This window comes from Roseateles aquatilis (genome assembly GCF_002205645.1).
Lineage (GTDB): Bacteria > Pseudomonadota > Gammaproteobacteria > Burkholderiales > Burkholderiaceae_C > Roseateles > Roseateles aquatilis.
Window position 1 is genome coordinate 1 of record NZ_NIOF01000008.1, and the last position, 97,175, is coordinate 97,175.

Below are 97,175 nucleotides of genomic sequence, written 5' to 3' on the forward strand. Positions count from 1 at the left end.
ACAACCCCAAGCGGCGCCACGGCACCGCAGGCGACACTTCGCCGGTCGAGTTCGAACGACGCCATTCCCAACGGCTCACGGGTGTCTAGGAAATCCGGGGCGATTCAATCCCGCCCCAGCTGAGTCCCTTCCCGGGGGCGACGGCCTCGGCGGCGTGTATCGTGCCTCGACCAATCTTGGTGAGCCACTGCAACAGGTTGGCGTAGTCCTTCTGGTTCTTGCGACTGCGCTCGACCTCAATCCACCAGACCTGTCCATTACCCTGCAGCAGCACGTCGGGCTTCTTCTCTGCGATCCCTGCATCGCCGCCTGGCCAGCGGCCTTGGGCGACCTCGCGTTCGGTCGAGACGCGGAAACCGGTAGCAATCCCTGCGATTGCAACCTCGTTTGCGATGCAGCGATGGCGGAACTGGTTGGCGCTGGATCGCCTCACCAAGTCCTTCCCTGACGAGGCAGGGATGCCGATGTGGCGCAGGCGCGCTGCGCCGGCTTCGGCCAACGTGTAGATCACGCTGCCATCAGGCCCGTTGGCCTTGAGCACCAGCCGATCCCTAACCAGGCGGCGCAGCGTGCGCTGCGCCATGCGCCAGTGCGAGGCGCTGGGCACAAGTGGCGTCAAGTCTGGCGCGTTGGTGGGTGCGGTCTCCCATGGGCGCCACACCAATGCGGCCAGGTCGCGCGTGCGCAGCCAGCCAAAGCGGTGAAGGGCGCGAAGCACCTTCACCTCGTTTTCTTGGCCGATAAGCCGACCGTCCTTCGCGGGCATGAGATGTCAATCGTGGTTTCGACATCTCGGTATAGGGTGAGCTCGGATCATGACACCGAGGTGTTCGCACCCCCGTACGCCAGGAGGCGAACGGGTGGAGCGAAGCCGCTGACGCGGCATGTCAGCGCCGCCTCTTCGCCCGCCTGGACGGCGGGCCGGCGGCTCAGTCAGCTGGACGCTGCCTGTGTCCCGGAATACGGGCGCCGCGCTTCGCGCGCGGGCATCCTGCCCGCCCTTTGCCGCTGGACGCGTCGCTGGCGCTGGCTCTCGCCAGCGGTCTGCGCGATGCTTGACTCGGCCAGGATGCCCGCGCGCTGCGCTGGGCGCCGGGGCTGCGCCCCCCAACTTGCTGCCGTTCCGTGGGCGGAACTCTGGAGGCTGGGGCCACCAGCGCGCGTCGGCTCCCCCCGCGCTCACTTGATCCGCTTGGGGCGGATGCGCGCTCGCGGGCTGCGGGCTGGACGCCCTGGCCCCGCGTTGCCCTCCGGATGCAACGCGGCACCCACCTGTGCTGATTCAACGTTCGCGTCGAGAAAAGTCGCCGCCGACCGCTGTTGGCGGCGGACAGCTTACGGCGCGTTGGCTTCTCGGAAGGCGGTTACGGCTATGTGGCGTATGCGGTACTTCGGGACGCCAGTCCCCAACCTCGGCAGCACAAACTCGCTGTAAAACGCCAACCCTTGTCGGCTCTTGCAGTCTTCAACTGTCAGGTCTTCGAAGCTGCTGGCGTTTGCTGCGAGGTGCTGCCGCCAGGTCGCGAAGCGCTCAGCGCACCGCGCCTTCTGTACATAAACCAAGAAGCCTCCACAGTGATGTCCAGGCGTCCCTCGCACGTATCGCTCGGTAAGCTGGTCAACACCCTTGGACAGGTAGGCGGGGCCGTTGTCGAGCTTGGCTTCTGCCAACCATGAAAAGCGACCATCTCGTGATCTGACACGGACATCAACGTGTCCGCCTTCGTCGTGGTCATGACTTGCGGCATAAAAGCGCGCATTGAGCAGCCGTACCAGCTCTCTATTCAACTCATCCTCGGATGCGTCCTGGAAGTCTTTGGCGTCCGCCTCGACGAGGCCAATGAGCTGATCCAAGTCTTCGTAGAGTGTGCTGACAAACTCTTCGTAGCTGACTGGGGCGAGGCGGCGCAGCTGTGCAAGCAACTCGTCTTGCCCGCATGCCTGTAGGTGATCGCGGAGGCTGCTCAAGAATCAGCCCTTTCCTTGGCCGCAAGCTCGTGAGCCAAGGGCGTAACAACATACACAACTTGCACGCGATTCAAGAAGTCGGCAACTGATTCGCCGGTGCTCGGGTCGATAAGAGATTGCGTCTCCAGCGCGCTTCGTATGTCTGCGTCGGACAACTCGCACACCGGTGCCTCCAACACTTCGCCGGTTTGGTGCTGGGACCAAAGCTGAAATCGACGCTCAAGCAAGGGGACCGTACCGTACGCGAGATAGTCCAAAGCTCTTGCAATGGCCGTCGCGCCTTCGCGGTCATCCGCCCAACCAAGCTCTATGGCAACCGACCCGAGCGTGACACTGTCGAAATGTTCGTGAAGTTGACTCAGGCGATGGAAGACGAACGCACACACCTGCCCTTCACGCCGATCTGGCGCGAAGACATGATTCACTTCGGCGATGGTGTCAGCGAGTGTGTGCGTCATTCCGGGGCGGGCAGATGATCCACAACGCGTTGCAACGTGGCTTGCATCTTGGCCTCAGTAAGTGCGCCAGACAAGACCATGTGATCGAGGTAGGGGTGCGCGCTGCCTAGCATCCGAATGCTTCCGGGCAAAAGCACCTCTTCTTGGGTGCGCTGCCCTTCCTCGGCCCAGCGTACCGCAACCCGGAACGGGGTCAGAATACCATTCACAGCTGCCTTGCCGCCGACGTGAAACTGCTCCAGGCGAAGGTCGGCGCGGCTACTCCTCATCTTTTCGTGTTTCGATGAGCCTGTATCTGTCGTGAATCCCAGCTCGACAACGATGCCAGCGGCCTGGTCATCGTAGAGGGCCTTGATCGCCGGAAACAGATTGATGGGGTTGACGAGCTGGAGCTGCATCCCAAAATGCGGCGCTAGCAGGCCATTCACCTTGACCTGCAATTGCTCTAGGGCGCTGCCTGAGTCCACGCCTGAATGGTCTTCCACACGGAGTTCAAGCAATGCCCTGGTGACGTCGACACGGACAATCTCGAAGCTTTGGACATAGCGACGGCGTACGAACACAAACTCGTCGTACTGCCCCCAGCCGAATTGGTTCACTGCGGCGTCCCCGAGTTGTGCTCGCGTACGCGCTTCGCGCTCCTCCAGAATCCTTCGACCGCAGAAGACTAGCGTCGTAGAGCCGTCCTGCTCTGGCCGGCCGACGTCACAAAGGAACACCCCAGCCGGCATAACAGCCAGTTCGTTCGAATCAATGGGCCTGGGGTAGGTCGCCATGAATGGCGAATCCTCGGGCGCGAACTCTGCCAAACGAGCGGCTATCAGTGGCGCCTCGTCAGGTGGAAGTCGAAAGACCTTGACCGCGCGCGTGCCGACTGAAATGGTTTCGCGGAAGATCGTGGCAAGAGCCTGGTCAATCTGCGCGGACCGAGCGGCGCTGATCTGAATCTCTTCTTCAAGCTTCACCAGAAGCTTGTCCCAGCCCTGTGCTGTCGGTAGATTGTTGATGGAGCAGTGCTCTTGCATCAACGGAAAGGGCAAGCGTGCCCGAATCGGATCGAAGAATTCCAAGACCGTCCCTGTGTTGTCCGTCTTCCTTACCAGCAAACCGGCCTGCGTCATCAGTAGGCACTGACGCACAGGGGCAGCGGGGAGACTGAGACAAAGTGTAAGACAGGGTGCTTCTCGTTGGCGACTCGTAGCCGGCCCGCGTTCTCGCTACGACACACCAGAGGTGTCGGTCTCTCGCATGCTTGCCTATGAGTGGCCGTGCGCGATCAGAGATTTAGCTGCAACTTGTCCTGGTCACGCGGCGGAGCAAACGGTCTTACATGCGCCCTTACATCGCCTTCAGTCGCGCAAAGAAAAAAGCCACCGCTAGGGTGGCTTTTTCGTCTAAGTGCACGGGGCACAAGGACTTTGTTTGGTGGCGCTTCAGGGATTCGAACCCCGGACCTGCGGATTATGATTCCGTCGCTCTAACCGACTGAGCTAAAGCGCCTTGCGAAGACAGCGACTATAGCAAAGTTTTCGCGGACAATGCAAGCACCCGCCGAAGCTCGGCATTCAAAAAGTTCGGCGCGCGAGTCCGTCTCGATCCTCCATGTTCAGCTTCCTCAAGAAAAAACTCGGTTTCGGCTCCTCCGAACCCACGCCCGCCGCGCCCGTGGAGGCGCCTGCTCCGGCTCCTGCCGTCGAGCCCAGTCCGCCCGCCACCGTAGCGCCCGCGCCTGTCGCGCCCATCCCCGCACCGGTGCCGCCGCAAGTCCTGACCCCCGCGCCGGTCGCGGCTCCGGCGCCGGTGCCCGCAGCCGCTCCCGTGGCCGTGCCGACATCGGCGCGCACACCAGCGCCCACGCCGGCATCGGCCTCCACTCCAGCCATCGTGCCGTCCCCGGCGGCGATCGCCGCGCCAGTGCCCGTGAAGGCGCCGACGCCGAGCCCGGCCGTCGTGGCCGCTCCGGCGGTGGTGGAAGCCGCGCCCGAGCCCGCGCCGCGCAAAAGCTGGATGGACAAGCTCCGCCAGGGGCTGCGCAAGACGGGCTCCAGCATCGCGCAGGTCTTCACCGGCACGCAGATCGACGACGCGCTGTATGAGGAACTCGAAGCCGCGCTGCTGATGGCCGACGCGGGCGTGAAGGCGACCGAGTTCCTGCTCGACGACCTGAAGCGTCGTGTGAAGGAGGCCAAGGCCACCGATCCCGCCGCGGTTCGTCATTTGCTGGTGGAGGCGCTGACCGAGTTGCTGCAGCCGCTGCAGCGTCAACTGGTGATCGGCGAGCACACGCCGACGGTGATGATGGTGGTGGGCGTGAACGGCGCCGGCAAGACGACCAGCATCGGCAAGCTGACGCGCCATCTGGCCGATGCCGAGGCCAACGTGCTGCTGGCCGCCGCGGACACCTTCCGCGCCGCCGCGCGCGAGCAGTTGTCGGTCTGGGCCGATCGCAACCGTGTGCAGATCGTCAGCCAGGAAGGGGGCGATCCGTCGGCGGTGACCTTCGACGCGGTCGTCGCCGGCAAGGCGCGCGGCAGTGACGTCGTCATCGCCGACACCGCCGGCCGCCTGCCGACGCAGCTCCACCTGATGGAAGAGCTCAAGAAGATCAAGCGCGTCATCGGCAAGGCCCAGGACGGCGCGCCGCACGAGGTGCTGCTGGTCGTCGACGGCAACACCGGCCAGAACGCGCTGACGCAGGTCAAGGCCTTCGACGACGCGTTGGGCCTGACGGCCCTGATCGTCACGAAGCTGGACGGCACCGCCAAGGGCGGCGTGCTGGCGGCGATCGCGCGCGAGCGGCCGGTGCCGGTCTACTTCATCGGCGTCGGCGAAAAGCTGGAGGACCTGCAGACCTTCGACGCGCGCGAGTTCGCGCAAGCCCTGCTGGAATAGGCCCCAAAGTCCTCGGTCCCCAAACCGCGGCATGCGGCGGTGATCGGGGACGGTGGGGCATGGGGTTCTTGCGCGGGCAAGGGCCCCATGCCTCAGCGGCCAACGCAAAAGCCGGCGCAGGAGGGCGGCCCCCCGAAGGTCGATGGTCCCCTGAAGGTGGACGGTCCCCGAAAGCAGAAGGGTTTCCCCAGGGAAGCCCTTCGTTGCTTCAGCTTCAGCGCCCTGACAAGGTCAGCGCCGCGCGCGGCATCACATCCCCAGGCCACCAGGCCCGCCGCCGCCCATCATGCCCTTGAGGCCCTTCATGCCGCCCATGCGCTTCATCATCTTCATGAGGCCGCCGCCCTTCATCTTCTTCATCATCCCCTGCATCTGATCGAATTGATTCAGCAGGCGATTGACCTCCTGGATCTGCACCCCGGCGCCCGCGGCGATGCGGCGCTTGCGGCTGGCCTTGGTCTTGCCGTCCATCAGCAGTGCGGGCTGGCGGCGCTCCTTGGCGGTCATCGCGTTGAGGATGCCTTCCATGCGCTTCATGTCGCGCTCGGCCTTGTCCATGTCGGCGGGGCCGCCCTTGCCGGCGGTCATCTGCGTGGGCAGCTTGTCCATCAGGCCGGACAGCCCGCCCATCTTCTTCATCTGAGAGATCTGCGCCAGGAAGTCGTTCAGGTCGAAGCCGCTGCCGGACTTGAGCTTCTCGGCCAGCTTCTGCGCCGCCTCGACGTCCACGCCCTTCTGCACTTCCTCGACCAGCGCGACGATGTCGCCCATGCCGAGCACGCGGCCGGCGTGGCGGTCGGCGTCGAAGACTTCCAGGCCGTCGATCTTCTCGGACACGCCGGCGAACTTGATCGGCGCGCCAGTGATCTGCCGCACCGACAGCGCCGCGCCACCACGAGAGTCACCGTCCAGCTTGGTCAGCACGATGCCGGTCAGCGGCAGCGCTTCCTTGAAGGCCTTGGCGGTGTTGATCGCGTCCTGACCCTGCATCGCGTCGACGACGAACAGCGTCTCGACCGGCTTCAGCGTGGCGTGCAGATCGCGGATCTCCGCCATCAGCGCCTCGTCGATCGCGAGCCGGCCGGCCGTGTCCACCAGCAGCACGTCGAAGAAGTGGCGCCTGGCGTGATCGATCGCGGCGACCGCGATGTCGTGCGGCTTCTGGTCCGGCGCGGACGGGAACCACTCTGCGCCGGCCTGCCGGGTCACCGTCTTGAGCTGCTCGATGGCGGCGGGGCGGTAGACATCCGCCGAGACCGTCAGCACCTTCTTCTTGCGCTTCTCGATCAGGTGCTTGGCGAGCTTGGCGGTGGTCGTCGTCTTGCCGGCGCCCTGCAGGCCGGCCATCAGGATGATGGCGGGCGGCTGCGCGGCGAGGTTGATGTCGGCGACGCCTTCGCCCATCGTCGCGGCCAGTTCCTTGTGGACCACCGACACCAGCACCTGGCCGGGGTTCAGCGAGCCGACCACCTCCTGGCCCAGCGCCTTCTCCTTCACGCGCGCGACGAAGTCGCGGACCACCGGAAGCGCGACGTCGGCCTCCAGCAGCGCCATGCGGACCTCGCGCAGCATGTCCTGCACGTTGGTCTCGGTGATGCGGGCCTGGCCACGCATCGTCTTGACGAGGCGGCTCAGTCGATCGGTCAGGGTGGATGCCATCGTTGGAGCGCCCGCGAGAGCGGGCGCGCGTCATTACACTTTGAGGATGACATTATCGTTCGCCTCCGGAGAGCACAGCGGCCTGCTCCTGGCCGCCCTCAGCGCGGCGGGGGCCGCGGCCTATGCCGTGGCCGCCGCCTGGGCCCACCGCCGGCCGCGAACCTGGCGCGCGGTGCTGGTGCTGGCGTGGCTGCTGCACCTGGCGGCGCTGGTGGTGGACATCGCCGGCATCGGCGCCGCGCCGGTGGCCGGCGGCCACGCGGCGCGCTTCGGTTTCGCGCCGTCGCTGTCGATGACGCTGTGGCTGGTCATCGGCGTCTATCTGGTCGAGAGCCGCTTCCTGCCGCTGCCATCGGCGCAGCGGCTGCTGAGCCTGTTCGGCCTGGCCGTGATGCTGCTGGCCTGGGCCTTCCCCGGCGAATATCGGCCGCAGGCCGGCTCCCCGTTGGCGCCGCTGCACTGGGCGATGGGCCTGGCGTCCTACGGCTTGTGCGGCGTGGCGGTGATGCACGCGATCATGCTGAACCGCGCCGAGCGCCAGATGCGCGGCCAGAAGGGGCAGGGCGCGCCGGCCTTGGGGACGCCGCTGCTGCGGCTGGAGCGGCTGACCTTCCAGTTCGTCGGCGCGGGCGTGTGCGTGCTGTCGGTGGCGCTGGTGCTGGGCTGGGCCTTCACGCCGCAATGGCATTGGGATCACAAGACCCTGTTCGCGGTGCTCGGCTGGGTCGTGCTGACCGGCCTGCTGACCGGGCGCCGCATCTTCGGCTGGCGCGGCCGGCGCGCCACGCGCTGGCTGTACTTCGGCGCGGCGCTGCTGCTGCTGTCCTACGCAGGCTCGCGCTTCGTGCTCGAGGTGGTCCTGCAACGCGGCGGCACGCATTGACGCGGCGCCGATGATCATGGCCTTCCTTCCCCTTTCTCCTTCGTCGACCGCGCCCGCATCGTGATCAAGCTGCTCTTCTGGATCGTCCTCCTGGCGGTGATCGCCTTCGTGCTGGGCTTCAAGCGCGGCCGCCCCGCGCCGCGGGAGGCGCAGCGCCCGCCGCCTCCGCCCCAGCGCGGCCTCGAGCCGATGGTGAGCTGCACCGAGTGCGGCGCGCACCTGCCCGCCAGCGAGGCGCTGCCTGGCCGGGGCGGCCAGTTCTGCACCGCCGCGCACCGCGCCAGTCACGAGGCCCGCCTGGAAGCGGCCGAGGCGGCCCGGGCGAGCGTGGGCCGCGACGACGCCGGGCGGTCCTGACGCGACCGGCCCGACGCATGCCCAACTCCGACACGTCGCAGGGCGCCATCAGCGCCAGCACCGTTCAGCGCCTCTACCGCGCGTTCATGGGCGCGCGGGCGGCGCTCGGTCTGGCGCTGCTCGCGACGCAGTCGATCGCCGGGCTGATGGGCTCCCGGCCGACGACCTGGGCGGCGCTGTTCTCGCTGATCTATGGCGTCCAGGTCGTGCTGGCGTGGTTGCTGCCGCGCTGGTTCGGGGGCGGCGCCGAGACGCCGTCCAAGGACCGCGCCGGGCTGACGCCGAGCCAGTTCGCCTCCAGCATCGGCGTCGACCTGTTGCTGTTCAGCCTGCTTCAGATCCAGGACCCGGGCGGCAGCTTCGGCGCGCTGTTCTTCATGCCGGCGTTGATGGCCGGCGCGTTGCAGCCGCGCCTGCGCGCGCTGGCCTGCGCCGCCTTGCCCAGCCTGGTGCTGCTGTCGGTGTCCGCCTGGGCGGTGCTGAACGGCCACGATGGCGGCCTGCGCATCAGCCAGGCCGGGCTGCTCGGGTGCGGGCTGTTCGTCGTCACCTTGCTGGCCAACGAGATCGCCGGCCGTCTGGCCCGCGAGGAACGCGCCGCGCGCGGCAGCCTGGAGTACGCGCGCCAGCAGGCCGACCTGAACCGCCTCGTCATCGAGGAAATGGAGGAGGGCGTCATCGTCGCCGACCGTCGCGGCCTGGTGCGCACCGCCAATCCGGCGGCGCGGACGCTGCTGACCGAAGGCGCCTCGCTGCGCGCGGGGCCGTTCCGGCTCGACACCACGACCGCCTGGCTGCCACTGCTGCGCGCGATCGAGCAGGCCTTCTCCGGCGCGCCCTGGCCCGAGGCCGGCCGCGACCTGCTGCTCGACTTCGGTCGCGGCTCGCAGCGCTCGCTGCGCGTGCGGATGCGCTTCACGCTGCGGCCGCTGGACGGGGACGACCTGTGCGTGCTCTTCCTCGAAGACAACCGATTGCTGGAGGCCCGCAACCGCCAGGAGAAGCTGGCCGCGATGGGCCGCATGTCGGCCGGCATCGCGCACGAGATCCGCAACCCGCTGACCGCGATCGCGCAGGCCAACGCGCTGCTCGCCGAAGATCACGCGCAGGACCCGCGGCTGGAGCAGCTCACGCGCATGGTGGCCTCCAACGTGGAGCGCCTGAAGCGGCTGGTCGACGATGTGATGGAGGTCGCGCCCGGCATCGCGCCGGTGACGCTGACGCTGGCCGTCGCGCCGCTGGTGCGCGAGTACTGTGCCGACTGGGCCGCCACGCAGCGCCTGCCCGGCGGCGACGCCAACCCGCTGCGGCTGGAGATCGAGCGCGACTCACCGCTGATCGGCTTCGACCCCGAACACCTGCGCCGCATCCTGATCAACCTGCTCGACAACGGCCTGCGCCATGCGCATCCCGGCGCGGGATCGCTGCGCGTGCAACTGGTGGAAGAGGGCGAATGGGTTCGGCTGTCGGTGCTGAGCCACGCGGACGCCATCCCGGCGGAGGTCGAACGTCATCTCTTCGAGCCGTTCTTCTCGACGCGCAGCCGCGGCTCGGGTCTCGGCCTGTACATTTGCCGGGAGCTTTGCGAGCGCTACGGCGGCCGCATCGACTATCACCGGCTTGACGCCGGCCTGAACGAATTCCGCGTGCTGCTGCCGCGCCTGGTCCCTCCCTCCCTCGAATCCCATGAGCGCTGATCCCCGCCTGCTGGTCGTCGACGACGAGCCCGACCTGCGCACCCTCTACGAGATGACGCTGCTGCGCGAGGGTTTCACCCTCGACTGCGCCGGCACCGTCGAGGACGCGCTGGAGCTGCTCGGCGCGCGCCGTTATGACGCGGTCATCACCGACATGCGCCTGCCCGACGGCAGCGGCCTGGACATCCTGCGCTGGCTGGAGCAGCAGGGCCGCGGCGAACGCGCGCTGGTCATCACCGCCTACGGCTCGGCCGAGAACGCGGTCGAGGCGCTGAAGGCCGGCGCGTACGACTACCTGACCAAGCCGGTCGACCTGCGGCAATTCCGCATGGTCGTCGCGTCCGCGCTGGGCCGGGCGCCGAAGACGGAGGAGACCGCGTCGCGCGGCGCCGCCACGGCGCGGGCCGCGGCGGCCGCCGAGCCAGGCGCGTCCCCGCCCGCGTCAGGCGCCGCATCCCCGACCTCCCCGGCGCCGGCGACAGGCGCGATGTCGCCCTCCGCGTCGGAGGACGCGCCGTCCGAGGCTGCCGAGGCGTCCGCGGCCGAGTCGCGCAAGGCGCCGGCCGCGAAGCCGCGCGCCGCGCCGCCGCTGACCGGGTCGACCTCGGCGCTGGACCGTCTGGTCGGCGATTCGGCGCCGATGCGCCAGGTGCGCGAGCTGATCGGCAAGGTCGCCCGCAGCATGGCGCCGGTGCTGCTCAACGGCGAGTCGGGCACCGGCAAGGAGCTGGTCGCCCGCGCGATCCACGACGTCAGCGCGCGTCGTCCGCAGCCCTTCGTCGCGGTGAACTCCGGCGCGATCCCCGAGCAGTTGCTGGAGGCCGAGTTCTTCGGTTACCGCAAGGGCGCCTTCACCGGCGCGACCGAGGACCGCGAGGGCTTCTTCCAGGCCGCGCACGGCGGCACACTGTTCCTGGACGAGATCGGCGACCTGCCGCTGGCGATGCAGTCCAAGCTGTTGCGGGCGCTGCAGGAGCGCTCGGTGCGGCCGGTGGGCGCGGTGGCGGAGATGCCGGTCAACGTGCGCCTGCTCAGCGCCACGCACAAGGACCTGGCGGCGGAGGTCGCGGCCGGCCGTTTCCGGCAGGACTTGTATTACCGGCTCAACGTCATCCAGATCCGCGTGCCGCCGCTGCGCGAGCGCATGGAGGACCTGCCGCCGATCAGCGCGCGCATCCTGCAGCGCATCGCCGCGGATGCCGGCGTGTCGCCGGTGCCGCAGTTGACGCCGGCCGCGCTGGCGACGCTGTCGCGCTACAGCTTCCCCGGCAACGTGCGCGAGCTGGAGAACCTGCTGCATCGCGCGCTGGCGCTGTCCGGCGGCGACGGCATCGAGCTGTCCGACCTCGGCCTGCCCGACATCGTGCTCGGCCCCGACGACGCGACGTCCGAGTCCGCCTTCGGCGCGCTCGATCCGGCGCTGGGCGCCGCCTTGCCGCCCGAGGCGCGCGGCGGCGCGCCGCTGCCCGACGACCTGGCCGCCTACCTGGACGAGGTCGAGAAACAGATCCTGCTGCGGGCGCTGGCGCAGCACCGCAACAACCGCACCGCCGCCGGCGCGAGCCTGGGACTGTCGCTGCGTCAGATGCGGTACCGGATGGCGCGGCTGTCGATCTCGGTCGGCGGCGACGAGGGCTGATTCGCAACTCCCAGCCAGCCCAGCGCATCACCGCACCGCACGCCACGCCACGCCACGGCACGGCACGGCACGGCATGGCATGGCATGTCCGCATGGAGCCGTCACCAACCTGGGGCCGGAATGAGGCATTGGGGGGGGGCCAGGAGGGCGCCTCCAGGCCTCGTGGAAAGCCCGCGCGACGACGCGCCGGCGGGGGTCTCGCCAACCTTCACGCCAGTTGGCGACTGGCAGTTGCCAACCCCGCGAACGTACGCCCCGACGCCATCGCCGCGCGCATTGCGACCGTTGTCCACAACCGTGGTGCGGCCTCCGGGTAGGTCCTAGGTGGGGCTTGTCCTGATCCCCGGGGACAGCGGGCGGCACCGTCATCAAACCGCCATCGCGCGGACCGCAGCAGTCATGGGCTCTCGCGGACGATTCATGCCGCCAGCCCGCGCCAATCCTGGCGCTGTTGACGGGATGCGCGAATCCATCGGACCTGTGCGCCGTCACGCGTTTCCGCTAGCGGAGCGGGCATCGGGCGTCAAGCGTGACGACGCTAGCGGTAGTTGCTTGAAGGTGTCCTGGACCCTAGATATAGTGTTTTGCATGCTATCCTGCGCACCTTCGCAAACACCGCGATGAATGCTCCAACAGAAGTCTTGTCGACGGCTCCGGCGATCTTGCCGAAGGCCGCCGTCCAACAAGCCCGGGCGCATCCGCAGCATCGCGAGCACCACCTGACCCCCTGATACGTCGGGCCCTTCGAAACGCCGGGCCGGGCGAAGCTTTTTTTGTTTCACGACACCAGAACAGACGAGGATCCCATGCAGACTGTCGCCGCCACATCGACCGCCGAAGCGGGCCTGGCGCAGGCTCCCCGCGAGTCCGCCATCGCCGCCTCGGGCGGCTTCCCGTCCCACCAGATCATTCGCCGCAACGGCGCGGTGGTGCACTTCGAGCCCAGCAAAGTGGCCGTGGCGATGATGAAGGCCTTCCTCGCGGTGCACGGCACCAGCGGCGCGGCCTCCGCCAGCGTGCGCGAGACCGTCGACGCGCTGACCGACGCCGTGGTGCGCGGTCTGCTGCGCTCGCGTCCGGGCGGCGGCACCTTCCACATCGAGGACGTGCAGGATCACGTCGAGCTGGCGTTGATGCGCGGCGGTCACCATGAAGTGGCCCGCGCCTACGTGCTGTACCGCGAGCGTCGCGCGCAGGAGCGCCAGCGCCAGGGCGAGCAGCAGCAGGCCGCCGTGCTGGAGTCCGGCATCTCGGTGACCGAGAACGGCGTGCGCATCCCGCTGGACCTGAACAAGCTGCAGGCGCTGATCGTGTCGAGCTGCGAAGGCCTGGGCGCCGACGTCAAGCCGGACCCGATCCTGGCCGAGACCAAGCGCAACCTGTACGACGGCGTGCCGATCGACGAGGTCTACAAGGCCGCCATCCTGGCCGCCCGCACGCTGATCGAGAAGGACCCCGGTTACACCCGCGCCACCGCCCGCCTGCTGATGCACACCATCCGCAAGGAGATCCTGGGCGAGGAAGCGACGCAGGCCGACATGGCCACGCGTTACGCCGAGTACTTCCCCGGCTTCGTCAAGAAGGGCGTGCAGGCCGAGCTGCTGGACGAGAAGCTGCAGCAGTACGACCTGGCCCGGCTGGGCGCCGCCCTGAAGCCGGAGCGCGACTTCCAGTTCGACTACCTGGGTCTGCAGACGCTGTTCGACCGCTACTTCCTGCACGTCGACGGCACCCGCATCGAACTGCCGCAGGCGTTCTTCATGCGGGTGGCCATGGGCCTGGCGCTGAACGAGATCGACCGCGAGGCGCGCGCCATCGAGTTCTATGAAGTGCTGTCGAGCTTCGACTTCATGAGCTCTACGCCGACGCTGTTCAACTCCGGCACGCGTCGCTCGCAGCTGTCCAGCTGCTACCTGACGACGGTGGCCGACGACCTGGACGGCATCTACGAGGCGCTGAAGGAAAACGCGCTGCTGTCCAAGTTCGCTGGCGGCCTGGGCAACGACTGGACCCCGGTCCGTGCGCTGGGCTCGCACATCAAGGGCACGAACGGCAAGTCGCAAGGGGTGGTCCCGTTCCTGAAGGTGGTCAACGACACGGCCGTCGCCGTGAACCAGGGCGGCAAGCGCAAGGGCGCCGTCTGCGCCTATCTGGAGACGTGGCACCTGGACATCGAGGAATTCCTCGAGCTGCGCAAGAACACCGGCGACGATCGCCGCCGCACCCACGACATGAACACGGCGAACTGGATTCCCGACCTGTTCATGAAGCGCGTGCTCGAAGGCGGCGACTGGACGCTGTTCAGCCCGTCCACCTGCCCGGACCTGCACGACCTGTTCGGCAAGGCGTTCCAGACCGCCTACGAGGCCTACGAGGCCAAGGTCGACCGCGGCGAGCTCAAGCTCTACAAGCGCATGCCGGCCCGCGACCTGTGGCGCAAGATGCTGACGATGCTGTTCGAGACCGGCCATCCGTGGATCACGTTCAAGGACGCCTGCAACGTGCGCAGCCCGCAGCAGCACGTCGGTGTCGTGCACTCGTCCAACTTGTGCACCGAGATCACGCTCAACACCAACGACAACGAGATCGCGGTCTGCAACCTCGGCTCGGTCAACCTGGCCCAGCACATCAAGGACGGCGAGATCGACCAGGCCAAGTTGAAGAAGACGGTGTCCACGGCGATGCGCATGCTGGACAACGTCATCGACATCAACTACTACGCCGTCAAGAAGGCGCGTGATTCCAACCTGCGCCACCGTCCGGTCGGCCTGGGCATCATGGGCTTCCAGGACGCGCTGTACCAACTGCGCGTGCCATATGCCTCCGACGCGGCGGTGACCTTCGCCGACCGCTCGATGGAAGCCGTCTGCTATCACGCCTACTGGGCCTCGACCGACCTGGCCGCCGAGCGTGGCCGCTACAGCAGCTATCGCGGCTCGCTGTGGGACCGCGGCATCCTGCCGATCGACTCGCTCGACCTGCTGGCCGAGGCGCGCGGCGGCTTCGTCGACGTGGACCGCTCGTCGACGCTGGACTGGGACGCGCTGCGCGCCAAGATCGCCCGCGACGGCATGCGCAACAGCAACTGCGTGGCGATCGCGCCGACGGCGACGATCTCCAACATCATCGGCGTCGACGCGTCGATCGAGCCCTGCTTCGGCAACCTGTCGGTCAAGTCCAACCTGTCCGGCGAGTTCACCGTGGTGAACGAGTGCCTGGTCCGCGACCTGAAGAAGCTGGGTCTGTGGGACGACGTGATGGTCATGGACCTGAAGCACTTCGACGGCTCGCTGCGCCGCATCGACCGCGTGCCGGAAGAGCTCAAGCAGCTCTACGCGACCGCCTTCGAGGTGGACACCGTGTGGCTGGTGGAAGCCGCCGCGCGCCGCCAGAAGTGGATCGACCAGGCGCAGAGCCTGAACATCTACATGGCCGGCGCGTCGGGCAAGCGCCTGGACGAGACCTACAAGCTGGCGTGGCAGCGTGGCCTGAAGACCACCTACTACCTGCGCACGATGGGCGCGACGCATGCCGAGAAGAGCACCGTGCAGAACTCGGGTCAGCTCAACTCGGTGAGCAGCTCGGCCGGCGGCATCAGCGCCGCGCCGGCCGCGATCGCACCGGTGATCGCGGCCCCGGCGCCGAGCGCGGTGTCGTCGATCGACGACGTCACGCCGGCCACCGACGTGAAGTTCTGCGCCATCGACGATCCGGGCTGCGAAGCCTGCCAGTGATGACGACTCGATCGACGGACCTTGCAGTTTTTGCGGCAAGGTCCGCGGTCCGGCGAGGTCGACAAGACTCGTGAAAACCAGCGGCGCGGGGACCTCGGTCCGCCGCGCCGAACGCTCGCGATGCGAGTGTTCATCGATGTTCTCGACGATCGGCGAGTTTTTCGTCGAGCCTCGTGAGCGATCGATGAACGCTTGATCGGACAGCCGCTCCGACCCACGCCGTGCTCATCGCAAGCGCGGCACCGCGCTCGACAAGAAGCGCGCGGCACACGGTCCCACGCATGCGATTGCGATGCGGACCAGCAACAGCGAAGCGGCGCCGAAGTCAAGAAGTCCTTTGTGTTTGAACACAACACTCCGATAATCCGCGACCATAGGAAGACCACCATGCTGGTTTGGGAAGAAGACCGTAAGCCCTCGAGCAATGCGCCATCACACGGCGCCACGATCAACGCAGCGACTCCCGCAGTTGCGCGTGATGCCACCGTCTCCGCGGCAGGCATGAGCGGCGACTCTTCCGCGACCGTCGACAACGGCAGCGCGCGTCGCGTCAACGTCGCCGACAAGCGCATCATCAACGGCCAGACCGACGTCAACCAGCTCGTCCCCTTCAAGTACAAGTGGGCCTGGGAAAAGTATCTGGCCACCTGCGCGAATCACTGGATGCCGCAGGAAGTGAACATGTCCCGCGACATCGCGCTGTGGAAGGACCCGAACGGTCTGACCGAGGACGAGCGCCGCGTCATCAAGCGCAACCTCGGCTTCTTCGTCACCGCCGACTCGCTGGCCGCCAACAACATCGTGCTGGGCACCTATCGCCACATCACGGCGCCCGAAGCCCGCCAGTTCCTGCTGCGCCAGGCCTTCGAGGAAGCGATCCACACGCACGCCTACCAGTACATCGTCGAGTCGCTGGGCCTGGACGAGAGCGAGATCTTCAACGCCTATCACGAGGTGAAGTCGATCCGCGACAAGGACGAATTCCTGATCCCGTTCATCGACGCGATCATGGATCCCAACTTCGTCACCGGCACGCCGGAGAACGACCAGACGCTGCTGAAGTCGCTGATCGTTTTCGCCTGCCTGATGGAAGGCCTGTTCTTCTACGTCGGCTTCACGCAGATCCTGGCGCTGGGTCGCCAGAACAAGATGACCGGCGCGGCGGAGCAGTACCAATACATCCTGCGCGACGAGTCGATGCACTGCAATTTCGGCATCGACCTGATCAACCAGATCAAGCTCGAGAATCCGCATCTGTGGACGCCCGAGTTCCGCGCCGAGATCAAGGCGCTCTTCCAGCAGGCCGTCGAGCTCGAATACCGCTACGCCGAGGACACCATGCCGCGTGGCGTGCTGGGCCTGAACGCGGCGATGTTCAAGGGCTACCTGCGCTACATCGCGAACCGCCGCGCGACCCAGATCGGTCTCGAGGCGCTGTTCCCGAACGAGGAAAACCCGTTCCCGTGGATGAGCGAAATGATCGACCTGAAGAAGGAGCGCAACTTCTTCGAGACGCGTGTCATCGAATACCAATCGGGCGGCGCCCTGTCCTGGGATTGATCCCGGCAGAGCGACCCTCGGAGCATGTTTGTTGAAGGTTTGTTGAAGAAGAGATCAAGCTTGGCGATGCACCGACCGACCGACGCAGAAGCGGCGGACGTGCATTGCAACCCGATTCACCGCACCGCGGATCGCAACTCCCGCGAGTCGTGGGCGATGAATACCTGCACCGTCATCAACCGGTTGATGCCGGGCAGGGCTATTTCCACTTGATCAAGGAGAACTGAAATGGCAACTGCGAAGAAGGCCGCTCCGGCCAAGAAGGCCCCGGCGAAGAAGGCTGCGGCCGTGAAGAAGGCTCCGGCCGCCAAGAAGGCCGCTCCGGCGAAGAAGGCCGCCCCGGCCGCCAAGAAGGCTGCTCCGGCGAAGAAGGCCGCTGCTGCCAAGAAGGCCGCTCCGGCGAAGAAGGCCGCTCCGGCCAAGAAGGTCGCCGCCGCGAAGAAGGCTGCACCGGCGAAGAAGGTCGTCGCCGCCAAGAAGGCTGCTCCGGCGAAGAAGGCCGCTCCGGCCAAGAAGGCCGCTGCTCCGGCGAAGAAGGCCTCGGCCGCCAAGAAGCCGCCGATCAAGGGTGGTACCGCCAAGGCTGCGAAGCCCGCTGCCGCCAAGAAGGCTGCTGCTCCCAAGAAGGCCGCCGCGCCCAAGAAGGCCGCTGCTGCGAAGCCGGCTGCCAAGCCTGCCGCCAAGAAGGCCGCTGCCAAGCCTGCCGCTGCCGCGAAGCCTGCCGCCGCGGCCAAGCCGGCTGCCAAGCCTGCTGCTGCGAAGAAGCCTGCTGCGAAGCCCGCTCCCGCTGCCAAGCCTGCCGCTGCGCCGGCCCCGGCTGCGAAGACCGCGCTGAGCCCGCAAGCCGCGTGGCCTTTCCCGACTGGCAACAAGCCCTGAGCTTGATCGGTGGACCGGACCGCGAGGTCCGGTCGATCGAGCCCCTCGAAACCCGGCGCAAGCCGGGTTTTTTCTTTGGTGCTCGGGGACTCGGGCGCGCGGCGCGCCCGCCGCGGGTCAGGGGTAGAAGAGCTCGACCGAGTAGCCGCTGATCTTCTGCGTGCCGCTATCGAAGACCAGTTGCAGCTGCTGGTCGGCACCCGCAGGCAGCGCGGCGCGCCCGGCCTGCATCTCCGTCGGTGACAGCATGCGGCGCACGACCAGCGCGCCCGCCGCATCCGTCAGGCTCAGGTCGACCCAGGGCTGCGCCACGTCCCAGTTGCTGCGGTTGCGCAGGCTGATGCTGAAGCGGTAGTGATTGCCGCCGCCCGCGGGATTGAGGCTGCTGCTCTCGACGCTCAAGGCCTCGATGTGCTGCCAGGGCTTGAGCTCCTGACCCAGGGCCTGCGCGACCGATGCCAGCGCGGGACGCGTGCCCGGATACTGCGCGGCGATCGCTTCGCGGCCATGCCACAGCAACTGGCTCATCAGGCCCAGTGCCAGCAGCGTCGCCGCGCCGACCAACGCGATGCGGACGCCGGGACGATTCCAGCGCCGCGCCGACTCGGCCTGACGCATGAAGCTCGGTAGCGGGGCCTGTGAGTTCAGCGACGGGTCGAATCCCGCCGCGGACAGGGTACTCGTCCCCACGGCCGATCCCGCCGCCGCGGACGATGCGACGGCGGCCATCATTTCCGACTCGGCGGCGAGCGCCGCCATCGTGGTCTCCGCGGCGTGCGGCGACGGCGTCTTCGCGCGACGGAAGCGCTTGAACGGATTCCACGAGCGACGCGGCTTGCGGGTCTTCGCCGCGAGGTGCGATTCGATGAGCGCGTCCTCGTCGGTCGCCAGCATCGACGTCGTCGGCTCCATCGACGGGTCGTTCGCCTCCAGCTGCGCGGCCATCGCCGGGCTCAGCGCGAAGGTCACGTCCGGCCGGTCGTCGTCGACCATCGGCGGTGGCAGTTCGTCTTCCTCGAAGCGCATGCCCTTGGGTTCGGGCAGGTGTGAGCGCGGATCGGGCGCGGCCGGTGCGTCGAGGAAGGGCTCGCGCCGCTCCTCGTGGGCCTGGCCGTCGAGGTCCGATGCTTCGAAGCGCGCGCCGGCCTCGTCGTGGCGCGGATCGTCAGCGGTCGTCGGTGCCTCGTCGGCCATGCGACGCGGCGGAGCGAAGGGGTTCAAGCCGTTGTCGTCGGCGTGCCAGCCGTCACGCGCCTCGTGCGGGGGAGGGGGCTCCGGCGCGAAGGTCGGCGGCGGTGAAAACGACGGTGGCGAAAGCGGCGGTGGCGGCGCCGGTTCGTAGGCGGGCGCGGGCTGGCTCGGCTGGAACTGGCCTTGGTAGGACTGGTAGGGCGGCTCGGCCGACGGTGATCGGGCGATCGGCGCCGGCTCGGCCGGGGCGCTCAGCGGCGGCCAGGGCGGCGGGCTGTCTCGTTCGAGGTCGAATAGTTGCTCGCGTGCATCGAACACCTCGGCGCAGCGGCCGCAGCGGACCCAACCCTCGGAGACGCGCAACTGGTCCTGCACCACCCGGAAGATGGTGCCGCACGTGGTGCAGCGGGTCGCGAGATTCATGGGCGCGATGATGCCACGAAGCCAGGGTCAGTCCTTGCTGCGAACGTGCGGGGAATGACACGCCGCCACCTCCTCGCGATGGCCCGCAAGGGCCTGTTCATCGGATCAAACCGGGGCGGCCCGATGGGGAGCGCATGAGGCACGCGAGGCGCGCCGGAGGGCTCGACGGGTCATCCGATCGGCGGCTCGACGATCAGGCGGAGAGGTCGGCCGATCGCTCGGACCGATGGTCGAGCGAATGGCCGAGCAGATGGCCGAGCGAATGCTGTCGAGCCGATGCTCAGGCGTCACGCTGCGCGGTCATGAGGATCCATCCCTCCTCGCTGTCGGCGACTTCGAGCCGCACGTGCGGCGCATAGGCCGCCTTCAGCTCGTCGGCCTGGCGTTCGAGGATGCCCGCCAGCACCAGGTGCGCGCCCGGCGCCAGATGGCTGCACAGCAGCGGCGCCAGCAGCTTCAGCGGCGTGGCCAGGATGTTGGCCAGCACGACCGGGTACTCGCCCTGGGCGGCGTCGGGCAGAGCGGCGTTCAGCGTGACCTGGTTGTCCTTGGCGTTCTGCAGCGAGGCGGTCACCGCGGCCGGGTCGATGTCGACCGCATCGATGTTCGTCGCGCCGAACAGGCCGGTGGCGATCGCCAGGATGCCGGAGCCGCAGCCGTAATCCAGCACGCGTTGCCAGCCGGCAGCCTCGGCGCCGTGGCCGGCGATCCAGCGCAGGCACATGCGCGTGGTCGGGTGCGTGCCGGTGCCGAAGGCCAGGCCCGGGTCCAGTCGCATGACCTGCCTGGCCTGCGCGGGCGCCTCGTGCCAGGACGGCACGATCCAGAACTCCGGCGTGATCTCGACCGGCGCGAATTGCGATTGCGTCAGCCGCACCCAGTCCTGCTCGGCCACCGCCTGGATGGTCTGCACATGCACGTCGGCGGCCCAGTCCTGGGACAGCAGCAGCGTCGCGGCCTCGGTCGCCTCGGCTTCGGTCGCGAACAGCGCCTTGACCACCGAGCGCTCCCAGCCCGGCTTGGGCGCCGGCATGCCGGGTTCTCCGAACAGCGCGTGCTCGGCCGGCGTGTCAGCGTCGGCGTCCTCGACGGACACCGCCAGCGACTCGATCTCCATCAACGCGTCGCTGACGGTCTCGACGTCCACCTCGCGGCAGATCAGCACCAGTTCGTGCAGCAGGGTTTCGGGTCGGGGCTCGCTCATGGGGACTCCAGGACTACGGGGTGCGGGGCCTCGGCCCCCGGAAATGGACAACCCCCAAGGCGGACCCGGAGGTCCCCGCTTGAGGGCTGTGGATTGTCGCTCAGCGGCCGATCAGGGCCGTGGGCGCGCGGGGTCGATCAGCGCTTGTGGGCGGCCATCCATTGTTCGAGGTAATGGATGTCGGTGCCGCCTTCGATGAACTTCGCGTCGGCCATCAGCTCGCGGTGCAGCGGGATGTTGGTCTGGATGCCTTCGATCACCGTTTCCGACAGCGCGATCCGCATGCGGGCCAGGGCCTGCTCGCGGGTGTCGCCGTGCACGATGATCTTGCCGATCATCGAGTCGTAGTTCGGCGGCACGAAGTAGTTGGTGTACGCATGCGAGTCCACGCGCACGCCGGGGCCGCCGGGCGGATGCCACATCGTGATGCGGCCGGGCGACGGGATGAACTTGACCGGATCTTCCGCGTTGATGCGGCACTCGATCGAGTGACCGCGCATCGTGATGTTGCGCTGGGTGAAGGGCAGCTTCTCGCCGGCGGCGATGCGGATCTGCATCTGCACGATGTCGATGCCGGTCACCATCTCCGTCACCGGATGCTCCACCTGCACGCGGGTGTTCATTTCGATGAAGTAGAACTCGCCGTTCTCGTACAGGAACTCGAAGGTGCCCGCGCCGCGGTAGCCCATCTTCTTGCAGGCGGCCGAGCAACGATCGCCGACGCGCTCGATCAGGCGACGCGGGATGCCCGGCGCCGGCGCTTCCTCGATGATCTTCTGGTGGCGGCGCTGCATGGAGCAGTCGCGCTCGCCCAGCCAGACGGCGTTCTTCTGGCCGTCCGCCAGCACCTGGATCTCCACGTGGCGCGGATGCTCCAGGAACTTCTCCATGTAGACCTGTGGATTGCCGAACGCCGCGGCGGCTTCCGCCTTGGTCATCTGCACCGCGTTGACCAGGGCCGCCTCGGTGTGGACGACGCGCATGCCGCGACCGCCGCCGCCGCCGGCCGCCTTGATGATGACCGGGTAGCCGACCGCGCGCGCGATGCGCACGATCTCCTTCGGGTCGTCGGGCAGGGCGCCCTCGGAGCCGGGCACGCAGGGCACGCCGGCCTTGATCATGGCCTGCTTGGCCGAGACCTTGTCGCCCATCATCCGGATGTTGTCCGGGGTTGGGCCGATGAAGGTGAAGCCGCTGCGCTCGACGCGCTCGGCGAAGTCGGCGTTCTCGCTCAGGAAGCCGTAGCCGGGGTGGATCGCCTCGGCATCGGTCACCTCGGCCGTGGCGATGATGGCCGGCATGCTCAGGTAGCTTTGCGCCGACGGCGCCGGGCCGATGCAGACGGCCTCGTCGGCCAGCTTGACGTACTTCGCGTCACGGTCCGCCTCGGAGTACACGACCACCGACTTCACGCCCAGCTCGCGACACGCGCGCTGGATGCGAAGGGCGATCTCCCCCCGATTGGCGATCAGAATCTTCTTGAACATCGGCCCGCCTTATTCGATGACGATCAGCGACTGGCCGAATTCCACCGGCTGGCCGTTCTCGGCCAGGATCTTGACGATCGTGCCCGACTTGTCGGCCTCGATCTCGTTCATGATCTTCATCGCTTCGATGATGCAGATCGCGTCGCCTTCCTTGACCTGCTGGCCGACTTCGGCGAACGGCTTGGCGTTCGGGCTGGACGCGCGGTAGAAGGTGCCGACCATCGGCGACTTGACGATGTGGCCGGTCTCGACGGCGGGCGCCGGGGCGGCGGCGGCGGGCGCCGCGGCGGGCTGCGCGACCGGCTGCGGTGCCGCCACCTGCGGCGCGGCCTGCATCACGGGCATGGCCACGACGGGCTGGCCATCGGACTTGACGATGCGCACCTTGCCATCGGCTTCGGTGATTTCAAGTTCAGAAATGTTCGACTCGGACACGAGGTCGATCAGGGTCTTGAGCTTGCGCAAATCCATAGGGGTTCTCCAACGGGGATCGGTTGTGGTCGTCGACGAGGGTCTTCTGGCCGGGCGGCCGCAGCGCTCAGGACGAGGGGCGCTGGCTCAACGCGTACTGCAGGGCCAGGTGGTAACCCACCGGGCCGAGGCCGCAGATCACGCCCACGGCAAGGTCCGACAGGTAGCTGTGATGCCGGAAGGACTCGCGTTTGTGGATGTTGGACAGGTGCACCTCGACAAACGGCAGCGCCACCGCCGCCAGCGCATCGCGGATCGCGACGCTGGTGTGGGTGTAGGCGGCCGGATTGATGATGATGAAGCGAGTTCCATCGCGACCCGCCGCCTGAATGCGGTCCACCAGCGCACCTTCATGGTTGCTCTGGTAGCTCTCCAGGACTACGCCGGCTTCCCGCGCCTTCTTGGACAGATCTTCATCGATCTGCGCCAAAGTCTGCGCGCCATAGATCCCAGGCTCCCGGGTGCCGAGCAGATTGAGATTGGGGCCGTGTAGTACCAGGACTTGCATTCAGCGACCGGTCCTGCCAATTAGAGCGAAGACACTAGAAGCGTAAAAGGGTGGACTTTACGCCTTTTGACTTCAGATCCCGACAGCATCCCAAAAAAGAAATGGCTTGACCAGCCCGGGACCGGAAGCTATGGCCGTCACCCCCACCAACTAGGGGTTGACCCTGATCAGGCGGGTGGTCAGCGCTTCAGGCCGCGCGCCATCTCGCGCAATTCCTCGAGGTGGGTCGCGCCCAGTTTCTTCCAGACCGGCTCGCCCGAGGCGTCGAAGGCGACGGTGAAGGGCAGGCCGCCCTTGGCGTTGCCGAGCGTTTTGGACAGGTCGGTGCCGGTCAGCCCAGCCAGGGCGACGGGGAACTTGAGCGGCAACTTGTCCAGGAACGCGCGCACCGGCGTTGGCGCATCGACCGCGAGCCCCAGGACTTGCCAACCTTGGGCGGCGAACTCGTCGTGGAACTGGTTGATCTCCGGCAGCTCCTTGACGCACGGGGCGCACCAGGTCGCCCAGAAATTGAGCAGCAGGGGCTTGCCGCGCAGGTGCGCGGCCGGCTGGTAGGTCGACTGGTCCAGCGTGTCGAAGCTGGCGTTCCAGAACGCCGCGGCCTGCGGCGACAGGGCGTCGACCGGGGTAGCCGCCGCGCCATCCCGGGAAGCCCCGTGGCCCTGGCGCAGGGCGACATACGCACCGGCGCCCGCGGCCGCCAGGCCGACCGCCGTCCATCCAAGTAGCGCGCGTCGTTGCATCAATCGTCCTTTTTCGTCGTCATCAGGTGGCGCAGCGCCGCGAGGTCGCCACGTTCGGTCCGACCGCGCGCGTCCGGCTTCAGGGCGCCGCGCTGGTCGTCGTAGTCGAGGATGGTCAGCGCGATCGCGACGCGCTCGTTCAACGCGCGGCAGGGCGCGTCGATGATCAACTGGTCGACCGTCTGGCCGCGGCTGTTGCGCGCCTGGCCGACGTCGTAGTCGATCCCTTCATTCAGCAACGCGATCTCCGCGGATTTGCTGTCATCGCAGTACAGCTGCAGATGGATGTGGGACATCCGGGTGGCCGTGCCGCGCCAGACCGCGCCGCTCAGGTGGGGGCGGAACTCCGCCAGCCGCTCCATCCAGACCGCCGCCAGCTCGCGCAGCGCCAGCAGCTCGGCGGGTTGGGTATCGGCGCAGAAGATGTCCAGGTACTCGCGCACCTGGTCCTCCAGCTCGTCGTTGGTTGGCAGCGCGGTGCGGGGCGGCAGGCCCAGCACCTTCAGCGCGCGGGTCTTGGCGGGGCCGTACTCCAGGCCTTCCTCCACCACCATGCGGGCGGCGGCAGCGGCGATCTCGGTCGTCAGTTCGGGTGTCATGGCATTCTCTCGGCACACGGACGGGGGCCGGCGGCGCGCGATCGGGAACTGACCAAGGGCACCGCGGTGCCGTTCAGGGGAGCTCGACCGCGCCCATCCGGGCCTCGATGGTGCCAGCACGGCCGATCACGTAGGGCGAACCTGGGCGTTTCTCGAACCTTTTCGGCGCCGGCAGCATCACCGCCAGCCGGGCGGCCTGACTGGGGGCGAGCCTGGAGGCGTCGACGCGGTAGTAGTGACGCGCCGCCGCCTGGGCGCCGAAGACGCCTTCGCCCCACTCGACATTGTTCAGGTAGATCTCCAGGATGCGCTGCTTGCCGAGCAGCGCCTCCAGCATGAAGGTCAGGATGAACTCCTGACCCTTGCGCACCAGCGTGCGTTCGGAGCTGAGGAACAGGTTCTTCGCGAGCTGCTGCGTGATCGTCGATCCGCCGACCACCTTGGGCACCGGCGGCGGCTTGCTCGGGGCGACTTGCGCCAGACGCGCGGCACGCTTGTCGGCTTGCGCCTGCGCCCGCTGGTTCTTGTCCCACGCCTTTTCGAGCGCGTCCCAGTCGACCCCGCCGTGTTCGTTGAAGCCGGCGTCCTCGCTGGCGATCACGGCACGCTTGAGGTGCTTGCTGATCTGGTCGTCGTCGACCCATTGCTGGGACCAGAGGATCTGGCCCTTCTCGCGGGCGAGCCGCAAGGCCTCGGAGCGTTGGAAGGTGGTCGACTGCGGTGCCACCACCGCCATCAGCGCGATGCGCGCGGCGAAGAAGATCTGCAGGCAGACGATGCTGGCCGCCAGCATCGCGAGCAGACGCAGGGCCTGCCTCATGCGGCCTCCAGCTGGCGACGCAAGTCGGCCAGCACGGCCGCGCTGTCCGGGCGCACGCCGCGCCAGAGCAGGAAGGCCTCGGCCGCCTGCTCGACCAGCATGCCCAGGCCGTCGCGCAGCGCGCCGTTCGGGCCGGCCTGGGCGCCGGCCCAGTTCAGGAAGGTCGCAGCGGCAGGGCCATACATCATGTCGATCGCGAGCCCGCCACGCGACAGGACCGTCGCGCCGGCATCGGGCAACGGGACGCCGGCCCCGCCCAGCGAGGCGCTCGTGCCGTTGATCACCACGTCATGCAGGCCGTCCGGCGTGGGCGTGTCCAGTGCGCCGGCGCCAAGCCGCACGCCGTGATCGTCGGCCCAGCCGCGGTGACTCTCGACCAGCGCGAGCGCCTTGTCCGGACTGCGGTTGACGACGTGGATCGCCGCCGGTCGCGCGCCGATCAGGCTGCCGAGCACGCCGGCCGAGGCCCCGCCCGCGCCGATCAGCAGCACGCGCAAGCCGCGCAGAGGCCGGGCGGCGTTGCGCTCGATGTCGGCCACGAGGCCGGCGCCGTCGGTGTTGTCGCCCAGCCAGTCTTCCGCGTCGAAGCGCAGCGTGTTGACCGCGCCGGCCAGTTGCGCCCGCGGCGTGCGGCGCGTGGCAAGCCGGAAGGCATCGAACTTGAACGGGACGGTGACGTTGCAGCCCCGGGCGCCGCCGGCCGCGAAGGCGCGGATCTCGGCGTCGAAGCCGTCGAGCGGGCACAGCAGCCGCTCATAGACCAGCGACTGGCCGGTCTGCGTGGCGAAGGCGGCGTGGATCTGCGGCGAGCGGCTGTGCGCCACCGGGTTGCCGGCCACCGCATAGCGGTCGATGCCGGAGTCGATGCGGCTGGCTTGATCGGACCCGGCCGGAACGGGGGGCGTTGAAACGGGGAAGGGGGCTGCGCTCATGCTCATCTGCACCTATATGAAGAGCCGCGAACGGAGGGGACGTTGAACCGGATGGCGGACGAGGTCGACCGCCGCCCTCAGGACGGCTGGCCGCTGAGTGTTGTCTCCAGGTTTTCGTCGCGGGTGAAGCGGAACCGGGAGGTGATGACCAGCAGTTCCGCGCCCTGGCGCATCTGCGCGGTGAACGTGCCGAAGGGCGCGCTCGCCCGCACGATCGCGATCGCGCGGCGGTCCAGCACCGCGTTGCCGGAGCTCTGCACGATGTCGGTCTCGACGACGCGACCGCGGTAGTCCACGTGGATGTTCATCGTCAGCTCGCCGTAGAGCTTGCGGCCCTGGTAGGTCGGGAAGTCGCGGGTGCCGCGGGTCTCGATGCGGCGGCGGAGCTGGTCGTAGTACTGCGCGTAGACGACCTCGCGGGTGGCGGGGCTGACGTAGCGCTTGCGCGGACGGGCGTTCTCGTCGTTGACGCGTTTCTCGATCTCGGCCAGCAGCTGGACGAGCTGGCGGCGGCGCTCGGCCTGCTCGCGCGCCTCGGGCGTGCCCTTGTCGCGTTGCGGGTCGGGCGGCGGCAGCAGGGCGAGCTCGCGCCGCACCTGCGTCAGCAACTGTTCCTGCGCCTGCTGCAGCTGCTGGATCTGGCTGTGCTGGACCTCGGTGCTGTCGCCGGTCTCCAGCTTGGGGGAGGGCGGCAGCGGCGACGTCGCGCGCATGTCCGCTGTCGTTTCCCCGCCGCCCGCCAGGTTGGCCTGCGCCAGCACCTGCGCCTTGGTCGGCGCCTCCTGTCCGCGCGCGTTGACCAGCACCACCTCCAGCGGCGTGTCCTGGAACAGCCGGTCGAACTGGTCGGGGGCGACGATCTTCAGCGTGCCCAAACCCACGTGCAGGCCGACCGAAGCGATCAGCGCGTAGTGCAGCGGACTGAGCTTGGGCATCTCGACGCGGTCAGGATGCGGCGGCGGGCGTGGATGCCGGAGCCTGGGCGCCGTCGGCGCCTTCCTCGGCATTGAGGTCGATGGCCAGCGTGAGCACGCCGCTCGGCTCCTCGTCCTCCTCCGATTCGGCCTCCGTGTCGGCGGCCGGCGCGGCTTCCGCGTCCAGGCGCTCGACCAGCGTGGCGTGCACGTCCAGCGTCAACTCGTCCAGGCCGGTGATGCGCACCTTGACGTGGCTGTTGCGCGGCAGGTTCTCGCAACCGAGCGCGCGGAAGACCAGCGGCAGCTCGTCGGCGCGCACCAGGCCGTCCTTCAGCACGGCGGCGGTCAGCTCGGTGATGCCTTGCTGCTGCACGTAGCGCAGCGTCCAGTAGCGCTCGATGCCAGACTGGAAGCCGTTGTAGGCGCTGTAGGCGGCGTCGAATCCCGAGATGATCGAGAACAGCTGCGCGTCCTTGGGCTTGAACGGCGCGACCAGCGCGGCGGTGCGGCCGTGGCGGGCGCAGGCGATGATCTGCCACTGGTTCACGAGGTCGACGTAGCGGCGCAGCGGCGACGTGGCCCAGGTGTATTGCGACACGCCCATGCCGGCATGCGGCGCGGGCCTGGTGCCCATGCGCACCTTGATGCCGGGCGCCAGGCTGGCCTGGCTGCGGTAGATGCCGGGCACGCCGGACTCGGCCAGCAGCGCGCCCCAGCTGGAGTTGGCCAGGATCATCGCCTCGGCCACGATCAGGTCGAGCGCGGCGCCGCGCTGGCGGATGCCGATGCTGACCTGCTCGCTGCCGTCGGGCTCGCGCTCGGCGGCGTTGTCGAGGCGGAAGTTGTAGTCGGGCCGGTTGAAGTTCTCCGGCTTGCCGCGCACGACCTCGCGCTTGGCCTTCAGGTCCTTGGCGAGGCGATAGGCGAAGGCCAGGTCGTCGGCGAACGCATAGTCGGCCGGCGCCGCGCCGGTCAAGGTGGCGTCGGTGATGACGTTGTCCAGCTTGTCATGACGCAGGTTGGCGACGATGGACACGCGCTCGAGCCTGGTCTCGCGCGCGGTGATCTCGAGCGTCGCCTCGTCCATCGTCAGGTAGATGCTGACGGCGGGGCAGTCGCGGCCCTCGATCAGCGTGTAGGCCTGGACGACGTCGTCGGGCAGCATCGTCAGCTTCCAGCCCGGCATGTAGACGGTGGAGAAACGATCGCGGGCGACCTTGTCGACGGCGGAATCCGGCTGGATCGCCAGGCCGGGCGCGGCGATGTGCACGCCGAAGATCACCGTGCCCGATCCCAGGCCCTGGACCGACAGCGCGTCGTCGATCTCGGTGGTGGCGGAGTCGTCGATCGAGAAGGCCTTGACCGGCGCGAGCGGCAGCTCGTCCTTGATCTCGGGCGCGGTCAGCGCCGGGAAACCGGTGCCCTTGGGGAAGTGCTCGAAGAGGAAGCGCTTCCAGTGGAACTGGTAGGGGCTGGTGATCGCGCCGGCGTCCTTGAGCAGGTCCAGCGGCGCCTTGTGGCTGCGCTTGGCGGCCTCGACCAGCGCCTTGTACTCGGGGCCGTTCTTGTCCGGGCGGAACAGGATCTTGTAGATCTGGTCGGCGATCGGCTGCGGGCATTGGCCCCGCGCCATCTCGTCGGCCCATTGCTCGATCTGCGCGGCGATCTGCTTCTTGCGCTCGATGCCGAGCAACGCGGCCTTGACGATGTCCGCCGGCGCCTTCTTGAACTGCCCCTTGCCCATGCGGCGGAAGTAATGGGGCGATTCGAACAGCCGGAACAACGCGCCGGCCTGCTGGCCGAGCGTCGACTTGGCGTCGAAGTAATCGCGGGCAAGGTCGGCGAAGCCGAACTCGGTGTCGGGCGCGAATTCCCAGGCGAGATCGAGGTCGATCTCCTGGGCCAGCCGCTGGCCGTCCGCGATCAGCTCGGCCGGGGACGGCTTGTCGAACTTCAGGAGGACGTTGGCGGCCTTCACTTTGACGCGCTTGCCCGAATCGAGCTCGATCTGCATCGAGGATTCGGCTTCGGACAGGACGCGACCGGCGAGGAATTTTCCGGCTTCTTCGAACAGGGCAAACATAGCGGCGGGATTGTCGCTGATCGTGGAGGGGGCGCCGGTTGGGTGCCGGGGAGCGCTGTCTCAATTCGTTCCGGACGTGAGGCTCGTGGGCGCCGATGCAACATCCCGCCGGTGACAAACGCCTGTCAACGCGATGTCAAACGCATGTCAAGGCGCGGTCACGGCGCTTTCGCATACTCGCGGCGAACTGCCCGCCCTGACCGGGGCCGATGCCATGCCCCCGCGCTTTCACACCCTCATCGCCGCGCAGTTCTTCTCCGCGCTGGCGGACAACGCGTTGCTGATCGTGGGCATCGCGCTGCTGCGCGAGATGGGGCAGCCCGTGTGGTGGGCGCCGCTGCTGAAGCTGTGCTTCACGCTGGCCTACGTGGGCCTGGCGCCGGTCGTCGGGCTGATCGCCGACGCGTGGCCCAAGGTCGCGCTGATGACCTGCATGAATGGATTGAAGGCGGTGGGCGTGGGCCTGATGGCGCTGGGGCTGGATCCGCTGATCGCCTTCGGCATCGTCGGCACCGCCGCTGCCTGCTACGCGCCGGCGAAGTACGGCCTCATCACCGAAATCGTTCCCCCGGGCAAGCTTGTCGCGGCCAACGGCTGGATCGAGGTCTCGGTGGTGTGCTCGGTGCTGCTGGGCACGCTGGTCGGCGGCCTGCTGGTCAGTCCCTGGTGGATGACGGCGGTCGGCGAGCTTGGCCTGGCGCAACCGCTGCGCGCGTCCTTGTGCGCGCTGCTCGCGATCTATGCGCTGGCGGCCGCGCTGCAACTGCGCGTGCCGGAGAGCGGCATCGCCTACCCGAAGGCGCCGACCCGTCCTCGCGAGATCCTGAGGGACTTTTACGCATCCAACGCCGCGTTGTGGCGTGACCGCCTGGGCGGCCGCCTGTCGCTGTCGATGACGACCTTGTTCTGGGGCGCCGGCGCGACCTTGCAGCTCGCGGTGTTGCAGTGGGCGCAGGACGTGCTCGGCCTGCGGCTGAATCAGGGTGCCTATCTGCAGGCGACCGTGGCGATCGGCGTGGTGGTGGGCGCGGGCCTGGCGGGCCGCTGGATCGCGCTGCACCATTCGCTCAGAGTGATGCCGCTGGGCCTGATGCTGGGTGCGTTGATGCTGGGCACGCCGTGGGTGACCTCGCTGGGCTGGGCGCTGCCGGCGATGGTGTTGGTGGGGGCCGTGGGCGGCGCGATGGTCGTTCCGATGAACGCGTTGTTGCAGCACCGCGGCGTGCAACTGCTCAGCGCTGGCCGCTCGATCGCCGTGCAGGGATTCAACGAGAACCTCAGCATCCTCCTGATGCTGGGCAGCTACGCGATCCTGCAAGCCTGCGGCGTGCCGCTGGTGTGGTTGATGAGCGGGCTTGGACTCTTCGTCTGCCTTTGTGTCCTCACGCTGATGGCACGACGGCTGAGCGCCGCGACGAAAGCGGACCGAGCCCGGCCACCGGGCCGTCGCTGGCGCGGCGAGGACACGCGAGGCGCGGTCAAGGACTGATCAGCGCTTCGATCGGAGCGCGGGCCGCCGCGCCCGGACGTGAGTCACCACGGCTGAGCGCTGCGACGAGGACGGAGGGAGGCCGGCCGCGGGGCTGCCGCCGGCGCAGCGCGGGAGGGCGCCCAACTCGCCCTCTCGCCTTCGGCTCGTTTGGCTCGGACAGAGGCGCCCAGTCAGTGCTTGAACACGCTTCGCGTGCCCGCGCTGCGCCGGCGGCAGCCCCGCGGCCGGCCTCCCTCCGTCCCTGCGCGGTCTCCGCGGGACGAAGAACTACAGCGCCCGCACCGGCATCGTCGACAGCTGCGACCCGGCGCGCAGCGCGGTGCTGGTGCCGTCGATGGCCGAGGCATAGACCTGCTCGATGCCTTGCACGATGCCATCCCAGTCGAGGGATTCAGCGCTCTCCCGCGCCGCGAGGCCCATGGCCCGCAACCGGGGCAGGTCGTCCATCAACGCCAGCGTCCGCGACTGGAAGGCTTGCGCGTCGTTGAACGGCGCGAGGCCGCCATTGCCGCCGTCCCGCACCAGCAGCGCCGCCGCGGCGTACTGGTAGGCCATGACCGGCAGGCCGCTGGCCAATGCCTCCGGCGTGACGTTGCCGTAGGTCTCGGTGATGCTGGGGAAGACGAACAGATCGCCGCTGGCATAACAGGCCGCGAGGTCCTCGCCGTGGCGCATGCCGGCGAAGACGACGTTGGCGGACGGCGGCAGGCGCTGCTCCAGATCGGCGCGCGCCGGCCCGTCACCGACCAGCACCAGCCGGGCGCGCGGCTGGCGCTGCAGCAGCGCCGGCCACAGATCGACGAGCAACTGGAGATTCTTCTCCGCCGCCAGCCGTCCCACATGCAGCAGCACCGGATCGCCCGATGCCGCGCCCCAACTGGCGCGCAGCGCCTCGCTGCGACGCGACGGGTGGAACAGCTGTGTGTCGACGCCGCGCGCGATCACGCTGACGTGACGGAAGCCTTGCGCCATCAGCTCGCCGGCCAGCGCCGCGTTCGGCACCATCGTGCTGTGGCAGCGGTTATGGAACTTGCGCAGGTAGGCCAGCAGCGGGCGGCGCAGCCAGCCGATGCCGTAATGCTGGGCGTAGGCATGGAAGTTGGTGCGGAACTCCGACACCACCGGCAGCTTGAGCTGCCGCGCCGCCTGCAGCGCGGACCAGCCCATCGGGCCTTCCGTCGCGATGTGGACGACGTCCGGCCGCTTGCTGGCCCACAGGTTGACCAGTGTGCGCTTGGACACCACGCCCATGCGCAGATGCGGATAACGCGGCACGGCCAGGCCGCGCATCAGCACCTCGTCGATCGGCGCCTCCTGCCGCGCGGCGGCTCCGGCGGGCGGCTGGCGCGGGCGCAGCAACTGCACCGCATGGTCGCGGGACTGCAAGCCCCTGACCACGCAGGCGATGCTGCGCGCCACGCCGTTGACCTCCGGGGGATAGGTCTCCGTCACCACCGCGACGCGGAAATGCCGCTGGCGGGTGGGGAGCTCGTCGACTTCGAGTTCGATCGGCGCGGTCGTCATGGCCGGAATGATGGTCGTCGATCGCAACAGTTCTGTGACGGTGCCGACCGTCACGCGCCTGAAACAGCGAATAGACACAGTCGCCACGCGTCCGTCATCGCCGCATCACCGTCTCATCACGGCGTTGCCATCGATCGACGTCACGCTCACCCGCTCACCCTTGGACGAGGCCCGCATGAACGATTTTCTGGCACTCCTGAACGAACAGCGTTGGGACGACCACCGCTACTACCACCATTGCCGCATCAACCAGTCGCTGCACCTGTTGAGCGCCTGCTGCTTCGTGATCGCCTACGGGCTGCTGCTGGTCGACCCGGCCTGGGCCGCGCTGCTGGCCTGGGGCGTCTCGATGACCAGCCGCCAGGCCGGCCACTTCTTCTTCGAGCCCAAGGGCTACGACGAAGTGAACCAGGCCACCCACGAGTACAAGGAAGAGATCAAGGTCGGCTACAACCTGCGCCGCAAGATCGTGCTGATGGGCCTGTGGGCCGCGTCGCCGGTGCTGCTGTGGCTGCAGCCGGGGCTGTTCGGCGTGTTCGAGCCGGCCACCAGCTTCGTCGAGTATCTGCATCAACTGGGCATGCTCTGGTTCTGGCTGGGCGCCGGCGGCCTGGCCTTCCGCGTGCTGCAACTGGCGGTGATCCGCGACCTGCGCACCGGCCTGGCCTGGGCGACGAAGATCGTCACGGACCCGTTCCACGACATCCAGCTGTACCACCGCGCACCGTTGCATCTGTTGCGCGGTGAGCGCATGGACCCGATGCATTGGGCCCGTGGCGATGGGCACAATGCGGTGAACGGCGAACAGGCGGCCTGACCCGACACGAGCGACGCGCCGCGATCCGGCCTCGCCGGATCGCACACAGACGCGGGGACAGGCGCCGGACCGGCCCTCGGCCGGCCATGCCGACAAGAAGGAGTTCCCGCATGTCTTTGTCAGAACGGCGCCACGAGGCGCCGATCTCGTTGCCGTCGCCATCGCAGTCATTGGCGCGCCGCGCGGCGCTCGCGATGGCGGTCGCCTCGGCCGCGCTGCTCGCCGGGTGCGGCAGCGTGATGCCCAACACCGGCAATCAGCGCGTCCTCGGCGGCCCCATCGTCTACACGCAGGTGGGTCGGGGCGATCCGACGATCGTCCTGCAATCGGGCTTGGGCGACGGCCGCGACCCGTGGGCGGCGGTGCTGCAGGAGCTGCGTCCGCATCACAGCGTCTTCGCCTACGACCGCCCCGGCTACGGCGACAGCACTGCCACGCCGCCGACGCCGCGCAGCCCCTGCGGCATCGCCACGGAGTTGCACGAGCTGCTCAAGAGCGCCGGCATCAAGCCGCCGTACGTGCTGGTCGGCCACTCGATCGGCGGGCTGTACCAGTACGCCTACTCGCGGCTCTACCCCGACGAAGTGGCGGGCCTGGTGCTCGTCGACGCCACCCACCCGATGCACCTGCGCCGCATGCAGGTCGAGGTGCCGCTGATGGCCAACATGCTGGACAGCATGAGTCGCCGCGTCTTCCGCGGCATGACGCAGGCGGAGTTCAACATGCAGCAGGAATGCGTCGACGCGCTGCTGCAGAAGCCGCGGCCGGACGTGCCCGTGCGCGTGCTGACGCGCACCGTGTACTCGCCGATGGAAGCGGCCAGCGGCTTCGAGGCGATGGTCCACGGGCTGGAACCCAACTGGCTGCCGTTGACCGGCGCGGCGCGCCTGCAGCCGGTGGAGGGCTCGGGGCATTACATCCAGCGGGACAAGCCGGAGGTCGTCGTGGAGGCGATCGACGAGGTGACGCGGGAAGCACGGGAGCGCGCGGCGGCGAAGGAGCGGGCGGCGAAGGCGGCCGATGTCGCGTCGGCGCCGGAGGGCACCGTCACGCGGTGAGCGGCCTCACGCGTCCTTGTCCGCGGGCTTGTCCTTGCCGGGGAACAGGCCGCGGATCACGCCGAGGAAGGCGGCCAGCACGCTGACGGTCACACCGGTCGTGACGGCGACGATGACCTGATCGGACCACAGGTCGGCGCCGCTCAGCGCCTTTATCGCGCCTTGTGCCGCGAGCAGCATCGTCCACATGACGAGGCAGCCCGCCGCGAGACCGTGGGCCCGATCGGCGTAGGTCGCCCGAAGCTGCCGATTCGCGCGCAGGTCCTCGGCCCACTCGTGACGCAGGGTCTGATCGCCTGACGGGAGGGGGCTTGCAGGCCAGGCGTCCGCGGCACCGGCAGAGTCCCGCATCGCACGCGATATCGGGCGCTCGGCGCCGAAGCGCTGCATCCATTCGTCTCGGGATGTGGGCATGGCTCAGATCGTCGGATCGACACGAATCATGTCATTGGGAATGACACTGCCATTCGGCTCCCCCCGTGACCAGGCCGAGTCCGGCTCATGGGTCAGGTCCGAGAGCGCCCGCGCGCTGAACTTTCCGTAGCGATCGATGATGGCGTCGACGAGGCCCCAGGCGTCGTCGTCCCAGTCCGGGATCACCGGGGTCCTCCAGTGCTCTCGCTCCGAGTCGCCCGACAGCGTTCTCACGGTCTGAAGGACAGGGCGGTTTCCATACGCCTGATACTGGCTCTGGATGCACGGGATCAAGGGTCCGTGGGTCCAGCGGATGAAGATGTCCGTCACCAAAGGCGTCTGGCGAACCTTCAGGTGCCATGCGTGAGCGAAGTACATGAGCTTCTGCAGCTTCATGGACGACAGGCCCTCGAGCCGACCTTCCTGAGCCCGCTGCACGAATGCGTTGGCGACTGCATACGCCGAATAGGTCATGGATTCCTCCGTCGAAGCGCACCGCGAAGACCGATGCGAGGTGGAGGAGTCTAGGAAGCGCCGCCCGCGAAGGGCAGGGGTCGACGCTGACATTCGTCAATGTCACCTTGAATGCCCCCGTGGGAGGGAGTGCGTCAGCGCCGCATCGGCATCCCGTCGCGTTTCAGTGCTTGAACCCCAGTGTCTCCATCAGCAAGCGCCGCTTGATCGCCTTGTTGCTCGGCAGGGCGGGGCTGCTCCACCAGCCGCCGTCGCGCATCGCGCGGGCGGCGGCGACGATGCGGCGCTGCACCTCGTCGAAGTCCGCGTCGCTGAAGTCCAGGCTGAAGATCATCCGGCCCGTGCCGACCCAGCTGAGCGCCAGGCCCTGCTCGCGCAGGAAGTACTGCAGCATCCAGTTGTAGCGCGAGGGCTGCGTGTAGTAGAGCGTCCAGATCGAGGACATGTTGGCCGCGCGCAGCGGCAGGTCCTCGGCCTCCAGCGCCGCGTTCAGGCGTGCGCGGCGGCTGTCCTGCTGCGCGTCCTGGTCGAGCAGCTGCTGCTGGCGCCGCGGCTCGTCCAGCGCTTCGAGGAACACCGACATCGCGCCCATCACGTACGGATGCGTGTTGAATGTGCCGCGCGCGAAGCACACGTCCGCCGGGCGCTCGTCGCGATATCGCTTCATCCACGACGCCCGCCCGCAGACCACGCCGATCGGCAGGCCGCCGCCCAGCGTCTTGCCGTAGGTCACCAGGTCCGCGCGCACGCCGAAGTAGGCCTGCGCGCCGCCCGCGCCGAGCCGGAAGCCCATGAAGACCTCGTCGAAGATCAGGGCGATGCCGCGGTCGGTGCAGACCTGGCGCAGTTCGCGCAGCCAGGCGGCGTAGGCGTCGCGGTCGTAGGACGCGCGCCGCGAGCTGTCCACCAGCGAGCCGTCGCCGGGCGCCGGCTTGTTGGGGTGCAGCGCCTGCAGCGGATTGACCAGCACGCAGGCGATGTCGCGCCGTGTGCGCAACACCTGCAGGCTGCGCGCGTGCATGTCGCGCAGCGTGTAGGTGCGCTCGGCCGGCAGCGGATTGCCGGGGCCGGGCTGGGCCTCGTCCCACCAGCCGTGGTACGCGCCGCAGAAGCGCACCAGGTGCGTCTTGCCGGTGTGGTAGCGCGCCAGTCGCACCGCCTGCATCACCGCCTCGGTGCCGGACATGTGGAAGGACAACTGGTCCATCTGCGCGTGCGCGAGGACGCGCCGCACGTTTTCCTCCACCAGCGGGTGGTAGACGCCGAGCACCGGGCCGAGGCGCTCGACACGCTTCGCGCCTTCGGCGATGCAGCGCCGGTAGAAGTCGTAGCCGAACAGGTTGACGCCGTAGCTGCCGGCCAGGTCGATGAAGCGTTGACCGTCCAGATCGGTCAGCCAGTGGCCGTCGCTGGCTGCCATGACCGGTCCCAGCGGCAGTTCGCGCTGCACCAGCGGACTGAACGGCGGCGGCACGCGGTAGCTGCTGGTGAACTGCAGATCCGGCAGCGACGGCTTCATGGCCTGCGTCGCGGCGATGCTTTGCGCATGGCGCGTCTTCAGCGTGCGGGACAGCCCCGCGAAGCTGGCGCGGCGTCGGGCCACGACCTCGCCCGGCGCGTCGTCGGCGTTGAAGAAGCGGGCGTCGTCGAAGCGCTGCGTCGGCATCAATCGCGCCAATCGCACCGCCATCCGCGAATGCCCGGCCAGCGACGGGTGCTTGGCGCGGGACAGCTGCAGGCGCCGCCAGCCCATGGGCGCCGCGTAGAGCGCGGCGAGCCCGGCGGCGGCCGCGGCGACGGGGAGCAGATCGAACATCAACATCGAAGCGGACATGGGCATGGACCTCCTGGGCCTCGTTCAGCTGTCACACAGCATTGGCAAATTACGGAGATATGTAGCCGCTGGAATTGACATGTCCATGAAACTGGCCCGATGGCGTGATCGCCTGACCCAGCAGGAAGACCTGAACTTTCTCTTGACCAACCGCGTGCCGCGCCTGGCGCTGACCCGCTTCATGGGCTGGTACAGCCGCATCGAGCAGCCCTGGCTGACGCGGATCAGCGTCGCCGTGTGGCGCCTGTTCACCGACCTCGACCTGAGCGAGGCCGAGCCGCCCGCGCGAGGCTACCGCTCGCTGCGCGACGTCTTCACGCGCCGGCTCAAGCCCGGCATGCGGCCGGTGGACACCACGCCGTCGGCCCTCGTCAGCCCGTGCGACGCCATCGTCGGCGCCTTCGGTCCGGTGACGCGCGGCATGGCGCTGCAGGCCAAGGGCATGGACTACCGGATCGCGGAGCTCTTCGGCGACGCGACCCGCGCCGCGCCCTACCTGAACGGCAGCTACCTGACGCTGCGGCTCACCTCGGCGATGTACCACCGCTTCCACGCGCCGGGCGACCTGCGCATCGAGCGCGTCACCCACATCGCCGGCGATACCTGGAACGTCAACCCGATCGCGCTGAAGCGGGTGGAGCGGCTGTTCTGCCGCAATGTCCGCGCGGCGGTGGAGTGCACCCTGCCCGACGGCACGCCGATGGCGCTGGTGCCGGTGGCGGCGATCCTGGTCGCGAGCCTGCGGCTGCATGCGCTGGACCTGACGCTGCGCCCGGGCCACCCCGGCCCGCACCGCTTCGACGATGTCCATCGCGACCACGCGCGTGGTGAAGAGATGGGCTGGTTCGAGCAAGGCTCGACCATCATCGTGTTCCTGCCGCCGGGCGTGAGCCTGCGCGCGGGACTGGAGGTCGGCCAGCGGATCCGCATGGGCGAGGCCATCGCCCGTCTACCATCCGCGGATGGCGATGAATGACACGACACGCGCGCCGCTGGGCGCGGGGCTGGGCGGCCTGCCGGAGACCCCCTACGGCGGCGACGAGCACGGCCTGATCTGCGGCTTCTGGATCCATCCCGAGCAGCCGACCGAGGCGCTGCCGACGGATGGCCCAGGCGCAGGCCCGGCTGGAGCGGCCCGAGGGCGGTTTTGTCTGGCTGCACTTGAACCTGGCCCATGCCGGCGCGTTGCCCTGGCTGCGGCGCAACGCCGCGCTGGCCGAGAGCTTCGCCGAGGCGCAGCAGCAGGGCTCGCGCTCGTCGCGCATCGAGCGTGTCGGCGAGCAGCTCTTCGCGGTGTTGAACGACGTCACCTTCGACTTCGCGTTCGATGTCGGCGACGTGTCGACACTGTGGATGCAGGTCAGCGAGCACCTGGTGCTGAGCGCGCGACGGTCGCCGCTGCGATCGGTGGACCGGTTGCGCATGGCGGTCAAGCGCGGGGATCGACCCCGGTCCAGCGTCGCGCTGCTCGACCACCTGCTGCGCGATCAGGCCGACGAATTGCAGCGCATCGTCCGCCAGTCGACGGAACGCGTCGACGACATCGAGGACGCGTTGCTCGCGGGGCGTCACTCCTCTCACGAGGCGGAGGTCGCGGCGCTGCGACGCCTGATGGTGCGGTTGCAGCGGCTGCTGGCGCCGGAGCCGAGCGCGCTGCTGCGCATGCTGTCCAACCCGCCGCCCTGGGTCGCGACACGCGACAAGGAGCAACTGCAGCAGGCGAGCGAGGAATTCGCGCTCGTGCTGCGCGACATCCAGGCGCTGCAGGAGCGCATCCGCGCCGTGCAGGACGAGACCTCCGCGCATGTCGCCCAGGAAAACAACCAGACGCTGTACGTGCTGACCATGGTCACCGTGCTGGCGCTGCCGATCAACCTGATCAGCGGCCTCTTCGGCATGAACGTCGGCGGGCTGCCGCTGCTGGAGCATCCGAACGGGTTCTGGGTGGTGCTGGGGCTGATCGTGCTGCTCACCGGGGTGTTGACGATGCTGGTGCTGAAGGCGACGGGGCGGCGGAAGTAGCGACGCGCGTCGCCCGACCGCCGGGCCGGCCGCTGATCGCCGAGCCGAGCCGAGCCGAGCCGGGCCGGGCCGGGCCGAGCCGAGCCGCGGCGTCATGCAGTCGCCGCCGGGTGCGGCGTGAGGAGGGCGGCGTGCGACGCAAGGCCGCGCCACGCGATAAGCCCAGGGAATGGACGCCGGCCCGTTTGGCATGGCGCGCGCCTCGGGGCGCTCTCACAATCCGCGCGACTCGTTGCCGGTGACCCGAGATGACCCTGACCTTCGCGCGTGCCCCGCGCCTCGACGCCTTGATCCGCCTGGCGCTGCCACTGGCCCTCGCCGCGCTGCCGCATCTGGTGTCGGCGCAGACCTGTGACGCGCCTGGCCCCGCGCCCGTCATCGGCCAGCGCATGGCCGACATCGCGATGCGCGAGTACCAGCGCGTCAACGGCCATCGCATCGACGCGTCGGGCCGGTTGTGGAAGTTCGGCTCGGTCGAGACGGAGACCGAGCCGCTGCGCGCCGCCGACGGCGACGCCGCGCCACCCGGCGATCGCTACGCCTGGCGCCGCATCTGGCGCTACTGGCAGGTGCTGGACCAGCATCGCCCGGGCACCGCCGCGAATCGCGACCTGCGCTGGGCGCCGGACCTGCTCGACGATCCCGATCAGGCCGGGCGCAGTCGCGTCGACGCGCTCGGGCCCGCGTTGGCCGAGGTGCCCGCCAGCTCGCCGATGGCCGAGCGGATGCGCGAGGCGCTGGTGCGCGCGGCCATCTCCGACTCGCCGTGGTCGGGGGCGTTCATCTCCTTCGTGATGCACGAGGCGGGGCTGAGCGACGAGGCCTTCCACTTCGCCGGCGCCCATGCGATCTACATCCGCGGCGCGCTGCGCGAGTCCCCCGGTTATGCCTACCGGGCCTGCGACATCCGACGCACCGCGCCGCGCGTCGGCGACCTGATCTGCTACTCGCGCGGCCAGCCGGTGCTGGACACCTTCGCCGATTGGCGGGACCGCAAGGACCAGCTCGACGGCCGCACCAAGTCGCACTGCGACGTGGTCGTCTCGGTCGACGCGAAGGCCCTGAAGATCGAGGCGATCGGCGGCAACGTGCTGCAGTCGGTGACGCGCCGGCAGCTCATGGTCAACGAGGCCGGCCTGCTGTCGAGCCGCCATTACGCCAGCGCGCCGCGGAACAAGCCGCGGCCCGGCAGTCCCTGCGCCGAGGACAGCAGCTGCGAGAAGTCCGATCTGAACCAGCAGCACTGGAGCGTGCTGCTGCAACTGCGTTGAGGCAAGCCCCGCGGCTCACAGGCCGAGGAAGGCGGTCAGTTCGTCGAGGTAGTCGTCGAAGTCGGCCAAGCCGTGATCGCTGCCCTCCAGCAGCTTGATCCGGCACGCCTCGTAGCGGGCGTGCATCTCGCGCCAGTCGAGCACCTCGTCGCCCTTGGCCACGACCGCGAGCATCCGGTCCGGATGCGCCAGGTCGCCGACCTGCAGCGCGCGCAGCTCATCGACGAATTCGGGGCGAAAGTAGAAGTGCTCGTCCGGGTTCTGCCAGCAGGTCTGCTCGCCGATGTAGGCGGCGAGGTCTCGCGCCGGGTCGACGGCGGGATTCAGCAGCACGGCGCGCGCGCCGCTGGCCTGCGCGACATGCGTCGCGTAGAAGCCGCCGAGCGAGCTGCCCATCACCGCCATCGTGTCGCGCGGCCAATCGCGGATCAGCGCGTCCACCAGCGCCATCGCCTCGCGCGGCGACGGTGGCAACTGCGGGCAGGCGAAGACGAGATCGGGACGCCGCTCCGCGACCCAGCGCGCCATGCGCCGGGCCTTGGCCGAGCGCGGCGAGGACCGGAAGCCATGCAGGTAGAGCAGATGCGTGCGATTCGCGGGCGCGGCGCCCCGCGTCGGTGCGGGGGAGGGCGCGGAAGCGGGCGTTCGATCGGACGAGGGCGCGGTCATGGCGCCGCAGTGTAGGGTCCTCCCCGAATCACTTCCGGCATGGGGGGTGACGCTGGGGGATCATCCCGGGCGAGCCGCGCCCGGTCCGCGTCGGTGCGCGAGTATCCGCGCATTGACGGGCTGGCGGCGGCCCCGCACATTGCGCGCTTCGCCAGGGCGAGAATCCCTGCTTCCTCAACATGGGCGTTGCCGGCGACCCCGGCCCTGCCCGACAAGAACGTCGACCAATGACCCACCGGGACACGATCCAACTGACGGCCATCGCGGCCGCGGCGCTGCTGCTGACCGCCTGCGCCACCACCGGCACTTCCACCCCCGCCGCCGCGCCGGCCGCGCCCGCCGCCGCGCAGGCGCCGGCCGGTGCCGCCTCCGGCGCGCCGGGCTCGCCGGGCGCCACCTCGCCGATGACCGCGGCCCGCCCGCCCGCCGATCCGACCGCGCCCAAGCCGTTCGCCGAAGTCAGCCGCGACACCAAGCGCCAGGACGGCCTGTTCCCGATCCTGCGCAAGGACGAGAAGGTCTGGCTCGAGATCCCGCGCGCGATGCTGAACAAGCCGTTCCTGTTCACCATCAACATCTCCAGCTCGATCGGCGAGCGCGGCTTCTACGCCAGCCAGATGGGCCCGGACGTGATGGCCGAATGGCGCCGCATCGGCAACAACATCCAGCTGGTGGCGCTGAACACCAAGTTCCGCGGCGAAGGCGGCGGCAAGCGCGCCGTGGAAGAAGCGTTCTCGCCCAGCCTGCTGGCCGCCGGCCCGGTCGCCAGCGCGGACCACCCGGAGCGCAAGTCCTTCCTGGTCGACGCCGGCCTGCTGCTGTCGGACATCCCCGGCATGTCGACGCGCCTGGAAATGGCCTACCGCCTGCCCTACAACGTCGACCGCGGCAACTCGTACTTCGAGTCCACCCGCGCCGACGCGCAGCTGAGCACGCTGAACGCCAAGATGCATTACTTCACGCCGCGCATCCCGGCGCCGCCGCTGGTGGCGCCGCCGGTGCCGGTGCCGACGCCGCCCCAGGCGACGCCGGATCCGCGCTCGATGTTCATGGGCTTCGTCTTCAACTTCCGCGCGCTGCCGGAGCAGGCCATGTCGACGCGCCGCGCCGACGGCCGCCTGGGTCACTTCACCGAGTCGTTCACCGACCTGAGCGACGACTCCAAGCCGAATCCGCGCGTCCACTACGTCAACCGCTGGCGTCTGGAGAAGAAGGATCCGAACGCCGCGCTGTCCGAGCCGGTGCAGCCCATCGTCTACTGGATGGACAAGAACATTCCGCCGAAGTACCGCGCCTCGGTCGAGGCCGGTATCCTGGAATGGAACAAGGCCTTCGAGAAGATCGGCTTCAAGGACGCCGTCGTCGCCAAGCAGCAGCCCGATGACGCGGACTGGGACAACATGGACGCGTCGCACGCGTCGATCCGCTGGTTCGTCGGCTCCGACGTCGGCTTCGCCATCGGCCCCAGCCATGTCGACCCGCGCAGCGGCGAGATCATGGACGCGGACATCGGCATGAGCGACGTCTTCGCCCGTGGCGGCCGTTCCTTCATCGTCGAGGACGCGCCGCGCGGCGTGAGCTCGCTGGGCGAGGAAGCGCAGGCGCTGGCCGCGCTGAACCAGGGCTGGCGCGAGGGCCGCAACGCGACCTACTGCACCTATGCGCAGGACGCCGCGGCCGAGATGGATTTCGCGCTGGACATCCTCGAGGCCCGCGGCGACATCGCCCCGGACAGCCCCGAGGCGGACGCCTTCATCCAGGCCCGGATCAAGGACGTGATCATGCACGAGGTGGGCCACACGCTGGGCCTGAAGCACAACTTCAAGGCCTCGACGACGGTGACGCAGGCGCAGCTCAAGGACAAGGCCTACACCGACGCGAACGGCCTGTCCGGCTCGGTGATGGACTACAACGCCTACAACATCCCGCTGGAGGGCGAGGCGCCGACGTCGTACAACAACACGACGCTGGGCAGCTACGACTACTGGGCGATCGAGTACGCCTACAAGCAGATCCCGCAAGCGCAGGAAGCGGCCGAGCTGGGCCGCATCGCGGCGCAGAACCGCGTGCCGGGCCATGCCTACGCGGACGACGCGGACGCGGGCGGCTTCGGTCCGATCGACGGCATGGACCCGATGATCAACCGCTTCGACCTGGGCGACGATCCGCTGGCGTACTACAAGAAGCGCCTGAAGCTGACGCAGGAACTGTGGGCGCGGGTGCAGAACCGCAAGCCCGAGGCCGGTGACGATCCGCTGCGCCAGCGCCGCCAGCTGGCGAGCGGCTTCTCGCAGCTGACGCGCGCGTCGGAGCTGGTCGGCAAGTACGTCGGCGGCATGTACACCCACCGCGACGTGCCGGGTGCCTCGGTGCCGGCGATGCGTCCGGTCGATCCGGCCAAGCAGCGCGAGGCGCTGCGCTTCCTGGCCACGGGCCTGTTCAGCGCGGACAGCTTCCGCTTCAAGCCGGAGTTCCTGACCTCGCTGACGACCGACTACGTCGAGTTCAACCGTGCCGGCTTCGTCAGCATCCCGACGGCGGTGGCCCGCGTGCAACTGAGCGCGATGGACCGCCTGCTGCAACCGCAGACCGCGATCCGCCTGATGGAGCTGCCGAACTACGTGTCGGCGTCCGAGCGCAAGAGCGTGATCTCGATCAACGAGGTCTACGGCACGTTGCAGTCGTCGATCTGGAGCGAGCTCAAGACCGGCGCGGAGATCGATCCGCTGCGTCGCAACCTGCAGCGCGAGTACCTGCGCCGTCTGCAGGCCAACCTGACGCGCGGCGGCGCGGCGTCGGGCCAGTTCGCCGATGCCTACGCCGTGCTGCGCCTGCACGCGGTGCAACTGCAGAGCGACCTGCGCGCCGCGCAGGGCAAGGGCTCGGTGGAGACCCGCGCCCACGTCGCGGAGAGCCTGGACATGCTGAGCAGCGTGCTCAAGGCCACGATGACGCGCACCTGAACGACGGGCCGGGCACCGCCCGGCTCATCGACCTGGGAAGGCCGGCGCAAGCCGGCCTTTTTCATGGCGCCGCGACCGGCGCCATGGCTGGCGTAACGGGGCTCTTGAGGCCTCTTATCGACGATAGGGGTCCCGGCACGAGCCGTTATGCTGGTTCGAATCTTCCCGGACCCGATCGATGAGCTCCAACCTTCAACAGGCGGCGGACACCTTGATGGCGGCGATCCGGGCGCATCCCGACGACGCCCGGCATCACCTCCAGCTCGGCAACCTGCTGGCCGGCGTCGGCGACTGGGCCGCCGCCGAGGTCTGTTATGCGAATTGCTGCCACCTGCAGCCCAAGAGCGCCAACCTCCAGTACAACTGGGGCGTGTCGCTGCAGGAGCTCAGCCGGATTCCCGAGGCGATCGAGGCCTTCGAGCGCGCGCTGACCATCAACCCCGGCTACGCGGCGGCGTTTTTCGCGCTGGGGCTGGCCTACAAGCGGCTGGAAGCCTTCGACGCGGCATTGGTCGCCTTCGATTGCGCGATCGGCCTCGACGGCAAGGACCCGAAGCCCCGGCTCGAACGCGGTCGCACGCTGTTGCAGATGGGACGGCACGCCGAGTGCCTGGCCGAGATCGATGCGCAGCCCGACGCGTTCCGCGCCGACCCCGAGGTGCAGAACCTGCGCGGCATCGCGCTCAAGCACCTGGGCCGCGCGCAGGAGGCGCTGGCGGCCTACGACCTGGCCATCCGGGCCAGGCCGGACTACCTCGACGCGATCTACAACCGCGCCAACCTGCGTCTGCTGGCGCGGCAGTTCTCGCTGGCGCTGGAGGACTTCGACCGGGCCCATGCGCTGAAGCCCGACCTCGACTGGCTGCCCGGCCTGCGGCTCTACACGGCGATGCATGTCTTCGACTGGCGTGAGGTCGATGCGCGGCTGGCGGCGCTGCTCGACGATGTGTCGCAGGGGCGGCGCGGCGTGCAGCCGCTGGTGCTCGAATGCCTGGTGGACGATCCCGCGGCGCATCAACAGGCCGCGCGGATCTGGCATCAGAGCACGCAGGCGCCGCGGGTCGCCTGGGAGCCGGCCGTCGCGCCCGCGCAGGACGGCAGGATCCGCGTCGCCTACGTCTCGCGCGACTTCAAGCCGCACCCGGTGGCGTACCTGATGGCCGAGGTCTTCGAGCTGCACGACCGCGAGCGCTTCGAGGTCATCGGCATCAACTACGGCGCCGCGCGCGACGACGAGGTGCAGGCGCGGCTGCGCGCGGGCTTCGATCGGTTCCTCGACGTCGCGCACTTGCAGGACAAGCAGATCGCCGAGCTGTGCCGCCAACTGGGCGTCGACATCGCCGTCGACCTGACCGGCTTCACCGAGGGCGCGCGCGGCGGGATCTTCGCGTGGCGCGCGGCGCCGGTGCAGATGCTCTACATCGGCTATCTGGGCACGTCGGGCTCGCCGCTCTACGACTACCTGATCGCCGACCCGGTGACCGTGCCGCCCGAGACGCGCCCCTTCCACGACGAGCGGATCCTCTACCTGCCGTCGTATCAAGCGAACGACCGACGCCGGCCGCGACCGCCGACGACGAAGGGCCGGGCGGCGCTCGGACTGCCGGAGACCGGCTTCGTCTATTGCTGCTTCAACAACCCGTGCAAGATCACGCCGGCGGTCTTCGAGACGTGGATGACGATCCTGCGGCAGGTGCCCGGCTCGGTGCTGTGGGTGCTGGAGGAAGACCCCCGCGCCGCCGAGAACCTGCGCGCGCACGCGGCGCGCCTGGGCGTGGCGGGCGAGCGGATCGTGCTGGCCGGACGCGCGGACCGCGACGCCTATCTGGCGAGCCTGCGGGCGGCCGACCTGTTCCTCGACACCTTGCCCTACAACGCCGGCGCGACCGCCAGCGATGCGTTGTGGATGGGGCTGCCGGTGCTGACGCGCCTCGGGCAGTCGTTCTGCGCGCGGGTCGCGGCGAGCCTGCTGACGGCGGTGGGTCTGCCGGAGCTCATCGCGCGCGACGCCGATGACTACGTGCGCCGGGCCGTCGACCTGGCGACGCGGCCCGGGCTGCTCGACGGCCTGCGCCAGCGGCTGCGGGACGGCGCGCGGGACTCGGCGCTGTTCGACGCGCCGGGGTTCGTCAGGACGCTGGAGGCGGGATACGAGGCGGTGCACCGCGCCCGCTTGAGCGGCGCGGCGCCCGACGACGTCAGAGTCGGCTGACCTCGTCCCGGTCGCCCACCGGATACCGCCGCTCCGCCGCCACGATGTCCCAGACCGCGATGAACATCGCCGCGATCAGCGGCCCGATCACGAAGCCGTTCAGGCCGAACACGGCCATCCCGCCCAGCGTCGACAGCAGCACGATGTAGTCCGGCATCTTGGTGTCCTTGCCGACCAGCAGCGGCCGCAGCAGGTTGTCCACCAGCCCGATCACGACGGTCCCGAACAGCAGCAGCCCGACGCCCGAGCCGACGTGCCCGGTCGCCAGCAGGTAGATCGCCACCGGCCCCCACACCAGCGCCGCGCCGACCGCCGGCAGCAGCGACAGGAAGGCCATCAGCACCGCCCACAGCACCGGCGCGTGGATGCCCAGGATCCAGAACGCGAAGCCGCCCAGCGCGCCTTGCAGCGCCGCCACGGCGATGTTGCCCTTGACGGTGGCGCGGATGACGGTGCGGAACTTCTCGCCCAGCTGGCGCTTGTAGGCGTCCTGCAGCGGCAGCGCGTCGCGGATGCGCATCGACAGCTGCTCGCCGTCGCGCAGCAGGAAGAACAGCAGGTAGAGCATCACGCAGAAGCTCACCAGGAAGTCGAAGGTGTCCTGGCCGAAGCCCAGCGCCTTGGTCGCCATGAATTGGCTGCCCTGGTTGAGCGCGCTGCCCAGCTTGTCCTGCAGCGTCGACAGGTTGTGCAGGCCCAGGCGCTCCAGCACGTCCAGCAGCCAGCTCGGCAGGGCCGCGTAGACCTGCGCGACGTAGGTGCCGAAGTTGAAGCGCCCCGACTTGACCATCTCGAAGACGACCGCCGCCTCCTGCACCAGCGCGCCCATCACGTAGGTCAGCGGCAGCACCACCAGCAGCAGGATGACCAGGATGGACAGCCCGGCCGCCACGCCGGGGCGGCGCGTCTTGCGCAGCAGCCGCCGGTACAGCGGCTGGAAGACGATGGCCAGGGCCACGGCCCACAGCACCGCGCTCAACATCGGCCACAGGATCCAGCCGAAGGCCAGCGTCACCAGCGCCAGCAGGCACAGGAAGGATCGGTTCTGCAGCGCGGGGACCAGCTTGCCAGGGGGGCTCATCGTGTCGTCGCTCCTCGGGAGAATCTCGGGATTCGGGATCGCGCCACCGGCCCTCGCCGGCACGCGGGGCGCAGGATCGCCGCTTTACTTCAGCGCGTCCAGCAACTTCTCGTGGATGCCGTCGAAGCCGCCGTTGCTCATGCACAGCACGTGATCGCCCGGCCGCGCCGCCTGTTTCACCAGCGCGACCAGCGCGTCGACATCGGCGCCGACCACCGCCTGCTCGCCCAGCGGCGCGAGCGCCTCGCGCGCGTCCCAGGTCAGGCCGGCCTGGTTGCAGAAGCTCAGGTCCGCTTCCTCCAGCGCCCACGGCAGCAGCGCCTTCATCGTGCCCAGCTTCATGGTGTTGGAGCGCGGCTCGAAGACCGCCAGGATGCGCTCCTGCGGGGCGATGCGGCGGCGCAGCCCGTCGATGGTGGTGTGGATCGCCGTGGGGTGATGGGCGAAGTCGTCGTAGACCTTCACGCCGTGGGCCTCGCCGCGCAGCTCCAGGCGCCGACGCACGTTCTTGAAGCCGGACAGCGCGGCGCAGGCCTGCTCCGCGTCGATGCCCACGTGCTCCGCGGCGGCGATCGCGGCCAGCGCGTTGAGCTGGTTGTGCTCGCCCAGCAGCTCCCAGTTGACGTGGCCCACCTTCAGGCTGCCGCGCAGCACGTCGAAGGACTGCGGCTCGCCACGCGCGCGCAGCGCGCCGGGCTCCTCCTTGCGCGCGCCGAAGCGCTGCACCTCGCTCCAGCAGCCGCGCGCCAGCACGCGTTGCAGCGCTTCCTCGCGTGCGTTGACGACCAGCCGGCCCGTCGGCGGCACCGTCCGCACCAGGTGGTGGAACTGGGTCTCGATCGCCGCCAGGTCCGGGAAGATGTCGGCGTGGTCGTGCTCCAGGTTGTTCAGGATCGCCGTGCGCGGCCGGTAATGGACGAACTTGCTGCGCTTGTCGAAGAAGGCGGTGTCGTACTCATCGGCCTCGATGACGAAGTGCCGGCCGGCGCCCAGCCGCGCCGACACGCCGAAGTTCTGCGGCACGCCGCCGATCAGGAATCCGGGCGCGAGGCCAGCGGACTCCAGGATCCACGTCAGCATCGACGTCGTCGACGTCTTGCCGTGCGTGCCGGCGACCGCCAGCACGTGCCGCCCCTGCAGCACATGTTCCGCCAGCCACTGCGGGCCGCTGGTGTACGGCAGCCCGGCGTCGAGGATCGCCTCCATCAGCGGGAAGCGGCCCTCCGACGAGCGCGTCACCACGTTGCCGATCACGAACAGGTCCGGCTTCAGGTCCAGTTGCTCCGCGCCGAAGCCCTGGATCAACTCGATCCCCAGCGCCTCCAGCTGCGTGGACATCGGCGGATAGACATTGGCATCGCAGCCGGTCACCGTGTGGCCGGCTTCCCGGGCCAGCGCCGCCAGGCCTCCCATGAAGGTGCCGCAGATGCCTAGGATGTGGATATGCATGTCTGTCTCTCAGCTGCTGTACCAATCGGTAAGCAAGGGTAATGCCTGTCGCGAGGTGAAATCGATGCGACGGGGTAGGGCCGGTTCGGGATGGACTGCCACCGCGTCAGGGGCGATCGACGGCGTGCCCGGCCCGGCCGCTCGGTCCTCGTGCGTGGCAGGCCACATGCCCGGCGCTGGTTCGGCGCCGGTCCGGCCGTGGCGGCGAGGGCTGCATCGTTGCAAACGGTGGGCGCCCGGACCGATCAGCGCAGCGCCTGGCGGGCCGCTTCGAGGGTGGCGTCGATGTCGGCGTCGGTGTGCGCGGCGGACACGAAGCCGGCCTCGTACAGCGCCGGCGCCAGATACACGCCGGCGTCCAGCATCGCGTGGAAGAAGCGGTTGAAGCGCTCCTTGTCCGTGGTCATCACGGTCGTGTAGTTCTGCGGCAGCTCGGACATCAGGAAGAAGCCGAACATGCCGCCTTCGCTGTCGACGCTGAACGGCACGCCGTTCTCGTCCGCAACGCGTTTCAGGCCGTCGACCAGCCGGCGCGTCTTCGCCGACAGTGCGTCGAAGAAGCCGGGCTTGCGGATCTCGCGCAGCGTGGCCAGGCCGCAGGCGGTCGCCACCGGATTGCCCGACAGCGTGCCGGCCTGGTAGACGCCGCCCAGCGGGGCCAGGTGGCGCATGATCTCGCGGCTGGCGCCGAAGGCGGCCAGCGGCATGCCGCCGCCGATGACCTTGCCGAAGACGCTGATGTCCGGCACGAAACCCGGGATCAGGTCCGCGTACAGCCCCTGCGCGCTGCGCAGGCCGACGCGGAAGCCGGTCATCACCTCGTCCAGCACCAGCAGCGCGCCGTGGCGGCGGCACAGCTCGCGCAGGCGGGTCATGAACGGCACGCTGGCGCGCACGAAGTTCATGTTGCCGGCGATCGGCTCGACGATCACGCACGCCAGCTCCGGGCCGTGCAGCGCGAAGGCCTCGTCCAGCTGGGCGACGTTGTTGTACTCGAGCACGATGGTGTGCTGCGCCGTCGCTTCCGGCACGCCGGCGCTGGTCGGGTGGCCGAAGGTCGCCAGGCCGGAGCCCGCCTTCACCAGCAGCGCGTCGGTGTGGCCGTGATAGCAGCCCTCGAACTTGATGAACTTGCTGCGCTGCGTCGCGCCGCGGGCCAGGCGGATGGCGCTCATCGTCGCCTCGGTGCCGGAGCTGACCAGGCGGATCTGCTCGCAGCTCGGGACCAGGCCGAGGATCTCCTCGGCCAGCTCGACCTCGCGCTCGGTCGGGGCGCCGAAGGAGAAGCCGTCCAGCGCCGCCTTCTGCACCGCCTCCAGCACCGCCGGGTGGCCGTGGCCCAGGATCATCGGGCCCCAGGAGCCGATGTAGTCGATGTAGCGCTTGCCGTCGGCGTCGACGATGTGGGCGCCTTCACCGCGCGTGATGAAGCGCGGCGTGCCGCCCACCGCGCGAAAGGCGCGCACCGGCGAATTCACGCCGCCGGGGATGACGCGCTGGGCGCGGGCGAACAGGGTCTCGTTCTGGCTCATGGGGTCGGGAATCCGGGGGAACTGCGAAAACTGCAAGGCAACAGGGCGGCAAGGGGGCGCGCGCGGCGCGGCTCAATGAATGCGGCGCGGGCCGCGGCTGGGCGGCTCGTCCATCGTCAGCTCGTCGGTCGCGGCTGCCGGTGCCGCGCCGGTGCCTTCCGCGCCTTCCTCCCCCTCCTCGCCGGGCGGCAGCGCCCAGAAGAAGCGGTCCGGCACGACGTTGCCCATGCCCGGGCGGAAGCCCGCCTCCAGCGACTGGTCGAGGAAGGCGAGCGCCTCGCCGACCGCGTCGTGCGGCTCCGAGCCGACCGACAGCAGTGCCGCCAGCGCGGCCGACAGCGTGTCGCCGGCGCCGACGAAGCTGGCCTCGAAGCGCTCGAACTTCTCGCCCGTGATGGCGCCCTGCGGGCCGGCCAGCACGTTGTCGATGAACTGGTTGGGCAAGCCGATGCCGGTCACCAGCACATGCGCGGCGCCATGCTGGTTCGCGGCCACCGCCAGCTCGCGCGGCGAGGCGGGGCGGTCGGCGTCCCAGTCGGGCAGCAGGCAGTCGCTCAATGTCTTGTGGTTGCCCACCAGCACCAGCGTCTGCGGCAGCACCAGCTCGCGGAACGCGTCCAGGTAGCTCTGCTGCTGCTCCTCGTCGAGCCAGGAGATGCTCGGCAGGTAGGCCACCAGCGGCACGTCGGGATAGTCGGACAGTACCTCCGCCACCGACGAGATGCCCTCGGCGCTGCCCAGGAAGCCGACCTTCCACGCGGCCACCGGGACGTCCTCGAGGATGGAGCGGGCCTGCTCGACGATGCAGTCCCCGTCCAGCGTGTGGTGATCGAAGACCTCGGCCGTGTCGCGCATGACGATGGCCGTCACCACGGGCAGCGCGTGCGCGCCCATGGCCGCGATCGTCGCCACGTCGCCGGCGCTGCCGCCGGCGCCGCTGGGATCGGAGGCATTGAAGCTCATGACGCAGGCGGGCGGCGGCGATTCCTGATCGTCGGCCGGCGCTGCGTCCTGGGGATCCTGGAGATGGGGGTCTTGACGGCTCATGGAGGGGCGGCGCGAAGCCGTGAACTGATGCGCATAACGTGAAGAAGCACCGCGGATGACTGTTGTTTCATCGGTACTTCTGCCCCCTGGGGTGTCCGGGGGGCATGGCTACAATCTTTCGATCATTGTAGTGATGCAAAGTCAACCCATCGTGAGCGAAGCAAGGACCTGGATGTGCCTGATCTGTGGCTGGATTTATGACGAGGCCGCGGGCGACCCCGACCACGCCATCGCTCCGGGCACGCGTTGGGAAGATGTCGACATGAACTGGACCTGTCCCGAATGCGGCGCCCGCAAGGAGGACTTCGAAATGGTCCAGATCTGACCCCTTCATCGCCGCATCGCCCGGGATCGCTGTCTTCGATCATCACCGCGGCCTTGCGGCGACGTTTCTGTCGCGAGCTTGAAATTTCTCTGACAACCAACGTCTGAACAATACGGAGAACAGCTTGGAATCCAGCGCGAGCCCCCGCACGGCGACCAAGGTGCTGGTCATCGACGACAGCAACACGATCCGCCGCAGCGCCGAGATCTTCCTGAAGCAGGGCGGCCACGAGGTCGTGCTGGCCGAGGACGGTTTCGACGCGCTGGCCAAGCTGAGCGACTACCAGCCGGACCTGGTCTTCTGCGACATCCTGATGCCGCGCCTGGACGGCTACCAGACCTGCGCCATCATCAAGCGCAACCCGCAGTTCTCGTCGGTGCCGGTGATCATGCTGTCGTCCAAGGACGGCCTGTTCGACAAGGCCCGCGGACGCATGGTGGGCTCGCAGGACTACCTGACCAAGCCGTTCACGAAAGACCAGTTGCTCCAGGCCGTGCGACAGCACCGCCGCGAGGCCTGACCGCCCGCGGCACGTCGCCCACCCGGAGATCCGCGCCGACCCGATCCCTACCGACCGACGCCTCATCGACGCCCACCGACGACCAGGCCGCCGCGAGCCCGCCACACGGAGTTCTCATGTCCATCCAAAAGATCCTGCTGGTCGACGATTCGAAGACCGAGCTGCATCACCTCAGCGACCTGCTGAGCAAGCGCGGCTTTTCCGTGCGCACCGCCGAGAACGGCGAGGAAGCGATGAAGCGCCTGGCCGAGGAAAAGCCCGACCTGATCCTGATGGACGTGGTGATGCCCGGCCAGAACGGCTTCCAGCTGACCCGCGCCATCACCCGCGACGAGCGCTACGCCGACGTGCCGGTGATCATGTGCACCAGCAAGAACCAGGAGACCGACAAGGTCTGGGGCATGCGCCAGGGCGCGCGCGACTACGTCGTCAAGCCGGTCAAGGCCGAAGAGCTGCTGGCCAAGATCAAGGCGCTGGGCTGACACCATGGCCAACAAGCAAGCGCTGCGCGAACTTCAACAACGGCTGGCGCAGCGCATGCAGGCGGCGCGCGAGGCGCCGCTGGCCGCGAGCTGGCTGGCCGTCGAATGTGCCGGCCTCGGCCTGCTGCTGCCGCTCAAGCAATCCGGGGAAATCTTCACGCCCGTGCCGTTGCAGGCCGTCCCGTACACGCAACCCTGGATGCTGGGCGTGGCCAACTTGCGCGGCGGCTTGCACACGGTGGTGGACCTGTCGGCCTTCCTGGGCCTGCGCGGCCCGAGCAGCCTGACGCCGGCCCATCGGCTGGTGTCGGTCAGTCCCGAGCTGGGCGTCAACTGCGCGCTGCTGGTGGACCAGTTGCTGGGGCTGCGCGGCGACGAGCAATTGCATGTCGAGCCGGACGCGCCCGGCCATCCCGATTTCGCGCCCCGGCGCATGCGCGACGAGTCCGGCCGGCGCTGGCAGGTGCTGGACCTGGAGGCGCTGACGCAGCATCCGCAGTTCCTGCGCATCGTTCTGAACTGAGCGCCAGGCGGCGGTCCCGTCGCAGGCCCGCATCGACGAAACGACGAAACGACCAAACGAGGGTGAGATGAGCTTCCTGGACAAGATCAAGAACAAGGGCAAGAACGAGACCGCGGGCGTCGACGTCGACACCGGTCCCAGCACCGAGCAATCGGGGCCGGCATCGGAAGACACGCAGGACTTCCAGCCCTCGATCATCACCACGGCGCAGCCCACGCCGGAGTTCCAGGACACCTCCGCCGGATACCAGCCGTCGGCCGTCGCGCCCGAGGCGCCGACGCCGATGCCTGCGGTGAAGGCCCCCGAGACCCGCCGCACCGGCCTGCTGACCTGGCTGGTGGCGGCCGGCCTGGTCGGCACGACGCTGACGGTGACGATGTCGCTGATCGGCGGCAACCGCTCCGCGGCGCAGGTGCGCGGCGCGGGTCAGGCGGCGATGCAGTCTCAGCGTCTGGCCAAGGCGGTCTCGACCGCGCTGCTGGGCAACAAGAACGCGTTCCCGGAAATGAAGGAAGCGTCCGACGTGCTGACCGGCGTCATCGGCTCGCTGCGCGATGGCGGCGGCGATCTGGCGAAGGCGCCGGGCTCGGTCGACGGCATCCTGGAGCAGATCGCGCCGATGGTGGCGCGCGCCGACAAGAACACCAAGGTCATGCTGGCGCAGGAAAAGGTGCTGACGCAGGTCGGCACCGCGCTGCGCGCCATCAACCGGCAGTCGTCCGACCTGCTGGAGAGCGCCGAGGCGGTGGCCTCGCTGTCGCTGCAGAGCTCGGCCCCGACCGGCGAGGTCGCCGCGGTCGGCCAGCTGGTGATGCTGACCCAGCGCATCGGCAAGTCCGCCAACGAATTCCTGACGCAGGACGGCGTGAGCCCCGAGGCCGTCTTCCTGCTGGGCAAGGACCTGAACGCGTTCCGCGAGATCGCCCAGGCGCTGCTGAACGGCAACCCGGAACTGCGCCTGGCCGGTGCGAAGGACCCGCAGGTGCGCGAGCGCCTGAAGGTGCTGCTGACCCAGTATGACCAGACCCGCACGCAGGCCACCGCGATCCTGTCCAACCTGCAGGGCCTGGTGTCCGCCCGCGAGGCGCAGACCGCGATCCTGAACGACAGCGAGGTGCTGCGCAAGGATCTGGACGAGCTGTCGCTGGGCCTGGAATCGGCCGGCGGCCTGAACCCGCTGCTGCTGATCGGCATGATCGCGTCGCTGGCGCTGCTGGTGATCGGCTCGGTCGGTTTCCTGCGCCTGTACGTCGCCGACCAGGGCCGCCGCGCCCAACTGGCGGAAGCGCAGCGTCGCGAGGCCGAGGCGCAGGAGCAGGAAGCCAAGCGCGTCAACGATGCCAACCAGGCCGCGATTCTGCGTCTGATGAACGAGCTGCAGACGGTCGCGGAAGGCGACCTGACGCACCAGGCGACGGTGACGGAGGACATCACCGGCGCGATCGCCGACTCGGTGAACTACACCGTGGAAGAGCTGCGCACGCTGGTGCACCAGGTGCAGACGACGGCGGTGCGGGTGACCGACACGACGGCGCAGGTCGACCAGACGTCGACCGAGCTGCTGGCCGCCTCGACCGAACAGCTGCACGAGATCCGCGCCACCGGCGAGGCCGTGCTGCAGATGGCGCACCGGATCAACGACGTGTCCGCGCAGGCACAGCAGACCGCCGACGTGGCCCGCCAGTCGCGGCAGGCCGCCGAGCAGGGCCTGGAGGCGATGCAGAACACGATCGGCGGCATGAACCAGATCCGCGACCACATCCAGGAGACGTCCAAGCGCATCAAGCGCCTGGGCGAGTCCTCGCAGGAAATCGGCGAGATCACCGAGCTGATCTCCGACATTACCGAGCAGACCAACGTGCTGGCGCTGAACGCGGCCATCCAGGCGGCGTCCGCCGGTGAAGCGGGTCGCGGCTTCTCGGTGGTGGCGGAAGAAGTGCAGCGCCTGGCGGAACGCTCCGCCGACGCGACGCGCCGGATCGCGGCGCTGGTCAAGACCATTCAGACCGACACGCACGACGCGGTGGCCGCCATGGAGCGCTCCACGCTGGGCGTGGTCGAGGGCACGAAGCTGTCCGACGCGGCCGGCCGCGCGCTGGAGGACATCGACTCGGTGTCCCGCCGCCTGGACGACCTGATCGGCGAGATCTCGTCGGTCGCGCAGAACGAAGCGCGCGCCGCCAACGAGGTCGGCGCCAACATCCAGCACATCTTCGCGGTGACCGAGCAGACCTCCGAGGGCACGCGCTCGACGGCGCAGATGGTGCATGAGCTGTCGCGGTCCGCCGACGCGCTGAAGCAGTCGGTGGCCCGGTTCAAGGTCTCCTGATCCCGGCCCGGCCGGGGGGCGACGACCACCAGCGACGACACAAGAGCGACAACAAAGAGCGAGCATGGACCTTACGCGCGAATCCGAGTTCCCCGCCGACCTGAGCCCGCTGGCCTGGGTCCAGGAGGAACTGCGCCGCACGCTGGAATCGGTGCACAAGGCCCTTCGCCGCGTGCTGCGCGATGCCGATGCGCGGGCTTCCACCCTGGGCGGCGACGGCCAGCCCAGCCCGGCGCTGCAAGGCGCCGCGCAGCAGATGCATCAGGCGGCCGGCGTGCTGTCGGTGGTCAGCCTGCCGGCGGCGGCCCAGTTGCTGCGCGCCGCCGAGGCGACGCTGTTCCGGCTCGCGGAGAACCCCGCCGGGGTAACGGTGGCCGAGGTCGAGGCGGTCGAGCGCGCGGACTTCGCCGTGCTGGCCTTCATCGCCAAGACGCTGGCCGGCGGCGAGCCGAGCTCGCTGGCGCTGTTCCCCGCCTACCAGGCGCTGCAGGAACTCAACGGTGCCGGCCGCATCCATCCGGCCGACCTGTGGACCGAGGAATTCCGCTGGCGCGAGCTGCCGCTCGACCACGGCGTGCGGGCGCTGGCGCCCGAGCAGATGCGGGCCCCGTTCGAGGCGCTGTTGCTCAAGCAGATGCGCGCCCCGGCGCCCGGCCAGGGCCAGTTGCTGAGCGACCTGTGCGCCGGCCTGGCGCTGACGCAGACCCAGGCCAACGCGCGCACGCTCTGGCTGCTGGCCGCGGGTCAGTTCGAGGCCCAGTCGCGCGGCCTGCTGCCGGTGGACACGCTGGTGAAGCGGCTCGGCTCGCGCCTGCTGGCGCAACTGCGCGCCGGCAGCGATGCCGCGCCGTCGGAACGCCTGGCGAAGGACCTGCTGTTCTTCGCCGCCTCCGCGAAGCAGCCGGCCCCCGGCAACGCGCCGCGGCTGGAGGCGGTGCAACGCGTCTACGGTCTCGTGGATGCCGATGCGGTCGACTATCGCGACGACACGCTCGGCCGCATCGACCCGAACTGGGTGGTCGCCGCCAAGCGCCGCGTCGTCGCGGCCAAGGAATCCTGGGCTTCCGCCGCCGAAGGCGAGACCCACCGCCTGGGCGGCCTGGACGAGCAGTTCGCGCAGGTCTCCGAATCGCTGCAGCGGCTGTTCCCCAGCGGCGAGGTGCTGGGCGACACGCTGCGCCGCGCCGTCGTGGCGACGCTGCGCTCGGGCCGCGCGCCCGAACCCGCGCTGGCGATGGAGATCGCCACCTGCATGCTGTACCTGGAGGCGGCGCTCGAAGACGAGGCCTTCGACCAGCCGGAGCAGGGCGAGCGCGTCAAGGGCCTGGCCCGCCGCATCGAGTCCGTCGGCCACGGCGAGGCGCCGCTGCCGCTGGAAAGCTGGATGGAGGAGCTCTACCGCCGCGTGGCGGACCGGCAGACGCTGGGCTCCGTCGTGCACGAGCTGCGTGCCAGCCTGTCCGAGATCGAGCGCCAGTGCGACGAGTACTTCCGCGACCCCGCCAAGCGCGACCTGCTGATCCCGGTGCCGGGGCAACTGCAGACGATGCGCGGCGTGTTCACCGTGCTGGGCCTGTCGCAGGCGGCGCAGGCGACGCTGCGCATGCGCGACCAGGTCGACGAACTGGCCAACACCGAGGTCGATCCGACGCTGTCCGGGCCGCGTGCCCAGTTCGACCGCCTGGCCAACAACCTGGGCGCGCTCGGGTTCCTGATCGACATGCTCAGCGTCCAGCCGCAACTGGCCAAGCGCATGTTCCGCTACGACGAGGAGTCGGGCCTGCTGCAATCGCTGGTCGGCCGCGAAAGCGAGCAGCGCGCCCACGCCCACGAGCTGGCGGCGGCCGAGGCCGCCACGCAGCCGCAACTGATCGACCAGTTGCAGGCGACGGCGCAGGCCGTCGCGCAGGGTGAGCGTCCCACCGAGGACCTGGCCCGCGATCTGGAACGCATCTCCCACGAAGCCCGCGCCGCCGACGATCTCGGCCTGGCGCAGGCCGCGCAGCAGGCGCAGCAGCAACTGCTGTCGGCCGGCGGCGATGCCGCGATCGGCAGCCATGCCGCCGAGTCGCTGCAGCAATTCATCGAAGCCGCCGCGCCCGTCGCGCCGCCCGCGCAAGCGCCCAGCGCCCCCATTCCGCAAGCCGAGGAAGCCATCGACGAGGAGATGCTGGGCATCTTCCTGGAAGAGGCCGCCGAGGTCGCCGCGACCGCCCGCGAGGCACTGAACGCGCTGGCCCGCAACGGCAGCGACAAGGAACAGCTCACCACCGTCCGCCGCGCCTTCCACACGCTGAAGGGCAGCTCGCGCATGGTCGGCCTGAACGAGTTCGGCGAAGCCGGCTGGGCTTGCGAACAACTTTTCAACCAGCGCCTGTCCGAGCACCCGCAGGCCGACGCCGACCTGCTGCGCTTCAGCAACGAGGCGCTGGACGCGTTCCAGGCCTGGGCCGCCGCGATCGGCGAAGGCCGCCCGCACGGCTATCACAGCGCGCCGTTCCGCGCCGCCGCCGACGCGCTGCGCCTGGACAACCGCTATCAGCCGCTGCAAGTGTCGGCCGCGCCGCTGGCGACCGTTGCAGCCGGTGCCACGGCCGGTGTCGCGGCGAGCGTCGAGGCCGCCGTCGAGCCGTTGCCTCACGCGATCGAATCGATCGCGTCGCCCGATGTGATCGAGGTCGTCGACCTGCCGGCCGTGCCGGAACTCCACGACGTGCACGAGTTCGCGCTGCCGGATCTGGATCTGAGCCTGGACACGTCGACCGCGCCCGCCGCGCCGGTGACGGCGTCCGCGCCGACCGCCGACGAGCAGGCCGCGCTCGACCTGCTGGCCACGCTGGACGCGATGCCGCCGGTCGGCTCGCTCGAAGACCTGCCGCTGCTCGATCTGCCCGCGCTGGAACTGCCGGGCCTGGACGTGCCGCCGCTGCCGGTGGCCGACCTGAACATCGTCACCGCGGTCGACGGGCTGCGCGAGCCTGCCGCCGCAGCCACCGCGGAAGCGGCCGATCTGTCGCTGGACTTCCCCGCCGAGCTGCCGGAGCTGACGCAGGCGCTGCCCGAGCTGGACAGCGCCGTCGACATCGCCTCGCTGCGCGCGCCGACCCGGGACGTCGCCGAGATCATCGATGTCGTCGATGTGGAAGACCTGTCCGCGCTCGACCTGCCGGCGATCACCGCCGAGCCGCCGACGCTGGACGCCACGATGGCGCTGCCCACGGTGGGCGAGGTCGTCGACGTGTCCGAGCTGATCGACCCGCTCACCCCCGTCGCGTCGGACGAGGCGCACGCCGCGATCGAGCCGCCGGTCTTCCATGACGAGCCGACGCTCGCCCTGGAGCCGACCCAGACGCTGGACCTGCCGGCCGGATGGCCGACGGACGCGCCGCTGCTGGAGATCGAGGCCACGTCGCCGATGCCGCTGGAGGACCTGCCGGACGAACCGGCCGTCGCCGACGAACCCGCGCTCGACCTGCTGGATCTGTCCGACCTGTCCAACCTGAATACCGCCGCGGCGCCCGCGATCGAAGCGCCGGCCGCGGACGACGTCGCGCTGACGCTGGACCTGGCGCAGGAGCTCGTGGCCGCCGCGCCGGCCGCCGAGGCCGCGCCGGAAGGCGGCGACGCCGAGGCGCCGATCGATCCGGACTTCGGTACGCCGCCGGAGGGTCTGGCGCCGCGCAGCCTGTCCGATCTGGACCTGCCCGATCTCGACCTGCCGTCCGCGCCCGCCCATGCGCAGGCGGTTCATGAAGAGGCGGCCCACGAGGTCCCGCACGCCCCGGCGCTGAGCCTGGTCGGCGGCACCGCGGTGTCGTCGCCGTTGCCGCAGGACGAGGTCGTCGAGGAGAGCGACGAGGGCGTCAAGGTCATCGGCCCGCTGCGCATCAGCATCGCGCTGTTCAACATCTTCCTGAACGAGGCCGACGAGCGCTCGCGCCGCCTGCAGGTCGAGCTGAGCGAATGGTCGCTGTTGCCGCAGGCCCCGCTGCCGCAGGACGCGGAAGCGCTGGCGCACGGTCTGGCCGGCAGCGCCGCGACGGTTGGATTCGACGACCTGTCGACGCTGGCCCGCTGCCTGGAGCACGCGCTGGGGCGCGCGCAGGGGCACGAGGTCGGTGATCCGACGCTGTTCCCACGTGCCTCCGACGAGATCCGCCGCCTGCTGCATCAATTCGCCGCCGGTTTCCTGAAGGAAGCCGAGCCCGCGCTGCTGGCCGAGCTGCAGGGCTTCGAGCCCGGCGCGCTGCTGCCCGACGGCCATGCCGACAGCGACGAGGGCCTGCTGGCCATGTCGCTGGAGGAGGTCTCCACCGCCGCGCTGCCCGCCAGCCTGGCGAATGCGTCGGTGTCCGCGGTGACGCCGCACGTGCCGGCGACGCCGCAGGAAGCCTTCCACGACGCGGCCATGGCCGCCGACGACGATTTCGACTTCAACCTGCCCGACCAGATCGAGCCGGAGTTGATGCCGATCTTCGAGGAAGAGGCCGAAGACCTGCTCGGCGAGCTGCACGGCGCGCTGCGCGAGTGGGCCGCCCAACCGGCCAACGCCGGCCGTGCCGCCGCCTGCATGCGGGTGCTGCACACCTTCAAGGGCGGTGCCCGCCTGGCCGGTGCGATGCGCCTGGGCGAGCTGGCCCACCAGCTGGAATCGCAGATCGAGCGCCTGGTGTCCGACGGCGAGCCGCGCCACGAGCAACTGCTCGCGCTGCAGGACGCCGGTGACGCGCTGGAGCACAGCTTCACCACGCTCCAACGCACCTGGCGCGACCCGGCGCCGGTGGTGCCCGCGCCGATGGCGCCGGCCGCGCCGGTGATGCCGGCTGTGGACCTGCCGGCTCCCATCCCCGCGACCGCGGCCGTCGAAACGATCGAGGCACCGGCCGAGGGCTCCGATGCCGTGGCGGCGCCGCTGGTCGAGGCCGTCGAGTCGCCTGATGCCGGCCATGCCGTCGACACCGTCGCCCCATCCGCCGTCGAGCCAGCGCCCGCGGCCGAGCCCGCGCCGATCGTCGCCGCGGCCCCGCCGCGCGACATCGAGATCGACTGGGCCCACTTCAGCGAAATCGCCGATCTCGGCCAGCCGCTCGAAAGCGCGCCGGTCGCGCCGGCCGCGCAGGTCCGTGTCCGCGGCGTGGTGCTGGAACGCATGGCCGCGTTGTCCGGCGAGGTCAGCATCCGGCGCGCCCGCCTCGAGTCCGAGCTGGGCCAGATGCGCACCTCGCTCGGCGACCTCGACGACAACCTGGAGCGTCTGCGTACCCAACTGCGCGAGCTGGAGCTGCAGGCCGAGGCCCGCATCGCCACGCGCCAGGAAGCGGCGCAGGCCACCGGCAAGGACTTCGATCCGCTCGAGTTCGACCGCTACACCCGCTTCCAGGAGCTGACCCGCATGCTGGCGGAGTCGGTCAACGACGTGGCGACGGTGCAGCGCGGCCTGCAGCGCAACGTCGCGGCCGGCGAAGACGAACTGGCGGCGCAATCGCGCCTGACCCGCGAGCTGCAGGACGACCTGCTGCGCACGCGGATGGTGGAATTCGACAGCAGCCTGGGCGAGCGCCTGCACCGCGTCGTGCGGCAGGCCGCCCGCGAGAGCGGCAAGCAGGCGCAACTGGAAATCCGCGGTGGCGGCGTCGAACTGGACCGCGCGGTGCTGGAGCGCCTGACCGGCGCCTTCGAGCACCTGCTGCGCAACAGCGTCGTGCACGGCATCGAGCCGCCGCAGCAGCGCCAGGACGCCGGCAAGGCGGCGGCGGGACGCATCGTGCTGAGCCTGCACCAGGAAGGCAACGAGATCCAGGTCCGCTTCGCCGACGACGGCGCCGGTCTGAACCTGGAGCGCATCCGCGCCCGTGGCCAGAGCCAGGGCCTGATCCAGCCGGACCAGGACCTGAGCGACGCGCAGTTGATGGACCTGATCTTCGAGCCGGGGTTCTCGACCGCCGAGGCCCTGACCGAGATGGCCGGCCGCGGCGTCGGCATGGACGTGGTCCGCTCCGAGGTGAACACGCTGGGCGGCTATGTGCTGACCGCGTCCACGCCGGGGCAGGGCGCCAGCTTCGAGCTGCGTGTGCCGCTGACGACGGCGCTGACGCAGGTCGTCGTGCTGCGTTACGGCGACCGCAAGGTCGCGGTGCCGGCCAGCCTGATGCTGTCGGTGCAGCGCATGCCGGCCGCGCAGGTCGAGAAGGCCTATGCCGAGGGCGCGCTGACGGCCGCCGGCGAGCGCATGCCGTTCTACTGGCTGGGCGGCCTGATGCACCACAGCGATCGCGGCGTCGGGCAGGGCAAGACACTGCCGGTGGCGCTGGTGCACAGCGCGCAGCAGCGGCTGGCGCTGCACGTCGACGAGGTGCTGGGCAACCAGGAAGTCGTCGTCAAGAACCTGGGCCCGCAGCTGATGCAGGTCCCCGGTCTGGCGGGCATCAGTCTGCTGGCGTCCGGCGAGGTGGCGCTGATCTACAACCCGGTGGCGCTGGCCAACCGCTACGGTCACGGCGCGCAGCAACGCGTGCACGAGGCCGAGGTGGCGGCGCAGGTGGTCGTCGAGGCGGCCGCCCCGCTGGCGCCGCTGGTGATGGTGGTGGACGATTCGCTGACCGTGCGCCGCGTCACCCAGCGCCTGCTGGAACGCGAGGGCTACCGCGTGCTGCTGGCCAAGGACGGCCTGGACGCGATGGAGCGGCTGGCCGGCGACGAACTGCCCACGGTCGTGCTGTCGGACATCGAGATGCCGCGCATGGACGGCTTCGACCTGGTGCGCAACCTGCGCGCGGACACGCGTCTGGCGGTGCTGCCGGTGATCATGATCACGTCGCGCATCGCCCAGAAGCACCGCGACTATGCACAACAGCTCGGTGTGGACCATTATTTGGGCAAGCCCTATGACGAAGAGCACCTGCTCGGACTGATCGCCCGATACACTGCGCACCATTCCGCCGGTCGCCCGGTGAGGGCCTAGCCGTCCGGTTTCGGCCCAACCAGACACGCCTCGCAGCGCACACACCATGTCCGTGGTCGTCGATCATCTTGCCGAGTTGACTGGTTTCCGAGACCGCGATGTCATGGACGTCACGCTCGTCACGGCGCTGCGGGACCTGCTCAGCGGCCCGGTGGCGGTGGCGATCTACCGCTGCGTCGGGGAGCCCGGAGAGCAACGCTGGTTGACCCGCGCCCGCCTGAACGTCGCCGACGCCGTCGCGACGGCCGACTCGTTGTGGGTGGACCCGGAAACGCTGCCGCGCCTGGCCGATCACCCGCGCCGCCTCGAGTGCCTGACGCAGCGCAGCGTGCTGCAACAGCGCGAGGGGTCCGAATGGATCACGACGTTCCCGCTCGCGACCGAGCGCGAGATCGTCGGCGTGCTGGAGCTCCACAGCGCGCGCCGCCTCAACGCCGAGGCGCAGCGCATGGTGGCCAGCGTGCTGCGGATCTATCACAACTTCCAGGGCCTGCTGGACTACAGCGAGCGCGACACGCTGACCGGCCTGCTCAATCGCAAGACCTTCGACGAGAGCTTCCTCAAGGCCGTGTCCGAACTGCCGCTGCGCGCGCAGACGCTGGCCTGCCAGGACCGCCGCCATGTTGGCGTGCATCCCCGCTACTGGCTGGGCGTGATCGACATCGACAACTTCAAGTCGATCAACGACCGCTTCGGCCACCTGATCGGCGACGAAGTGCTGCTGCTGCTGTCGCGGTTGATGCGCAGCAGCTTCCGCTTCAACGATCTGCTGTATCGCTTCGGCGGCGAGGAATTCGTCGTGCTGATGCGCTGCGAGGACGAGGCCGACGCGGCCCACGCGTTCGAGCGCTTCCGCCTCAACACCGAGGAGTACGCCTTCCCGCAGGTCGGCCGCCTCACCGTCAGCATCGGCTTCACCCAGATCCGCGCCGGAGACTCGCCGGCGGCCGCGTTCGAGCGTGCCGACAAGGCGGTCTACCACGCCAAGGGCGCGGGCCGGAACCAGGTGCAGAGCCACGCGACGCTGGTCGCGCAGGGCAGCATGATCGAGGCCCGCCAACTGAGCGACGTCGAGCTCTTCTGATGCTCGTCTGAGTTTCTTCCGAGGTTCCCATGACCCCGCTGCGCGCGCTGTCGGCGCTGCGACTCCCGACCTTCCTCCACCCCGCGAGGGCGCTGGTGAGGACGAAGCGGCGCATCTCGGTGCTGGTCGCCGGCCTGGCCGCCGCGACCGCGATGCTGCTGGCCGGTTGCGCCAGCCCGCCGCCGGTCTCCGGTCCCGACCAGCCGGCACTGCCCGGCATCCAGGCCGCCGAGGACGGCAGCCACCAGTGGCAGGACCTCGACTGGGTCGACGCCCACCGTGATCGCGCGGTGCCGGTGCGCGTCTACTGGCCGACGGCCGAGGCGCCGCCCGGCGGCTGGCCGGTGATCGTGTTCTCGCACGGCATGGGCGGCTCGCGCCGCGGCTACAGCTACCTCGGCAGCTATTGGGCGTCACAGGGTTTCGTGGCGTTGCACGTGCAGCACATCGGCAGTGACCGGCGGCTGTGGAGCGGCGGGTTCTCGGTGACCAACTCCCTCAACCTGGTGACGCGGCTGCAGCACGCGGCGCAGCCGGAGGAGGCCATCGACCGGACGCAGGACGTGCGTTTCGCGCTCGACCAGTTGCTGGCGGGGCCGCTTGGGCCGCGGCTGGACCGTGCCCGCATGGCCATCGCCGGCCATTCCTACGGCGCCAACACCAGCCTGCTGCTGGCCGGGGCGAAGGTGCCGGCGCCGTCGCACCTGCTGGGCGCCTCGACGCCGCTGCCGGCGATGGCCGATCCGCGCTTCAAGGCGGCGATCCTGATCTCCGCACCGCCGTTCTACGGCGAGGGCGATCCCGGCGCGATCCTCTCCGGCATCGCGATTCCGACGCTGCACATCAGCGCCACCGATGACGAGATCACCATCCCCGGCTACTACTCCGGCGCCGCCGACCGGGTGCGGCTCTTCGACGCCATCGGCGGGCCCCGCAAGGCGCTGGCGATGTTCAACGGCGGGTCGCACAGCATCTTCACCGACCGGATGAACACGGGCGGGCTGGCGCTCAATCCGAAGGTCAAGGCCGCGACGCGCGAGCTCAGCCTGGCGTATCTTCGGCTGGTGCTGGACGGCCAGGACGCGCCGCTGCGCGACTGGCAGACGCGTCACGGGATGCTGCTGGCGCGCTGGCAGGCGCCTTGAGCGCCGGGTCCGGGCGTTGCTCCAGGTGGGCGCCGCGGGGTCGCGCGGGACTCAAGGACTGACCCCGTGATACTGCGTACGCGAGCCTTTCCAGGCCGCCGCGCGGTGGGCGCGCCGAGGCACGACGTGGCGCCGTCGGCACGGGCACGTGAGTCGGGACTTGCTTTTCCTGCCCAGCCCCTCTAGCGTTAGCCCCATGCGAGTGCGTCCGCAGAGGCGCGCCGCGAGAAAGTCGATGCAGTGGGGTGGACGTCCGGGGCGTTGTCATCGCTTCAAGGCCGGAGTCCGCAGGGGTGGTCTGAAAACTCGGGCGCTCAAGCCCGACCCTTCATGCGCTTGCTGACCTTTCCGGTGGCTGCTGGCCTGTTGTTGGCCGGTTGCGTCGCCTTCGTGGCGACCGCTTATGGCGAGTACCGCAGTCTTGGCGAACTCACGCGCCAGGAGGAGGTCCGCGCCCATGCGCTGCGCACGGAGCTCCTGATCAGCCGCCTGAACGGCCTGCTGATCGACCTGGAAACCGGCCAGCGCGGCTTCCTCATCACCGGCGACGTCACCTTCCTGCAGCCCTACGAGAGCGCGATCCGGGACCTGGACGCGCTGTACGCGGAGCTGAAGGCGGCGCTGGCGATCACCGGCGACCAGCAGGCCCCGGCCTTCGCGCGGCTCGACCGCTTCATCGCGGAGCGCCGCCGCCAGGTGGATCGCAACATCGACAACCGCTGGAAGCTGGGCGAGGCCGCGCTCAAGGACGTGCAAGCCTACGTCGCCGGCAAGCAGTTGATGGACGAGATCCGCGGCGAGCTGGCACGGCTGCAATCGCTGCAGCAACAACGCATTCGCGGCATCGAGACCGCCGTGGCGGAGCAGACCCGGCAGACCACGCTGCTGGCGCAGGTACTGCCGCTGGTCGGCGCGGTGATGGTGGCCACCGCGATGATGGCGTTGTGGCTGGAGCGGTCACGGCGCGATCGCGCCGAAGCCGCGCTGCGCGACAGCCACGCGGCGCTGGAGAGCGCCGTCGCCGAACGCACGCGCGAACTCAGCGAAGCGCTGGCCCGCATCCAGAGCTTCGCCGCGGAGCTGGACCGCGGCATCGAGGCCGAGCGTCGGCGGCTCGCCCGCGAGGTGCACGACCAGCTCGGCCAACTGGGCACGGCGGGCAAGATGCTGACGCTGGCGATGGCGCGCAAGATCGCGCCGGCCAGGGAGCCGATGCTCGACGAGATGCTGGGCATCGCCGACGAGGTCATCGGCGCCGCGCGGCGCATCGCCACCAGCCTGCGGCCGCCGCTGCTGGACGATTTCGGCTTCGCCGCCGCGGTGCAGCATTACGTGCAGGGTCTGCAGCGGCAGAGCGAGCTGATCGTCGATGTCGATCTGGCGCCCGACGACGAGCTGACGTCCGAGCAGCACAACCAGCTGTTCCGGCTGCTGCAGGAGGCGGCCACCAATGTGCTTCGCCATGCCGGCGCGCACCAGATGACCATCCGCTCCCACATCGACACGGGGGCCTACCTGCTGCGCATCGAGGACGACGGCGCGGGCCCGGGCCACGTGCGGGCCGATGCGTCGGGGCTGCGGAACATGCGGGAACGCGCCGTGCTGGCGGGCGGGGCGATGAGCTTCGGGCCGGGGCCGGAGCGCGGCACCCGGATCGACGTGAGCGTGCCGCTGCGCGGCCACGCCGAACCACCGACGGACGCGCCGGTCACGGCCGGCGCGACGATCGAGAACGAGGAGGGCTGGGGATGAGGTTTCTGATCGTTGACGACCACCCGATCATGCGTCTCGGCGTCAAGCAACTGATCCAGCATCAGTGGCCCGACGCGACGCTCGACGAGGCGGCGACCATCGCCGAGGCGCTGCAGCGCGGCCAGGCCAACAAGCCGGACGCGCTGGTGCTGGACCTCTCGCTGCCCGACGCCAGCGGCACCGAGGGTGCCAGCCGCATGCTGCGCGCGCTCAAGGGCGTGCCGGTGCTGGTGCTGAGCCTCAACGCGGAATCGGCCTATGCGGCGCGCCTGCTGCAGATGGGCGTGTCCGGCTACCTGCCCAAGGACAAAGCGACCGACGAGCTCGTCGTCGCGCTGCAGCGGCTGCTGCTGGGCGGCCGCTACGTGACGGCGGCGATGGCGGACCACCTGCTGGGGCTGCTCAGCGGGGCGACGCCGGGCCAATTGCCGCATGAACAGCTGTCGGCGCAGGAGCACCGCGTGATGCTGCTGATCGCCGCCGGCAAGACGCCGGCCGAGATCGCCGACACCATGCATCTGTCGGCCAAGACGGTGGGCACCTACCGCGCCCGCATCCTGGAGAAAACCGGCTGGCGCAACAACACCGAGCTCACGAAGTACTGCGTGCAGCACGGGCTGACCGACGTCCAATGAACGCTTGCCCATGGAAAGGCGGCTGTAGGTGATCGCCCGACAAACCCTGCGGACGGACCCCGACACCAGCTTGCGCGGCGCGCTGCTGATGCGGGCGCGGAGGCGGGCGGAAGATCCCGGACATGCAGTAACGACCCGTGACTGCGCGAATCCGGAGCACCGATTCATGGACATCTTTCTCGTCGAGGACTCCGCGGCCATCCGCCGGCTCCTGGCTCGCAGGCTGGAGACCCTGCCCGGCGCGCGTGTCGTGGGCGAGGCGGAGTCGGCGCCCCAGGCGATCGCGCTGATCGACTGGCTGCAGCCCCACACGGTGCTGCTGGACATGACGCTGACGGTGGGGACCGGCATCGACGTGCTGCGCGCGCTGCGCGGCAAGGGGTTCCAGGGGCGCATCCTGATGCTGACGCACCATGCGGCGGACGCCTACCGGGACCTGTGCCTGAAGGCCGGCGCCGACGGCTTCTACGACAAGGGCAGCGGCCTGGAGACGCTGTTCGGCGATCTGGATGGACTGCTGCGCGACGAAGCGGCGTCGGCCCGCGTCGCGCGTCCGGTATCGCCGCCGCGCGACACGGTGACCGGCCTGCTGGGGCAGGCGGCATTGATCGAGCGGCTCGACGAGTTGTTGCGCATGATGAATGCCGAGGCCGGCAAGGTGGCCGTGACGGTGGTGGTGCTCAACGGCCTGCAGGCGCTGCTGCGCAGCGAGGGCGTGGCGGCCGCGGCGCCGGTGCTGGTGGAGATCGGCCGGCGCCTGTCCGGCTGTGCCGGGCCGGCCGACCTGCTGGCCCGCCATGCCGACGAGCAGTTCGCGCTGGTCGTGTCCCGCGTCGCCTCGCCGGCCGAGGCCGAGGCCCTGGCGCAACGCATGCGGGACGCGCTGGACCTGCCCTTCGATCTGAACGGGCGCGCGGCGCGGCTGGCGTCGAGAGTGGGCCTGTCGACCTATCCCCGCGACGCGATCACCGCGCGCGGGCTGCTGACCCTGGCGGAATCCAGGGCCCATGGCCACCTGCTGCCCGAAAGGGGCAGCGCCGTGGTGCACTGACCGGGACACCGATGCGGGGACGGCGCGACACGCTCACCCCTCTTCGGCCGCACGCGGCCGTGGTGGCCGCGCCGTCGCCGCCTTTCGTTCCGTCCAGGCGCGGCCTGCCGCGCCTGGTGGCATGGGCGGCACTGCTGTCGGCGGGCATCCCGTCGCTGGCGGGCACGGCCACCGGCTCGGTGAGCTCGCAGACGACGGTGTCCAGCGCCTGCAACGTGTCGGGCTCGACGCTGAGCTTCGGCGGCGCGATCAACCCGATCGGCGCGGTGCCGGTCGACGCCACCTCCACGCTCACCATCGAGTGCACCGCCACGACGGCGTTCTCCGTCGCGCTGAACGCCGGCCAGAACGCCGGCGGCGCGGCCAACTTCTCGACGCGCCAGATGAAGAACGGCGCGTATGCGCTGGGGTATCAGCTGTATGTCGACGTCAACCGCACCTCGATCTGGGGCGACGGCACCGCCGGCAGCACGGTCTACAGCAGCACCGGCACCGGCGGGGTGCTGAGCGTGACGATCTACGGCCGGCTGCCGTCCCTCACGGGCACGGTGCCGGGGACCTACCTGGACACGGTGACCGTCACCGTCACCTACTGAACGCCCGGTCGGGCGAGCGAAGGACGGTGACCGCATCAGCGACGCAAGGATGGATGGGATACCGGAAGACCGGGAGATCGGACCAATGCAATCAGGGAGATGCCGATGACCTCGATCCAACGACTGCTGGCCGCCGTGCTGGCGATCGCCGGCGGGCTGCTGGCGCCACCGGCCGGCGCGGCCGACGTCAGCATCATGCCGGTCAACGTGCGGCTGGACCGCGCGAACGACCGCGCCACGGTGCAGGTCCAGAACAACGGCAACGAGGCCGTGACGATGCAGGCCGAGGGCATCCTCTGGACGCGCCAGAACGGCCAGGACGTCGACGGCCCGACCACCGACCTGCTGGTCAATCCGCCCATCTTCACGTTGCAGCCGGGGCAGCTCCAGGTGCTGCGGGTGGGCTTGCGGCGCGTGCCCGACCTGCAGCAGGAGGCGACCTACCGCATGGTGCTGCGCGAGGTCCCCGTGCCGCGCGCCAGCGACAACACGCAGGTGACCGGCGCGGTGCGGGTGCTGGTGGCGCTGCGGGTGCCGGTGTTCGTGGCGCCCACGACGGTGCGCCGCGCCGAGAGCTGGAGCGTGCAGCGCGCCGCCAGCGGCGAGACGGTGGCCACTGTGACCAACGCCGGCAATGTCCACGTCAAGGTGAGCGAGTTGCGCGTCACCGGCGCCAACGGCGAGGTGAAATCCACCGCCGTGCAGGGCGCGCAGAGCGTGGTCTTCCCCGGCGAGCAGCGCAGCTACCGCGTCCAGACGCCGGCCGGGCAACCGGGCACGGTGCAGGTCATGACGGACCAGGGGCTGCAGAACGTGGCGTCGGGTGCCGCGGGCAAGTGATGCCGGCCTGCTGCTGCTGACCGCGTGCGCGGCGGCGGCCCAGGCGCAGCAACCGCCGCCATCGCCGGCCCAGCAGGCGCAGGAGCGCGTTGCCGGCGAGCGCATGGCCGCGCAGACGCCGCGTTTCGGCGAGACGCTGTTGCTCGGCCTGAAGATCAACGGCATCGCGCAGCCGCAGACGGTGCGCGCGGTGCGGGTGCCCGAGGGCCTGGCCATTCCGCAGGCGTTGTGGACCGAGCTGAAGTTCCGCCCCCCCGCGTTGCCGCCCCGCATGATCGAGGGCGAGCTGCACATGGTCCTGGGCGACGGGCCCGCCGAGCTGATGCGCTGGCGCATCGAGGAACTGAGCCAGACGCTGGAGATCGACGCGCCGCCGCAGGCGTTCTCCGACCAGCAACTGGAGGTGGCGCGCGCCGCCACGCAGGTCACGCTGCCGTCGACCTTCGGCGTCTACGGCAACTACGACGTCCAATGGCAGCGGCGCGTGGGCGGCGACGGCAACGTCAACGGGCTGGCCGAGGTCGGCGTGCTGACGCCGGCCGGCGATCTGAGCCATCAGCAGCTGTACCGCGGCGGCACGGGCGGCGGCTGGGTGCGGCTGGACACGCGCTGGACGATGGACCGGCCGGAGCACCTGGCGAGCTGGCGGCTCGGCGACAGCGTCGCGCAGCCGGGAACCTGGGGCCAGGCGATGCGCTTCGGCGGCGTGCAGTGGAGCACCGATTTCTCGCTGCGGCCCGGCTTCCTGAGCTTCCCGCTGCCGACGCTCAAGGGCGAGGCGGCGTTGCCGTCCACCGTCGACGTCTTCGTCAACAACAGCCAGCGCCTGCAGGGGCGGGTGCAGCCGGGGCCGTTCGACATCACCGACCTGCCGCTGGTGACCGGGCAGGGAGAAATTCGCACCGTCGTGCGCGACCTGCTGGGCCGCGAGCAGGTCGTCGTGCAGCCGTACTACATCAGCCCGGCGCTGCTCAAGCCGGGGCTGTCGTCGAGCAGCGTCGAGCTGGGCTGGCTGCGCGAGAACTACGGCGTCGACAGCAATCGCTACGGGCGCGCGATGCTGGCCGGCACCTGGCGCAACGGCGTCTCCAGCGGCTTCACGCAGGAGTGGCGCGGCGAGCTGGCCGCGCGCCAGCAGGCGGTGGGCGCGTCCGGCTTGTGGCTGGTGAGCGAGCTGGGCACGCTGAGCCTGTCCGGGGTCGCCAGCCGCAGCGACGATCCCGCCGCGCGGCGCGGCGCGCTGGCCGCGGTGGGCGTGGAGCGCCAGGGCATGGACTGGAGCGGCGGGTTCCAGGTCAAGCGCGCGACGGCGGGCTTCACGCAGCTGGGCAACGCGGTGTCGCCGAAGTGGAGCGTGTCGGCGTCGATCGGCACGCAGTGGAAGCAATGGGGCCTGGGCGTCGGGCTGGTGCAGCAGGGCGCGCCGCAGCGCACGCCGACGGACAACCAACTGCAGGTGGCGTCCAAGCTGCTGTCCTTCAACGCGAGCCGCAGCCTGGGCAACTGGGGTTTCGTGGGGCTGTCGGCGCTCAAGGTCGGCGACGGCGGCGGCACGTCGATCGCCATGTTCTGGAGCCTGCTGCTGGACGACAACAAGAGCCTGTCCACCGCCTGGCAGGGGCAGCGCGGCGGCGGGCAGACGGCGCGCGACCTCTGGCAGGTGCAACTGCAGAGCAATCCGCCGGTGGGCGAAGGCGTCGGGTATCAGTTGCTGGCGGAGTCCAACGGCCGCCAGCAGGCGCAGGCGCAGTGGCAGTCGAACCGCGTGGCGCTGGATGGCGGCGTGTCGCGCATCGCCGGTCGCACCGACGTGCGGCTGGGGGCTAGCGGCGGCCTCGCGTGGATGGACGGCAGCACGTATGCGAGCCGGCGCATCGATGGCGGCTTCGCGGTGGTGCAGGTCGGCGATCAGCCGAATGTGCGGATCACCCACGACAACCAGCCGGTGGCGCGCACGGATGCGTCGGGGCGCGCGTTCCTGCCGTCGCTGCGGGGGTATCAGGTGAACCGGGTCGGCGTCGTCGCGGACGACCTGCCGCTGGACGCGGAGATCGAGGCGCTGGAGCTGCAGGTCACGCCGGCGCGGCGCAGCGCGGCGTTGATCCGCTTCCCGATCTCGCACAGCCAGACGGCGACGTTCCGCGCCGTCGACGAGGCCGGCGAGCCGCTGCCGCCCGGAACCGAGTTGCGGCTGGTGGGCGGTGCGCGCGGTTTCCCGATGGGGCTGGATGGGCGGGCGTTCCTGACGGGACTGGCCGTCGAGGCCGGCGCCGTGAATCGCGTGCGGGCGACGCTGGAGGACGGCTCGTCCTGCGAGCTCGAATTGCGCGTGCCGGCACAGGCGGCGGAGCTGCCGGATCTCGGCACGTTGACCTGCCGGCGCGTCGCCGTGCCCGCCATGGATGCCGTCTCCGTTCCAACGTCGACGGTGCCGCCCGCGACACCGTCTCCGCCATCAACACCACCCACGTCGCCCACGCCATTCACGCCGCTCAACCCGCCCGGCGCATCCGCCGCCGCGAAGGAGTCGTCATGACACAGCTTCCGTTCTTCCGTCGCCTCATCCCCGTGCGAGTCCTGTTGGCGCTGGGGCTGCTCGTCGGCGCTTCAGGCGCTCACGCACTGTGCCTGCCCGCGGTCTGTACCTGCACCGCCCAGACCACCAACCTGCTGTTCTCCAACTACAACCCGCTGGCCTACAGCACCTCCACGACCACCGGCACCGTGACCATCAAGTGCGGCGGCGTCGCCGGCCTGCTGATCCCCTTCACCATCGCGCTCAGCCAGGGCGGCGGCACCAGCTTCGCCACGCGACGGCTGGCGTTCGGCGCCCACACGCTGAGCTACAACCTGTACGCCGATTCGGCCTACACCTCGGTGTGGGGCGATGGCACCGCGTCGACGGTCACCGTCGGAGGCTCCCTGCTGCTCGACGTGCTCAGCCTGCTCGGCTCGGCCACCTACACGGTCTATGGGCAGATCCCGGCGCGTCAGGTCACGACGGTGCCCGGCGGGCCGTACACCGATGCGGTGACGGTGACGATCACGTATCAGTGATCGGTGATCGGTGAACGCCCCCCATGACCGCCGATCGAGGACCCCGCCCGTCAGCGAAAGCCGGGGGGCGGCCTCCTCATAAGTCCCCAAATCGTCGGCCGCCCCCCGGCTTCCGCCGCCTCCAGATCAAGCTCGGCAACGAATCCGAATCCGAATCCGAATCCGAGAACAGGGGGAGGTTGCCCGGTCGGGGCGGCGAGACGCGGTCGGGCTACGGAAACTCGCGGGACTTGACCACGGCGTATCGATCCATCGTCGCCATGCGCGCCGTTTCGTGTCGCACGATCGGCGCGGGGTAGTCCCGTCCCAGCATCACGCCGCAGGCGGCCAGCTCCGCGGGCTTGGCGAGCCAGGGGGCATGGATGAGCTTGGGCGGCAGCTTCGCGAGTTGCGGCAGGTAGCGCTTGATGAACTTGCCGTCGGGATCGAATTTCTCGCTCTGGCTCACCGGGTTGAAGATGCGGAAGTAGGGCTGCGCGTCGCAGCCGCTCGACGCCGCCCACTGCCAGCCGCCGTTGTTGGCCGCGAGGTCGAAGTCCAGCAGTTGCCGCGCGAAGTACGCCTCGCCGCGGCGCCAATCGATGCCCAGGTCCTTGATCAGGAAGCTGGCCGTCACCATCCGCAGCCGGTTGTGCATGTAGCCGGTCTCGTTGATCTGGTGCATCGCCGCGTCCACCAGCGGATAGCCGGTGCGGCCCTGGCACCAGGCCTCGAAATCGGCGTCGGCGTCGGGACCCTCGGCCCAGCGGATGCGGTCGTACTCGGGCCGGAAGGCGCGTTCGACGACCCGCGGGTGGTGGTGCAGCACCTGGTGGTAGAAGTCGCGCCAGATCAGCTCGGACAGCCAGGTGCGGGCCCCCTCGCCGGCGGGACCGTCCCGGTCGTCGTGCCCGCCATGGCCGCGCCGCCAGGCCTCGCGCGCGAGCTGGCGGATCGAGATCGTGCCGAAGCGCAGGTGCGTGCTCAGGTAGCTCGGGCCCTTGATGGCGGGGAAGTCGCGCGTGTCGGCGTAGCGGGCCATGCGGTCGAGGAACTCGGCGAAGAGGCGCTGCGCGCCCGCGCTGCCGCCGGTCAGCGCGGCGCTCAAGCCCGCGGGCTCGAAGCCGATGTCGCCCAGCGACGGGACGCGCTGCCCGGCCGGCGGCGTGCCGTCGGGCAGCGCGGCCAGGTGGGCGGCATGTTTCTCGATCGGATAGCTGGAGAGGAAGAACGGCGTCACCGCCTTCAGCCACGCGTTCTTGTAGGGCGTGAAGACGCCGTAGGGCTGCCGGGCGCCGGTCAGGACTTCGGAGCGCTCGAAGACGACGTGGTCCTTGAAGCTCTCGATCTGCAGGCCGCGCGCCAGCAGCGCCTCGCCGACGGCGGCGTCGCGGCGCAGCGCGTCGGGCTCGTCGTCGCGGTTGAAGTAGAGGGCGCCGGCACCCAGCGCCGCGGCCAGCGCGGGGATCTCGTCCCGGGCGACGCCGTGCCGCACGATCAGCCCCGCGCCGGGCGCGAGGGCGCCCAGGTCGGCATCCAGCACGCGCAGCGCGTCGAGGATGAATTCGACGCGCCGGTCCGCGCGCGGCAGCGCGTCGAGGATGGCGGTGTCCAGCACGAAGGCGCAGAACACGCGGCGGTGGCGGGTGAGCGCGCGGTGCAGCGCCGCGTGGTCGTCGGCGCGCAGGTCGCGGCGGAACCAGACCAGGGCGGTGTCCGGGTCGGGCGCGGGGGATGTCGTCGGGCGCGTCATGGGAGGGGAGTGTCGGTGAAATAGAATCCGCCCCTATGTCCAAGGAACGCATCGACCTGACCAACCAGTTCCTGATCGCCATGCCGGGCATGGCGGACGAGACTTTCGCCGGATCCGTCGTCTACCTGTGCGAGCACAACGAGAAGGGGGCCCTCGGCCTGGTCATCAACAAGCCGATCTCGCTGACCCTGGGCAACCTGTTCGAGAAGGTCGAGCTGGAGCTCACCGACGAATCGATGGCCGCCCGCCCGGTCTTCTACGGCGGCCCGGTCCAGACCGAGCGCGGTTTCGTGCTGCACGAGCCGCTGGACGAGCAGGGCAACCACTACAACGCGACGCTCGCCGTCCCCGGCGGGCTGGAAATGACCACCAGCCGCGACGTGCTGGAGGCGCTCTCCAGCGGCGCCGGCCCCAAGCGCGTGCTGGTCACGCTGGGCTACAGCGGCTGGGCCGCCGGGCAATTGGAGGAAGAGCTCGGCCGCAACGGGTGGATCACCGTCGACGCCACGCCCGAGATCATCTTCGACACGCCGATCGAGGAGCGCTACGAGAAGGCGCTCGCGCTGCTCGGCATCGATCCGCGCATGCTCAGCCAGGAGGCCGGGCACGCATGACGACCCTGTGCCCCCCAGTCGCTTCGCTCCTGCCCCCGAGGGGCGCTGCCCACCTTGGGGCGGCCCGGCCGACCCTGTGCCCCCCAGTCGCTTCGCTCCTGCCCCCAAGGGGCGCTACCCGCCTTGGGGCGGCCCGGCCGACCTTGTGCCCCCCAGTCGCTTCGCTCCTGCCCCCGAGGGGCGCTACCCGCCTTGGGGCGGCCCGGCCGACCCTGTGCCCCCCAGTCGCTTCGCTCCTGCCCCCGAGGGGCGCTACCCGCCTTGGGGCGGCCCGGCCGACCCTGTGCCCCCCAGTCGCTTCGCTCCTGCCCCCGAGGGGCGCTACCCGCCTTGGGGCGGCCCGGCGGCGGGCATGACCTCACGCGCCATGACCATGGCTGCTTCACCGTCCTCTTTTGCTTCTCCCCTCGCATTCGACTTCGGCACCAAACGCCTCGGCGTGGCGACCGGCAACCGGATGCTGGGCAGCGCGCGGGGGCTGCGGACGATCACCGAGCAGGGCGACGCCCGCTGGGCCGCGATCGCGGCGCTGATCCAGGAGTGGCAGCCCGACGCGCTGGTCGTCGGCGTGCCGCGCCATCCCGACGGCGCCCCGCATGAGATGACCGCCCGCGCGCAGAAATTCGCCGGCCAGCTGCGCGGCCGCCACCGGCTGCCGGTGGTCGAGGTCGACGAGCGCTACACCAGCGCGGAAGCCCAGTCCCAGGGCGCGCGCGACCTCGACGCCGCCAGCGCGGCATTGATCCTCGAACAATTTTTCCGGGAACACCCATGAGCACATTGCACCTCGATGCGCAAGCGTTGTATGCCGACCTCGTGCGCGGCGTGCAGCGCCTCCTGCAACCCGACGCGGTCCTGGTAGGCATCTGGTCGGGCGGCGCCTGGCTGGCCGAACGCCTGCAGCAGGACCTGAAGCTGGACGGATCGCACGGCGTGATCTCCAGCGCGCTGCACCGCGACGACTTCGGCTCCAAGGGCATGAACGCCAGCGCCGACCACACCAAGCTGCCCTTCGACATCGACGGCCGCCACGTCCTGCTGATCGACGACGTGCTCTACACCGGCCGCACCACGCGCGCCGTGATCAACGAGCTGTTCGACTTCGGCCGCCCGGCCAGCGTCACGCTGGCGGTGCTGGTGGACCGCGGCGGACGCGAGCTGCCGATCGAGCCCGCTTTCTCCGCCGCGCGCGTCGCGCTGGCGCCCAGCCAGCGCCTGCGCCTGGTCAAGGGCGACGGCGGCCGCTTCAGCTTCGACATGACGGGGGACTGACCACATGCTGAGCAAACGCAACCCCCAACTGAACAAGCACGGCGAGCTGATCCATCTGCTCTCCACCGAAGGCCTGCCGCGCGCGGTGCTGCACCAGATCCTGGACACGGCCGGCACCTTCCTCTCGGTCAACGACCGCGAGGTCAAGAAGGTGCCGCTGCTGCGCGGCAAGTCGGTGTTCAACCTGTTCTTCGAGAACAGCACCCGCACCCGCACCACCTTCGAGATCGCCGCCAAGCGCCTGTCCGCCGACGTCATCAACCTGGACATCGCGCGCTCCAGCACCGCCAAGGGCGAGACGCTGCTGGACACGGTGGCCAACCTGTCGGCGATGCACGCTGACATGTTCGTCGTGCGCCACAGCGAGTCCGGAGCGCCCTATCTGATCGCGCAGCACTGCGCCCCGCACGTCCACGTGGTGAATGCCGGCGACGGCCGCCACGCGCATCCGACGCAGGGCCTGCTGGACATGTACACGATCCGTCACTACAAGAAGGACTTCACCCAGCTCACCGTGGCGATCGTCGGCGACATCGTGCATTCGAGGGTGGCGCGGTCGGACATCCACGCGCTGTCGACGCTGGGCGTGCCCGAGATCCGCGCCGTCGGCCCGAAGACGCTGGTGCCGGGCGACCTCAAGGACATGGGCGTGCGCGTCTGCCACGACATGGCCGAGGGCGTGAAGGACGCCGACGTGATCATCATGCTGCGCTTGCAGAACGAGCGCATGGGCGGCGCGATGCTGCCCAGCGCCGGCGAGTACTTCAAGAGCTTCGGCCTGACGCCCGAGAAGCTGGCGCTGGCCAGGCCCGATGCGATCGTGATGCATCCGGGCCCCATCAACCGCGGCGTGGAGATCTCGTCGAGCGTGGCCGACGGCGCGCACAGCGTGATCCTGCCGCAGGTCACCTTCGGCATCGCGGTGCGCATGGCCGTGATGTCCATCCTGGCGGGGAACGAAGCATGAGCGCCGTCGCCGGACCGACCCCATGCGATCAATCCTCCCTCGCGGAGGCGGTGCTCGGCACCTGGAGGGCACGATGAAGATACTGATCCAGAACGGCCGCCTGCTGGACCCCGCGTCGGGCCTGGACCAGGCCGGCGACCTCGCCATCGCCTCGGGCCGCATCGTCGGCCTGGGCCAGGTCGGCGACTTCCACGCCGATCGCGTCATCGACGCCGCGGGCCTGGTCGTCGCGCCGGGCCTGGTGGACCTGGCCGCGCGCCTGCGCGAGCCGGGCCACGAGCACGAGGGCATGCTGGAGAGCGAGCTCGCCGCCGCGGCGGCCGGCGGCGTGACCAGCCTGGTCTGCCCGCCCGACACCGATCCGGCGCTGGACGAGCCCGGTCTGGTCGAGATGCTGAAGTTCCGCGCCCGCAAGCTCAGCCGCTGCCGGCTGTTCCCGCTGGGCGCGCTGACGCGCGGGCTGGCCGGCGAGGCGCTGACCGAGATGGCCGAGCTGACCGAGGCCGGCTGCGTCGGCTTCTCCCAGGCGCAGTCCCCGATCCGCGACACGCTGACGCTGCAGCGCGCGATGCAGTACGCCGCCAGCTTCGGCTACGCGCTGTGGCTGCATCCGCGCGACCCGTGGCTGAGCGGCGGTGTCGCCGCCAGCGGCGCGGTGGCGACGCGGCTGGGCCTGTCCGGCGAGCCGGTCGCGGCCGAGACGATCGCGCTGCACACCATCTTCGAGCTGGTCCGCGTGACCGGCGCCCGCGTCCACCTGTGCCGCCTGAGCAGCGCGGCGGGCGTGGACCTGCTGCGCCAGGCGAAGAAGGAAGGCCTGCCGGTGACGGCGGACGTGTCGATCAACTCGCTGCATCTGACCGACGTCGACATCGGCTACTTCAACCCGTCGATGCGCCTGCAGCCGCCGTTGCGCCAGCAGCGCGACCGCGCCGCGCTGCGCGCCGCGCTGGCCGACGGCACCATCGACGCGCTGGTCAGCGACCACAACCCGGTGACCGCCGACGAGAAGAACCTGCCCTTCGCCGAGGCCTCGCCCGGCGCCACCGGCCTGGAGCTGCTGCTGAGCCTGGCGTTGCGCTGGGGCAAGGACGAGGGCCTGTCGCTGGCGCACAGCCTGGACGCGATCACGTCGCGGCCGGTCAAGGTGCTGGGCGGCGCGCTCGGCTCGCTGGCGGCGAGCGCCGGCCGGCTGGTGGAGGGCGGCGTTGGCGACGTGCTGGTCTTCGACCCGGACGCCAGCGGCGCGGTGACGCCGGAGCGGCTGGTCAGCCAGGGCAAGCACACGCCGTTCTCGTTCGACATCACCGGCTTCGAGCTGCCGGGGCAGGTGCGCTACACGCTGGTGGCGGGCCAGGTGGCCTTCGAGTCGCTGGTGACCGAGGCGGAGCGGGCGCTCTGATGCGGGCGCTGGTCGGGGTCTCGCGGGCGCTGCGGATGCTCGCCCACATCGTCCGCGCGCTGTTGCTGGTGCAGTTCCGCTGGCGTGGCTACGAGCCGGAACGCCGCCGGCGCTACATCGCCTGGTGGTCCGGCAAGCTGCTGCGCATCCTGGGCGTGCGCCTGGAGGCGATCGCGCCGCAGCTCCAGGGCGCGCGGCTGATCACCGCCAATCATGTGTCCTGGCTGGACATCGCCGCGATGCACGCGGTGATCCCGGAGGCGCGGTTCGTCTCCAAGGCCGACATCCAGCATTGGCCGCTGGTCGGCGCGCTGGCGACGGCGGTGGACACGCTCTACATCGAGCGGGCCAGCAAGCGCGACGCGCTGCGCGTGGTGCACCGCGTGGCCGAGGCGCTGGCGCGTGGCGAGGCGGTCGCCGTCTTCCCCGAAGGCACGACCGGCGCCGGCCATCCGCTGCTGCCGCTGCACGCCAACCTGCTGCAGGCGGCGATCAGCACCGACACGCCGCTGCAGCCGGTGGTGCTGCGCTGGCATCAGCCGGGAATCCCGTACAGCAAGGACGCGCCCTACATCGGACAGATGACCCTGATGCAGAGCCTGTGGCTGATCCTGACCGCCAAGGACCTGGCGGTGAAGGTGGAGGCGCTGGCGCCGATGCCCACGCACGGCGCGGACCGCCGTCAGCTGGCCGAGGCGCTGGCTGGGCGCATCTCGGCGGCGCTGCCGGCGCCCTGAGGCGGCGGGCGGCCCGCCCGCCACGTGCCGCCTGCGTCAGCGACACCCCGTCGACGCGGACGGTGATCGCCGATGCAGGGGACAGCCGGATCGCGGCCGGCCCGATTTGGTGCGACGATCCGCCGATGCTGCTTGCCTTCGACGACGAACAGGAGCTGGCCACTCGACTGGCGATCGAGCTCGGCCGCCCGATGGGTCTGATCACCCGCCACCGCTTTCCCGACGGAGAGATCCGCCTGGTCCTGCCCAAGCCGCTGCCGGTCGACGTGATCGTGCTGCGCGGCCTGCAGCACCAGCCCAACGACCGCCTGGTGGAGCTGCTGATCGCCGCGCCGGCCGCGCGCGCCTGGGGGGTGCGCCGCCTGGCCCTGGTGGCGCCGTACCTGGCCTACATGCGGCAGGACATGGAGTTCACGCCCGGCGAGGCCGTCAGCCAGCGCCATGTCTCGACGCTGCTGTCGACGCAGTTCGACCGCGTCGTGACGGTGGATCCGCACTTGCACCGCATCGCGAGCCTGGACGAGGTGATGCCCGCGGGCTGCGGCGTGGCGCTGTCGGCGGCGCCGCTGCTGGGCCGCTGGATCGCGGCGCAGGTGCCGGGCGCGGTGCTGGTCGGCCCCGACGAGGAGTCCGGCCAGTGGGTCGCCGAGGCCGCGCGCGCGGGCGGGCTGACGCACGGCGTCGGCCGCAAGGTGCGCTTCGGGGACACGCAGGTGCAGCTGGCCTTCCCCGACATCGACGTGAAGGGCCGGGCGGTCGTGCTGCTCGACGACATGGCCTCGACCGGACGCACGCTGATCGGCTCGGCCCGGGAAGCGCTGGAGCGCGGCGCGACCAGCGTGGACGTGGCCGTCACGCATGCGCTGTTCAACGGCGACGCGCTGCCGTCGCTGCGTGCCGCCGGCGTGCGGCACGTCTGGAGCAGCAACGCCGTGCCGCACGAGAGCAACGCCGTGTGCGTGGCGGGGCTGATGGCGACGGCGCTGCGCCGGCATTGAGCCCGCCTGCGCGCGTCGCCGCGTCGATGCGGCGGCGCCGGCGCGGGCCGGACCGCTAGAAAGGAAAAGCCCGGCGCAGCCGGGCTTCTTCGTTCATGGCGGATGTCGCTCCGCGCCGGCCTCGGCGGCCGGCGAGGCTCACGCCTTGCCTTGATTCGCCACCGCCGCGGCGGCTTTCGCGGCGGCCTCGGCGTCGCCCAGGTAGTAGCTCTTGATGGGCTTGAGGTCCTTGTCCAGCTCGTAGACCAGCGGGATGCCGTTGGGGATGTTCACGCCCACGATGGCGTCGTCGGCGATGCCGTCCAGGTACTTCACCAGGGCGCGGATGCTGTTGCCGTGGGCCGCGATCAGCACGCGCTGGCCGGAGCGGATGGCGGGGGCGATCTCGTCGTTCCAGTAGGGCAGCACGCGGGCCACGGTGTCCTTCAGGCATTCGGTCAGCGGTACGTCCGAGGCCTGCAGGCCGGCGTAGCGGACGTCGGCGCGCTCGCTGCGCGGATCGGTGGGCTCCAGCGCCGGCGGCGGCGTGTCGTAGCTGCGGCGCCAGACCAGCACCTGCTCGTCGCCGTACTGCTTGGCCATGTCGGCCTTGTTCAGGCCCTGCAGCGCGCCGTAGTGGCGCTCGTTCAGACGCCAGCTCAGGCGCACCGGCAGCCACTGGCGGTCCATCTTGTCCAGGCAGTGCCACAGCGTCCAGATGGCGCGCTTGAGCACCGAGGTGTGGGCCACGTCGAAGTCCAGGCCGGCTTCCTTCAGCAGGCGACCCGCCTGCTGCGCCTGCGCCACGCCGGTCGGCGTCAGGTCCACGTCGGTCCAGCCGGTGAAGCGGTTTTCCAGGTTCCAGGTCGATTCGCCATGGCGGATCAGCACGAGCTTGTACATGGGGGCGGTCTTGTGTGAGGGTCGAGAAGAGGGCCGATGCCGCGGGGGCCGGCGAACCCGGCGGATTCTAGGGGCAGGCCCCCGCGCGGCCGCGCCGGCCAGCCTTCCGCAGCGGTGACGAGAGCGTTCGCGGCCGCTCTTCCTATAATCCGCGCCTTTACCAATCACCCGGGCCGCGCTTTGAAGTTCCTGATCGAAAACTGGTATCTCGTGCTGACGGCGGTGTTGTCCGGCGGCCTGCTGCTCTGGACCTCGCTGCGCGGCAAGTCCGGCGGTGTCGCCACCGCCGAGGCGGTGCGCCTGATCAACCGCGAGAAGGGCGTGCTGATCGACGTCTGCGAGCCCGAGGAATTCGCGGCCGCCCACGCCGGCGGCGCCCGCAACGTGCCGCTGTCGCAGCTGACTGGCACGGGCGCGCCCGTCAAGCAACTGCCTACCAACAAGGCCCTGCCGGTGGTGCTGATGTGCCAGACCGGCGCACGCGCGCAGCGCGCCGCTGGCATCCTGCAGAAACAGGGCTACGCGAACGCGGTCGCGGTGGCGGGCGGTCTGGCCGCCTGGCGCGAGGCGAGTTTGCCTGTCGAGAAGTCCGCGGCCTGATCGCCCTGGCGACCGCGCCGGCACGCCAGTTGCCGGCTCATGGACCCTCGACACGACTTTTGGAGAACAGGCGATGGCCGCCGTGAAGATGTATACGACCCTGGTCTGCCCGTACTGCGTGCGCGCCAAGTCGCTGCTCAAGCAGCGCGGGGTCGACCAGATCGAGGAAGTCCGCGTGGACCTCGACCCGTCGCAGCGCGACGCGATGATCCAGCAGACCGGTCGCCGCACCGTCCCGCAGATCTTCATCGGCGACACGCACGTCGGCGGCTGCGACGAACTGATCGCGCTGGACCAGCGCGGCGGACTGAAGCCGCTGCTGGCCGCCTGAACGCCGTCCCGCTTCCTCCCGCCGGTTTCGCGCGGCACCTTGGCAAGCCCTCGGAAAACTGTCGCGAACCGTCGGTCATAATGCCCGCCGCGGCCCGCCGTTGGCGGGCTCTTTCATTTGGATGACCCTCATGGCCGACGACACCAACACCCCCGTGTTCCAGATTCAGCGCATGTACCTGAAGGACCTGTCGCTGGAGCAGCCGAACGCTCCGCAGATCCTGCTGGAACAGGCGCAGCCGCAGGTCGACATCAAGCTCTCGCTGGCCGCCGAGCCGATCGCCGAGGGCCTGTTCGAGGTGAGCGTCACCGCCACCGTCACGACCAGCGTCGAGGACAAGACCCTGTTCCTGATCGAGGCCAAGCAGGCCGGCATCTTCGAGATCCGCAACCTGCCGCAGGAGCAGCTCGAAGGCATCCTGTCGATCGTCTGCCCGCAGATGATCTATCCCTACCTGCGCGCGATCGTCTCCGACGTCTGCACCCGCGCCGGCTTCCCGCCGGTGATGCTGACCGAAGTGAACTTCCAGGCGATGTTCGAAGCGCAGCAGGCGCAGCTGATGGCGCAGAACGGCGACGCCTCGGCGCCGAACTGACCCTTCGCTCGCGAACGCGCCGGCCTCGCGGACTGTTCCGCCGGCCGGCGTCTCGCTTTCAGGGCTTTCGATTTTTCGACCAAGACCGCGATGACTTCTCCGCGCATGAAGATCAGCGTGCTGGGGGCCGGTGCCTGGGGCACGGCCCTGGCCATCGCCGCCAGCGCGCGCCATGACGTGCTGCTGTGGGCCCGCGACGCCGACGCCGTGGCGGCGATGCGCGCCGCGCGCCGCAACGCGCGTTATCTGCCGGACGCGCCGCTGCCGGCGGCGCTGGCGCTCGGCGACGACCTCGACGCCGCGTTGGCCCACGGCATCAATGGCGACCACGGCCTGATCGTGATCGCCACGCCGATGGCGGGCCTGCGCGAGATGCTCGCCAGACTGCCGGCCGGCGCCCGCGCGCATTGGCTGTGTAAGGGCTTCGAGGCCGGTACCGGCCGGCTCGGCCACGAGATCGCGCGCGAGGTCGCACCGCACCTGGCCACCGGCATCCTGTCGGGACCGAGCTTCGCGCAGGAAGTGGCCGCCGGCCAGCCGACCGCGCTGGTGTCGGCGTCCAGCGATGCCGCGCTGGCCCGGCTCGGCGTGAATGCGTTCCACAGCGAGCGGCTGCGGGTCTACTCGTCGGCCGATCCGATCGGCGTGGAAGTCGGCGGCGCGGTCAAGAACGTGATGGCGATCGCGGTGGGCATCGCCGACGGCCTGCGGCTTGCCGCCGAGGCGCAAGGCCGCAAGGGCCCGGGACTGAATGCCCGCGCCGCGCTGATCACGCGCGGGCTGGCCGAGATGCAACGCCTGGCGCTCGCGCTCGGCGCGCATCCGGAGACGCTGCTGGGGCTGGCCGGCCTGGGCGACCTGGTGCTGACCGCCACCGGTGACCTGTCCCGCAACCGCCGCGTCGGCCTGCTGCTGGCCGAGGGCCTGGACCTGCCCGCCATCCTGGGCAAGCTGGGCCATGTGGCCGAGGGCGTGTACAGCGCGCCGACGGTGCTCGCGCGTGCGCGGGGCGCCGGCGTCGACATGCCGATCACGTCGGCCGTCGTCGACGTGCTGGAAGGGCGCCTGGACACGCACGGCGCGATGGACGCGCTGATGGGCCGCCAGGCCAAGGCCGAGTGGTGATGCCCGGGGCCTTGCCATGGCCGTGCCGGCGCGATGCCATGGCCTCGCCCTGGCGACGTGCCCGGGCCCTCTCCTGGGCCTGTCCCGCGGCGCCGCGGTGAAGGAGCGGGTGAGCGATGAAACGTCGTGACCTGATCGCCTCGGCGGCATTGGGCGCGCTGGCCGTGCCCGGCCTCGCCCGCGCCGACGGCGCCTGGCCGCGGCGGCCGATCCGGCTGGTCGTGCCGTTCCCGGGCGGCAGCTCGCCGGACCTCGTCGCACGCTACCTGGCGGAGCCGCTCGCGCACGCGCTCGGCCAACCCGTCGTCATCGACAACAAACCCGGCGCCGGCGGCAACATCGGCACCGGCGCGGTCGCCAAGGCGGCGCCGGACGGTCACACGCTGCTGTTCACGATCCAGGGCCCGTTGATCACCGCGCCGCTGCTGGCCAGGGCGCTGCCCTACGACCCGCGGCGCGAGCTGCGATCGATCAGCCTGGTCGCCAGCTCGCCCAACGTGCTGGTCGTGCCGCCGTCGCTGGGCGTCGACACGCTGCCCGCGTTCGTCGCGCTGGCGCGGCGGCGCGCGGGCGCGCTCAACTACGGCAGCGTCGGCAACGGCAGCGCGGCGCATCTGGCGATGGAGTCCTTCATCGCGCGCGCCGGCCTGTCCCTGGTGCATGTGCCGTATGCCGGCTTCCCGCAGGTCGTGAACGCGATGCTGGCCGGCCAGATCCACGCCGGCTTCATGGTGCCGGCGATCGCGATGCCGCAAGTGCGCGCCGGCAAGCTGAAGGCGCTGGCGGTGACCAGCGCCGGCCGCATGGCCGCGCTGTCCGAGCTGCCGACAGTGGCCGAGTCCGGTTATCCCGGCTTCGAGGCGACGTCGTGGCAGGCGCTGCTCGCGCCGGCCGGCACGCCGACGGCGATCGTGCAGCGGCTGGCGGCGGAGACGATCCGCATCGTCAAGAGCGAGGCCTTCCGCCGCGAGCTGCTGCCGCTGTTCTTCAGCGCGGCGGGGACGTCGCCGGATGGGCTCGACAGCCTGATGCGCGACGAACGCCAGCGCTGGGGCGCGCTGATCCAGCAGTTGAAGCTGGAGCGCGAGTAGGCCGGTCGCGCCGGCTCGCGACGAGCCGGGCTCAGACGCCGTCCGCGTAGCCGTTCTGCCGCCAGCCCTCGAAGACCGCCACCGCCACCGCGTTGCTGAGGTTGAGGCTGCGCTGGCCTTCGCGCATCGGCAGCCGCACGCGTTGTTCCAGGGGGAAGCTGTCGCGCAGCGCGGACGGCAGGCCGGCGGTCTCGCAACCGAAGACCAGCCAGTCGCCGGGCCGCAGCGCCACCGTCGGCAGCAAGCGGCTGCCGCGCGTGGTGAACGCGAACATCCGCGCGGGGTCCGGTTGCTCGTCGGCGACGAACCGTGCCCAGTCCGCGTGGCGCAGCACGGGCGCGTACTCGTGATAGTCCAGGCCGGCGCGTTGCAGCAGGCGGTCCTCCATCGAGAACCCCAGCGGTTCGATCAGATGCAGCCGGCAGCCGGTGTTGGCCGCGAGCCGGATCACGTTGCCGGTGTTGGGCGGGATTTCCGGATGGACCAGCACGATGTTGAACATGAGGGCGAAGCTTTCCTGTGAATCTGATGGAGGCGCGCGACGCGCGGGGCAGGCCCAATGTCGCTCGTCCAGCGTGACGCGGCTTGTCGCGCGGCCAGTGCGGCCCGCGTCACGGCGTGCGCGCCGCCACCCAGGCCTGCACGTCCGCCGCGCCCGCGCGCCGCAGCGCCAGCGCGGCCTCGTGCAGCGTGGCACCGCTGGTCATGACGTCGTCGACGATCGCGACCCGCAGCCCCTGCACCGGCTTCACGACGGCGAACGCGCCGCGCAGGTTGCCGTGGCGCTCGTCGAGCGGCAGGCGCGCCTGCTGATCGGTGTGCCGCACGCGCAGCAAGGTGTGCGCGCAAAGCCGCGATTGTCGCTGCTGGCCGGCGGGTGGGTGCATCCGCCGGGCCAGCTCATGGGCCTGGTTGTAGCCGCGCTCGCGCAGCCGCTCGGCGGACAACGGGACGGGCACGATCAGATCGACGGGCACCGCTTGCGCATGCGCCAAGGCGAGCGAGAGGCGCCCAGCCAGCAGCGACGCGAGCTCCAGCCGCTCGCCGAATTTCAGCGCCAGCAGCAGTTGGTCCCATGGGAAGGCGTAGTCCAACGCCGCCACGCAGTGCGACAGCGGCGGCGGCCGCGCCGCGCAGTGGCCGCAGCGCAGGCGGCCCGATGCCGCGCCTGGGGGCAGGCGCAGGGCGCACAGCGCGCAGCGCGGCGCCGCGTCGGGCGGGAACAGCGCTTCGCAGTCCTCGCACAGCGCGCCGCGGCACCAGCGGCGGCACAACGTGCATTGGCCGGGCCATCCCTCGCTGCGATCGATGCGCGCGCCGTGCGTGGCGACGATGCCCGATGGCGTCCTCGATCCGGCGGTCGATCCCGCGCCCGGTCCGTCCCGCGAGGCCTCTCGCGTCGCATCGTGCGGGGCATCGCGCGAGGCGGCCTCCGCGAGCCCCGATCGCGACAAGCACCAGCGCCGGACGAGGTCAAACATGGCCGCCTACAATCCCGGCCCATGACTGGAGACGAGGCGCTGCCGCCGGGCACACAGCAGATCGATGCAGGCGCGGCGCGGCGGCAACGCCGTCGGCTGGCCGCGTCCGATCAGCCGCCGTGGCTGCACGCGGAGGTCGCCAGCCGCATGCTGGACCGCCTGCCCGTGATCCGCCTGCAACCCCGCGCCGTGCTGCAAAGCCGCCCGTCCATCGGCGGCGGCGACGAGGGCCTGCGCGGGCATTACCCGCAGGCGACGCAGCTCTGGCTCGAACCCGACGACGACGTGCGCGCGATGCTGCAACAGCGCCTCAAGCGCGGCTGGATGCAGTCGATGGTGGACAGGCTGCGCGGCGGCGCGCCGACCGAGCTGATCGCCGAGCCGCCCGCCGCCGCGGCGCAGCTGCTGTGGTCCAACATGGAGCTGCATGCCGAGGCCGACAAGCCCGCGCTGGTGACGCGCTGGCACGCGGGCCTGGAGGTCGAGGGCTGCCTGATGTTCTCGTGCCTCGGTCCCGACAGCTTCATCGAGCTGCGGCCGATCTTCGCGCGCGAGGGCTGGGGTGCGCCCGCGCCGGACTGGGTCGACATGCATGACCTGGGCGACCTGCTGGTGCACGCGGGCTTCGCCGATCCGGTGATGGACCAGGAGCACCTGCGCCTGACCTGGGGCTCGCCCGCGGACCTGCTGCGCGACCTGCGCGCGCTCGGCGGCAACCTCGCGCCGGCACGCTTGCGCGGCATGCGCACGAAAGCATGGCGCGATCGGCTCATGAGCGCGCTGGAGGCGTTGCGCGGTCCCGACAGCCGGCTGTCGCTGAGCGTGGAGCTGGTCTACGGTCACGCGTTCAAGCCGCAGCCCCGGCTCAAGGTCGCGGCCACGACCGAGGTGTCGCTCGACCAGATGCGGGCCATGGTGCGCGGCGCGGGCAAACACTGACCCCCGTCGCGCGCGGGCTCGGCTAGGGCCTGGTTTCAGAGAGCGATTGGCGTGCATCGGGCGTTGTGCTCTGAGGGTAATCCTGGGCGGTTCGTCCCTCTGGGGCCCGTCATAGTGCGAGAGGGGGCTGGGCTAGAATCCGCGCCCGACTGGAGTACGTCTGCTGGCCCCGTAGGTTTCTGCCATCGCCGTGGCACGCAAGCCCGCACCGAGCGGGCTCAAGCGTGCATGCCGCCTGGTGGAGACCTGGGTGACGAGAGCTTGAGAAAAGACTGGATAAAGAGACGACCATGACGATTGACAACAGTTGTTTGCATCTGCTGGGGCGCCGATGGAGCCAGCTTGCGTTCGGCCTCGCGGCCACGCTGGCCAGCCGGGCGGCCCTCGCGGTGAACGACCTGCCGGGAGGCCCGGCCGTCAACCAGCTGAACCTGCAACCGCCGGTCACCAAGATCGCGCAGGAGCAGATGTGGCTGCACAACATGATGCTGGTCCTGTGCCTCGCGATCTTCATCGCGGTGTTCGGCGTCATGTTCTATTCCATCTTCAAGCACCGCAAGTCCAAGGGCGCGGTGTCGGCCAACTTTCACGAGAGCGTGAAGGTCGAGATCGCGTGGACCATCATCCCGTTCATCATCGTGATCCTGATGGCGCTGCCCGCGACCAAGGTCGTGGTGGCGATGAAGGACACCACCAACTCCGACATCACGATCAAGGCCACCGGCTATCAGTGGAAGTGGGGCTACGACTACCTCAAGGGCGAGGGTGAGGGCATCGGCTTCGTGTCGACGCTGGACGCCTCGCACCGCGCGCTGTCGGACTCCGGCCACCCGGGCCAGGTCGACAACTACCTGCTGAAGGTCGACAACCCGCTGGTGGTGCCGGTCAACAAGAAGATCCGCATCATCACGACGGCCGACGACGTCATCCACGCGTGGATGGTGCCGGCCTTCGGCGTCAAGCAGGACGCGATCCCGGGCTATGTGCGCGACACCTGGTTCAAGGCCGAGAAAGAGGGCGACTACTACGGCCAGTGCGCCGAGCTCTGCGGCAAGGAACACGCCTACATGCCGATCCACGTCAAGGTCCTGAACGCCAAGGACTACAGCGCCTGGGTCGACGGCGAGCAGAAGAAGATCGCCGCCAAGGCGGACGATCCGTCCAAGGTCTGGACCATGGACGACCTGATGGCGCGCGGCCAGAAGCTCTTCGACAGCAACTGCGCGGTCTGCCACAAGGCCGACGGCAAGGGCGCGGGCCAGTTCCCGGCGCTGGACGGCTCGGCCGTCGTGAAGGCCGACGACCACGCCCAGCAGCTCCACCTGGTGCTCAACGGCAAGGGCCAGATGCCGGCCTGGAAGGCCGTGCTGAAGGACAGCGAGATCGCCGCCGTCGTCACGTATACGAAGAACGCCTGGTCCAACAAGACCGGCCAGATCGTGCAGCCCGCGGAAGTCGTGGCCGAGCGCGCCAAGTAATCGCCAGCCAACGAGCCACGAGGAATTTCCATGAGCGTAGTGCTTGACCACACCCCGGGTCATGGCCACGGCCACGGCCATGACCATGACGACCACCACGACCACCATGCGCCGACCGGCTGGCGGCGTTGGGTGTTCGCGACCAACCACAAGGACATCGGCACGCTGTACCTGCTGTTCAGCTTCACCATGCTGATGGTGGGCGGCATCCTGGCGCTGTGCATCCGCGCCGAGCTGTTCCAGCCGGGCCTGCAGTTCTTCAATCCTGAACTGTTCAACCAGTTCACGACGATGCACGGCCTGATCATGGTGTTCGGCGCGATCATGCCGGCCTTCGTCGGCTTCGCGAACTGGATGATTCCGCTGCAGATCGGCGCGTCGGACATGGCCTTCGCGCGGATGAACAACTTCAGCTTCTGGCTGCTGATCCCGGCGGCGCTGATGCTGGTGGGCTCGTTCTTCATGCCTGGCGGCGCGCCCGCCGCGGGCTGGACGCTGTACGCGCCGCTGACGCTGCAGATGGGTCCGTCGATGGACGCCGGCATCTTCGCGATGCACATCATGGGCGCGTCGTCCATCATGGGCTCGATCAACATCATCGTGACCATCCTCAACATGCGCGCCCCCGGCATGACGCTGATGAAGATGCCGATGTTCGCGTGGACCTGGCTGATCACGGCCTACCTGCTGATCGCGGTGATGCCCGTGCTGGCCGGCGCGATCACGATGACGCTGACGGACCGCCACTTCGGCACCAGCTTCTTCACGCCCGCGGGCGGCGGCGACCCGGTGATGTACCAGCACATCTTCTGGTTCTTCGGCCACCCCGAGGTCTACATCATGATCCTGCCGGCGTTCGGCATCGTCAGCCAGATCGTCCCGGCCTTCGCCCGCAAGCGCCTGTTCGGTTACGCGTCGATGGTGTACGCGACGGCGTCGATCGCGATCCTGTCCTTCATCGTGTGGGCCCACCACATGTTCGCCACCGGCATGCCGGTGACGGGCCAGTTGTTCTTCATGTACGCGACGATGCTGATCGCGGTGCCTACGGGCGTGAAGATCTTCAACTGGCTGGCGACGATGTGGCGCGGCTCGATGACCTTCGAGACGCCCATGCTGTGGGCCATCGGCTTCATCTTCGTGTTCACGATGGGCGGCTTCACCGGCCTGATCTGCGCGATGGCGCCGATCGACATCCAGATCCAGGACACCTATTACGTCGTGGCCCACTTCCACTACGTGCTGGTGGCGGGCTCGCTGTACGCGCTGTTCGCCGGCGTCTACTACTGGGGTCCGAAGTGGACCGGCGTGATGTATTCGGAGACCCGCGGCAAGATCCACTTCTGGGGCTCGCTGATCTTCTTCAACGTCACGTTCTTCCCGATGCACTTCCTGGGCCTGGCCGGCATGCCGCGCCGTTATGCCGATTACCCGATGCAGTTCGCCGACTTCAACGCGCTGGCGTCCATCGGTGCGTTCGGCTTCGGGTTCATGCAGGTCTACTTCTTCCTGTTCGTGGCTGTGCCGATGATGCGCGGCAAGGGCGCCAAGGCGCCGCAGAAGCCGTGGGAGGCCGCCGAGGGCCTGGAGTGGGAAGTGCCGTCGCCGGCCCCGTTCCACACCTTCGAGACGCCGCCCAAGCTCGACGTGACGGCCACCCGGATCATCGGGTGAGCGGCATGGCGCAGACGCCCCGGCAACGCAAGAGCAACCTGCGGCTGGCGCTGGTCCTGACCAGCGTGGCCGCGGCGTTCGCGATCGGCTTCGTGGTGAAGATCGTGTGGCTGGGCGCCGCCTGACCGGCCCGGCCGGCGACCCGCACCGTCCATCGACCCGACATCGACCATGACCCCGTCCAAACTCCCCGCCTGGATCCGTCGCGAGAACCTGCGGATGACCGGCAAGCTGCTGGTGGTGGTGGGCGTGATGTCGTGCTTCGGTTACGCGCTGGTGCCGATGTACCGCGCGATCTGCACGGCGCTGGGCATCAACGTGCTGTCGCTGTCGGAGCGCCAGCATGCGGTGCGCGCCGAGGACGTGAAGAACACGCAGGTCGATCGCAGCCGCACGATCACGATCGAGTTCGACGCCAACGCGCGCGGTCCGTGGGACTTCAAGCCGGCCAAGCGCCACCTGGAGGTCCACCCGGGCGAGTTGACGACGGTGATGTACACGTTCCAGAACATCCAGACGCGGACCATGTCCGCGCAGGCGATCCCGAGCTACGCGCCCAAGCAGGCTACGCCCTACTTCAACAAGCTGGAGTGTTTCTGTTTCAACGAATACACGCTGAAGCCGGGCGAGCAGAAGGAGTGGCCGGTGGTGTTCGTCATCGATCCGAAGATCCCGAAGGACGTGAAGACCATCACCCTGTCGTACACCTTCTTCGAGGTGGCCGGCAAGGGCAAGGCGCAGGCGGCGGCGCCGGTGTTGCGGACGGATCTCGCGACCGTCCAGGCGGCCGGCGGCTGAGCGCGGCGACGACGATGACCGATCACCTGAAGCCGGGCGAGGACCTGAAGCTCGCGGCACAGCGCAAGGGCTCCTTCTGGGGCACGCTGCGGGCGGTGGCCTGGTCCTTCTTCGGCGTGCGCAAGGGATCGGAGTACGAGAAGGATGTATCGCAGCTCAATCCGCTGCACGTCATCGCGGCCGGCGTGATCGCCGCGGCGCTGTTCGTGCTGGGGTTGGTGCTGCTGGTCCGGTGGGTGGTGAGCAGCGGCGCGGCGCTTTCCTGAGCGACGCCCGGGCAGGCCCCGGACAGACGATGGGTTGGACCGATTTTCGAAGTTGAAGACGAGTTCAGAGACGAGTTCAGACCGAGTTCGAGGAGATACAGGCATGTCGGCAACGACGACTCATGGGCATACCCCCTACTACTTCGTGCCCGGCCCGTCCCGGCACCCGGCGATGGCCGCCTTCGGCCTGTTCTGGGTGATCCTGGGGGCGGGGCAGTGGATCAACGGCCACGGCTGGGGCGCCTACGCGCTGCTGTTCGGGCTGGTGTGGTGGGCCTTCATCCTGACGCAGTGGTTCGGCGAGGCGATCCGCGAGAGCGAGGGCGGCCTCTACAGCGACCGCATCGACGTGTCGTTCCGCTGGAGCATGGGCTGGTTCATCTTCTCGGAGGTGATGTTCTTCGCCGCGTTCTTCGGGGCGCTGTTCTGGTCCCGCGGCTACAGCATTCCGACGCTGGGCAGCCTGGACAACGCGCTGCTGTGGCCCGACTTCGCCGGCCTGTGGCCGAGCGTGTCGCCCGGCGCGACGGCCTCGCCGGCGGGCACGGTGGAGGCGTTCTCGACGATGGGCCCCTGGCCCATCCCCACGATCAACACGGCGCTGCTGCTGACCTCGGGCGTGACGCTGACGATCGCGCACCATGCGCTGATCGCCGGCCAGCGCGCCAAGACCATCGGCTTCATGTGGCTGACGGTGCTGCTGGGCATCACCTTCCTGGGCTTCCAGGGCTACGAGTACTTCCACGCGTACCACGAGCTGAACCTGAAGATGAACTCGGGCATCTTCGGCTCGACCTTCTTCCTGCTGACGGGCTTCCACGGCTTCCACGTGTTCGTGGGCATGCTGATGCTGCTGTTCATCACGCTGCGGCTGATGAAGGGCCACTTCACGTCGGAGCGCCACTTCGGCTTCGAGGGCGCGGCGTGGTACTGGCACTTCGTGGACGTGGTGTGGCTGGGCCTGTACGTGGTCGTCTACTGGCTCTGATCCGGCCGGTTCCGCACGCACGCCCCTGACGAAGCGCCGCATCGAGCGGCGCTTTGTTTTTACGGCGTCCGGTTTTGCGAACGCCGGTCCGGCGATGATCGCCGGGGCCCGCGTGGTGGAGACGTGCCGGGGGTCGGCGCCTACTTGCCCAGTGGCAGGCCCGTCGGGTGGATCCAGCCCATGTAGGCGCTGAACAGGATGAACAGGAACAGCGCGACCGACAGCGTGATCCGGACGGTCAGCGCGCGGGCCATGGTGGCCTTGCCCTTCTGCTTGCGCAGCATCAGCACGCCGGCGGCGGCGAGTGCGCCCAGAATGCCGATGAACGCGACGAGGACGATGATTTTCATGGCGATCGATTATTCCACCCGCCCCCGTGGCGGCCATCGGGCCCGGCCCGGAGGCGCGCATGGTTGAGGCGGGGAAGACGACGGCGTCCGGGCGCGCCGCGACGACAGGTCGCCGCCGCGGCCTGCTGCTGGTCGCGACGGTGGCCGGCGTGGCGATGACGGTGTCGCTCGCGCTGTGGCAACTGAGCCGGGCGGACCAGAAGCGGGCGCTGCAGCGGGCCATCGACGAGCGCGCCCTGCAACTCCCGGTGGCCGCCGCCGATTTGCCGCCCGCGGACCTGCCGCCGTCCGCGGCGCTGGAGCACCGGCGCGCGACACTTGTCGGTCGCTGGGACGTCGCGCACACGGTTTACCTCGACAACCGAGTGATGGACGGCCACACCGGCTTCTACGTGGTCACGCCGCTGAAGCTGGCGGGCCGCCACGACGCGATCCTGGTGCAGCGCGGCTGGGCTCCCCGCAACGCCGCGCAACGCGACGCGCTGCCGCCCGTGGCGACGCCGTCGGGCGATGTGCGCATCGACGGTCGACTGGCCGCCTCGCTGTCCCGGGCCTATGAACTGGGGCGGGAGGTGGGGACGCGGCCGATCCGGCAGAATGTCGACTTGGTCGCCTTCCAGGCCGAAACCGGGTTGCGCCTGCTTCCGCTGGTGCTGCTGCAAGGCGAGCCCGATCGCCTTGGCGGGTCGCAGGACACCACGGGTGTCGAGGGCCCCGCCGCTGCGGTCGGCGCGCTCCGCGCCACCGGCTCGAATTCGGGCGACGGTCTGCGGCGCCATTGGCCGCCACCGGCGGTCGACGTCCACAAGCATTACGGTTACGCCTTTCAATGGTTTGCGCTTGCGGCGCTGATTCTGGGTCTCTATGTCTGGTTCCAAGTCCTCGCCCCCTCTCGCGCTGGCCGAGCCGTCCGCGCCGATGAATGACTCGTCCACCCAACCCGAGGCGGCGCCCGCGCCGGTCGACACACCTTTGCCGCCGGACGGGCCGGTGACGATGGCGGTGCATTCGTTGCCGCTGCCGGAGCTCGATCCGCCGAAACGCTCGCGCTCGCGATGGACCTTGTGGCTGGTGCTGGCCGTGTGCGCCGCGCCGGTGATCGCGTCCTACTTCAGCTTCTACGTGCTGGACCTGCGCGGCCGCGCCTACAGCGACCTGATCACGCCGACGCGCGACATGCCGGCGGAGCTCGAGCTCACGACGCTGCAAGGCGCGCCGGTGCCCGCGAAGACGCTGCAAGGGCAGTGGCTCCTGACCTACGTGCCGGACCGGACCTGCGACTCCGGCTGCGAGCGGATGCTGTTCATGCAACGCCAGCTGCGCGAGATGCTGGGCAAGGACCGCGACAAGCTCGACAAGCTGGTGCTGGTGCCGGACGACGTCGCGCTGACGCCGGCGCAGATCGACGCGCTGACCGGTCACGGCGCGCCGGCCACGGTGCTGCGCGCGAAGCGCGAAGTGCTGGAGGGCTGGCTGATGGCCGCGCCCGGCCACCGGATGGGCGAGCACCTGTTCCTGGTCGACCCGATGGGGCGCTGGATGCTGCGGTCGCCGGCCACGCCGGAACCGACGGCGCTGAAGAAGGACCTGGAGCGCCTGATGCGCGCCAACGCCGGCTGGGACCGGCCAGGGCGCTGAGCGCCATGGGAAGGTCACGCGCATGAACGGGTTGGCATGAACGGACTGGCGACCGGCTTCGATTTCGAGCCGCTGCTGGAGCTGCTGGCGATGGCCGCGCTGCTCGGCGCGGGGCCGCTGCTGTGGTGGCATCTGCGGCAGCGCAGCGCCGGACCGGCGCAGCGGCTGCGGGCGCTCACGGTGTTGACGGTCTTCCTGACCTTCGACCTGATCCTGTTCGGCGCGTTCACGCGGCTGACGGATTCGGGCCTGGGCTGTCCGGACTGGCCGGGCTGCTACGGCAGCGCGTCGCCGGTCGGCGCGCGCGACGAGATCCACGCCGCGCAGACGGCCATGCCCACCGGTCCGGTGACGCACGGCAAGGCCTGGGTGGAGATGACGCACCGCTACCTGGCCGGGGCGGTGGGTTTCCTGATCCTGGTGCTGGCGATCCAGAGCTGGCGCCTGCGGCGCGCCGGGCATGCGCGCGGCGAGCCCATGCCGTCGCCGTGGTGGGCGACGCTGTCGCTGGTCTGGGTGCTGGTGCAGGGTTTCTTCGGCGCCTGGACGGTGACGATGAAGCTGTTCCCCGCCATCGTGACCGGGCACCTGTTGCTGGCGCTGGGCCTGCTGATGCTGCTGGCGTGGCAGGCCGAGTCCTACGCGCCCCGCCCGCTGCGCTGGCCGCCGGCCTTGCGCGCGGGCATGGCGGCCTTCACGCTGCTGGCGATCCTGCAGGTGGCGCTGGGCGGCTGGGTCAGCACGAACTACGCGGTGCTGGCCTGCCAGGACTTCCCGACCTGCCAGGGACAATGGCTGCCGCCGACCGACTTCGACCATGGCTTCACGCTGTGGCGCGAGCTCGGCCGGGGCGCGCACGGCGGCTACCTGCCGTTCGAGGCGCTGACGGCGATCCACCTGACCCATCGCGTCGGCGCGATGATCGTGTTTGCCGCGCTGCTGGCGATGGCGTTCGCGACGTGGCGCCACGGCGCGCATGATCCGGCCGGCGAGAGCCGCCGCTGGGCGCGGCGCTTGCTGGCTGTCGGCGCGTGGCAACTGGTTTCCGGCCTGTCCAACGTGGTGCTGGGCTGGCCGCTGGTGGCGGCCGTGGCCCACACGGGCGGCGCCGCGGCGCTGCTGCTGATATGTTCCATCGTGCTGGCGCGATTGCGCGCCGGCACCCTGACCGTGAGTTTGAAATGAGTTCCGCGACCCATGCCGCCATGCCCTCGCGCTGGTGGCAGTTCTACCAACTGACCAAGCCGAAGGTGGTGCAGCTGATTGTGTTCTGCGCGGTCATCGGCATGGCGTTGGCCATCCCCGGGCTGCCGCGCGGCGCCGAGTGGGGCACCTTGCTGGCGGCGACGGCCGGCATCTGGCTGGTCGCGGGCGCGGCGGCGGCGTTCAACTGCCTGATCGAGCAGCACATCGACGCCAAGATGAAGCGCACCGCGTGGCGGCCGACGGCGCGCGGCGAGCTCAGCCGCAACCAGACGCTGCTGTTCTCGGCGGTGCTGTGCGCGCTGGGCTCGGCCATCCTGTACGTGCTGGTGAACCCGCTGACGATGTGGCTGACCTTCGCCACCTTCGTCGGCTACGCCATCATCTACACCGTGGTGCTCAAGCCGCTGACGCCGCAGAACATCGTGATCGGCGGTGCGTCGGGCGCGATGCCGCCGGTGCTGGGCTGGGCGGCGATGCGCGGCGACCTGGGCGCCGAGGCTTGGCTGATGTGCCTGATCATCTTCCTGTGGACGCCGCCGCACTTCTGGGCGCTGGCGCTGTACCGCAGCGAGGACTACCGCAAGGCCGGGCTGCCGATGCTGCCGGTGACGCACGGCAACGAGTTCACGCGGCTGCAAATCTTCCTCTATACCTGGGTGCTGTTCGCGGCGACGCTGCTGCCCTTCCTCACCGGCATGAGCGGCTGGATCTACCTGGTCGCGGCGGTGGCGCTGGGCCTGAAGTTCTGCCATTACGCCTGGCTGCTGTGGCGCGACTATTCCGAGGCGCTGGCGCGCCGCACCTTCATGTTCTCGATCCTGCACCTGTCGCTGCTGTTCGGCGCGCTGCTGCTGGATCACTACGCGAGTCCCTGGTTGCCATGATCTCAAGACGCTCCCTCTGCCTCACCGCCCTCGGTGCCGCGACCCTGCTCGCGGGCTGCGACAAGCTCGGGTTCTCCTCGGCATCGAAACCCAGCTTCCAGGGCGTGGACCTGACCGGCGCCGCCTACGCGCGTGGCTTCAGCCTGCCGGACCAGTACGGGCGTACTCGCAGCCTGGACGACTTCAAGGGCAAGGTGGTGGTGGTCTTCTTCGGCTTCACCCAATGCCCGGACGTGTGCCCGACCACGCTGGCCGAGCTGGCTCAGGTCAAGAAGGCGCTGGGACCGGACGGCGACAAGGTGCAGGGCGTGTTCATCACGGTCGATCCGGAGCGGGACAAGCCGGAGCTGCTGAAGGCCTATCTGGAGAGCTTCGATCCCGGCTTCGTCGCGCTGCGTGGGTCGCCGGAGCAGCTGAAGGAAGTGGCCAAGGAGTTCAAGGTCTACTACGCGAAGGTGCCGGGGAAGACGCCCGACAGCTACACGATGGACCACACGGCAGCCAGCTTCCTGTTCGACCCGCAGGGGCGGGTGAGGGTGTTCTCGCGTTATGGCGCAGGGACGCAGGCGCTGATGGGGGATATCAAGGCGTTGTTGGCGGGGCAGTGACGGGGGCTCTTTCCCCGCCGGGATTCTCTATCGTCGGACCGAGCGCCGGCCTGCGGGAGCCCGGGGGGCCGCCCTCATAGGTTTCACAAAATCGGTCGGCCCCCCGGGCTCCCTCCGGCCTCCATCACCATCACCATCGCAAACGTGGACGTGGACGTGGACGTGGACGTGGACGTGGACGTGGACGTGGACGTGGACGTGGACGTGGACGTGGCCGTGGCCGTGGCCGTGGCCGTGGACGTGGACGTGGGTGACC

The 97,175-nt window shown here is 69.7% G+C and carries 86 protein-coding genes and 1 tRNA gene; 56 read left to right on the plus strand and 31 right to left on the minus strand.

Annotation, left to right across the window (positions count from 1 at the left end; all coding sequences use genetic code 11):
* Positions 1–85 precede the first annotated feature (85 nt).
* The 5 genes from CDN99_RS17440 to CDN99_RS17460 form a co-directional block, all read right to left on the minus strand.
* Complete coding sequence (locus CDN99_RS17440; protein ID WP_088386168.1) at positions 86–766, minus strand: replication-relaxation family protein; 681 nt, start codon at positions 764–766, stop codon at positions 86–88.
* Between the two features lie 569 nt (positions 767–1,335).
* On the minus strand, positions 1,336–1,968 hold the full coding sequence (locus CDN99_RS28310; RefSeq protein WP_141100847.1) for a hypothetical protein: 633 nt from the start codon (positions 1,966–1,968) through the stop codon (positions 1,336–1,338).
* The gene (locus CDN99_RS17450; RefSeq protein WP_088386170.1) at positions 1,965–2,426 is read right to left on the minus strand and encodes a hypothetical protein; all 462 of its coding nucleotides are present in this window, start codon (positions 2,424–2,426) and stop codon (positions 1,965–1,967) included. Before CDN99_RS17450 ends, CDN99_RS28310 begins: the two co-directional genes overlap by 4 nt.
* Complete coding sequence (locus CDN99_RS17455) at positions 2,423–3,496, minus strand: hypothetical protein (RefSeq protein WP_141100848.1); 1,074 nt, start codon at positions 3,494–3,496, stop codon at positions 2,423–2,425. The genes CDN99_RS17450 and CDN99_RS17455 overlap by 4 nt, the downstream gene beginning before the upstream one ends.
* 353 nt (positions 3,497–3,849) lie before the next feature.
* Positions 3,850–3,926, minus strand: a tRNA-Met gene (locus CDN99_RS17460).
* A 102-nt stretch (positions 3,927–4,028) separates the two neighbouring features.
* Between CDN99_RS17460 and ftsY the strand changes: the two genes are divergently transcribed.
* The gene (gene ftsY / locus CDN99_RS17465) at positions 4,029–5,318 is read left to right on the plus strand and encodes a signal recognition particle-docking protein FtsY (RefSeq protein WP_088386172.1); all 1,290 of its coding nucleotides are present in this window, start codon (positions 4,029–4,031) and stop codon (positions 5,316–5,318) included.
* Positions 5,319–5,567: 249 nt separating this feature from the next.
* On the opposite strand, the gene ffh is transcribed toward ftsY, so the two are convergent.
* On the minus strand, positions 5,568–6,977 hold the full coding sequence (ffh, locus tag CDN99_RS17470) for a signal recognition particle protein (protein WP_088386173.1): 1,410 nt from the start codon (positions 6,975–6,977) through the stop codon (positions 5,568–5,570).
* Between the two features lie 46 nt (positions 6,978–7,023).
* Here ffh and CDN99_RS17475 point away from each other — a divergent pair, with 46 nt between their 5' ends.
* The 8 genes from CDN99_RS17475 to CDN99_RS17500 all read left to right on the plus strand — a co-directional run bounded on the left by CDN99_RS17475 (position 7,024) and on the right by CDN99_RS17500 (position 17,726).
* Positions 7,024–7,860 carry a cytochrome C assembly family protein gene (locus tag CDN99_RS17475; RefSeq protein ID WP_088386174.1) on the plus strand — a complete coding sequence of 279 codons (837 nt, stop codon included), beginning with the start codon at positions 7,024–7,026 and terminating at the stop codon, positions 7,858–7,860.
* A gap of 60 nt (positions 7,861–7,920) precedes the next feature.
* Positions 7,921–8,217, plus strand: a complete 297-nt coding sequence (locus CDN99_RS29350) for a PP0621 family protein (protein ID WP_238139574.1) — start codon at positions 7,921–7,923, stop codon at positions 8,215–8,217.
* Positions 8,218–8,234: 17 nt separating this feature from the next.
* Entirely contained in the window at positions 8,235–9,914 is a 1,680-nt protein-coding gene (locus CDN99_RS17480; protein ID WP_238139575.1) for a sensor histidine kinase, read from the plus strand.
* The gene (locus tag CDN99_RS17485; protein WP_088386176.1) at positions 9,904–11,553 is read left to right on the plus strand and encodes a sigma-54-dependent transcriptional regulator; all 1,650 of its coding nucleotides are present in this window, start codon (positions 9,904–9,906) and stop codon (positions 11,551–11,553) included. The genes CDN99_RS17480 and CDN99_RS17485 overlap by 11 nt, the downstream gene beginning before the upstream one ends.
* Before the next feature lie 806 nt (positions 11,554–12,359).
* Positions 12,360–15,287 (plus strand): ribonucleoside-diphosphate reductase subunit alpha, encoded by a 2,928-nt coding sequence (locus tag CDN99_RS17490; RefSeq protein ID WP_088386177.1) that lies wholly within the window; start codon positions 12,360–12,362, stop codon positions 15,285–15,287.
* Between the two features lie 387 nt (positions 15,288–15,674).
* Positions 15,675–16,847, plus strand: a complete 1,173-nt coding sequence (locus tag CDN99_RS17495; protein ID WP_088386178.1) for a ribonucleotide-diphosphate reductase subunit beta — start codon at positions 15,675–15,677, stop codon at positions 16,845–16,847.
* A 24-nt stretch (positions 16,848–16,871) separates the two neighbouring features.
* The gene (locus CDN99_RS28315) at positions 16,872–17,060 is read left to right on the plus strand and encodes a hypothetical protein (RefSeq protein WP_141100849.1); all 189 of its coding nucleotides are present in this window, start codon (positions 16,872–16,874) and stop codon (positions 17,058–17,060) included.
* A gap of 15 nt (positions 17,061–17,075) precedes the next feature.
* The gene (locus tag CDN99_RS17500) at positions 17,076–17,726 is read left to right on the plus strand and encodes a histone (RefSeq protein WP_088386179.1); all 651 of its coding nucleotides are present in this window, start codon (positions 17,076–17,078) and stop codon (positions 17,724–17,726) included.
* 117 nt (positions 17,727–17,843) lie between these two features.
* On the opposite strand, the gene CDN99_RS17505 is transcribed toward CDN99_RS17500, so the two are convergent.
* The 11 genes from CDN99_RS17505 to CDN99_RS17555 form a co-directional block, all read right to left on the minus strand.
* On the minus strand, positions 17,844–19,340 hold the full coding sequence (locus tag CDN99_RS17505; RefSeq protein WP_088386180.1) for a zinc-ribbon and DUF3426 domain-containing protein: 1,497 nt from the start codon (positions 19,338–19,340) through the stop codon (positions 17,844–17,846).
* Between the two features lie 280 nt (positions 19,341–19,620).
* Positions 19,621–20,517, minus strand: coding sequence for a 50S ribosomal protein L11 methyltransferase (gene prmA / locus CDN99_RS17510; protein WP_088386239.1), 897 nt, complete (start codon positions 20,515–20,517; stop codon positions 19,621–19,623).
* Between the two features lie 164 nt (positions 20,518–20,681).
* Positions 20,682–22,031, minus strand: coding sequence for an acetyl-CoA carboxylase biotin carboxylase subunit (accC, locus tag CDN99_RS17515; RefSeq protein WP_088386181.1), 1,350 nt, complete (start codon positions 22,029–22,031; stop codon positions 20,682–20,684).
* 9 nt (positions 22,032–22,040) lie between these two features.
* Positions 22,041–22,502 (minus strand): acetyl-CoA carboxylase biotin carboxyl carrier protein, encoded by a 462-nt coding sequence (accB, locus tag CDN99_RS17520; RefSeq protein ID WP_088386182.1) that lies wholly within the window; start codon positions 22,500–22,502, stop codon positions 22,041–22,043.
* A gap of 67 nt (positions 22,503–22,569) precedes the next feature.
* The gene (gene aroQ, locus CDN99_RS17525; protein ID WP_088386183.1) at positions 22,570–23,010 is read right to left on the minus strand and encodes a type II 3-dehydroquinate dehydratase; all 441 of its coding nucleotides are present in this window, start codon (positions 23,008–23,010) and stop codon (positions 22,570–22,572) included.
* Positions 23,011–23,189: 179 nt separating this feature from the next.
* Positions 23,190–23,753, minus strand: coding sequence for a TlpA disulfide reductase family protein (locus tag CDN99_RS17530; RefSeq protein ID WP_088386184.1), 564 nt, complete (start codon positions 23,751–23,753; stop codon positions 23,190–23,192).
* Positions 23,753–24,352 carry a hypothetical protein gene (locus CDN99_RS17535; RefSeq protein WP_088386185.1) on the minus strand — a complete coding sequence of 200 codons (600 nt, stop codon included), beginning with the start codon at positions 24,350–24,352 and terminating at the stop codon, positions 23,753–23,755. The genes CDN99_RS17530 and CDN99_RS17535 overlap by 1 nt, the downstream gene beginning before the upstream one ends.
* A 73-nt stretch (positions 24,353–24,425) precedes the next feature.
* Positions 24,426–25,172: a transglycosylase domain-containing protein gene (locus CDN99_RS17540; RefSeq protein WP_088386186.1), complete on the minus strand. Its 747-nt coding sequence runs from the start codon at positions 25,170–25,172 to the stop codon at positions 24,426–24,428.
* Entirely contained in the window at positions 25,169–26,038 is an 870-nt protein-coding gene (gene aroE / locus CDN99_RS17545; RefSeq protein WP_088386240.1) for a shikimate dehydrogenase, read from the minus strand. Before aroE ends, CDN99_RS17540 begins: the two co-directional genes overlap by 4 nt.
* A 143-nt stretch (positions 26,039–26,181) precedes the next feature.
* On the minus strand, positions 26,182–27,039 hold the full coding sequence (locus CDN99_RS17550; RefSeq protein WP_088386241.1) for a cell envelope integrity TolA family protein: 858 nt from the start codon (positions 27,037–27,039) through the stop codon (positions 26,182–26,184).
* A gap of 10 nt (positions 27,040–27,049) precedes the next feature.
* Positions 27,050–29,104: a ribonuclease catalytic domain-containing protein gene (locus CDN99_RS17555; protein ID WP_088386187.1), complete on the minus strand. Its 2,055-nt coding sequence runs from the start codon at positions 29,102–29,104 to the stop codon at positions 27,050–27,052.
* A gap of 214 nt (positions 29,105–29,318) precedes the next feature.
* Between CDN99_RS17555 and lplT the strand changes: the two genes are divergently transcribed.
* A complete protein-coding gene (lplT, locus tag CDN99_RS17560) occupies positions 29,319–30,593 on the plus strand; it encodes a lysophospholipid transporter LplT (protein WP_088386188.1) in 1,275 nt (424 codons plus the stop codon).
* Positions 30,594–30,863: 270 nt separating this feature from the next.
* Here the strand turns inward: lplT and CDN99_RS17565 are convergent, their stop codons facing one another.
* Positions 30,864–32,120 carry a glycosyltransferase family 4 protein gene (locus tag CDN99_RS17565; protein WP_088386242.1) on the minus strand — a complete coding sequence of 419 codons (1,257 nt, stop codon included), beginning with the start codon at positions 32,118–32,120 and terminating at the stop codon, positions 30,864–30,866.
* 175 nt (positions 32,121–32,295) lie between these two features.
* Here CDN99_RS17565 and CDN99_RS17570 point away from each other — a divergent pair, with 175 nt between their 5' ends.
* Together CDN99_RS17570 and CDN99_RS17575 are read left to right on the plus strand one after the other, a co-directional pair.
* Positions 32,296–32,937 (plus strand): hypothetical protein, encoded by a 642-nt coding sequence (locus CDN99_RS17570; RefSeq protein WP_088386243.1) that lies wholly within the window; start codon positions 32,296–32,298, stop codon positions 32,935–32,937.
* A 110-nt stretch (positions 32,938–33,047) separates the two neighbouring features.
* Positions 33,048–33,995, plus strand: a complete 948-nt coding sequence (locus CDN99_RS17575; protein ID WP_158218872.1) for an alpha/beta fold hydrolase — start codon at positions 33,048–33,050, stop codon at positions 33,993–33,995.
* Between the two features lie 6 nt (positions 33,996–34,001).
* On the opposite strand, the gene CDN99_RS17580 is transcribed toward CDN99_RS17575, so the two are convergent.
* From CDN99_RS17580 to CDN99_RS17590, 3 genes are all read right to left on the minus strand, one after another.
* The gene (locus tag CDN99_RS17580) at positions 34,002–34,409 is read right to left on the minus strand and encodes a hypothetical protein (RefSeq protein ID WP_141100850.1); all 408 of its coding nucleotides are present in this window, start codon (positions 34,407–34,409) and stop codon (positions 34,002–34,004) included.
* Positions 34,410–34,412: 3 nt separating this feature from the next.
* Entirely contained in the window at positions 34,413–34,883 is a 471-nt protein-coding gene (locus CDN99_RS17585; RefSeq protein WP_088386191.1) for a Panacea domain-containing protein, read from the minus strand.
* 163 nt (positions 34,884–35,046) lie between these two features.
* The gene (locus tag CDN99_RS17590) at positions 35,047–36,717 is read right to left on the minus strand and encodes an aminotransferase class III-fold pyridoxal phosphate-dependent enzyme (RefSeq protein ID WP_238139576.1); all 1,671 of its coding nucleotides are present in this window, start codon (positions 36,715–36,717) and stop codon (positions 35,047–35,049) included.
* A gap of 79 nt (positions 36,718–36,796) precedes the next feature.
* Between CDN99_RS17590 and asd the strand changes: the two genes are divergently transcribed.
* From asd to CDN99_RS17605, 3 genes are all read left to right on the plus strand, one after another.
* Positions 36,797–37,693 carry an archaetidylserine decarboxylase gene (gene asd, locus CDN99_RS17595; RefSeq protein WP_169727051.1) on the plus strand — a complete coding sequence of 299 codons (897 nt, stop codon included), beginning with the start codon at positions 36,797–36,799 and terminating at the stop codon, positions 37,691–37,693.
* 128 nt (positions 37,694–37,821) lie between these two features.
* The gene (locus CDN99_RS17600) at positions 37,822–38,739 is read left to right on the plus strand and encodes a transporter (RefSeq protein WP_238139577.1); all 918 of its coding nucleotides are present in this window, start codon (positions 37,822–37,824) and stop codon (positions 38,737–38,739) included.
* A gap of 248 nt (positions 38,740–38,987) precedes the next feature.
* Positions 38,988–40,010: a DUF2272 domain-containing protein gene (locus CDN99_RS17605; RefSeq protein WP_088386192.1), complete on the plus strand. Its 1,023-nt coding sequence runs from the start codon at positions 38,988–38,990 to the stop codon at positions 40,008–40,010.
* 15 nt (positions 40,011–40,025) lie between these two features.
* Here CDN99_RS17605 and CDN99_RS17610 read toward each other — a convergent pair whose 3' ends face one another.
* The gene (locus CDN99_RS17610) at positions 40,026–40,679 is read right to left on the minus strand and encodes a YqiA/YcfP family alpha/beta fold hydrolase (RefSeq protein ID WP_088386193.1); all 654 of its coding nucleotides are present in this window, start codon (positions 40,677–40,679) and stop codon (positions 40,026–40,028) included.
* 227 nt (positions 40,680–40,906) lie between these two features.
* Here CDN99_RS17610 and CDN99_RS17615 point away from each other — a divergent pair, with 227 nt between their 5' ends.
* Positions 40,907–43,642, plus strand: a complete 2,736-nt coding sequence (locus tag CDN99_RS17615) for a zinc-dependent metalloprotease (RefSeq protein WP_158218873.1) — start codon at positions 40,907–40,909, stop codon at positions 43,640–43,642.
* 178 nt (positions 43,643–43,820) lie between these two features.
* Positions 43,821–45,854: an O-linked N-acetylglucosamine transferase, SPINDLY family protein gene (locus tag CDN99_RS17620; RefSeq protein ID WP_088386195.1), complete on the plus strand. Its 2,034-nt coding sequence runs from the start codon at positions 43,821–43,823 to the stop codon at positions 45,852–45,854.
* Here CDN99_RS17620 and CDN99_RS17625 read toward each other — a convergent pair.
* The 4 genes from CDN99_RS17625 to thiD form a co-directional block, all read right to left on the minus strand.
* A complete protein-coding gene (locus tag CDN99_RS17625; protein ID WP_088386196.1) occupies positions 45,841–46,935 on the minus strand; it encodes an AI-2E family transporter in 1,095 nt (364 codons plus the stop codon). The two genes, CDN99_RS17620 and CDN99_RS17625, sit on opposite strands and share 14 nt — an antisense overlap.
* Before the next feature lie 84 nt (positions 46,936–47,019).
* Positions 47,020–48,384, minus strand: coding sequence for a UDP-N-acetylmuramate:L-alanyl-gamma-D-glutamyl-meso-diaminopimelate ligase (mpl, locus tag CDN99_RS17630; RefSeq protein WP_088386197.1), 1,365 nt, complete (start codon positions 48,382–48,384; stop codon positions 47,020–47,022).
* 245 nt (positions 48,385–48,629) lie between these two features.
* Complete coding sequence (hemL, locus tag CDN99_RS17635) at positions 48,630–49,916, minus strand: glutamate-1-semialdehyde 2,1-aminomutase (protein WP_088386198.1); 1,287 nt, start codon at positions 49,914–49,916, stop codon at positions 48,630–48,632.
* Between the two features lie 72 nt (positions 49,917–49,988).
* Entirely contained in the window at positions 49,989–50,963 is a 975-nt protein-coding gene (thiD, locus tag CDN99_RS17640) for a bifunctional hydroxymethylpyrimidine kinase/phosphomethylpyrimidine kinase (RefSeq protein ID WP_238139578.1), read from the minus strand.
* A 133-nt stretch (positions 50,964–51,096) separates the two neighbouring features.
* Between thiD and CDN99_RS17645 the strand changes: the two genes are divergently transcribed.
* The 15 genes from CDN99_RS17645 (at position 51,097) to CDN99_RS17715 (ending at position 72,263) form a co-directional block, all read left to right on the plus strand.
* Complete coding sequence (locus tag CDN99_RS17645; protein ID WP_088386199.1) at positions 51,097–51,288, plus strand: rubredoxin; 192 nt, start codon at positions 51,097–51,099, stop codon at positions 51,286–51,288.
* Between the two features lie 124 nt (positions 51,289–51,412).
* On the plus strand, positions 51,413–51,808 hold the full coding sequence (locus tag CDN99_RS17650) for a response regulator (protein ID WP_088386200.1): 396 nt from the start codon (positions 51,413–51,415) through the stop codon (positions 51,806–51,808).
* Between the two features lie 116 nt (positions 51,809–51,924).
* The gene (locus CDN99_RS17655) at positions 51,925–52,290 is read left to right on the plus strand and encodes a response regulator (RefSeq protein WP_088386201.1); all 366 of its coding nucleotides are present in this window, start codon (positions 51,925–51,927) and stop codon (positions 52,288–52,290) included.
* Between the two features lie 4 nt (positions 52,291–52,294).
* Positions 52,295–52,813, plus strand: a complete 519-nt coding sequence (locus tag CDN99_RS17660; protein WP_088386202.1) for a chemotaxis protein CheW — start codon at positions 52,295–52,297, stop codon at positions 52,811–52,813.
* Positions 52,814–52,880: 67 nt separating this feature from the next.
* Positions 52,881–55,142 carry a methyl-accepting chemotaxis protein gene (locus CDN99_RS17665; protein ID WP_088386203.1) on the plus strand — a complete coding sequence of 754 codons (2,262 nt, stop codon included), beginning with the start codon at positions 52,881–52,883 and terminating at the stop codon, positions 55,140–55,142.
* Positions 55,143–55,206: 64 nt separating this feature from the next.
* On the plus strand, positions 55,207–62,103 hold the full coding sequence (locus CDN99_RS17670) for a hybrid sensor histidine kinase/response regulator (protein WP_088386204.1): 6,897 nt from the start codon (positions 55,207–55,209) through the stop codon (positions 62,101–62,103).
* Between the two features lie 103 nt (positions 62,104–62,206).
* The gene (locus tag CDN99_RS17675) at positions 62,207–63,187 is read left to right on the plus strand and encodes a GGDEF domain-containing protein (RefSeq protein WP_238139579.1); all 981 of its coding nucleotides are present in this window, start codon (positions 62,207–62,209) and stop codon (positions 63,185–63,187) included.
* Positions 63,188–63,216: 29 nt separating this feature from the next.
* Positions 63,217–64,332: an alpha/beta hydrolase family protein gene (locus CDN99_RS17680; RefSeq protein WP_088386206.1), complete on the plus strand. Its 1,116-nt coding sequence runs from the start codon at positions 63,217–63,219 to the stop codon at positions 64,330–64,332.
* A 330-nt stretch (positions 64,333–64,662) separates the two neighbouring features.
* The gene (locus CDN99_RS17685) at positions 64,663–66,084 is read left to right on the plus strand and encodes a CHASE3 domain-containing protein (protein ID WP_088386207.1); all 1,422 of its coding nucleotides are present in this window, start codon (positions 64,663–64,665) and stop codon (positions 66,082–66,084) included.
* Positions 66,081–66,719, plus strand: a complete 639-nt coding sequence (locus tag CDN99_RS17690; protein WP_088386208.1) for a response regulator — start codon at positions 66,081–66,083, stop codon at positions 66,717–66,719. The genes CDN99_RS17685 and CDN99_RS17690 overlap by 4 nt, the downstream gene beginning before the upstream one ends.
* Before the next feature lie 166 nt (positions 66,720–66,885).
* Positions 66,886–67,770 (plus strand): response regulator, encoded by an 885-nt coding sequence (locus CDN99_RS17695; RefSeq protein WP_158218874.1) that lies wholly within the window; start codon positions 66,886–66,888, stop codon positions 67,768–67,770.
* 62 nt (positions 67,771–67,832) lie between these two features.
* Entirely contained in the window at positions 67,833–68,366 is a 534-nt protein-coding gene (locus tag CDN99_RS17700; protein ID WP_158218875.1) for a Csu type fimbrial protein, read from the plus strand.
* Positions 68,367–68,471: 105 nt separating this feature from the next.
* Entirely contained in the window at positions 68,472–69,206 is a 735-nt protein-coding gene (locus CDN99_RS17705; protein WP_158218876.1) for a fimbrial biogenesis chaperone, read from the plus strand.
* Entirely contained in the window at positions 69,190–71,742 is a 2,553-nt protein-coding gene (locus CDN99_RS17710; protein WP_088386212.1) for a fimbria/pilus outer membrane usher protein, read from the plus strand. The genes CDN99_RS17705 and CDN99_RS17710 overlap by 17 nt, the downstream gene beginning before the upstream one ends.
* On the plus strand, positions 71,739–72,263 hold the full coding sequence (locus CDN99_RS17715) for a spore coat protein U domain-containing protein (protein WP_088386213.1): 525 nt from the start codon (positions 71,739–71,741) through the stop codon (positions 72,261–72,263). The genes CDN99_RS17710 and CDN99_RS17715 overlap by 4 nt, the downstream gene beginning before the upstream one ends.
* Positions 72,264–72,474: 211 nt before the next feature.
* Here CDN99_RS17715 and CDN99_RS17720 read toward each other — a convergent pair whose 3' ends face one another.
* Positions 72,475–73,995, minus strand: a complete 1,521-nt coding sequence (locus CDN99_RS17720) for a cryptochrome/photolyase family protein (protein ID WP_088386214.1) — start codon at positions 73,993–73,995, stop codon at positions 72,475–72,477.
* Positions 73,996–74,030: 35 nt separating this feature from the next.
* Between CDN99_RS17720 and CDN99_RS17725 the strand changes: the two genes are divergently transcribed.
* The 7 genes from CDN99_RS17725 (at position 74,031) to CDN99_RS17755 (ending at position 79,985) form a co-directional block, all read left to right on the plus strand.
* A complete protein-coding gene (locus CDN99_RS17725) occupies positions 74,031–74,609 on the plus strand; it encodes a YqgE/AlgH family protein (protein WP_088386215.1) in 579 nt (192 codons plus the stop codon).
* 352 nt (positions 74,610–74,961) lie between these two features.
* Positions 74,962–75,384, plus strand: a complete 423-nt coding sequence (ruvX, locus tag CDN99_RS17730) for a Holliday junction resolvase RuvX (RefSeq protein WP_088386216.1) — start codon at positions 74,962–74,964, stop codon at positions 75,382–75,384.
* Positions 75,381–75,881 (plus strand): bifunctional pyr operon transcriptional regulator/uracil phosphoribosyltransferase PyrR, encoded by a 501-nt coding sequence (pyrR, locus tag CDN99_RS17735; protein WP_088386217.1) that lies wholly within the window; start codon positions 75,381–75,383, stop codon positions 75,879–75,881. The genes ruvX and pyrR overlap by 4 nt, the downstream gene beginning before the upstream one ends.
* 4 nt (positions 75,882–75,885) lie before the next feature.
* Positions 75,886–76,848: an aspartate carbamoyltransferase catalytic subunit gene (locus tag CDN99_RS17740; RefSeq protein ID WP_088386218.1), complete on the plus strand. Its 963-nt coding sequence runs from the start codon at positions 75,886–75,888 to the stop codon at positions 76,846–76,848.
* A gap of 73 nt (positions 76,849–76,921) precedes the next feature.
* Positions 76,922–78,250, plus strand: coding sequence for a dihydroorotase (locus tag CDN99_RS17745; protein WP_088386219.1), 1,329 nt, complete (start codon positions 76,922–76,924; stop codon positions 78,248–78,250).
* Positions 78,250–78,987, plus strand: a complete 738-nt coding sequence (locus tag CDN99_RS17750) for a lysophospholipid acyltransferase family protein (RefSeq protein ID WP_088386220.1) — start codon at positions 78,250–78,252, stop codon at positions 78,985–78,987. Before CDN99_RS17745 ends, CDN99_RS17750 begins: the two co-directional genes overlap by 1 nt.
* 125 nt (positions 78,988–79,112) lie before the next feature.
* The gene (locus CDN99_RS17755; protein WP_088386221.1) at positions 79,113–79,985 is read left to right on the plus strand and encodes a ribose-phosphate diphosphokinase; all 873 of its coding nucleotides are present in this window, start codon (positions 79,113–79,115) and stop codon (positions 79,983–79,985) included.
* A gap of 138 nt (positions 79,986–80,123) precedes the next feature.
* Here the strand turns inward: CDN99_RS17755 and gpmA are convergent, their stop codons facing one another.
* On the minus strand, positions 80,124–80,867 hold the full coding sequence (gene gpmA, locus CDN99_RS17760; RefSeq protein ID WP_088386222.1) for a 2,3-diphosphoglycerate-dependent phosphoglycerate mutase: 744 nt from the start codon (positions 80,865–80,867) through the stop codon (positions 80,124–80,126).
* Between the two features lie 180 nt (positions 80,868–81,047).
* Here gpmA and CDN99_RS17765 point away from each other — a divergent pair, with 180 nt between their 5' ends.
* The 5 genes from CDN99_RS17765 to CDN99_RS17785 all read left to right on the plus strand — a co-directional run bounded on the left by CDN99_RS17765 (position 81,048) and on the right by CDN99_RS17785 (position 84,609).
* Complete coding sequence (locus CDN99_RS17765; protein ID WP_088386223.1) at positions 81,048–81,467, plus strand: rhodanese-like domain-containing protein; 420 nt, start codon at positions 81,048–81,050, stop codon at positions 81,465–81,467.
* A gap of 73 nt (positions 81,468–81,540) precedes the next feature.
* Positions 81,541–81,798: a glutaredoxin 3 gene (gene grxC / locus CDN99_RS17770; protein ID WP_088386224.1), complete on the plus strand. Its 258-nt coding sequence runs from the start codon at positions 81,541–81,543 to the stop codon at positions 81,796–81,798.
* A gap of 130 nt (positions 81,799–81,928) precedes the next feature.
* Positions 81,929–82,393, plus strand: coding sequence for a protein-export chaperone SecB (secB, locus tag CDN99_RS17775; protein ID WP_088386225.1), 465 nt, complete (start codon positions 81,929–81,931; stop codon positions 82,391–82,393).
* Positions 82,394–82,498: 105 nt separating this feature from the next.
* Positions 82,499–83,518, plus strand: coding sequence for an NAD(P)H-dependent glycerol-3-phosphate dehydrogenase (locus CDN99_RS17780; protein WP_088386226.1), 1,020 nt, complete (start codon positions 82,499–82,501; stop codon positions 83,516–83,518).
* Between the two features lie 116 nt (positions 83,519–83,634).
* Entirely contained in the window at positions 83,635–84,609 is a 975-nt protein-coding gene (locus CDN99_RS17785) for a Bug family tripartite tricarboxylate transporter substrate binding protein (protein ID WP_088386227.1), read from the plus strand.
* 31 nt (positions 84,610–84,640) lie between these two features.
* On the opposite strand, the gene CDN99_RS17790 is transcribed toward CDN99_RS17785, so the two are convergent.
* Both CDN99_RS17790 and CDN99_RS17795 read right to left on the minus strand, forming a co-directional pair.
* A complete protein-coding gene (locus CDN99_RS17790) occupies positions 84,641–85,111 on the minus strand; it encodes a tRNA (cytidine(34)-2'-O)-methyltransferase (protein ID WP_088386228.1) in 471 nt (156 codons plus the stop codon).
* A gap of 109 nt (positions 85,112–85,220) precedes the next feature.
* Positions 85,221–86,090: a ComF family protein gene (locus CDN99_RS17795; protein ID WP_238139580.1), complete on the minus strand. Its 870-nt coding sequence runs from the start codon at positions 86,088–86,090 to the stop codon at positions 85,221–85,223.
* Positions 86,091–86,111: 21 nt separating this feature from the next.
* Here CDN99_RS17795 and CDN99_RS17800 point away from each other — a divergent pair, with 21 nt between their 5' ends.
* The 7 genes from CDN99_RS17800 to CDN99_RS17825 all read left to right on the plus strand — a co-directional run bounded on the left by CDN99_RS17800 (position 86,112) and on the right by CDN99_RS17825 (position 92,233).
* The gene (locus CDN99_RS17800; RefSeq protein ID WP_238139581.1) at positions 86,112–87,029 is read left to right on the plus strand and encodes a biotin synthase; all 918 of its coding nucleotides are present in this window, start codon (positions 86,112–86,114) and stop codon (positions 87,027–87,029) included.
* Positions 87,030–87,319: 290 nt separating this feature from the next.
* The gene (gene coxB / locus CDN99_RS17805; protein WP_088386229.1) at positions 87,320–88,507 is read left to right on the plus strand and encodes a cytochrome c oxidase subunit II; all 1,188 of its coding nucleotides are present in this window, start codon (positions 87,320–87,322) and stop codon (positions 88,505–88,507) included.
* 30 nt (positions 88,508–88,537) lie between these two features.
* Entirely contained in the window at positions 88,538–90,181 is a 1,644-nt protein-coding gene (ctaD, locus tag CDN99_RS17810) for a cytochrome c oxidase subunit I (protein ID WP_088386230.1), read from the plus strand.
* A gap of 5 nt (positions 90,182–90,186) precedes the next feature.
* Positions 90,187–90,306: a cytochrome oxidase small assembly protein gene (locus tag CDN99_RS29355; RefSeq protein WP_238139582.1), complete on the plus strand. Its 120-nt coding sequence runs from the start codon at positions 90,187–90,189 to the stop codon at positions 90,304–90,306.
* Between the two features lie 46 nt (positions 90,307–90,352).
* Positions 90,353–90,979: a cytochrome c oxidase assembly protein gene (locus tag CDN99_RS17815; protein WP_088386231.1), complete on the plus strand. Its 627-nt coding sequence runs from the start codon at positions 90,353–90,355 to the stop codon at positions 90,977–90,979.
* A gap of 14 nt (positions 90,980–90,993) precedes the next feature.
* On the plus strand, positions 90,994–91,245 hold the full coding sequence (locus CDN99_RS17820; RefSeq protein ID WP_088386232.1) for a DUF2970 domain-containing protein: 252 nt from the start codon (positions 90,994–90,996) through the stop codon (positions 91,243–91,245).
* A gap of 103 nt (positions 91,246–91,348) precedes the next feature.
* Positions 91,349–92,233, plus strand: a complete 885-nt coding sequence (locus CDN99_RS17825) for a cytochrome c oxidase subunit 3 (protein ID WP_088386233.1) — start codon at positions 91,349–91,351, stop codon at positions 92,231–92,233.
* Positions 92,234–92,373: 140 nt separating this feature from the next.
* Here the strand turns inward: CDN99_RS17825 and CDN99_RS17830 are convergent, their stop codons facing one another.
* The gene (locus tag CDN99_RS17830; protein WP_088386234.1) at positions 92,374–92,583 is read right to left on the minus strand and encodes a DUF2909 domain-containing protein; all 210 of its coding nucleotides are present in this window, start codon (positions 92,581–92,583) and stop codon (positions 92,374–92,376) included.
* Positions 92,584–92,609: 26 nt separating this feature from the next.
* On the opposite strand from CDN99_RS17830, the gene CDN99_RS17835 reads away from it, so the two are divergent.
* Genes CDN99_RS17835 through CDN99_RS17855 form a run of 5 tightly spaced genes read left to right on the plus strand, consistent with a single transcriptional unit; the run spans position 92,610 to position 96,919 of the window.
* Complete coding sequence (locus CDN99_RS17835) at positions 92,610–93,509, plus strand: SURF1 family protein (protein ID WP_238139583.1); 900 nt, start codon at positions 92,610–92,612, stop codon at positions 93,507–93,509.
* Positions 93,502–94,221: an SCO family protein gene (locus CDN99_RS17840; protein WP_141100851.1), complete on the plus strand. Its 720-nt coding sequence runs from the start codon at positions 93,502–93,504 to the stop codon at positions 94,219–94,221. The genes CDN99_RS17835 and CDN99_RS17840 overlap by 8 nt, the downstream gene beginning before the upstream one ends.
* Before the next feature lie 36 nt (positions 94,222–94,257).
* Positions 94,258–95,406: a COX15/CtaA family protein gene (locus tag CDN99_RS17845; protein ID WP_088386236.1), complete on the plus strand. Its 1,149-nt coding sequence runs from the start codon at positions 94,258–94,260 to the stop codon at positions 95,404–95,406.
* Positions 95,403–96,311: a heme o synthase gene (gene cyoE, locus CDN99_RS17850; protein ID WP_088386237.1), complete on the plus strand. Its 909-nt coding sequence runs from the start codon at positions 95,403–95,405 to the stop codon at positions 96,309–96,311. Before CDN99_RS17845 ends, cyoE begins: the two co-directional genes overlap by 4 nt.
* Positions 96,308–96,919 carry an SCO family protein gene (locus CDN99_RS17855; RefSeq protein WP_088386238.1) on the plus strand — a complete coding sequence of 204 codons (612 nt, stop codon included), beginning with the start codon at positions 96,308–96,310 and terminating at the stop codon, positions 96,917–96,919. The genes cyoE and CDN99_RS17855 overlap by 4 nt, the downstream gene beginning before the upstream one ends.
* Positions 96,920–97,175: the final 256 nt, after the last annotated feature.

Bases quoted from the DNA above. Each gene is read 5' to 3' on its own strand.
- CDN99_RS17820 (WP_088386232.1), top strand. From the start codon at position 90,994: ATGACCGATCACCTGAAGCCGGGCGAGGACCTGAAGCTCGCGGCACAG.
- accB (WP_088386182.1), bottom strand. From the start codon at position 22,502: ATGGATTTGCGCAAGCTCAAGACCCTGATCGACCTCGTGTCCGAGTCG.
- CDN99_RS17480 (WP_238139575.1), top strand. From the start codon at position 8,235: ATGCCCAACTCCGACACGTCGCAGGGCGCCATCAGCGCCAGCACCGTT.
- CDN99_RS17725 (WP_088386215.1), top strand. From the start codon at position 74,031: ATGTCCAAGGAACGCATCGACCTGACCAACCAGTTCCTGATCGCCATG.
- ffh (WP_088386173.1), bottom strand. From the start codon at position 6,977: ATGGCATCCACCCTGACCGATCGACTGAGCCGCCTCGTCAAGACGATG.
- thiD (WP_238139578.1), bottom strand. From the start codon at position 50,963: ATGAGCCGTCAAGACCCCCATCTCCAGGATCCCCAGGACGCAGCGCCG.
- CDN99_RS17645 (WP_088386199.1), top strand. From the start codon at position 51,097: ATGCAAAGTCAACCCATCGTGAGCGAAGCAAGGACCTGGATGTGCCTG.
- CDN99_RS17670 (WP_088386204.1), top strand. From the start codon at position 55,207: ATGGACCTTACGCGCGAATCCGAGTTCCCCGCCGACCTGAGCCCGCTG.
- CDN99_RS17825 (WP_088386233.1), top strand. From the start codon at position 91,349: ATGTCGGCAACGACGACTCATGGGCATACCCCCTACTACTTCGTGCCC.
- CDN99_RS17685 (WP_088386207.1), top strand. From the start codon at position 64,663: ATGCGCTTGCTGACCTTTCCGGTGGCTGCTGGCCTGTTGTTGGCCGGT.
- CDN99_RS17440 (WP_088386168.1), bottom strand. From the start codon at position 766: ATGCCCGCGAAGGACGGTCGGCTTATCGGCCAAGAAAACGAGGTGAAG.
- CDN99_RS17475 (WP_088386174.1), top strand. From the start codon at position 7,024: ATGACATTATCGTTCGCCTCCGGAGAGCACAGCGGCCTGCTCCTGGCC.
- ruvX (WP_088386216.1), top strand. From the start codon at position 74,962: ATGACCTCACGCGCCATGACCATGGCTGCTTCACCGTCCTCTTTTGCT.
- CDN99_RS17495 (WP_088386178.1), top strand. From the start codon at position 15,675: ATGCTGGTTTGGGAAGAAGACCGTAAGCCCTCGAGCAATGCGCCATCA.
- CDN99_RS17655 (WP_088386201.1), top strand. From the start codon at position 51,925: ATGTCCATCCAAAAGATCCTGCTGGTCGACGATTCGAAGACCGAGCTG.
- CDN99_RS17615 (WP_158218873.1), top strand. From the start codon at position 40,907: ATGACCCACCGGGACACGATCCAACTGACGGCCATCGCGGCCGCGGCG.
- CDN99_RS17620 (WP_088386195.1), top strand. From the start codon at position 43,821: ATGAGCTCCAACCTTCAACAGGCGGCGGACACCTTGATGGCGGCGATC.
- CDN99_RS17580 (WP_141100850.1), bottom strand. From the start codon at position 34,409: ATGCCCACATCCCGAGACGAATGGATGCAGCGCTTCGGCGCCGAGCGC.
- CDN99_RS17550 (WP_088386241.1), bottom strand. From the start codon at position 27,039: ATGCCCAAGCTCAGTCCGCTGCACTACGCGCTGATCGCTTCGGTCGGC.
- CDN99_RS17625 (WP_088386196.1), bottom strand. From the start codon at position 46,935: ATGAGCCCCCCTGGCAAGCTGGTCCCCGCGCTGCAGAACCGATCCTTC.
- CDN99_RS17755 (WP_088386221.1), top strand. From the start codon at position 79,113: ATGCTGCTTGCCTTCGACGACGAACAGGAGCTGGCCACTCGACTGGCG.
- CDN99_RS17740 (WP_088386218.1), top strand. From the start codon at position 75,886: ATGCTGAGCAAACGCAACCCCCAACTGAACAAGCACGGCGAGCTGATC.
- CDN99_RS17490 (WP_088386177.1), top strand. From the start codon at position 12,360: ATGCAGACTGTCGCCGCCACATCGACCGCCGAAGCGGGCCTGGCGCAG.
- CDN99_RS17675 (WP_238139579.1), top strand. From the start codon at position 62,207: ATGGACGTCACGCTCGTCACGGCGCTGCGGGACCTGCTCAGCGGCCCG.
- CDN99_RS17750 (WP_088386220.1), top strand. From the start codon at position 78,250: ATGCGGGCGCTGGTCGGGGTCTCGCGGGCGCTGCGGATGCTCGCCCAC.
- hemL (WP_088386198.1), bottom strand. From the start codon at position 49,916: ATGAGCCAGAACGAGACCCTGTTCGCCCGCGCCCAGCGCGTCATCCCC.
- grxC (WP_088386224.1), top strand. From the start codon at position 81,541: ATGGCCGCCGTGAAGATGTATACGACCCTGGTCTGCCCGTACTGCGTG.
- CDN99_RS17830 (WP_088386234.1), bottom strand. From the start codon at position 92,583: ATGAAAATCATCGTCCTCGTCGCGTTCATCGGCATTCTGGGCGCACTC.
- CDN99_RS17815 (WP_088386231.1), top strand. From the start codon at position 90,353: ATGACCCCGTCCAAACTCCCCGCCTGGATCCGTCGCGAGAACCTGCGG.
- CDN99_RS17715 (WP_088386213.1), top strand. From the start codon at position 71,739: ATGACACAGCTTCCGTTCTTCCGTCGCCTCATCCCCGTGCGAGTCCTG.
- CDN99_RS17665 (WP_088386203.1), top strand. From the start codon at position 52,881: ATGAGCTTCCTGGACAAGATCAAGAACAAGGGCAAGAACGAGACCGCG.
- CDN99_RS17535 (WP_088386185.1), bottom strand. From the start codon at position 24,352: ATGACACCCGAACTGACGACCGAGATCGCCGCTGCCGCCGCCCGCATG.
- CDN99_RS17845 (WP_088386236.1), top strand. From the start codon at position 94,258: ATGAACGGACTGGCGACCGGCTTCGATTTCGAGCCGCTGCTGGAGCTG.
- lplT (WP_088386188.1), top strand. From the start codon at position 29,319: ATGCCCCCGCGCTTTCACACCCTCATCGCCGCGCAGTTCTTCTCCGCG.
- CDN99_RS17840 (WP_141100851.1), top strand. From the start codon at position 93,502: ATGAATGACTCGTCCACCCAACCCGAGGCGGCGCCCGCGCCGGTCGAC.
- CDN99_RS17485 (WP_088386176.1), top strand. From the start codon at position 9,904: ATGAGCGCTGATCCCCGCCTGCTGGTCGTCGACGACGAGCCCGACCTG.
- ctaD (WP_088386230.1), top strand. From the start codon at position 88,538: ATGAGCGTAGTGCTTGACCACACCCCGGGTCATGGCCACGGCCACGGC.
- CDN99_RS17660 (WP_088386202.1), top strand. From the start codon at position 52,295: ATGGCCAACAAGCAAGCGCTGCGCGAACTTCAACAACGGCTGGCGCAG.
- CDN99_RS17500 (WP_088386179.1), top strand. From the start codon at position 17,076: ATGGCAACTGCGAAGAAGGCCGCTCCGGCCAAGAAGGCCCCGGCGAAG.
- accC (WP_088386181.1), bottom strand. From the start codon at position 22,031: ATGTTCAAGAAGATTCTGATCGCCAATCGGGGGGAGATCGCCCTTCGC.
- CDN99_RS17855 (WP_088386238.1), top strand. From the start codon at position 96,308: ATGATCTCAAGACGCTCCCTCTGCCTCACCGCCCTCGGTGCCGCGACC.
- CDN99_RS29355 (WP_238139582.1), top strand. From the start codon at position 90,187: ATGGCGCAGACGCCCCGGCAACGCAAGAGCAACCTGCGGCTGGCGCTG.
- CDN99_RS17570 (WP_088386243.1), top strand. From the start codon at position 32,296: ATGAACGATTTTCTGGCACTCCTGAACGAACAGCGTTGGGACGACCAC.
- CDN99_RS17695 (WP_158218874.1), top strand. From the start codon at position 66,886: ATGGACATCTTTCTCGTCGAGGACTCCGCGGCCATCCGCCGGCTCCTG.
- CDN99_RS17450 (WP_088386170.1), bottom strand. From the start codon at position 2,426: ATGACGCACACACTCGCTGACACCATCGCCGAAGTGAATCATGTCTTC.
- CDN99_RS17585 (WP_088386191.1), bottom strand. From the start codon at position 34,883: ATGACCTATTCGGCGTATGCAGTCGCCAACGCATTCGTGCAGCGGGCT.
- secB (WP_088386225.1), top strand. From the start codon at position 81,929: ATGGCCGACGACACCAACACCCCCGTGTTCCAGATTCAGCGCATGTAC.
- CDN99_RS17565 (WP_088386242.1), bottom strand. From the start codon at position 32,120: ATGACGACCGCGCCGATCGAACTCGAAGTCGACGAGCTCCCCACCCGC.
- aroQ (WP_088386183.1), bottom strand. From the start codon at position 23,010: ATGCAAGTCCTGGTACTACACGGCCCCAATCTCAATCTGCTCGGCACC.
- CDN99_RS17505 (WP_088386180.1), bottom strand. From the start codon at position 19,340: ATGAATCTCGCGACCCGCTGCACCACGTGCGGCACCATCTTCCGGGTG.
- gpmA (WP_088386222.1), bottom strand. From the start codon at position 80,867: ATGTACAAGCTCGTGCTGATCCGCCATGGCGAATCGACCTGGAACCTG.
- CDN99_RS17610 (WP_088386193.1), bottom strand. From the start codon at position 40,679: ATGACCGCGCCCTCGTCCGATCGAACGCCCGCTTCCGCGCCCTCCCCC.
- cyoE (WP_088386237.1), top strand. From the start codon at position 95,403: ATGAGTTCCGCGACCCATGCCGCCATGCCCTCGCGCTGGTGGCAGTTC.
- CDN99_RS17705 (WP_158218876.1), top strand. From the start codon at position 68,472: ATGACCTCGATCCAACGACTGCTGGCCGCCGTGCTGGCGATCGCCGGC.
- pyrR (WP_088386217.1), top strand. From the start codon at position 75,381: ATGAGCACATTGCACCTCGATGCGCAAGCGTTGTATGCCGACCTCGTG.
- CDN99_RS17785 (WP_088386227.1), top strand. From the start codon at position 83,635: ATGAAACGTCGTGACCTGATCGCCTCGGCGGCATTGGGCGCGCTGGCC.
- CDN99_RS17800 (WP_238139581.1), top strand. From the start codon at position 86,112: ATGACTGGAGACGAGGCGCTGCCGCCGGGCACACAGCAGATCGATGCA.
- CDN99_RS17790 (WP_088386228.1), bottom strand. From the start codon at position 85,111: ATGTTCAACATCGTGCTGGTCCATCCGGAAATCCCGCCCAACACCGGC.
- CDN99_RS17745 (WP_088386219.1), top strand. From the start codon at position 76,922: ATGAAGATACTGATCCAGAACGGCCGCCTGCTGGACCCCGCGTCGGGC.
- CDN99_RS17680 (WP_088386206.1), top strand. From the start codon at position 63,217: ATGACCCCGCTGCGCGCGCTGTCGGCGCTGCGACTCCCGACCTTCCTC.
- mpl (WP_088386197.1), bottom strand. From the start codon at position 48,384: ATGCATATCCACATCCTAGGCATCTGCGGCACCTTCATGGGAGGCCTG.
- CDN99_RS17530 (WP_088386184.1), bottom strand. From the start codon at position 23,753: ATGCAACGACGCGCGCTACTTGGATGGACGGCGGTCGGCCTGGCGGCC.
- CDN99_RS17720 (WP_088386214.1), bottom strand. From the start codon at position 73,995: ATGACGCGCCCGACGACATCCCCCGCGCCCGACCCGGACACCGCCCTG.
- CDN99_RS17600 (WP_238139577.1), top strand. From the start codon at position 37,822: ATGGCCCAGGCGCAGGCCCGGCTGGAGCGGCCCGAGGGCGGTTTTGTC.
- asd (WP_169727051.1), top strand. From the start codon at position 36,797: ATGTCCATGAAACTGGCCCGATGGCGTGATCGCCTGACCCAGCAGGAA.
- CDN99_RS17555 (WP_088386187.1), bottom strand. From the start codon at position 29,104: ATGTTTGCCCTGTTCGAAGAAGCCGGAAAATTCCTCGCCGGTCGCGTC.
- coxB (WP_088386229.1), top strand. From the start codon at position 87,320: ATGACGATTGACAACAGTTGTTTGCATCTGCTGGGGCGCCGATGGAGC.
- CDN99_RS17575 (WP_158218872.1), top strand. From the start codon at position 33,048: ATGTCTTTGTCAGAACGGCGCCACGAGGCGCCGATCTCGTTGCCGTCG.
- CDN99_RS17540 (WP_088386186.1), bottom strand. From the start codon at position 25,172: ATGAGGCAGGCCCTGCGTCTGCTCGCGATGCTGGCGGCCAGCATCGTC.
- CDN99_RS17690 (WP_088386208.1), top strand. From the start codon at position 66,081: ATGAGGTTTCTGATCGTTGACGACCACCCGATCATGCGTCTCGGCGTC.
- CDN99_RS17590 (WP_238139576.1), bottom strand. From the start codon at position 36,717: ATGTCCGCTTCGATGTTGATGTTCGATCTGCTCCCCGTCGCCGCGGCC.
- CDN99_RS17795 (WP_238139580.1), bottom strand. From the start codon at position 86,090: ATGTTTGACCTCGTCCGGCGCTGGTGCTTGTCGCGATCGGGGCTCGCG.
- CDN99_RS17605 (WP_088386192.1), top strand. From the start codon at position 38,988: ATGACCCTGACCTTCGCGCGTGCCCCGCGCCTCGACGCCTTGATCCGC.
- ftsY (WP_088386172.1), top strand. From the start codon at position 4,029: ATGTTCAGCTTCCTCAAGAAAAAACTCGGTTTCGGCTCCTCCGAACCC.
- CDN99_RS17780 (WP_088386226.1), top strand. From the start codon at position 82,499: ATGAAGATCAGCGTGCTGGGGGCCGGTGCCTGGGGCACGGCCCTGGCC.
- CDN99_RS28315 (WP_141100849.1), top strand. From the start codon at position 16,872: ATGTTTGTTGAAGGTTTGTTGAAGAAGAGATCAAGCTTGGCGATGCAC.